The sequence below is a fragment of the Anabaena sp. WA102 genome (assembly GCF_001277295.1).
Classification (GTDB): Bacteria; Cyanobacteriota; Cyanobacteriia; order Cyanobacteriales; family Nostocaceae; genus Dolichospermum; species Dolichospermum heterosporum.
This window is the reverse complement of sequence record NZ_CP011456.1, coordinates 2,707,930-2,823,272: the sequence shown is the minus strand read 5'-3', so window position 1 is coordinate 2,823,272 and position 115,343 is coordinate 2,707,930. Positions and strand designations below refer to the sequence as shown.

The window sequence follows — 115,343 nt, the reverse complement described above, 5'->3', positions numbered from 1 at the left end:
AAGTAGCAGAAATCGCCCAAGGACGAGTTTGGTCAGGAACAGCAGCCAAACAAATCGGTCTAGTTGATGAAATTGGTGGTTTAAATGTAGCCATTGAATATGCAGCTAAACAAGCGAAATTAGGAACTGATTGGGAAATACAAGAATATCCGCGAAGTACAACCTTTGCAGAAAAGTTATTCGGTAAAAAATTAGATCAAACAAAAGCCAAATTAGGCATAGAAAAAACCCAAACTAAAAACTCAAACCCCTTAATAAATGAACTAGAAAAATTCCAACAGGAAATCAAAACCTTGCAAACAATGAATGATCCTCAAGGGATTTATACTCGTTTACCAATTAACTTTAAAATTGAATAAGTAGGTTGGCGTTAAAAATTGTCGTTGGGGCAAGGGAACAGGGAACAGGGAACAGGAAGAGGGTTTGGGCGATTTTACTTTTCGTTACATATTTCGGTTTTTTTCCGTTCACCTACTTAGGTAATTGGTAATTGGTAGTTAACGAGGATTAAACTATTGATGCTAAAATTACAAAATATAGCGATTATTGGTCGAATAAAATATAGTCGAGGGCGCAGAAGAAAGCGCCTCTACTGTCTTTAAAATTTAAAACTGTACCTCACTGATTTTAACCCAGAAAAATTACACTAATAAACTGACATGAACACTGTTACCCTAAATCTAGATCCAGTTGTTCGCCTTACAGATGATCAGTTTTACCAACTCTGTATGGCTAATAAAGATGTAAACTTAGAACTCAATGCACAGGGAGAATTAATTATCGTGCCACCAGTAGGAGGAGAAAGCGGCCGTAGTGAATCTGATTTAAATTTCAAAGTAAGTCTTTGGAACTACAAAACCCAATTAGGAATAGTATTTAGTTCCTCTACTATTTTTCAACTTCCTAATGGTGCAAAACGTTCTCCTGATGTTGCTTGGGTAAAATTAGATCGGTGGGAAGCACTAACTGTTGAAGAAAGAGAAAAATTTCCCCCACTCGCACCTGATTTTGTCATTGAACTGAGATCAAAAACAGACAGACTTAAAACCCTGCAAGAAAAATGCACCGAATATATAAATAATGGCGTGCGTTTGTGTTGGTTAATTAATCCCTACGATAAACAAGTAGAAATTTACCGACTGGAACAACCTGTAGAAATTGTTCAATTTCCTGTATTACTGTCTGGAGAAGATGTGTTATTAGGGTTTGAATTACAATTTTGAGATCCACAAACAATTTATCTTGAGGTGGGCATTGCCCACCCTCAATAATGCTATTGAAAACGATAATTGCGATCGCCACGTTCACCATTCGCATCTCTTATGGATAAACCCGTAGGAATAGCATTACCTTGAGGATCTACTTTTACCCTCACTAAAATTGGTTGTTGTCTACCATTCCTGGCTTCCTGAATTTGCGAAATATCCTCATTAATCTGTTGTCTTTGTTCTTCAGGAATGAAATAGTCTTCTAACCCATAATTAATCAAACCGTCTTGATAATTACCTTTTAAAGCTACCTGATTATTAGATAAATAAACAGGACGATTACTACTTACCCGGATAGGTTTCCAAGACTGAAGTTCATTTCTATCAAAAGATTGTCGTTCTTGCAAAATTAAATATAAGATACTCCCTGGGGCAATTTGTCTACCCCTGCGAGAATTTCTTCGCAACCAGTCATTCCAACCCGGCAATCTTCTCAAAGTTTCAGGACGGGAAATATTATAATCTAAGTTCAATGAAGAACCCCTGACAACATCATTAGAATCTACAGGTACAGTTTGCAAAATTACTGTCTTACCCGTCATATCTGTATACATTGCCTGAGAAGGTACAGCCAGAATTAAACCTACTTGAACCAATAAAGGAGCAATTAATCGCCAAATCGGTAAAGGTTTATTAGCTTTCTGTTCTGTAGCCTTAAGATAATCCCGAAAAGTCAATTTTTCGGAAAATTCCATTTCTGGAGTGAAGGTTTTTTTTGATTCAGGGAAGTCATTTTTCATGGGATTGATTTAGTTAGTAATTGGTAATTGGTAATAGATAATAGATAATAGGAAAAAATACTTTTCCCATTCCTGCTAATTTTTCGATAGGAATTTATCCGCAGAGATTTATATAGAAAGAACTCAGATTTAATTTTTTGTGAGTAAGTAGAAAGGCGTAAAAAAGTCGAACTCAGGTGTCTGAATTTTGATTGAGAATTATCCTATTAAGTAGGTGAACACAATAAAACCAAACTGTGTAAAGAAACGTAAAATCGCCCAAACCCTCTTCACTCTTGCCTTTTGCCTCTTGCCTTTTGCCTTGCCATAACGACAATTTTCAACGCCAACCTACTTACTTTCTACTTCGATAATCACCTCCACTATTGCCTCTGTTATCTCTCTCCCTTTCTCTATCCCTCTCCCTCTCTCTATTTCTCTCCCTTTCTCTATCTCTCTCTCTACTATCGTTAGTGCCTCCACTACCACTCCGATAATCACTGCTACTATTGCTTCTGTTATCGCCTCTACTATCGTTAGTGCCTCCACTACTACTCCGATAATCACTGCTACTATTGCTTTTGTTATCGCCTCTACTGTCGTTAGTGCCTCCACTACTAGTTTTATTCCCACTATTCCCACTATTCCCACTATTCCCACTATTCCCGCTATTCCCGCTATTCCCACTACCACCACTATTCCCACTATTCCCACTATTCCCACTATTCCCACTATTCCCACTATTCCCACTATTCCCGCTATTCCCACTACCACCACTACCACCACTATTCCCACTACCACCACTATTCCCGCTATTCCCGCTATTCCCACTATTCCCGCTACCACCACTATTCCCACTATTCCCACTATTCCCACTACCACCACTATTCCCGCTACCACCGCCATTACTAGTTTTAGAAGTAGTAAAGCGACGTTCAAACCAAAGTCCGGCAGCAATGAGAGAATAACCGCAAATACCAAATACTAAAGCCCGGAAAAGAACCTCAGTATTATATTCTAAAACCCGGCTGATAATTTGCAGGGTAAATAATAACATACCACACCAAAATGCGGCTCTTTTTCGTAATTTCAACCCTTCTTGAACTAATCCCCAGGCTAATATTGCCAATAAAACATTGAAGATGAAAATGCCTAGTTCGGTAATTCTGCTGATAGCTTGATGCCAAAAAGGAGTAATCAGAATAAACCCTAAAAAAGTAGTAATAATGCCAAGTCTGAAAAATACTTCTCGTCGAAGTGGACTATTGCTTTGACGAATTAGAAACAACCATTGTAAAACTGCCAAACCGCTGAGAATCCCTAAATCAATAATTGGCAAAGATGGTAATACATTCGATGAATTACTAGTTGAATTGAAGGGATTTAAAAATGATAAACTGCCAATAGAGTCAACCGATTCCCATTGCCAACGGAAAGATAAAAGATAAAAAACCACACCAAAGCAAATCAAGCCAAAATTACGTGCCAGGGGTTGAAACAATCTATAATTAACTGTGGGAAAAAGTAAATCATCATAACTCCAAAGTAAGGCAGGTGGTAAAGCCAAAGCAAAGGAAGCTATCCAAGAAGCTGCATCAGAAAATGTTAAGAGTGGTAAAGGTCTGAGGTTATATTGCAAAGATATAATAAATGCCACAACTCCTATGCCAAAAATCCACCGGGATCTGCAAATATAAGCTAAAGGAACAAACAGTAACCATGATAGTAAGGGCATATGGCGCACAGCTAACCGCGCCCAAGTCACTTCCCCAGATTCAGATCCTAAATTACCAATTCCTATCCAGTAACCGATTTGAATGAGGACAATAGCCATAATTCCCAAAGAATTGAGGGAAAGACTATAAGCCATGACTAACACCCCAAACCCCCAAGCTAAAAATAACTCAGAAGCTGAACCGCTAATATTGAATATTTGCGCCATTAACATGAGGGTTGCCCCTAAAATAAAAGCACTGAGAATTAACAATGCTTCTCCGAGTACCCGTTTACCCTCTTGAGATTTTTTACCTTGATTTGTGGTAAGTGTAGGTTCTCGCCAAGTCAAAAACCCAGTAATGGCTGTGGAGAGAAATAAACTCATTAACAAGATAAACTTAACGTCCCGTGACCAACCTTGCCAATTTGCGCCCACAAGGGTCATTAAACCTAAGCCTAATAATAAACCGCCGATGACAATGGCAATGACACCAAAACTATCACGGGTAGATTCTTCTATTTTATTAAATTGATGCCGCTTGGCTATTTGGTCGTACTGGGAAGAACTAATAATTCCTTCGTCTCGCCAACGTTGTGATTCTTGGCGCAGTTTTTGCTGAAAATTGTTAAATATCATGACCTCTCCGGTACATAAGTGTAACACCAAATCTAAAATCGTAATTTGGCATGAGTTTGACAAACATTAACAAAACAAGGTTAGCCTCTAGCTAAAAGCCAGAAGCCATAACAGACGAACTTTGCAAACGCCATGTAAATATCGGTCAATGTTTTTTTAGTATGCAGCCAAATATATTGATTGCATTGTTCTCATGTAACAGTTTCTCTTCTGATTTAATTTGGTAGAAATTAATATGGAAAAACCTTCTAATTTATTGCTTAAAGTTACCCGACAGTTATTTACAAATGTAGATGAACAAACAAAGTTTATAGATGCTTTAGTTCATCCCCAACCTTTTGCACCCTGCATTCTTTGGTGTCAAGATAAACCAGAGATTTCGCCTTTTTCAGTGCAACCGCCAACACATTGGCAACCGCATTTTGTAGACCGTTTATCTTTGGGTGAAAAACCAGGTAAGCATTCTCTTCATGAACAAGGATCTTTTTATTGTTTAGATTTTTCTTCGGTATTTTCTGCTTCGGTTTTGTTGGCTATTCCTGAATCAATATCTATGGTTTTTGATATGTGTGCTGCCCCTGGTGGTAAGAGTGTGTTTGCTTGGAGGGCTTTAAAACCTGATTTGCTAATTACTAATGAGGTGATTGGTAAGCGGTTGGGAATGCTAATTTCTAATTTAAAACGTTGTCAAATTAAACCTAGTGGGGTAGTAAATAGAGATTCGAGTATTTTTGCAGAATTGTTGCCGGCTTCGAGTAATTTGGTGATGGTTGATGCACCTTGTACTGGTCAATCTTTACTAGCTAAGAATGAGAAAGCACCGGGATGTTTTCACTCGACTTCAATTAATAAAAGTGCCAATCGTCAAAAACGGATTATTGCTAATTCTGCCCAAGTTGTCGCCCCTCAAGGTTATTTAGCATATATGACTTGCACTTATTCTCCTGAAGAAAATGAGCAGGTTTGTGAATGGTTTTTGGAACGGTTTCCTCATTTTCAAGCTGTGAAAGTTGATCATTTATCTACTTTTCAATCTCGTTTAACTAGCATTCCTTGTTATCGGATGTTTCCGCAATATCGGTTGGGTGCGGGTGCGTTTACGGCGTTGTTTAAAAATACGATGGAAGGTGATGCGAAGAGGGTTGATTTAGAGTCTATGTCTGCTATGTGGAGATATCGAAGTATGTAGTGTTCTTTGATGCTGTCCGAATAAAGCCCACCTGCGTGTGATTTACATTTTTTCTCACGCAGAATCACGAATAAGTATTAAGATTTACAAATTAAAATAAGTCGTCATCAGGTAAATCAAGGCTTTTACGTCATTTTTGCGTAATTATTGCACAATTTAGTATAACTTTTTTAATAGAATAGTATTTTTTACTGTAGTCAAGTTGGCATAAATCATTTTATATTTATGTAGTGACACTGACGATATCCAAAAAATCAGTATTTTTTGGATATCGTCAGTGTCAGTAGGACTAATATTTAATCTTTGAAGTACACCTAAGATGAGCATTGCCGACTAGAATCTGGATACAGTCTGCATTGCCCACCCTACGTAAGCAAGATTTTCATAAATTATTTAGGGGTGCATTATGTTTGATAGTTCTGAAAAGTCTTTTGATTCCTCTTTACCAGGATTGGGTAATTCCTCAACTTACCTGGATAAAGATCCTTTAAATCCTAATCCAGAGTTTGGTTTACAGCAACTTCCATCGTTAAATGCACCTCTTGATTATGCTGGAAATACCCGATCTAAAGCCCGTAATGTTGGTACTTTAACAAGTCTTCAGAGTTTTAATGATTGGGTAGGAAGTGCTGATACTAATGATTACTATAGTTTCAATGTAGGCACACAAAGTAACTTTAGTCTAAATTTAACAGGCTTAACTGCCGATGCAGATGTTGAGTTATTCAATAGTTCTGGTACTGTAATTTCCGGTTCTGAGAATGGTGGTACTACTTCTGAATCCATCACTAGTCAGTTGAGTGCAGGAAGTTATTATGTGCGGGTATATCGGTATAGTGGCAACACTTACTACAGTTTGTCCTTCAATGCTACTGCTCTTCCTGTTGATAATGCTGGAAATACCACAGCTACAGCCCGTGCTGTTGGGACATTAACAGCAACTCAAAGTTTTAGTGATTGGATAGGAACTGCTGATACTAATGATTACTATAGTTTCAATGTAGGCACACAAAGTAACTTTAGTCTAAATTTAACAGGCTTAACTGCCGATGCAGATGTTCAATTACTAGATGGTTCTGGTACTGTAATTTCCGGTTCTTATACTGATGGAATTGTTTCTGAATCCATTACTAGTCAGTTGAGTGCAGGTGCTTATTATGTGCGGGTGTTTCAATATAGTGGCAACACTAACTACAGTTTGTCCTTAAATGCTATTGCTCTTCCTGTTGATAATGCTGGAAATAGCCTAGATACAGCCCGTGCTGTTGGTGCATTAACAGCAACTCAAAGTTTTAGTGATTGGATAGGAACTGCTGATACTAATGATTACTATAGTTTCAATGTAGGCACACAAAGTAACTTTAGTCTAAATTTAACAGGCTTAAGTGCTGATCCAGATGTTGAATTACTCGATAGTTCTGGTACTGTAATTTCCGGTTCTTATACTGATGGAATTGTTTCTGAATCCATTAATACTCAGTTGAGTGCAGGTGCTTATTATGTGCGGGTGTTTCAATATAGTGGCAACACTAACTACAGTTTGTCCTTAAATGCTATTGCTCTTCCTGTTGATAATGCTGGAAATAGCCTAGATACAGCCCGTGCTGTTGGGACATTAACAGGTACTCAAAGTTTTAGTGATTGGGTAGGAACTGGTGATATTGACGATTACTATAGTTTCAATGTGGGAACACAAAGTAACTTTAGTTTGAGTTTAACAGGCTTGAGTGCCGATGCGGATGTTAAGTTACTCGATAGTTCTGGCGGTGTAATTTCCAGTTCTACTGCTGGTGGTACTACCTCTGAATCCATTACTACTCAGTTGAGTGCAGGTACTTATTATGCGCGGGTATATCAATGTCGTGGTGATACTAACTATAGTTTATCGTTAAATGCTACTGCTCTTCCTGCTGATAATGCGGGAAATACCCTAGCTACAGCCCGTGCTGTTGGGACATTAACAGGTACTCAAAGTTTTAGTGATTGGGTAGGAAGTGCTGATACTAACGATTACTATAGTTTCAATGTGGGAACACAAAGTAACTTTAGTTTGAGTTTAACAGGCTTGAGTGCCGATGCGGATGTTAAGTTACTCGATAGTTCTGGTACTGCAATTTCCAGTTCTACTGCTGGTGGTACTACCTCTGAATCCATTACTACTCAGTTGAGTGCAGGTACTTATTATGCGCGGGTATATCAATGTAGTGGTGACACTAACTATAGTTTGTCGTTAACTGCTACTGTTACACCTGTTGATAATGCCCTAGATACAGCCCGTGCTGTTGGGACATTAACAGCAACTCAAAGTTTTAGTGATTGGGTAGGAAGTGCTGATACTAACGATTACTATAGTTTCAATGTGGGAACACAAAGTAACTTTAGTTTGAGTTTAACAGGCTTGAGTGCCGATGCGGATGTTCAGTTACTCGATAGTTCGGGTGGTGTAATTTCTCGTTCTACTGCTAGTGGTAATACTTCTGAATCGATTACTCGTCAGTTGAGTGCGGGTAATTATTATGTAAGGGTATATCAATGTAGCGGTGATACTAACTATAGTTTGTCGTTAACTGCTACTGATGTTGCACCAACTCCAAGTCCCACACCGATTCCCACAGATTGGTACAGTCAAAATCTAAAAGATGCTCAAATTATCACTTTAACCAGTTCCTTAGCTGCTGATGGTAATTTGAGTCGCAATGACATGATTGCTATTTTCCGTGATGCTAAAGATGGTGGTGTGATTGATGCCAATGAGTTAACTGACTTACGGACTCTTGTTAGTAACTTTACCCTCTTCACCATGGCTGATTCTGTGAAGGTCTTATCTAATAAGATTGCCAATAGTGACGTTGCTAACACTCGTTCCGGTATTGGTAACTTGTTTGTCAGTAGTAGTGATACCCAAATGGAAAATCTGATTGGTAAGTGGTTCTTAGGTACTGCTCGCCCAGTCACAGGTTCAGGTTTAACCTATAGTTATGTTGGTGGTTCTCTGTTCCAAAATGGACCTAGTGCTGATGATGTTTACCAAGGAGCGGTGGGAGACTGTTATTATGTAGCAACTTTAGCTTCTATTGCCCAGGAAAAACCTGATTACATCCAAAATATGTTTACGGACAATGGTGATAATACCTTCACCGTTCGATTCTATAACAATGGTGTAAACAATGGTGTAGCTGATTATGTCACAGTAGATCGTTACTTGCCAACTTATTCATCAGGTAATGCTGTTTATGCTGGTTGGGGAGGAGGTTCTTATACTTCCACTAGCAATGAACTTTGGGTAGCTTTAGTAGAAAAAGCCTATGCCCAGTTAGCTGAATCTGGTTGGAGTCGTTCTAGCACTTCTACTAACTCCTATGCAGATATTTCAGGGGGTTGGATGAGTTCAGTGATTAGTCAGGTAGCGGGATTAGGCACTTCATCATCTGAGGCCGTTAATATGACTCAAACTCAACTGATTAATTTGGTTAATTCTAATCAGGTTTTAACAGTTGGGTTTGTTGATGCTGCTGATAATACATTAGGGGTTGTTAATGGTCATGCTTACACCATTACTGCCTATAATGACACTAATGGAACTTTCCATTTACGGAATCCTTGGGGAAGTTACCACGCTGATGTCACATGGAGTCAATTAGTCTCTTTGAGAGGTATTATGGTATGGTCTAATACCTAGACATCATTGGCAGCAGTACGAATATTAATTATTTGTACTGCTGTTTATTGATGTAATCATGATTTCAATAATATAAGGTAATGTAGATGAAACCATTATTATTGTTGTTTAGTTTATTAAGTTTTGATAGTATGGTGGATTGTTGTCATTATTTACCTAGAGATTTTCACAGTCAACCATCGTCACACTTACAGTCAAAGGCTGTTAATAAGAAAGTTATGATTAAGGTTTCTTTACTGTCTCAGGAGAATAAATTACCACCTTTAGGTATTCCTCCCCAACCTAACCGCGATATTGGTTTTGCGACTGTATTTGTCAGCTTAGAAAATCATCAGATGAACAATCAAACGGTGATCATTAAAAATATTGAAGTTCGTAATGTTTCTGATCATAAATTACAATCTTTTAGTTCTCAGCCAAAACAAATTGAATTAAAACCTTTAGAAAATTCGGTAATTGATATTCATCTAACTAATAAAATCGGCTATGCTGGAAAAGATCAAGTAAAAGCAATAATTACCTATCAAATCGGAGAAGAAGTTAATAAAATTGAATCTCAAGCTGTTGAGGTTGATAGACATTAGCTAGTGTGTTAATTCTAAATCCCTTATCCCATAAGACTTCATGCACAAAATGTGTCGCCATATTTTTATAAGTCGGGGATCTAATTTTTAAAGTGTATTAATATCAATACCTTTGGCTTGCAATTTTGCTAATAAGGTTTGATAATTTTGACGTTCTTGTTCTGTACGTTGATATTCCTGCTCTGCACGTTGATATTCCTGCTCTGCACGTTGATTTAATTCCAGAGATGTGAGAAACTTCCGCCCTTCAGGATAATAAATTTCTAAATTATCTGCTGTTAATTCAAACCGTATTCCTAAACGGGGACTTACCCAATTATTGATTTCTTCAATCTCTTCTAGCCATGCTTGTTCAAGAATAAAACCTGTTAATTCGATTTTGTCTGGATTATAAACATAGTATTCTTCCACGCCATGACGTTGATAAAAAAGGAGTTTCTTTGCCATTTCTTGACTACGATTTCCTGGAGATAGAATTTCAAATACTACTTGAGGTGCAATATTATTTTCTTCCCATTGTTTGTAAGAACCTCTTTTACCTTTTGGTCTCCCGAAAATTACCATAACATCAGGTGCTTGACGAGTTTTTACACTTCCCTCAACTGGATACCAAAGTAAATCACCTGCGATGAAAACATCATTTTCTGATGCAAATAATATTTCTAAATTTTCTTTAATTTTAACTATCCATTCATAATGTTCTGTATTATCAGCCATGGGATTTCCATCACTATCAGGGTAGATAATTTCTGGTTTGGTTTCTGGTGTGAGTTGTTGTACCATTTCTGTAGCTCCATTTTACCCAAGGTAAATAAATTTTTTAACTTGACAGTGGCACTTATGAATCTATTGGTAAATGTGAACTATCCAAAATGTGCCAGGAATTGCTATGCTAAAACTATAATAACTATTAAGGAAACAATGCGATCGCCTACTCTAACCCCGACAATGACTGCTTTTCCCTTGGCTGCTGTGGTTGGTCAAGAAGCCATTAAGATAGCCTTACTTTTGACAGCAGTTGATCCCGTTTTGGGGGGTGTGGTAATTGCAGGTCGTCGTGGTACGGCTAAATCTGTGATGGCGCGTGCTATTCACGCTTTGTTACCACCTATTGAAGTTGTGAAAGGTTCTGTTAGCAACTGTGACCCCAATCACCCCGAAGAATGGGATGATAAGCTTTTAGCGGAACAAAGACAAGAGATAGAAACGGAAATTATCCCTGCACCTTTTTTGCAAATTCCTCTGGGGATTACGGAAGACAGACTTTTAGGTTCTGTGGATGTGGAACAGTCGGTTAAACAAGGTGATACGGTTTTTCAACCGGGGTTACTGGCTACAGCTAATCGAGGTGTGCTGTATGTGGACGAAATCAACCTATTAGATGACCAAATTAGTAACCAACTGTTATCAGTATTATCCGACGGACGGAATCAAATTGAACGGGAAGGAATTAGTTTTCAACATCCCTGCAAACCGTTGTTTATTGCCACCTATAATCCAGAAGAAGGGGCGCTCAGGGAACATTTACTTGATAGAATAGCGATCGCCTTATCAGCAGACGGAGTTCTGGGTATAGATCAAAGAGTACAGGCAGTTGAACAAGCGATCGCCTATTCCAAATCTCCCTCAGAATTTCTCCAACAATACAGCGAAGACATAGACTCCCTCAAAACCCAAATCATCCTGGCACGGGAATGGTTAAAAGAAGTTACCATTACCCAAGAGCAAATTGCCTATCTCGTCAATGAAGCCATTCGCGGAGGTGTAGAAGGACATCGTGCAGAACTATTTGCAGTCCGCGTAGCCAAAGCCGCAGCAGCCTTAGAAGGACGTAACACCGTCACTGCTGAAGATTTACGTCGCGCAGTGGAATTGGTGATAGTTCCCCGAACCACAATTATTCAAACTCCACCAGACGAACAGCAACCACCACCTCCTCCCCCACCACCACAAGAAAATCAAGACGAGTCGGAATCAGAAGAAGAACAAGAGGAAGAACAGGAAGAAGAGAAAGAAGAAGACCAAGAACAGCAAGAACCCCCAGACATTCCCGAAGAATTTATCTTTGATCCAGAAGGGGTAATTCTCGACCCAGAAGTGCTTTATTTTACCCAAATGGCACAACGGCAAGGTAAATCAGGAAGTCGTAGTATTATCTTTTCAGACGATAGGGGACGGTACATTAAACCGATGATTCCCAAAGGTAAAGCTCGGAGAATAGCCGTAGATGCCACATTGCGAGCCGCAGCCCCGTATCAAAAAGCACGCCGCGCTAGACAACCTGGTAAAAAGGTGATTGTTGAACAGGGAGATATCCGTTCTAAACGGTTGGTGAGAAAAGCCGGTGCTTTGGTGGTGTTTGTTGTGGATGCTTCTGGTTCAATGGCTTTAAATAGAATGCAATCTGCCAAAGGTGCAGTTATGCAGCTTTTAACAGAAGCCTATCAAAACCGGGATCAAATCTCTTTGATACCCTTCCGAGGAGAGCAAGCGGAAGTATTATTACCTCCTACCCGTTCCATTGCTTTAGCCAAAAATCGCTTAGAAAGATTGCCCTGCGGTGGTGGTTCACCCCTCGCACATGGGTTAACTCAAGCCGTGCGGGTGGGGATAAATGCCCAAATGGGTGGGGATATCGGTCAAGTTGTTATCGTGGCAATTACTGATGGTCGTGGTAATATTCCTCTGGCTCGTTCTTTAGGTGAAACCATAGAACCGGGAGAAAAACCGGATATCAAAGCCGAATTATTAGATATTGCAGCCAGAATTCGGGCTTCAGGGATGCAATTATTGGTAATTGATACGGAGAGTAAGTTTGTATCAACTGGCTTTGCCAAGGAATTGGCGAAAACAGCAGGTGGTAAATATTATCACCTACCCAAAGCCACAGATAAAGCGATCGCCGCGATGACTAGGGGAGCGATCGCAGATATAAAATCTAGATAGTCTGAATCAGGGTTTACAGGATGTGAAAATAAATCCTGTTGACCCTCTTGTTTTGTAAATCCTGGTTCTAATTTAGGCTGATTTTGCCACAGACCAAGAACGAACTTGACCTAAAGTTACAGGAATGCGATCGCTCACGTCAATAGTAAAAAGATAAACCTTTCTTGCCCTCAGTCCATTTTCGGGATCAAAAAACTTTAATTTCACATCCCAACAATCACTATTAATCCGACAGAAAGGACTTTTTTCCACTTCAATACTATCAAGCTGCATCCCTGTAGAAATAGCTTGAGAAAAACTAGAAGCAGCTTGGAAAGCATTAGTTACAGAAAAATTCAGCGCCCGATCTTTTGCCAATTGTCCTAAATTTTGCAAATCATAGTATACTCGATTTAAGAAACTAGTTAAGGCTTTTCGCATGGCTATTTCTTGGGCTGGTGCAGTTTCTCCCGTAATTACGGTTTGCATTGCCATATCTACTAAACTATTGACTTTCCAGCCATACATTCCCCTAGTATTAGTAAGGGTAATTACAGGCACAACTTGACCAGAAAATAATTCCACAGTTCTATCTGTTAATCTTGCAGGAATACTCACCCGTTCTACAAAATCATCACTATCTTCTGGTTGAATTTGTCCCTGTAACATCAAAATCAGGGTTTCATAGATATCTGCGGCAAAACCGCTTACAGGTTCTAAAGCATAAATAGGAGTTAATTCTTGGTTGAGAGTCCAAATTAAAGGTTTAGCTTCCGTAGGATTTACTGACAAGTAATCAACCATTTGCCGGCTATCATAGGGATTAGCAGGGATAATTGCCCCGTCCATATTCACTGCTGGCATTAATTGTTTAAAAGAGTCCCTTCTGGCTTCATTACCAAAATCATAACCAATAGTTCCTAAAGCATAAACCAATTTAGAAGCCGCACTAGGGGTAACACCTTGAGTTATTTCACTTCTTTGAATTTCTCGTTCCCAGTCTCCGGCTGGGAATGCCGTCTCCAAGGCTCTGCCTGACGGTATAGTTAGAGGCAGAGCCTCTAATGTCGCATTCCCAGGTAGAACCTGGGAACGAGAGATAGTAGCAACCGCCACACCAGATTCTCGTTCCCAGTCTCCGGCTGGGAATGCTGTCTCCAAGGCTCTGCCTGACGGTATAGTGAGAGGCAGAGCCTCTAATGTCGCATTCCCAGGTTCTACCTGGGAACGAGAGATTCCTGCTCCCCTCTCCTCGTAGGAGAGGGGTTGGGGGTGAGGTTCTTGCACTCCCTTATAGGAGAGGGGTTGGAGGTGAGGTTCTAACCTTTCTCCCGTCAATAATTGAAACGCACCGGGAATATTCAACTTACCTAATAAACAGCGTTCTGGTTCTTCCACCTCTTCCGGGTTACAGGGAATAGCACTATTTAAAATTGCTTGACGCACTGCTTCAGCGTTGGGTTGTTCTCCTCGTTGCAATTGCAGACTCATTAATAAGGCAGAAATACCTGTGACAATGGGTGCAGCGCAACTAGTCCCTTTTTGTCTGATAGGTTCTTCTGTTCCCGGTTGGGCACCTAAAATGTTTTCACCGTTGGCCATTACCCCTTTATTTTGATATTCTCCGCCATAATTACTAAATTTAAACGGTTGACCATCATCTCGCATTGCACCCACTGTAATCACACCAGGAAGAATAGAGGGAATACACCAACATTCACCTTTATCATTACCACCAGGGGCAACAATTAACATATTGTTATCTTGGCATTGTTTCACAGCACGGGCAAATAAATCTGGTGCTACTCCGGTTTGGGTGGGGTGACAAGCAGCAATATGAATCAGATTTGCTCCCCATTTCAAAGCCGTATTAATAGCATGAGTAAGGTTGACGGGGGAAATAAAATCATCACTAGCAAAGGAAATGGGAATATTTAATGCTGTACATAAAGGGGCAATACCAGGGGCTGGTGTACCGTGTTGTCCTAAGATAGTGCTAGAAATGTGAGTAGCATGACTGGATAATTCAATGCGTTGTCTAATAGCTGGAGGGAAAGGTGCAAAAAATGCCTCTCGTTCTTTTTTTGATTCTTCTTTATCGTGGTCGGGGTCGTCTTTTTTGTCTTTTTGTTGTTGGTTAAATTCTAAAGATAAATTGAGATAATAATAGTATTCTTCGTTAAGTTCAATATCTTCTGCCCAATAGGGTTTAAATTGACTAAATTTTGCCCCTTGAAAACAACTACGTTCTAAGTCGGCTGAACCATCAAGGATAGCAATTTTAATGCGGGGGTCGCCTTTTGTGCGTGTCCAAATTTGGGAAATTCCGGGGATGTCGGTAAGGTTAGGCATGGTTTTGATTGTGTTGTTGTAATTGATGTTATAATTGTGGGTGAAAAGTCTAATTTTTTATAAAGTTAATGCCAGCTAAAGATGTTTTTCATGATGCTGTTAGGATAGGGTTAGAAAAAGAAGGTTGGGTAATTACAGATGATCCTTTAAGGATAGAAGTCGGTGATGTGGAAATGTATATTGATCTCGGTGCGGAACAAGTTTTAGCTGCTGAAAGAGAAGGAGAAAAAATAGCGGTGGAAATTAAGAGTTTTATTGGTACATCTAATATTTCTCAATTTCATCAAGCCATTGGACAATTTTTTAATTATCATTTGGCATTAGAAGAACAACAACCAGAACGAGTTTTATATTTAGCTGTTCCTTCAGGAATTTATTACTCTTTCTTTCAATTGCAGTTTATTAAAACAGTTGTTCAGCGTTCCCAACTTAAAATCATGATTTATGATCCGATTCAGGAGGTAATTGTAGCATGGAAAAACTAGAACAATATCGAAATTATGTCAAACAAGTGATCACAGAATATGCTCAATTAGGTTCAGCTAAAGATGAAATTGAACAACAATTAATTTTTGATACTTTTGGTGATCATTATCAATTGATGTATGTGGGTTGGAAAAACAGAAGACGGCAGCATGGTTGTGTTTTGCATTTGGATATTAAAGATCAGAAAATTTGGATACAACATGATGGAACTGAAATTGGTATAGCAGATGAGTTAGTTAAATTAGGAGTGCCAAAATCAGATATTGTTTTAGCATTTCATGAACCTTTAGTGCGACAATATACAGATTTTGCTGTTGGTTGATTTTCACATAGATTTTACATCATTTTTGGAAATATTTACATTATGTCATATAGTGATTTCACTCTCAAAAAAGTTAAGCAAACCTTTGGCATAAATACCGTTGAAAATAAAAAGTTTCTGCCAGAAATCCAACCAATTGCTGCTAGTGCAACCCTGACTGATTTTTTAGCAGAAAGTTTGCCATTAGCTATAGCGACGGGAAGTGAAAAAGCTCGTTCTGAATTAATCATTAGTCCGGTTTTACTAGAAGTACGTAAGATTTTAGAAAGAAAAATTAGTCTATTCTCTGGTGCGGATTTTACTGTAGATTCGGCTTTAGGATTGAATGGAGTTTGTGATTTTGTTCTCAGTCTTTCAGCAGAACAGTTAGAAGTTGAAGCACCAGCAGTTATGATTGTGGAAGCTAAAAAATCAGACTTAAATCCGGGTATTGGCCAGTGTATTGCGGAAATGATTGCTGCTCAAAAATTTAATGAAATTAATAATCAATCTATTCCTACAATTTATGGTAGCGTGACTAATGGTACTGTTTGGCGATTTCTACAATTAACCGAACAAACTGTAACAATTGATTTTACAGATTATCCACTTCCTCCTGTTGATGTTATTTTAGGAATTTTAGTTTGGATGGTAACTTCTCGTAATTAAATAATTGTCTGATAGCGAAGCGTGGCGTTAGCCATATCAGGATGTCCAGGATTTAAGGATTTACAGGATGTTACCCAACATTTTGGTGATTTTGTGATTTAATTTTGTTGGGTTGCGCTGTCGCTTAACCCAACCTACATCTACTGTATTCATCCTGTTCATCCTTTAATCCTGGATATCCTGATTCAGACACTTTTTTATGTATGGTTTCAGATAGAGAACTCATGGTGATAAAGGAATTTTTATTCCCCGTTTAACAGCTTCGGCTAAACCTTCAGATTTTCTTAATTGTCCCATTTGATAAAGGGACATTAAAATTAATAATTCATAACGTTCTCCTGCTGTTAAACCAGTATTTTTTCCTTTAGCTTGTAGTTCTCCCAAGCGTTGATTTTGCACTACATCCATTTTTAAATTAGCTAATTCTAGAACTTCCTGATCGGAAATATCAGGAATATTTGAATTAATGCTCATTTCTGGGAGATTATCTAAGGTAGGTAATACTATTTCTAGGGTGTCAAGCAAAACGTCTGATATCTCTCGCGCTGTTGCTTCTCCAAGACGCTGGACAGAAGCAGCTAAACTTTCGGGTAAGTTGATAACTATGGGAATTGTCATAGAAATAAAATTCTTTATTACAATTACAGTTTAGATGATGAAATTGTCACCAATCAGGATATCCAGGATATCCAGGATTTACAGGATGTTACCCAACATTTCGGTGATTTCGTGATTTAATTTTGTTGGGTTGCGCTGTCGCTTAACCCAACCTACATCTAACCTATAGATATCATTATTGTCAGATTATGTCTTTTTTAAGCTATTTTTTCTAATATTTGGGGTTGGGGTATAGGCTTACCGATTTGATTATAGCCATACAGCAAATCTTCTAACACTTCCTTAGCATTTTCTAGAGCTTCTTCATAGCTTTCTCCCTGGGTTTTAGCATATTTTCCCCACTCAGGTAAAAAAGCAATATACGCTTGATCTTCTTGGGACCATTGAATTAGAATACTATATTTCATAGTTCATCATAATGAAATTGTCAGAATCAGGATATCCAGGATTTAAGGATTTACAGGATGTTATTTAAATTGTGTCGGTTGGGTTGAGGGATGTTACCCAACGTGTTGGTGATTTCGTGATTTAATTTTGTTGGGTTGCGCTGTCGCTTAACCCAACCTACATCTTTTTTACGACTAGGAAACAGCTTAGAAGAATGTGCCAAAAAGTATAAAGGCTTCTGCCAAAAGTATAAACCCAAGGAGAAGAACCCAAGCCAATGCCACTGGGGTAGTAAGCTGTTGGCTGGGGTTCATCTCACAAATCAGGGTTCAACCACCAACCCCAAAAAATCTAAGTCCGGTTTTCCGCCACCCCGTGCCAGGTATCAGAAACCCCCGAACTGACAAGGGTTGTCCGTCAATTCATCGAGGCAAACCGTGCGCCAAGGGATGTAGAAATAGACTTTTGATATTTTTTGAGGTGAGTGGTAGAATGGGGTGACTTACTCCGCGTCGTCGCCCGCAAAAGGGATACCGCCCTGGTTGAACCGTGGGTCCATGGAGGTAGAGGTAACCTGACCGCTTTGATCCTTGGCGGTGGAGGTAGCTTCGCGTTCAACGGGAGCAACTTGTTGGGGGCGGATGTTCTTCTTAGTCATGGGGTGTTTTCCTTTTTGTTTGTTCGTTTAACTTCTTCCTTATGAAGAAGACTGGTTTGGTGAAGGCGTTAAATTGGTGTTGAAGGGTAATTTAACGAGTTGTGATTCACCAGAAGCTTTATATAAAACCTCTCCACTAGGAGAGAGGCTTTAAACTCTTTAAATTCTCAAGTTTTTTTCCTGTTCCCTCTCCTCTTAGGAGAGGGTTAGGGAGAGGTAGAGTTTTAGTATTAACTAATGTGAATTTTTCAGAATAATCAATGCAACTGCCTACCATGAGATGATAAAAAGTGCAATTACTAATCAGTAGGCTAAGTGAAGCTACCCTGATTCTGATAATACGGCCAATTATGATTCAAGGCAAGACCTTATCAATAAAAATTACTTATAGTAAATCAGGTTATTAACACTCCTGTTTGCTTGATATTTCCGTGAAGCGGAAATCACTATCTCCTCCCGTCAAGTATTTGTAAATACTGATTTTCATCCACAGCACAGGAGAAAATAAACACTTACCAAAACCGTTTTTTTTTGACATAAGAAAAAATTATATCCGTTAAAATATGTAAATTTAGTTGACATTTCAGCCGAATAATATGAGAATTACTTTTGTGTTCTAGAAGCACAATCGTAATAAAAATGCCATAAAATAGATATTTATGGCGCAAAATAGATATTTAAGCAGATAATTAACAAATTAAATGCCAAAATCCTCAATTGAAACGGAAATCCAGAAATTATGGAACTTGACACAGGGTGATTCACAAATATGTGTAGCTATACTCGACGGATTGGTTGATCAATCTCATAATTGCTTTAATGCAGCAAATTTAACAAGATTACCAACACTTATTCAGGGAGAAGCGACAGCTAATGGATCTATGTCTGGACATGGAACTCATGTAGCAAGCATCATATTTGGTCAACATAATTCCTCAGAATTACGGGGAATTGCTCCCCAATGTCGAGGGTTAATCGTCCCTATTTTTGGTGACAATAATAGAAAACTTTCTCAACTAGACCTATCTCGTGCCATAGAACAAGCCGTCAATGCTGGAGCGCATATTATCAATGTCAGTGCTGGACAACTCACTGATAATGGTGAAGCAGAAGGCTGGTTAGATAGGGCTGTGCAACTATGTAAAGATCACAATGTTTTAATTGTGGCTGCTGCTGGTAACGATGGTTGCGAATGTTTGCACGTTCCCGCCTCTTTACCCACCGTATTAGCAGTAGGGGCAATGAATGACCAAGGTAAACCCATAGACTTTAGTAACTGGGGGGAAAAATATCAAAACCAAGGCATTCTTGCACCGGGAGAACACATTTTAGGGGCAAAACCGGGGGGAGGGACACAAAAACTCAGTGGTACTAGCTTTGCTACTCCTATTGTTTCCGGTGTCGCTGCTTTACTCCTAAGTCTGCAAGTTCAACGTGGTGAAAAACCCGACCCCGCTAAGGTGAGAGCGGTTTTATTAGAAACTGCTATACCTTGCACAGATAAGGATACAGACGATATTAGTCGCTGTTTATTAGGTAAATTAAATATTTCTGGTGCATTGGCATATTTTACAGGAGGAACAATGTCCGAAGAATTAGATACAGTAGAAACCGTTGACAGTATTGAAGCTGCTGGTTGCGGTTGTGCAGAGATTACAAATAGTGCTGAACCAGAACCCAACCCGGAAGAATTTATACCCCCTGAATTTTTCCCAGTAGTTCCTGCTGTGACAACTTCCGCACCTTTAACAAATTCATCCAATTCTCAATTTACTACCATGTCAAATCGTACATCTAATTACATTACTGCTAGTCAAGCACCCAGCGATCTCGCCGAAGTTAACTTAGTGTATGCTTTAGGTACACTGGGTTACGATTTTGGTTCAGAAGCCAGAAGAGACTCTTTTAAACAATTAATGCCGGGAGTACAAATAGACGGAACAGCGATTCCCGCTAACCCTTATGATGCGCGGCAGATGGTAGATTATTTAGGAGATAATCTTTCTGAGGCTAAGTCCTTAATTTGGACATTGAATTTGGAATTAACTCCTATCTATGCAATTGAACCAGGTGGGGCTTTTGCCAGAGATGTTTATGGGATTTTACAAGAATTATTATCGGGACAAATTCAAGCAGAAGACAGCGAGAATTATGTAGAGAGAGTCAGTATTCCCGGTATTTTATCAGGACGCAGTGTGAAACTATTTTCTGGTCAAGTTGTGCCAGTAATTGAAGTTCCCAACACTCGCGGACTGTATGGTTGGAAGGTGAATACTTTAGTTCAGGCTGCTATTCAGACGGTACAAGCACAAGCTACAGAAGCACAAGAAGAGTCTATTCGTCGGACTTTGGGTAGTTTCCTCAGCCGCATTTATTATGACTTACGCAACTTAGGCACAACTTCCCAAGATAGGGCGTTGAATTTTGCCTCTACGAATGCTTTTCAAGCGGCTTCTACCTTTGCGGAAGCTGTGGCTACAGGTATGGAGTTGGATAGTATTACTGTAGAGAAAAGTCCTTTCTGTCGTTTAGATAGCGATTGTTGGGATGTAAAATTGAAGTTCTTTGATCCTGAAAATAGTCGTCGGGCGAAGAAGCTATTCCGGTTTACAATTGATGTGAGTGATATTATTCCTGTTACTTTGGGCGAAGTCCGTTCTTGGTCTACTCCTTATTAATAGTGGTAGGTTGGGTTAAGCAACAGCGCAACCCAATAAAGTCTTTTATCTCGTTTATCTCGTTCCCAGTCTCTGACTGGGAATGCGACTACAGAGGCTCTGACTCTGCTTTAATAGAAGGCAGAGCCTTCTAGAATTCATTCCCATACGGAGTATGGGAACGAGAAACGCGAAAAACGAGGAAATGAGAAATCAATTTCCACAATCCAAAATCTAAAATTGATTATGAGATTACCCAAACTTTCCCCTCCGGTAAAAAGACCAGATATTATTTATCCTCATCGTTCTGTTGATGTCATTCATGGTAGAGTCGAGGACTTAGTTAGCATTCGTATGGATTTATTACATGGTGCTAATTATAATGACCCCGCTGCATTTCAAAATCGTAGTTATCAGCAAATTAAATCTTCTTGCAGTTGTGTAATTTAGGAGTTATCAATATTATGAGTAAACAAAAGAAAACCCCCGCAAATTCTAGCGAACTAGAACCTAAACCACCAGCAGAAATTAAACGTAATATTTTGTCAACTGGTTTGGAAGATTATGGTTTTTGGTCACAGGAAATGGCTAGACAAAAAGCCCAACAAACTGAACCTGATAAACCTTTCCGGCGTGGTCGGATTTGGTGTTAGTTGGTGCGGTTTTCAGATCCCCGACTTCTTTGAGAAGTCGGGGATCTAATTTTTTAATTTTTTAAAGAAGTATATCTTTACGTAATAAATATCAGATTTTTATATGCGAAGGATGTTCAATGGACATCTCCAGAAATTAAATATGCGTATCCTAGAACCCTTGTAGAGACATTCCATGGGTAGGGATTCTCGGCTCTACATTCTTTTCTGGAGATGTCTAATAGTGATTATAAATCCTGAACCATAGTAAATACTTATAGTATGGTGTGCAGTAATCTTATGTACTAAGTAATTGAACAAAATTAATTACACAAAAATCTGGGCTGAAATCCTTAACTGGCGAAGAATTGGTAAATCATCAATGTATAATTAATTTTATCGCGGTACTTATTGCAGAGTGAATAATTCACATAACCACAAAGAAAATGTACTCTTTAATACAGAATGTTTTTTTAATCAAATATAAAGTCAGCTAATTCTATTCAGCAAACATCAAGAGATCGGGAATTACTGAGTCAGCAATAAGAATAACAACCATGAATAAACGTATTCGTCCTTTATATCGTCTTTTAGCCCTAGCTATAGGTGCAATGGTTTTGGCAATTTTTGCCCCCACAGTTGTCCAAGCTGCAGATCCTGTGACACTGGAATCCTTAAATGCCACAACTCAGCAATTACAAATTTCCATTGATACTACCTGGGTACTACTCACAGGCTTTTTAGTATTTTTCATGCAGACTGGTTTTTCCATGTTGGAGGCGGGTTTGCTGCGCCAACGAGGTGTAGTTAATGCCCTATTAGAAAACTTTATTGATGCGGCTGTCACCATTCTCATCTGGTGGGGTGTGGGCTTTGGCATCGCTTTTGGTACAAGTGCTGGTGGGCTTATTGGTACAGACACTTTTTTCTTAAGTCAATTACCAGTTAACGGTACTTTTACTAATGGTGGTGTACCAGGAATAGCTTCAGGACTCAATGCTTATACTTTGTTCTTCTTTCAGTTTGCTTTTGCGGCTACTGCCAGTACAATTACTACTGGGGCAATGGCTGGGAGAACGGACTTTATCGGTGATTTAATCTACAGCGCTGTCATGGCTGCGTTCAGCTATCCCGTGATTGTGCATTGGGTATGGAACTCCAGCGGCTGGTTATCGAAAATTGGTTTTCATGATTTTGCTGGTAGTACAGTGGTTCATACCGTTGGTGGTTGGACAGCTTTAGTTGGTGCTTTTTTACTTGGTCCACGCCCTGGACGAACTCCTTGGGGGCAGATTCCTCCAGCCCATAACTTAGGTTTGGCAGCTTTGGGAACTATGATTCTCTGGTTTGGCTGGTATGGCTTTAACCCCGGTTCAACCCTCGGTACTGGTAATCCTGGCTTAATTGGTTTAATCACCCTGAATACGACCCTGGGGGCTGGTGCTGGGGCGTTAGCGGCGCTGTTTTATCAATATAGTCGTTCACGTAAATGGGATTTAGTCTATTGTCTGAATGGTTCTTTGGCAGGTTTGGTAGGTATTACCGCTGGTTGTGCTTTTATAGCACCTTGGGCGGCGGTTGTGATTGGCTTAACTGGGGGAATTTTAGTAGTTTCAGGAATTGATATTATTGAATCATGTAAAATTGATGATCCTGCGGGAGCATTTGCTGTTCATGGTATTAATGGCATGATGGGTACACTTGCAGTTGGTTTTTTAGGTCAACCAGAACTGACTTTGAATAAAAAAGCTGGATTTTTATTAGGTGGTGGTTTTGATTTGCTGGGTGTGCAGATTTTGGGCGTAGTCGCAGTATCAGTTTTCACTATTGGTTTTGCCTTTTTAATGTTTACTGGACTCAATGCTATTGGTAAGCTGCGTGTTAATCCTGAAGCTGATAAGGTGGGGATTGATAACTATGAACATGGTGCAACTGTCTGGCCTGATATTTATGCTGTTGAGGAGTTTGTAGAGCAGGAAAACAGTTACTCCAAAAATCCTCAAGTAAGTCCGTAGGGTTTGCGAAATCAGTTGTTGGTGGGTTAAGGTGCAAGCTAACCCACCCTCCGGCTAACACAAAAACACCAACCGGAAAAAAGTGATTTTATGGTGTTGACAAAAAATTTTCAGTGTGTTATCATAGTATTGACGAGGAAGAACTATTTTAAATTAATAACGAAAATAGCCAGATCCCCGACTTCTTTAAGAAGTCGGGGATCTAAATTAAATTCTATTAATTCTTAGCTGCTGGTTGAGTGCCTGTAATGGTAATATCTATGGTTGTGACTTTGGCGGCTAAATTGGTTAAGGGTTGTTTCATATCAGATTGGTTTCCGACTACTAAGGTGACTAAGTTTTCTGGTTTTAAGTATTTCTGCGCTACTCGTTTCACGTCTGCGGTTGTGGTGGTAGTGATGGCTTTTTGATAACGAAATAGGAAATCGGCGGGATAACCATAATATTCGTATCGCATTAATCTGGATAATGTTTGGCTAGGATCTTGAAAGTTGAAGACAAAGGAGTTTAAGGTGGAGTCTTTGGCTTTATTTAATTCTTGGACTGTGATATTTGCGGTTTGTAGCCGTTTAATTTCTGTTTCCAGGGATTTGATAAACTGAACTGTGGTTTCTGTGCGGGTTTGTCCTCCAGCGACGAATGTTCCTGGATAGTCAAACCGGGGACTCCACATACCATAGACAGAATAAGCTAAACCTTGACGCGATCGCAATTCATTAAATAAACGTCCGCCAAAACTATTTAAAACGCCATTCATGACATCTAAGGCTGGATAATCGGGATTGTCGAATTTTCCGCCTAAATGACCAAGTAAGACGCTACTTTGGGTGAGTTGAGGTTGATTAACGAAATATACACCACCTAAGTTAGCTTGGGTGACTTGTGGTAATGGGGTTTTGGCAATTTGCGGATTTGGTTTCCAGTCACCTAATTTGGCTTGTATGAGCGATCGCATTTTTTGAGCATTAAAATCACCCACAATCCCTAAAATGATCTTATTGGGGTGAAAATACTGTTGATAAAATTTCAGCAAATCATCACGGGAAATTTTATCGAGAGTTGCATATTCAATTGTCCGGGCATAAGGACTTTCTTGCCCATAAATTAATTTTCTCAACTCTCGACTGGCAATACTATTAGGATTATCATTGCGTCGAGCAATACTACCGCGAATTTGAGTTTTATCCACATCCAACTTTTCCTGTGCAAAAGCCGGTTCTCGAAGTACCTCAGTAAATAGCCCAAACACCATGTCTACGTCTTCAGTCAGGGCTTCAAAACTAGCACTGCCAGCAGCCTCACCCATATCTGTTTCCACAGAGGCAGCCCGTTGTTCTAGAATTTCATTTAATTCATCTGCGGAATGTTTTTGAGTGCCACCACTTCGCAATGTAGAACCCACCAAAGAAGCTAAACCTGCCTTTTCCGCTTGTTCCCAACGGCTACCTGTTCTGATTAGTGCTGTACCACTTACCAAGGGTAGTTCATGATCTTCCATCAAATAAACTACTAAACCATTTTTTAGGACATACCTTTCATACTTGGGTAATTTAATTGCTGATACTGGCGGAAATTGTAATTCATTGTAATGCTTTGCTGTGGTTGCTGCCCAAGAAAAATTCAAATTTACGAGCAAACAAGCAACAATGATCACCAATGTAAAAACAAATCTTTGTCCCTTAGAAAAGTGGAATTTTTTGCTTTTCAAATCAAACCTCAACATATCTATCTTCAAATTTGGATCAGGATTTATGGCTAACGCCGCGCTTCGCTATCAAGATTAAAGGATTGACAGGATTAATCTTTAATCCTGTTTGAATTTTGGATTTCTAGCACAGCATGGCGCAAGTAAACCCACTATTCTTAATCGCCAAAAATCTTGCTCAATATTACTTTTGACTTATGCCTTGTGGTACTATCCTGGTTGTTTGGATAACAACTTGCCAACTATGCGATTTTCTGGTATAAATGTGGCTTGGGCTACTCTTTGAATATCTTCAGGAGTAACAGCGGCAATTTTCTCTAATTGCTGAAATAAATTGCGCCAAGAACCGGTTTTAACTTCATATTCTAACAACTGTGCTGCCATGCCGGAATTAGAATCAAGGCTGCGTAACAAACCGGCTCTGGCTTGGGTTTTTAGTCGTGCCAATTCCACCGCAGATACAGGTTCAGTTTTCAATTTATCAATTTCTTGGCGTAAGGCGATCGCTACTTCATCTACTGTTTTCCCTGGAGACGTGAGAGCATAAAAGAAGATCAGATTAGGATATTTATCTCCTGGAAAGCCACTAGAACCTTGAGCATTTAGAGCTAAACTTTGTTTTTCTACTAAAGACTTATAAAGTCTTGATGTTCTCCCGTCACTCAATAAACTGCCAATTATTTCATAAACTGCATTATCAGGATGAGTAACAGCCGGACGATGATAACCTTCTAAATACCAAGGTTGAGTAGCTAATTCTAAAGTAACTTCCCTGGTGGCGGTTTGCTGGGGTTCTACGGGTAGTTTTTGTTGGGGTTTAGGTTTAGCTTGATAACGTCCAAAATAAGTTTGTGCCAGTTTTTTGACTTCAGCGGGATTGACATCGCCGACAATCGCAATTGTTAAATTACTGGGAGCATAATAAGCATCAAAAAACTTCTTAACATTCTCTGGTGTTAAGTTGCGAATATCTTGATCATAACCAATTACTGGTCGGCGATAAGGATGAACTTTGAAAGCCGCATCTATGAATTTTTCTACCATCTGACCGATAGGAGAATTTTCGACTCGTAAGCGTCTTTCTTCCAAAATTACTTCTTTTTCTTTATAGAATTCTCGAAATACAGGATCTAAAAACCGATCTGATTCCAAGGACATCCATAGTTCTAATTTATTCGATGGAAAGCTATAAAAATAGCGAGTAGCTTCGGAAGAAGTATTAGCATTTAAACCCACACCTCCAGCTTGTTCAACTATTTGCCCCATTTCGTTTTGTTTAACTAATTTCAGGGCTTGAGATTCTACTGATTTAAATTCAGTTTCTAACCCGACTATTTCAGCTTTTTTTTCGCTGGTTTTTGCGGTTTTGATTTGGTTATCTAAATTTTCTAACTTGGCTAAAAGTGGTGCTTCGGCTTGATAGTCTGTAGTGCCGATGCGCTTTGTGCCTTTAAATGCTAGATGTTCGAGAAAGTGGGCTACCCCTGTTTGTCCATCTGGTTCATCAATGCCACCGACATCAGCATAGGTGAGAAAGGAAACTACTGGGGCTTGATGTCTTTCTAAAACGATGAATTTTAGCCCATTATCCAGGCGAAATTCAGTGAGACGATTAATTACTTGTTCTAGGTAAGGTTGAATGGAACTTTGGGATTTTTGCAGGGCTAAAGCTGTTTCCGGTATCCATCCCCCACTAAATACTATTAACGCCAAAATGGTGGCTAATAGACGACGGAATGGGAATTTTTTAACGTTACCCATGAAGAAATTTAAAATTGTCTGGTGCATAAGCAAAAGTTAAAGTAAATTTACATTACTTGAGAAATATAGGCATCCGGTTTGATTCCTGAATTTTCCTACGTAGGAAGGCAAGAGGCAAAAGGCAAGAGGCAAGAGGATTTGAGAATATAAAGGTGTACCGAGTTTTGTTCAAAAATCAAATAGGAGTCCTATAGACTACTTAACAAAAAGAGAGTTATCTTCTATTAAGCTTTTTGTATTTTTAGCATTTGGTGTTGCACAATAGGGCTACGAATCTTGTTTTAAAGATATCAAAATAACTACTATGCGGATTTTTAGTTCTCCTCCATCATCAGAAACGCAGACGCGCGGACGTATTTTGCAAGCAGCACAGCGGTTATTTGCAGCCAAAGGGTTCGAGGGAACTACAACCCGTGATTTAGCACAAACCGCAGGGGTAGCTGAAGGAACTCTCTTTCGTCATTTTGCCAATAAAAAAGCAATTTTGGTGGAAGTGGCCACTAGCGGTTGGGTGGATATTCTCACAGATTTACTGACAGAACTTAGCGAAATGGGTAGCTATAAGGCGATCGCTCAAGTTATGCGGCGACGGATGTGGAATTTACAAAAAAACGCCGATATTATGCGCGTTTGCTTCATGGAAGTGCAATTTCATCCAGATTTGCGCGATCGCATTCAAACAGAAGTTATTGATAAAATGACAGATGTTGCTGAAGCATTTTTTCAAACTGCAATAGATAAAGGCATCTATCGTCAGATGGATGCCAAACTTGGAGCTAAAGTTTTTTTAGGTTTATTTGCGATCGCCGGTTTCTCTGATCATACCCTCATAGACCCCAACGCCTCCCCCCAAGAAATGCAAAAAATGGCGGAGGGGTTAGCGGATATCTTTCTTAACGGTGTCCTAGCAAAGGAATAGGTGACAGGTAACAGGTGACAGGTAACAGGTGACAGGTAACAGGTGACAGGTGACAGGTGACAGTTAAGAAGAAAAAAGGGAATGGACAAAAATTTTACTATTCACTACCCACTACCCACTACCCACTACTCACTCACCACTGACAACTGACTAATTACCCATTGCTTGCGCTTGATGACTCCACTGTTGTACTAATTCAACTGCTGGACACAAATCCCGGTTATGCAATGTCGCTACTTGCAAGCGCATAACTTGTCTATGCAATCTGTGAGTAGGAGTTTGGGCTAGTTGAGCTATGGAAATAACCCCAGAGTGAAGTAATACACCGCAATATTGAGTTCCTACACTGGGAACACGGGCTAAACCTGCTAAAACTACCCATTTATTCACAGAATGGATATTTACCTGTAATTTACCTGCTAATACTATTCTCTCTTCTGGAGTTTTTCCTCTTTTGATTAGTTCTTCTGTGGTATTAATGCCACAATTTTTGAGTTGAGCTTGATCTTCTGCACTCAATCCTGGTAAGTCTTTAACGGGCCAATCGGATTTTTGAAGTAAATTTCTATTAGTTGCACGGTTAGTGGTCATTTTTGGAGTTTTTAGTATGGGTTAATTTTATGTAAAAATTCAGGATTTACTGGGATTTTATTTTCTGAATTTTAACACTCTTATCAAATCGCCATCCCTCTTTAGGAATGTATTACTAACATTATCACCTATAAAAAATGGACCCTCCAATGTATTTACTGCTCAACTTCCTACATTAAAGGAGGTTTACAGTCAATAATGCCCGATAAGTGTCATCTTAAATATAAAAATTTAATTACAAATATTAACTTAATTCTTGTCTAAAGATCCCCGACTTCTCTAAGAAGTCGGGGATCTGATATATTCTTAACCTAAAGTTAATTGTCCTTGCATTACTATTACAGCTTGTCCAGATAGAAAGACGCGGTTGGCTCCTGGATAGTACATTTTCACCACTCCACCGCGATTGGAAGCTTGATAAGCCAAAAATTCATCTTTTCCCAATTTATCCCGCCAAAAAGGTGCTAAACAACAATGTGCTGCACCTGTTACCGGATCTTCATCAATTCCTAACATGGGGGCAAAAAAGCGGGAGACAAAATCATATTCTGAACCAGAATCAGCAATGCTAGTAACGATAATATCCGCCTTTGTTAAGGTTTTCATCTGCTGGAAATTCGGCTGCATTTCTCTGACTAATTGCTCAGATTCTACTTCTACTAAATAGCCGAGAGAATTTTGGACAACAGATTTACAAGTTACTCCTAAAACTTGACTTAATTCTGGAGGTGATTCCGCAGATTGAGAGAGATTCACCGGAAAATCTAACTGAATCCAATCATTTTCTAGTTTAGCTATTAGTATACCACTTTTTGTATAAAAACGCGCCTCCTGATTTGGTAATAAATGCCCTTGTGACCATAATACATGAGCGCTGGCTAAGGTAGCGTGTCCACACAGGGGAACTTCTACCGTGGGAGTAAACCAGCGCAAATTAAACCCATCATCTTGTTTAACTAAAAAAGCGGTTTCTGATAAGTTCATTTCCTGGGCGATATTTTGCATCCATGCTTCAGATTGTGGACTATCTAAAACACATACAGCCGCAGGATTTCCTTTAAATGGAGTATTAGTGAAAGCGTCTACTTGAGTAATAATTTGATTCATTTTCAGTCAGAAGGTAGAAATCTCTAAATCTATAATTCTGTGTGGGATTTTAGCCATTGTTCTAAGTCATTAATATCTCCAAAATCTAATAATGCTTCTCCGAGGTCTTCTAGCTGTGCTATTGTCAAGCTGTTAATACTTTCGATATGGCGAGTAATCAATTTTCCAAACCGCTTAGATAACTGCCGCAGCAGTAAGATTTTTTCACCTTCTTGTCTACCTTCCTGTCTACCTTCTTGTCTACCTTCTTGTCTACCTTCTTGTTCACCTTCCTGCTTTGCTTCTTGATATACCCTTGTTTGCTTAATATCACTTACTAAAAACATGGCTTCTATCTCCTGACGGCTTAATTGGGAAAACTTTGACACTAAGACAGTTTCCAATAACTCTATAATACCTTGTCTTTCTCTCTCATTGCTAACTTCTGTTTTTGTTCTTGCCATCAAGTTTTGAACTAATTGTGGTGATTGGTTTTCTTTACTGACAATTAATTCAATTAACCCTACACCTATTGAACCTGATGGTATTTCATCTAAATAAATTCGTTTGATGCGACCACTATTGACTAATTCTTGTTGGTAATTAGTTAATCTTTCCACATCTAAGAGGTTGTTTGAAAACTTTTTCGTGTGGGATCTGACACCCGCAGATCCCCCTAAATCCCCCTTAAAAAGGGGGACTTTGAGGAATTTAGCCCCCCTTTGTAAGGGGGGTTGGGGGGATCTCGATTAATTCTGATACTTTTCAAACATCCTCTAAACTACGTTTAGCAAATAAAGCTACTGCCTGCCAGTCTTGTTCTGGTTTATATTGATTGAGATAAATATTTATCTCTGTGATTAATTCCCAGTAAAATTCTGGTTTATTTTGAAATTGTACTTCGACGAAATAGATGGGTTTTTCCTCACTATCTGGCATGAATATCCCATCAAATCGAAAAGCTTTTTCTTTGACTTCTACAGAAGTAAATTGATAACCTTCCGCATTTTCTGTGGGTTGTCCCAGTAGTTCAAATAATAGAGTATGGAAGGTGAGAAAGATTTGGTAGAATATTGTATCTGTGTGCATTATTTATGATTCTGTGTGGGATTTTAGCCATTGTTCCAAGTCGTTAATATCTCCAAAATCTAATAATGCTTCTCCCAGGTCTTCTAGCTGTGCTATTGTCAAGCTATTGATGCTTTTGATATACGCATCTCCTAATTTTCCAAATCTTTTAGACAACTGACGCAGGAGTAAGTTTTTCTCACCTTCCTCCTTTGCCTCTTGATATACCCTTGTTTGCTTAATATCACTTACTAAAAACATCGCTTCTATCTCCTGACGACTTAATTGGGAAAACTTTGACATCAAAACACTTTCCAGTAATTCTATAATACCTTGTCTTTCACTATCATTGCTAACTTCTGTCTTTGTTCTTGTCATCAGGTTTTTAACCAATTCCTGTGATTGGTTTTCTTTACTGACAATTAATTCAATTAATCCCATCCCTATTGACCCTGATGCTATTTCATCTAAATAAATTCGTTTGATTCTTCCACTATTGACTAATTCCTGTTGATAATTAGTTAATTTTTCTACATCTAAACTCCGTTTAGCAAATAAGGCTACCGCTTGCCAATCTTGTTCTGGTTTATATTGATTGAGATAAATATTTATCTCTGTAATTAATTCCCAATAAAACTCTGGTTTGTTTTGAAATTGGACTTCGACAAAATAGATGGGTTTTTCTTCACTATCTGGCATGAATATTCCATCAAATCGAAAAGCTTTTTCTTTGACTTCTACAGAAGTAAATTGATAACCTTCCGCATTTTCTGTGGGTTGTCCCAGTAGTTCAAATAATAGAGTATGGAAGGTGAGGAAGATTTGATAGAATATTGTATCTGTGTGCATTATTTATGATTTAATTCCAAGTTGGTAGCTTCTGCTAAATGCTTAATTAGTGTAGACTGAGGTAAGGGTCCATGTAAGTGATTCCAAGGTAAAATTTGCTCAGTTGACCAATTGCTGTGAACATAAAAATCTAAGTCGGGAATTTGTCCTTTCAGTTGTTTAAAAGCCCGTTTATAACTTCCCAAAGAGTCGCCAAAATCACGGGTTAATTCTAATAATGGAGAAAGTCGGCGATCGCCTCTCGACAACAAAGCCTGTATAATTGACCAATTATAGCTTTCTGGTCGAAACTCCATACCTTGAGGTTTTATTTGCTTTTGTAACAATTGCAACCGCTTTTCTGCTTGCTTATTTACCCCAAACCATTGAAATGGTGTGTGTGATTTGGGGACAAAGGTACTACACCCCAGTGTTAACCGCAAACCAGGAGCAGCTTTTCTTATACCTTCCATCATTTTTACAGTTGCGTCCACATCTTCTGCTTCTTCCCCAGGAATTCCCACCATTCCATAGAGTTTTAAACTAGATAAACCACCAGCTTTTGCATTGATAGCTGCTTGGATAATTTCATCATTATGTAATTTTTTATTGACAATTTTCCGAACTTTTTCCGAACCACTTTCCACCGCAATTGTCAATGATCTTGTATCTCGTTTTGCCAAAGTTTCGGCTAATTTAACTGTAACTGTATTGGTTCTTACAGAAGCCACACTCAACCGCACATCATCATATTTTGGTTGACCAATATAATCTAATAATTCTGTAAATTCTGGATGTTGAGTAACAGAAGCCCCCAACAAACCCAACCGACTTGTAACTTTTAAACCCCGTTCAATCCCAGGAATTAAAGAATTTTCCAAACTCGCAGTTCTAAAAGGCAACGTTAAATAACTAGCTAAACAAAAGCGGCACATTTCGGGACAACTCCGCACCACTTCCACCATATAAATATTTTCCCAAGCCGCTTTTTCTGTCACCACAGTAGAAGCAGAAAGAGTATTGCCTCGATAAGTTTGCTTTTGGATAATTGGGGGAATTTCCGCCGAAATCGGATTAATTGATTTTATTTCCCCATCTGGGGTAACATATTCTATTACATATAAACTAGGAATATAAATTCCCGGAACTTGGGCTAAAGTTTTTAACTGAGTTTCTCTATCAGCATTTCTGACTTTTTTATAAGTATCTATAAAATCGCCAAGCAGATTTTCACCATCTCCCAATAAAATCACATCGAAAAATTCGGCATAAGGTTCAGGATTAGCCGTCAAAACTGGTCCACCACCAAAAACTAAAGGATAATTTTGATTGCGAGAATCAGCCCGAATGGGAATTTCTAAAGATTCCAAAAGATTAAAAATATTCACATAATCTAATTCCCAAGACATCGAAAAACCTAATAATTCTGGATGTCTAGGAAGTTGTTCCCGAATATCAGTAAATAAGCGACTTACCTGCAAATCATCACGCATGGCCAAAGTCGCCCATACCACCTGATAACCCAGGCTAGTTATCCCCACAGTGTACTCATTGGGAAAGGCGAAAATTACGGGAATGGCATCGTGCTTGGGGGTTGCAGGGGTAAATAGAAGGCGTTCGCAGTCAAATACAGATGATGTCACAGCTTTTTTAGTAAGGTTATCTATATTTAATTTTAAGCCATAGAATAATCAAGTTAAAACATAATGTCACCCCATTAGCGAGAATAACGGGCAAAGCACCGAGAATAATCCCATAGACTAACCACAGAAACAAACCACTCATGAAGACTATCAGCATCACATAAGAAACATCTTTTGCTGATTTCGTGCGCCATATTTGGAACATTTGTGGTAAAAAAGCAATAGTAGTTAATGCCCCTGCAACTAAGCCTAAAATGGTGATAAAATCCATGTTCAATAATATATCCTGATTTTAAAGATTATACTCCATTAATTGCAGATATTTAGCTCAATAGTAGAAATTAAAAATTGAAAAAGTTTGTTAGATTATGTTATTTGAATCTTAGATCCGGAAAAAATATTATTTGTGAGTTATTGTTTTGATGATAATGTGGGCATTCTATGGGAACACCAAAAAATAAATTACCCAATTTCGTGGGATGGGCATCCTACCCGTCCTTGATGATTAGCGGGCAAGATGCCCGCACCACAAGAAATTTTTGGGTATTTTTTTAATTGGAAGTCCCTATAAGAATAAGTAGGTGAACACAATAAAACCAAACTGTGTAAAGAAACGTAAAATCGCTGAAAACTTCTTTACTCTTGCCTCTTGCCTCTTGCCTTGCCATAACAACAATTTTCAACGCCAACCTACTTATCCATTAAAAAAGCTAAAAACCGAATAAAATAAATCCTTTGCTGACAAGCCTTTCAAGACTTAACGGGAAAAGTCAGAATTCTACATGAGGCGTAATGCGATCGCCTAAACAGATCATATAAATATGTGTATGTGTAGACCCCGTAGTTGCCCTCATAATTATCGGGTTAATGATTAATATCAATTCTACATGATGCGATCGCCCAAAAAATCCCATAATATATGTAGGGACGATCCCCCCGTGGTTCCCCTAATCTTTACTACAATTATATTTTACATAAGGATAAATCTTTGTGGATGATACTCTGACAATAACTAATGCAAATATTCCCCATGCACCAGAATTAGCAATTATTCGATTAGAGGATATTTTCAAAATTTATGGAATTGGGGAAATAGAAGTTAAGGCACTGAATAATGTAAATTTGGTGATCACACAAGGCGAATATTGTTCGATTATGGGACCCTCTGGTTCGGGCAAATCTACAGCTATGAATATTATCGGTTGTTTAGATCGTCCTAGTAGTGGAAATTATTATTTAGATAATTTGAATGTCGCGCAAATGAATGATACTGAATTGGCGCATATTCGCAATAGAAAACTCGGTTTTGTCTTTCAACAATTCCATTTATTAAATCAATTAACAGCCCTAGAAAATGTCATGCTGCCAATGGTATATGCTGGTGTTAAACCTGGGGAAAGAAAAGATCGGGCGACATCCGCATTAATCAAAGTTGGCTTAGAAAAACGTCTCAACAACAAACCTACCCAATTATCAGGGGGACAACAACAAAGAGTAGCGATCGCTCGTGCCATTGTCAACAATCCTGTTGTTCTCCTCGCAGACGAACCCACTGGCGCACTTGATTCTCATACTACCCAAGAAGTATTAGACTTGTTCAGTGAACTTAATAGCAGTGGTATTACCGTTGTTATTGTCACCCATGAATCAGAAGTTGCGCGACAAACTAAACGGATTGTTTGGTTTCGTGATGGTGAAGTTGTTCATTCTCATCTGACTCCCCATGAATTACATGAAGTTGTCACATCTTAAATACAGCAGGAGGGAAAAGATAAGAGTTTGATGGCTTAATTTTCTTACTTCACTAAATCAAAATTTGCACTGGGAGTAAATCTAAAAAGATGTCTAACACCCTATATGATAGCGATTTGCAATTATGGATTGAGCAAACAATTCAGCAGTTACAAAATCATGAATTTGAGTCGCTAGATATTCAGCATTTGATTGAGGAGTTAGTTGATTTGGGTAAATCGGAGAAGAATACGCTCAGAAGTAATCTCAAAATTTTATTGGCTCATTTACTCAAGTTAAAGATTCAACATGATGCACCTGATTCGATGAAGGGAAGTTGGTACAGTTCAGTTGTGGAACATCGTCAGCGGGTTCTGGATAATTTAGCCGATACTCCCTCTCTTAAAAGTTTCTTGGTTGAAGCTATAGAAAAAGCTTATCCCGACGCTCGTAAGTTAGCAATTAAAGAAGCTAAATTTGCCAAATTTGGGGTGCGGATACCGGAAGAAAGTGAATATCCTATCACCTTTCCTTTTTCGATTGAGCAAATTTTAAATGAGGACTTCTACGGATTGTAAATGACAGGAGAAGTTTCATTTCACAAAAGTAAGGTGGGAATTACCCACCATAAATTATTAAACTTGAATTACACCTTAAACTTAGCGGTGATTCGCTTCATGGCTTCTTCCACATTTTCCCGACTATTAAAGGCAGAAATGCGGAAATAACCCTCACCCGCAGCCCCAAAACCAGAACCAGGAGTTCCCACTACATTCACTGTTTCTAATAACTTATCGAAAAATTCCCAACTAGATAAACCATGAGGAGTTTGCACCCATACGTAAGGAGCATTTACACCACCATAAACATTTAAACCAGCATTTGTCAGTTCTTCACGAATGATTTTAGCATTGTCTAAATAGAAGTTTACCAAAGCTTTGATTTGTGTTTGTCCTGCTTCTGAATAAACCGCTTCTGCACCGCGTTGAATAATATAAGAAACGCCGTTAAATTTGGTAGACTGACGACGATTCCAGAGTTTCCAAAGTTCGACATTAGTACCGTCAGCAGCTTTAGCTGTGAGGTTTTTGGGAACAACAGTTAAAGCGCAACGAGTTCCGGTAAACCCAGCATTTTTGGAGAAAGAACGAAATTCAATAGCACAATCTCTCGCACCTTCGATTTCAAAAATAGAATGAGGTAAGGTAGGATCTGTAATAAATGCTTCGTAAGCAGCATCAAAGAAGATAATTGAACCGTTAGCTTTGGCATAATTTACCCAGGCTTGCAAGTGTTCTTTAGTTGCAGTTGCACCTGTAGGATTATTAGGAAAGCAAAGATAAATTAAATCAACTTTTTGGCTAGGAATTTCCGCTGTGAAATTATTTTCAGCGGTGACAGGTAAATAAACTAAACCACCATATTCGCCTTTTTCATTCGCGTCTCCCGTGTTACCTGCCATGACGTTGGTATCTACGTAAACGGGGTATACTGGGTCTGTAACGGCGATAATGTTATTTTTGCCAAAAATATCGAGAATGTTGCCAGAATCGCACTTAGAACCGTCGGAAATGAAGATTTCATCGGCTTCTATGGCTGCTCCCCGTGCCTGGAAGTCGTGGGTGGCGATTTTCTCCCTTAACCAAGCATAACCTTGTTCTGGTCCATATCCTTTAAAAGATGAGCGATCGCCCATATCTTCTACAGCTTTAATCATGGCTGTGCGGCAAGCTTCTGGTAAGGGTTCAGTGACATCACCAATCCCCAAGCGAATGATTTTAGCATCAGGGTTAGCTTGGGCAAAAGCATTTACCCGTCGCGCAATTTCTGGAAACAGATAACCAGCTTTGAGTTTCAGGTAGTTGTCGTTAATTGTAGCCATAGTAAATTTTGAGAAAAAAGACAATCATACACTATCTTACTTTGAGTAATGTCTGATAGAGCAATTTTCCATAAAATCGAGTTATAATTATTTTAGAAAATTCCCATATTTGAGAAACTATGAGTCTCATTAATGAAGCTACTAAACAACGAATTATCCAAGAGGTTTTAGAGGCTAGAAAAAATCGTCCTCAGTTTCTAGTTGCTATGCAAGAACGCCAAAAGCAAGGTTTAAAAATTGCTCGACAATGTGCCAAAATATTGAAAGAAAGATTTGGTGCAGAAAAAGTTGTCTTATTCGGTTCTTTATTGGATCATCAACAAATGAGTTGGCGTTCTGATATTGATTTAGCTGTTTGGGGTTTACCAGAAAAAGATTATTTTAAAGCGTGGGCTGCTATAGATGAAGGACATACTTTTGAAATTGATCTAGTAGAAGTTCAAAATGCCAGACCTTATATTGTAAAAGCAATTTATCAAGGAATAGAGCTATAATTGGATTAAGGAGAAAAATTGCTGAAGAACTAATCAAGCTTGAAGAATTGGTGAATAGAGTTAATGGATTATTATTAATTCAGCAAAATGATGATCCTAAATCAGGGTTTTTATTGTCTGAATCAGGATTTCCAGGATTAGATGATTTTCAGGATTTTTATTTGAAGGTTAATCAATAATACTAATATGATCAGATCATAAATAATAATTAAAAAACTTCATCCTGTACATCCTTAAATCTTGAAAATCCTGATTCTGACAAATAATAAATTAATAACTTTTTACCAATCCCCAATTACCTAATTTACAACTTGGCTACCGTGACTGCGAGGATCATCTTGATTACTATCTGTGGCGACTCGTGCGGAAAATTGGGAGGTTTTGCCATTACCTTGAATGTGGGGAAGGGTTGAACCGGTAATTAAGGCTTCTAAATTACTAGCCATAATGGTGCGGGGAATATCACCAATGGTTTCAGCGATGGTTTCTCCTTGTTTACCCAAAAATACAAAGTGGGGAATGCCATCTACTCGATATTTGAGCATTTCTGGCAACCATTTGGTATTATCAACATTCAACATGACAAAATTCAGGTTGTTATTGTACTTTTCTCGGAGTTTGGCCATGTCGGGAGTCATTTTCTGACAAACTGTACACCAATCGGCGTAGAACTCGACTAGAGAAGGTTTTCCATTGCTGACAGCTACTTCTAAGGGAATAGCAGTTTTACCCAATTCCGCCAGGGAAACTGAGGTAGAATCAGTTTTAAGTCCCAGGAAGAGGGCAACTCCCAAAGCGATCGCTACAATGGCAATTAAGAAGTTTTTGATGCGGTTACTAGAATTTACAGGGGCTTGGGTACTCATAATCAATTTATTAAGACTTATTAACTTAGTTCATCATCTAGTTTACTGTTTTCTAACATAATGAAAAAAAGAGTTACCCTGACTTTTCCCAAACGGGCGATTCAAATGCCTGTTACCTACCGACTAGCAAAGGATTTTAATGTCGCTGCGAATATTATCCGCGCTCAAGTTGCGCCGAATCAAATTGGTAAACTAGTAGTAGAATTATTGGGGGACATTGATCAGTTAGATGCAGCAATTGAATGGATGCGATCGCAACATATTCATGTTTCCCTGGGTTTAGGTGAAATAGTTATTGATGAGGATGTATGTGTTCACTGCGGTTTATGTACGGGAGTTTGTCCCACTGAAGCCCTAGCTATTAATCCAGAGACATATAAACTCACCTTTGTGCGATCGCGCTGCATAGTCTGTGAACAATGTATTCCTACTTGTCCAGTACAAGCTATTTCCACTAATCTTTAAACAGCAATTAAGTATTAATTCAAGTTGTGAATTATCTACTTGAGGCTGGTAATTGGTAATAAAATTCCTGGTTTCATCCTGTTCATCCTTTAATCCTGGACATCCTGTTCGCGTAGCGTGGCGTTAGCCATTTCTGACAATGTTCATCCTTTAATCCTGGATATTGGTAATAAAATTCCTGGTTTCATCCTGTTCATCCTTTAATCCTGGACATCCTGATTCAGACAATGTTCATCCCTTAATTCTGGACATCCTAATTCTGACAATGAAAATTCCCTCGGAAACATCAATCAAAACCCTCGGTGAAACTGCACACCAAGCTATTGAAAACCACTTGACAAAAACTATAAGGTGGGAAAAAGCAGTTAAAAGAGACGAAGATCCAGAACCACTTCACCAAATGCGAGTGGGAATGCGACGGTTAAGAACTGCTGTGAGTAGATTTGAAAGATATTTATTTTTACCAAAATCAGTTAGTGATAAAAATATTGGTAAATTTGCCCGCATTTTAGGTAGTCTCAGAGATTTAGATGTCCTTGCAGAAATTTTGGAAAAGAATTACAAACCGCATTTACTTGAAAAAGAACAAAAATCTCTAGAAACAGCTTTTACAGAATTGCATAAACAACGAGAAATTGCCGTTTCTCATGTGCAGAATATATTTAAAGATGAAGTTTATAAATCTTTTAAAAATGAAGCTGAAAATTGGTTAAAAAATCCTAGTTATCGAAGTTTTTCATCTGTACCAATTTATCACATCTTACCAGATTTACTCTCACCAGAAGTGAGTGAATTTTGCTTACATCCAGGATGGCTAATTGGCACTAAAATTGTTAAATCAGAAATAGTAGTCCAAACAAAATGGACACCCAACCAATTAGAAGAACATCTGAAAACAGAAGGTAAAACTCTCCATGATTTGCGAAAACAAGCCAAACGTCTCCGCTACCAAATGGAATTATTTACTGAATTATATGGTGAGTCTTTTACTGCACATATTCATGATATTAAAAATATTCAAGAAATCTTGGGAATGATCCAAGATAATATGGTTTTACATGAATGGTTAGAGAATATATTCAAATCAGAACTGGATACTCAATTACGTGGATTAACGACGCTATTAGCCGCAAATCGTTATCAATTGTGGCAAGAATGGCAACCACTACAACAACGTTATTTGCAAGCAGATATTAGATATAATTTACATTTAGTAGTATTACAACCGACGTTGGTAAATCTTAAACAAGCTCTTGCCGATTCCTAATAGTATTAATATTTAGGGAGAGAATTGAGGGTGAGTACAATTGAGATAGTGTGTTATCCTTGGGCAAAAGTTTTGGGATAAATATAATCTAATTTAATAACCGCTTGCTGTTATGATATTATCAATCACCAGTGGTTGATATTCTGGACTAGAAAAAGGGCGAAAGTCATCTTTACACAAAGTAGTTATGTGACACAATAGGCGAAACTGAAGTGGTGTAGGTGGTAGATTTACACGCTCTACTTCCAGCCTGACTGAACTAGGGTCTTTCCAAATCAGATCAAAAACTTCACTTCGTAAGTAACGCGGACAATAACCTACAATATGATGATCTTCTGTGTTTAAAGTTAATGCTTTAGGATCATGAGGGTTTTGAAATTCATGAGCTAACCATAACTTTTCTGTTGACACAAAATGATTAATTCTTTCAATGGCACATTTAGGTAGGTGTCGTAGTCCGTGAGCAAAAAAGTGTAATTGATATTCTCCTTTTTCATCTGCTTCTGGACAGGGGAAAACAGCAAGACTATCTGTTTCTCGTTGTCCACCACTTCGGGCTAAAATTGCGAGGGGATCATCTTCTAGTTCTGAAATATTTAACCATTGCAGAAAATTAGCATAATCAGGACGGGAACGAGACATCAAACGATTAGAGAAAATTGGAAATAAATGGATTGATGTATATACTTTTTCTAAATCAGGAAATGAATATAAAGGTTCAAAACCACAGGTATTTTGTGCCTCTTTAACACTTTGGGTATACACAAATTTGTACTTTGTGCCATCATAAGTCAATCTACCAATTGTAAACCAAGAGCGACTATGGGTATCTTGCCAAGCTAAAAATAGTGTTTGAGGTGTTTTCACTCTAATAATTCCTTTAAATTAAGTAATCTATTTTGGTTCAATTCCAGAATCTTTTGTGCAAATTCGACTGCTATATTTGATATCCGCTTTTGTGGAATTCGGTTTAAAATTAAGAGAGTATCTGCTTTAGATATACGTTCAAGATGTTCTAGCCAAATCATAGCAGATTGGGGATAACGAAGCGCAGACCGATAAAATACATCAAGAGTTTTCAGTGGCTTTTTATCTTCTGCACTACTATAAAAAGCAGATTTGCACTTGTTGATATATGAATCCACCGAGCATTTTTGTCTCTTTTCGTCATATAGTTCCCGTCCTAAAGAAGATGCATGATCATAAGTTGGTGCTAAGTGTATAGTTTCTGTTATATTGGGTGTCAATTTACTTCTTACTAAACCCCAATTGTGATGGTGACGATCTCCATTACCAATCCAAGCATCTAACATGAGGTAGCCAACAAACACTTCTACAGCTTTCTGAATACCACTTGGTGCTGTCCAACCAATAGGGAGATTAATATGATCTGCTTCTAGCACTTTTAGCACAATATCTATTGTATGTTGTGAAACGCCATATTTTTCAAATGTGGGATAGTTCGGCACAATTGGAGTGAGAATTTCATTGCCATGAATTAGTGTCTCACCTTTTGACAAGAATGAAGGTGAAACTACACCAAGATTTCCTTCCCAAGTTTCTGCTAGATCATAAATAGCATGGGGTAATCCTAAAAGCTCACACAATTCAGATGCAACTTTTTCTGCCCAGTCCTGTCCGATATATTGTGATTTTATCTGTTTATATAAACAATAGTCAAGTTCTTTATGCTTAAACCAAAATTTTGTATTAGTTCCTATTACCTCATCATGAGAAAATTCATAATACTCTTGGACGACAAAAATAATAGGAAATTTTGGCTTAAATTCCATGAGATTATTAACAGTAGATATTATTTGGATTCAGTCTAGCCTGTTTATTAGTTTATTATGTCACATAGTAAGTAGGTAAACAAAATAAAAATGAGGGGTATTGCGTTTTGTAAAATGGCTGAAACTCAATCAGAATCTCGCATTGAGACAACTTTACATACCGTTATATACCTTTAAATTTTTCTGTTCACCTACTTATTTTATTATTCCAAGAATAGCCGCATCCCCAATGTATCATTTTTCCATCTCTCGACGAGAAATAGATTCCCATTAAAGACTGATACTCTCAAACTGAGATTCACATTTTCAGAGAATTTATGCACTAATATCTAGACACAAGCCAAATTAATTTTCCACCAATCCCCAATTCTTATGAGTGATAATATTAATCCTGCGAATTTTCCTGAATCAGATGTAGCAAATAACAGCCAGTCACTAACCTTACAACGCGGTGGTGAAGAGTTAATGCTAGAAAAAACGCTTTATCGTTTTACTATCCGTCCAAATGTTAACTTTCCCCATGAAAAATTAACACAGATTCCTGGTAGCGTATGGCGGCGGAGTATTCCTCAAGCGAAACTAGAATTATATACGGTTTTTCCTAATCAGCTAGATGCGGTTATGTCTCAACTCCGTGCTGATGAAAATGTAGATTTTGTAAGTCATGTTTATACATTGGAAAATAATCCTGGAACTTTTGTTTATCTCAGTGACCAAATTACAATTCAATTTGCTACTTGGGTAGATAATACTAAAATTAATACTATTACCAGTACATTGAATTTAGTTCAAGATCAACCAGTAGTTGGCATCCCAAATACCTTTGTTTTTCTTGTTAGTAAACAATCCACACAAAATCCCGTTAAAATTACCAATTATTTACAAACATTGCCAGAAGTTTTAGCGGCTGAACCCAATATTCTCATTCAGCAAGAACCCCATTATAAACCCAAGGATTCTCTTTATTCCCAGCAATGGTATCTCAATCATAATAGTAGTAATCAATTGGTAGCTGGTTCGCATATTTCCGTAGAACAAGCTTGGGATACTACTCGTGGTGTGCGTTCTATAGTGGTGGCTGTAGTAGATGATTCCTTTGATTTAAAACATCCAGATTTTCAAGGTACAGGTAAAATTATTGCTCCTAGAGATCTAAAAGAAAATGATTTTTTACCCTTACCTGGAGAAAAAGAAACCAGTCATGGAACTGCTTGTGCAGGATTAGCTGTAGCTGAAGAAAATGGTTCGGGAATTGTGGGAGTTGCTCCTGGTTGTGCAATGATGCCCATTCGCACTACTGGTTTTTTAGATGATCAATCAATTGAGGATATTTTTGATTGGGCAGTAGAAAAAGGCGCGAGTGTAATTTCTTGTAGTTGGGGAGCTTCTGCTGTTTATTTCCCCCTTTCTATTCGGCAAAAAGCGGCTATTAACCGGGCTGCTACCAATGGACGCAAGGGGAAAGGATGTGTGATTGTTTTCGCAGCCGGAAATGCTAATCGTCCGATTAATGGGACTGTAAATGAACAGAATTGGCCGAAAAATATTGTCCAAGGTAAGACAAATTGGTTGAGCGGTTTTGCTGTTCATCCTGATGTGATGACTGTATCTGCATCTACTAGTTTGAATAAAAAGGCTGCTTATAGTAATTGGGGAGGTAATGTTTCTGTTTGCGCTCCTAGTAATAATGCTCCCCCAGGAATGTGGTTTCAAGAAACTGGTTTTGTGTATACACAACCGGCAATTGTTTCTTCTCTATTTGGATTGGGAGTATTTACAACAGATCAAATAGGTGCGGCTGGTTATGATGCTGGAAATTTTACTAAAAACTTTGGCGGCACTTCTAGTTCTACTCCCATTGTGGCAGGAGTAGCGGCTTTGGTATTATCAGCTAATCCTGATTTAACGGCTCAACAAGTTAAACGGATTCTGCAAGATACGGCTGATAAAATTGTGGATAATAACCCTGATCTTCAGTTGGGTGTGAGTGGGGGTACTTATGATAGTAATGGTCATAGTCAATGGTTTGGTTATGGCAAAGTCAATGCAGCTAAGGCTGTGAGACTAGCGCAGCAGATGGGTGTGGTTGCCAAAATTACGAATAAACAAATCCAGGTCAAAAATTCTCAAGTTGTGAATATTCCTGATAATAATAGACAGGGGATTAAAAGTACGATCGCTATTAATGAAGCTGTCAATGTCACAGATATCCAAGTTACCGTGAATATCACCCATGATTTTTTAGGAGATTTAGAAGTTTATTTAATTGCTCCTAATAATCAGCGGATTTTATTACAAAGTCGCACATTAGGTCGTCGTAACCAATTACAAAACACTTACACAGTGCGATCGCATCCTGCCCTTAAACAATTACTTTCTTTACCCGCAAAAGGCAACTGGCAATTACAAGTTATTGACTACGCTACCCTAGATGTCGGCAAACTTAATAACTGGGAATTGGTAATTGGTTTCGGGAAGTGAGGGAGTAGGGGGAGTAGGGGGAGTAGGGGAGTAGGGGGAGTAGGGGAGTAGGGGGAGTAGGGGAGTAGGGGGAGTAGGGGGAGTAGGGGAGTAGGGGGAGTAGGGGAGTAGGGGGAGTAGGGGAGTAGGGGGAGTAGGGGAGTAGGGGGAGTAGGGGAGTAGGGGGAGTAGGGGAGTAGGGGGAGTAGGGGAGTAGGGGGAGTAGGGGGAGTAGGGGGAGTAGGGGAGTAGGGGAGAAATTTCTTCCTTCTGAACTCCTGAACTCCTCTCAATTATGAATTTCTATGAAGATGCGATCGCTAATTTTTACTTCTTGATGACTTAATTGTTTTAATTTATGGGTTAAATCTGCCGTCAGCCTTTTGGCTTCTAGTTTTAAATTTCCATTCATATAATCTGCGGCTTTGATAGGTTCACCAATATGAATATTCACATCAGTACCCCAATTAGGATAGGGTTCACTGTAGTGGATACCGACAGGGATAACCTTAATATCTAATCCTGGATAGGTAGATTCAGCAGTCACAGCTAAACGAGCGATTCCCGGCTTCAGGGGGTGAAGTTGACCATCACGATGAATGCCACCTTCGGGATAAATAACTAACATTTCCCCCTGCTGCATTAACTCTACTGTATGCCGGAGAGTTGCGATCGCCGGACGTTCAATATTCACAGGAAAACCACCCATTCGCAGCACAAACCAACCTTGCAACCCTTGACATTCATTACTCGTTACCATAAATCGCATATCTCTACCCGTCACACAACGACCAGTAGCATAGGGCAAAACCAAGGAATCCCAGCGGGAACGATGGGTAGGGGCAAGAATTACCGGTCCACTTGTAGGAATATTTTCTCTTCCAGTCACCTTAATATGCCCAAAGAAAGATGGCAAAACTATGTAGTGTCCCAGAAAATAAGCAACACGGATTAACAAAGGCGAAACCCGCGAGGTATTCTGAAGCACCGAAGGTTGCCGAGGGGAGTCGAGGTGAGGATTTACAGGCGTATTTCTAGTTTGAGAATGGCGGTTAGTAGAAGCAAAGTATGATTTGATCATGACGGTGGCTGATTTTTTTGCGAATAAAAGATGACACAAACTTGATTATGTCCACCGTAGATTTTCTTGGGTAATTTGTGTTTTTCCATTTGGACAGTTTGATCTGTGTCTGTTATTTTTGCTGACGTTGGGTAACAAACCAACTTTGTAATTGTTCTCGACATTCTGATTCTAGAATACCCCCCACCACTTTCACTCGGTGATTAGATGCTGGGTGATCAGGAATGTTAATAACAGTACGAATAGCACCAGTTTTGGTATCGTCCACGCCGTAGATCAATTTTCCTAATCGGGCATGAACTATAGCACCAGCACACATCGGACAGGGTTCTAGAGTGACATATAAAGTACATTGATGCAAGCGCCAACTTTGTAAAACTTGACTAGCAGCCCGAATCGCCATAATTTCTGCGTGTGCAGTAGGATCTTGATCTCGCTCTTTGCGATTTTCACCCACAGCAACCAATTGATTATTCATATCAACAATCACAGCCCCCACAGGAACTTCACCAGCATCACCAGCCACTCGTGCCAATTCCAGAGCGTGATTCATCCATTTTCGATGTTTTAAATATTCTGGGTGTTCAAGCATGAGGGGAAGAAGGGGGTAGGGGCGCAGGGCCTGCGCCCAGGAGTCAGGAGTTAACGAACCACAAAGGCACGAAGGACACGAAGGAAGAAGAGGAAGAGGAAAATTACTAATTACCCATTACCCATTACTCGCAACCTGAAATAACAGCGGGTCAAGTTGAGCTTTTGCATCTAATTGATACAGGTCATCACAACCACCAATATGTTGATTATTAATAAAAATTTGGGGGACGCTACGGCGACCGTCGGCGCGTTCTGCCATGATTGTTCTAGCTGTTTCGTCACCGTCAATTTTGTATTCGGTGAAATTAACACCTTTCCATGATAGTAGCATTTTAGCGCGAATGCAGTAGGGGCAAGTTTGCCAAGTATAAATTTCAACATTGGCTTTGATTTGCTCTGGGTGGCGACCGAGAAGAGAGTTGAGAAAATTTAGCATATTCTTAATTAAGAGGTTTTTTGTAGGTAGGTCGGTAAAATTGATTATATAAAAGATTTGAATTTAATGTAGGGGTAGCGCCCCCGTGCCTACCCCGGTATTTGGGGCAACTATAAGGGGTTTGCCCCTATGTAATTCACGGGTTTAGGTATTTTCAAAATGTTTAATTTTGCTCTCCTAAGAAGATATATTTGCCACGAGTATCAATAAATGTTTCAATTATGTGGAAACATCCAAAGAAGATTCTTGGGAAAAACAATTATGAAATTTAGTAAATTATCTGTAATTTTACAGGGGATAGGGATGCCTTTAGCGATCGCCCCTTTAATCATAATTCTGAGCGCCTGTAATGATCAACCACAAAATAATCCCAACACACAAAATCCCGACAGCACCCCCCAAGGACAAGTTACTCGCGTTCTCTGGAATCGCATTAAAAGCCGTGGACAGCTTGTTTGTGGCGTTAGCGGTGAACTACCAGGATTTAGTTTTGTCGGCACTGACGGCAAATATAGCGGCATTGACGTTGATATTTGTCGGGCTGTTGCAGCAGCAGTATTTGATAATCCAGATGCGGTAGAATATCGCAATCTCAACACTAAGGAGCGATTTACAGCTTTGCAAACTGGAGAAGTAGATATTCTCAGTCGCAATACTAGCTGGACTTTTAGCCGTGCAACTTCCCAGGGTTTAGATTTTGCCCCTGTGGTATTTTATGATGGTCAAGCGGTCATGGTGCGTAAAAATAGCAATATTAAATCTATCAAAGACCTGAAAGACAAAGCCATTTGTGTGCAAACTGGAACTACTACCGAACAAAATTTAGCAGACCAAATGCGGAAACGGGGAATTACTTATAAACCCGTTGTTTTTGAAGATGTGAATATTACCTTTGCCACTTACGCAGAAGGACGTTGTGATGCTGTCACCACAGACCGTTCTGCACTGGTTTCTCGACGCACAACCTTACCTAAACCAGAAGATAATATCATTTTAGATGATGTTCTTTCTTCTGAACCTCTAGCGCCAGCAGTTGCTAAGGGTGACACCAAGTGGAGTGATATAGTCACATGGACTGTTTATGCTTTGGTGAAAGCAGAAGAATTAGGCATTAATTCTCAAAATTTAGCAGAGTTTGCTAATAGTAAAGATCCCGATATCAAACGTTTTTTAGGAACAGAAGGAAACCTGGGCGAAGGAATTGGTTTAACAAAGGATTTTGCTGCCAAAATAATTAAGCACGTTGGTAACTATGGCGAAATTTATGATCGCAATTTGGGAGCAAAAACAAAACTAAATCTCCCCCGGGGACAAAATCAAATTTCCACGAAAGGAGGATTACTCTATTCTCCACCTTTCCGCTAAGGAAGCAAGAGAAATTTCTTACTATTAACAACTGACCAATGACTAATTCAAAACCTCCTTTCTGGCGTGATAATCGCTTTTGGCAAAATGCTATACAGCTAATTTTTGTATTTTTAGCAGTAGTTATAGTTTTTATATTCTGGGGGAATGTCAGCCGAAATTTACAGCAATTAGGAATTCAATTTGGATTTAATTTTCTCAAGCAACAGGCATCTTTTGATATTGGGGAAACTCTCATTAACTACAAACCAACGGATGCTTATAATTATGCTTTATTAGTGGGATTAGTTAATTCTCTAAGAATAGCAATAATGGGAATTTTCCTCACCACAATTGTGGGAATTACTGCGGGAATTGCAAGATTATCAGATAATTGGTTAGTAAGAAATATTACGGTTATCTATGTAGAGGTTTTTCGGAATACTCCATTATTATTGCAATTGCTATTTTGGTATTTTGCAGTTTTCTTGAGTTTTCCCAAAGCCGAAAATAAAATTTCCTTTTTGGGTTTTGCTAATTTTAGCCAAAACGGAATTGAACTTCCTTGGTTTACCTTGTCTCCAGAATTTTCTAGTTTATTATTGGGGTTAACTTTTTACACAGGTGCGTTTATTGCGGAAATTGTGCGCGGGGGAATTCAATCAGTCCCGACAGGACAACTAGAAGCAGCCAAATCCTTGGGGTTAAACCCAGGTTTAGCAATGCGATTGGTTATTTTTCCCCAAGCTTTGCGGGTGATTATTCCCCCATTAACTAGTCAATATCTCAATTTAACCAAAAATTCCAGTTTAGCGATCGCTATCGGTTATCCTGATATTTATTTCGTAGCTTCTACCACTTTTAACCAAACTGGGAAAGCTGTAGAAGTGATGCTGTTAATTATGATTACTTATCTGACTTTGAGTTTGATAATTTCTCTAACTATGAATTTATTTAATCGTTCTGTGCAAATTAAGGAAAGATAATGTTGAACGCAGATAAACGCGGATAAACGCGGATGAATACGGGTGATGATTATTCTATGCAGTCTCACATTTTTATGATGATTAAACTTAGTTGGCTCAGAAAAAATCTTTTTAATAATTGGTACAATAGTTTACTAACTGTTGTTTGTTTTATATTTCTATTTTGGTTAGTTCAAGGATTTGCAATTTGGTTAATTACCAAAGCACAATGGCAAGTAATCCAAGTTAATTTACATTTATTTTTAGTAGGAAGATTTCCCCAAAGTTTATATTGGCGGATTTGGGTTGTTTTGGGAATATCTACAACTTTAACCGCAATTACAGCGAGTGCATTTACCAAAAAAGCAATATTCACAAACCGCAATTCTTTGATTGCTGTTGTGATGATGGGGACTTTATGGTTTATTTTCCCCATACCATTAACAAGCCGTTTATGGTTATTATTAATTACAGGTTTAATAGTTGTAGGTTTGATAATTGGTCAGAAATCTACTAAAATCATTACACCTTGGCTTTCGCTAACTTGGTTATTATCTTGTCCCCTAATTATCTGGTTAATTGGTGGTGGTTTAGGATTACAACCTGTATCTACAAACTTATGGAATGGTTTATTACTTACCCTATTAATGGCAATAATTAGTATTGTCCTTTCCTTCCCCATAGGAGTTTTCCTCGCATTAGGAAGAACCAGCAATTTACCCGTAGTCCGGTGGTTTTCTATTCTTTATATTGAAATCGTCAGAGGATTACCATTAATTGGGATTCTATTTTTAGCCCAAGTCATGTTACCCTTATTTTTACCAGCAGATTTACGTTTAGATAGATTACTCAGAGGTACTACCGGATTAATATTATTTAGTGCAGCATACATGGCTGAAAACGTACGTGGCGGACTACAAGCAATTCCCAGAGGACAAATAGAAGCAGGAAAAGCATTAGGATTAAATACACCTTTATTACTCATATTAGTAATATTACCCCAAGCCTTACGCGCAGTTATTCCTGCAATTGTGGGTCAATTTATTGGTTTATTTAAAGATACTTCTCTTTTATCATTAGTAGGATTAGTAGAATTAACAGGAATGGCACGCTCTATATTAGCACAACCGCAATTTTTAGGAAGATATGCAGAAGTATATTTATTTATCGGTTTGATTTATTGGGTATTTTGTTATTCAATGTCCTTAGCTGCTAAAAACTTAGAAAAACAATTAACATCGTAGGTTGGGTTGACGTAAGGAAACCCAACATTCTTAAAATTTTAACCTACACAAAAGGAATATATGACAGAATCAGGATACCCAGGATGAAAAGATGAACAGGATGAAAAACAATGATTTTATCACCAATTACCCGTAGGTTGGGTTGACGTAAGGAAACCCAACATTCTTAAAATTTTCAACTACACAAAAGGAATATATGACAGAATCAGGATATCCAGGATTAAAGGATAAACAGGATGAAAAATAATGATTTTATCACCAACTACCCGTAGGTTGGGTTGACGCAAGGAAACCCAACATTCCTAAATATCTATTTAAATCTTAAACTACACAAAAGGAATATATGACAGAATCAAACCCGATAATTATTGCTGAAGATGTTCACAAATGGTATGGTAAATTTCATGCCCTCCAAGGTGTAAATTTAACTGTACAACGAGGAGAAGTCGTTGTTTTAATGGGACCATCTGGTTCAGGAAAATCAACCTTTATTAGAACATTTAACGCTTTAGAAGAATATCAACAAGGAATTATTACCATTGACGGAATTACCCTTAGTCATGATTTAAGAAATATTGAAACAATTCGTCGAGAAGTGGGGATGGTATTTCAGCAATTTAATTTATTTCCCCATTTAACAGTTTTACAAAATATCACCTTAGCACCAATATATGTCCGCAAAATATCCAAAGTTAAAGCGGAAGAATTAGCAATGCAATTATTAGAAAGAGTGGGAATTTTAGCACAAGCACAAAAATATCCAGGACAATTATCTGGTGGACAACAACAACGAGTAGCCATAGCGCGTGCATTAGCAATGCAACCGAAAATCATGTTATTTGATGAACCAACATCAGCATTAGATCCAGAAATGGTAAGAGAAGTTTTGGACGTAATGCGAAACCTCGCTAATGACGGAATGACAATGGTAATTGTTACCCATGAAGTCGGATTTGCGCGAGAAGTTGCTGATAGAGTAGTGCTAATGGATAGCGGTTTGTTAGTTGAATCTTCTACCCCCGACACCTTTTTTACTAATCCCAAAGAAGAAAGAACCAGGAAATTTTTATCCCAAATTCTCTAGGGTGATTCAATTCAGGCTAAAGATCCCCGACTTCTTAATTTAATCTTTTGTAAATAATGATAATTTATCAAAGAAGTCGGGGATCTAAATGCAGGTTTAACGATGTCCAAATATTGGGAAGATTTGATAATATTCTTTACCCATAGACATCGCTAGGCTAACCGTATATATGGTATCTAAACTTACATTTATAAAAATTGTTTACAGGATTTACAAGTATATTTGTACTATAAAAGAATAAATGTGATCATTCCATAGAGATTCCCACTGAGATTTTTTCCAACTGTAGGCTCTCTGAAACAAGGGAACAACATACTGTTTATTACCTTCAATAATCTCTTGCAGCTTAGTTTCTGATGCTTGCATGGTTAATGTACTCTGATTTACTCGATAGTTATGCTTTTAGTATAAAAGAATCTTGTATAAATAGCACAAGATAGCGTAACAAAATTAAACATCAAATATATCCAGGGAATAAATTCCCTGTCTAAAAGCAAAGGTCGGTTAAAACCGACTCATAAAAAATATCGGTTCTACCGCTCCCCTTATGGAGAAGAATATTAATTTTTGTAGGTTGGGTTGAGGGACGAAACCCAACACCCCTTACTATCCTACCGCTAATGTTGGGTTTCACTTCGTTCTACCCAACCTACAATAAATGTTGTTTTACATAAAGGGAACGGTAGAGCCAAAATATCTTTTCCTCTTTGCGTGAGAAAATATTTTAACTTTGATTCACCATCCAAATTACCAAATTATCAGGTTGTGAAAAATCCAAAATAGCTTCCGAAATCTCATCTAAATTTTCACCTGATAACTCTTGAGTCATATATCTATGCTTGCATACAAAAGGGAGAAAACTCGGTTCAATTCCGAGGCAGTCCATTTACATTTTGCGTATTTGCTTGGGAAAAACCCTAAACTTTCATAAACTATCTAACTTGGCCAAAGATATTTTCACACAATTACAAACACCAAGCCAATCACGCTCTGACAAATGACCAATTAAACTAAAATTAGCTGAAGGTGGCAGTGTCACAATATAACTGCGAAAAATAGACGCAACTCGTAAACCAGCCTCATTCCAATCTTGAAGTATATAGTCAGTAATACCTAATGCAGTTGTTTGAGAAGTAATTAATCCAATGATAACATCAGGACGATTTGCGTGATAAATTACAGATGATAAAACTACAGCCGGACGGCGTTTAATACCTGTAGCGCCAGGAAAATCAACCGTTACCACATCCCCAGGATTAAATTTCACTGTGTTATTTCCTCACTTTCTGGAAATATCGAAGCAGCATATTGTAAAGAAAAAGAGGTGATATCAAGTTGGTCTTCTTCTGTCCAAGTATGACTTTCATCAATAACAGACAAATTTTTCTCAGCTAAATTATTTTCTAAAGCGTTGAGAATGAGTCTAGCAATTATATCTTGTTCGGTTTCAGGAAGTTGCTTTATTTGTTTAATGGCTTCTTCAAGTAATTGAGTCATAGTTTTTACCGCTAATCATTATCTATTATACTAGATATAAGACAGCCAGGGAATAAATTCCCTGTCTAAAAGCAAAAGTCGGTTAAAACCGACTCATAAAAAATATCTTTTCCTCTTTGCGTGAGAAAACATTTTAACTTTGATTGGCTATCCAAATTACCAAATTATCAGGTTGTGAAAAATCCAAAATAGCTTCCGAAAGCTCATCTAAATTTTCACCTGATAACTCTTGAGTTTATGACTCTAACTTTGCAGATTTTGATTGTGATATTTCCTCAAAGCCGCAATAATTTCCCCATTCGCTTCTGGAAAAGTAAAATTATCCAATTCATCCAAACTCACCCAACGAATTTCATCGCATTCTATCGCTTGAGGAACACCCGCTAAATGCTGAGAATGATGGACTGTTAAAGTTACTCGTAAATGAGTGTAAGTATGATCAATAGTAATTAGATGTTCTCCAACGGCAATTTCTATGCCTAATTCTTCAGCAATTTCTCGTTTAATACATTCTTGAATAGTTTCACCAATTTCAATTTTTCCCCCTGGAAATTCCCATAAACCACCCATTGCACCTGTAGGTAAGCGTCTATCAATTAATATCTGTTTTTGGTCATTCCAAATAACAGCAACACCAATAATTTTATGAGGGATAGAAATACTTTCATTCATATAATTACCAATTATCAATAAATAACAAAAAAAACTCGGTAGATTAATTATATCTCTACTGAGTTGATATTTATTTTGATAATTTTCCTACAAAAATACTATTCAACTTCGCTACTGTTAGCTTCTGTTCCTTGAATAACTGTATCAAAACCCATTCTTTGTTCTGCATTGCGTAAAAAATAGCCACTAATCATAGCTGATGCTAATAAGCGACCCAAGTTTTCCCGACTAGTAGAAATAGTAATCCCGAACTGTTCAGAAGGGAGATTTCCTAAAAGTCCGATAATATTCCGTTCCATTACCTGCAAAACTTCCGTAGAAGTAGGTTTAGATAATTGGTTAACTGTTTCTGGACTTAATGATTTAACATATTGCCATAATAAATTACTTGTTTCCGACTCACTATTAAAAAATTCTGATACTCGATTAGATTTGTTACTCACGTTTGACCTCCTGTACTGCCACTATTAACGACGGTGTTTGTGACTGGAATAACTTGTAGTTATTGCTTATTCGATCTAGTTGACTATTATATAATTCATGTCAACCAATCTAACAGTTTATTCCTTTCGAGGGAGTCGGTTTAACCGTACTAAAATGGGAGTGTTTTTCACATATTGAGTGAGTATGGGTGGGGAAACTCCACCCACAAAGCAAAAAATAACTGACCATTAACTGATAACAACTGACTAACTGGCAAGATACTCATTCATAGTTGCTTTAGATTTGCGAAGTTTGTTGAGGGCTTCACGTTCAATTTGGCGGACTCGTTCCCGGCTAATATTCAGGATTTCACCAATTTTAGCCAAAGTTAAGGATTGCCCATCTACTAAACCAAAGCGGAGACTAATGACTTCCTTTTGCTGGGGTGTGAGTTCTGACATCATTCTTTCTAAGTCATAGGATAGGGAAGTTTGCATGACAAAATCTTCCGGTGTTGCCCCTGTGTCTTCTAGCATTTCTCCCAGTTCAGTGTCATAGTTATCTCCCAGACGTAAATCTAGAGATAATGGTAGACGGGCTTTTTCTAGGTACTCTCGCACCTGTTTGGGTGTTAAATCTAGTTCTTGGGATAATTCCGCTACTGTGGGCGCACGTCCTAGACCTTGGGATAGTTGCCGCTGGGCTTTTTTAATTTTGTTGAGTTTTTCCGTAATATGAATGGGCAAGCGAATAGTCCGGGCTTTTTCGGCGATCGCCCGAGTAATGGCTTGACGTATCCACCAATAGGCATAGGTAGAAAATCTGTACCCTTTGGTAGGGTCAAATTTTTCTACACCCCGTTGCATTCCGATACTGCCTTCTTGAATCAGATCAAGTAAGTCAACATTACGTTTAATGTACTTTTTGGCAACGGACACGACTAAACGGAGATTGGCTTCTACCATTTTCCGTTTGGCTATTTCACCAACAGCGATCGCTTGATTTAATTCTGATACTTCTATACCAGAGGCTGCTGCCCATTCTTCTACAGTTGGTTCATGACCTAACTGGGTAGCCAGACCTTCCCGGATCTCATGCAAGGCAGTAGATCGTTGCACCTGTTTACCATAAAAAATCTCTTCTTCGTGGGTGAGGAGTGGCACACGGCCAATCTCACGCAGGTAAGTCCGCACGAGGTCGGTGGCTGATTGAGCGGTCTTCATGGCGCTACTCTTGGGTAATGGTGGGTTTGCTGATAGGGTCGTTAACGAAATAATGTTTTGAGATTTGTCGCACCCGATAAACTCAGGTTGCCCATATTTGGGTAAATTAGGTACTTCACTGCCAAACGTTACATCTGTCTCCTTGTTTCCACAAGTATCTATAGTTAGATACACAGTAGCAAGTCAAACATTTTTTGTGTTTTCGGGAATATTAATAATTGTAACATTTATGAGAATAATTTGACTATAGGGAAACCCGCACTTCGGCAGTAATGTGAGATGACCTCAGACTCTGAAATTACTGAACGGCATACATTTCCTTAAATAACGGCTAATCCTCTAGCGGAAAAATAGCTTCCTCATATTTGTTAAAATATCTCAATGATAACGATAATGATTTTTTTGTAACAATTGCTTAATAATGTCGGACTATGATTTTTAGGATTATTTTGATGAAGATGAGGAAAACGTCTGAACTATGATTTTTCTGATTATTTTGATTAATATGAGGGATTTTCCCGATAAATCCGCAGGATTCATCATAAAAATCATCAAAGGTCTGAACTATGATTCTTGTGATTCTTTTAATTAAGATGATATATCTGTCGTAAAAATCATAGATTTATGCGAAAAACTAGCCAAATAATCATAAAAATCATCAAAATCACAAAAATCATAGTTTAGACAATTAACTCCTTGGACAGTATTCTTGGATCACCTTGACATCCAAAGTTGTATTTTGCAGAGAACGGATAGCTGCGGCTGTGGCTCTAGCACCTGCAATAGTGGTAATAATGGGGATTTTGTAGCCTAATGCGGTGCGACGAATTAACTTAGAATCGGCATGAGCTTCTTCTCCAGAAGGTGTGTTGATGATCAGTTGAATGTTGCCATTTTTAATGGCATCCAGGACATGAGGACGACCTTCATGGAGTTTGAGAACTGATTTTACCTCTAACCCTTGTTCTTGCAAGACTTGGCGTGTCCCTTGGGTAGCCATGATTGTAAAGCCTAACTTAATAAACTCCTTAATGACATCTGCTGCGAGAGGTTTGTCTCTGTCACTCATGGAAACAAATACAGTTCCTTGAAGCGGTAATTTTTCCCCTGCGCCTAATTCTGCTTTGGCAAAGGCGCGACCGAAATCGCTGTCAATACCCATTACTTCGCCAGTTGAGCGCATTTCTGGACCCAAAATGGTATCTGTACCAGGGAACTTACTAAATGGTAAAACCGCTTCTTTAACAGCAATATGAGAGGGAATGACTTCTTTGGTAAATTTCACTTCCTCTAAGGTTTTCCCCGACATAATTAAGGATGCAAGTTTCGCTAATTGTACCCCTGTAGCTTTAGATACAAAGGGAACAGTCCGTGATGCTCTGGGGTTAGCTTCTAAAATATACACTTGGGGAGAATAGCCATTTGCACCGACTACGGCAAATTGAATATTCATCAACCCAACTACAGATAGAGCTTGTGCTAGTTGAACTGTCCATAAACGGATTTGGTTGAGGACTGCGGGAGAGAGGGAAATGGAAGGTAAGGAACAAGCTGAGTCACCGGAGTGAATCCCCGCTTGTTCGATGTGTTCCATGATGCCACCAATGACGACATTACCAGTATGATCGGCGATCGCATCTACATCCACTTCAATGGCGTTTTCTAAGAACTTATCAATTAAAATCGGGTGATCTGGTTCTACTTGCACAGCAAAGGTCATGTAACGTTCTAATTCAGTATCGGAATAAACGATTTCCATCGCCCTTCCCCCCAATACATAACTAGGACGGACTACTACAGGATAGCCAATGCGCTTGGCAACAATTAAAGCATCTTCATAGCTTCTCGCCATACCATTAGGTGGTTGGGCGATATTTAATTCTTGCAGAATCTTTTCAAACCGTTCCCTGTTTTCCGCCATATCTATAGAATCGGGAGATGTTCCCCAAATCTTGGTGATACTATTGGAGTTTTGTAAATACTCTTGCAGGGGAACGGCTAATTTTAATGGTGTTTGTCCACCGAATTGGACAATTATCCCCACGGGGTTTTCGGCTTCGATGATGTTGAGAACGTCTTCTTTAGTTAAGGGTTCAAAATACAGGCGATCGCTGGTATCGTAATCTGTAGAAACTGTTTCTGGGTTAGAATTGACCATAATTGTTTCATACCCGGCATCATGTAGAGAATATGCAGCATGACAACAACAATAATCAAACTCAATTCCTTGACCAATGCGGTTTGGACCACCACCCAAAATCATCACCTTGGGTTTATCTGTTGGTAATACTTCCGTTTCTTCTTCGTAGGTAGAATAGTAATATGGAGTCAGGGCTTCAAATTCAGCAGCACAGGTATCAACGGTTTTGTAAACTGGGATGACTTCTAGCTGTTTGCGATATGTGCGAACTTCATCTTCTTTGGTTTTTGTAGCATAAGCTATTTGGCGATCGCTAAAACCATTTCTTTTGACATCATACATTTGCGCTTTTGTCAACTGTTTTAGAGGAGTGCGTTTGAGAAATTTTTCTATTTCTAAAATTTCTTGTAATTTATCTAAAAACCAAGGGTCAATTGCTGTTAGTTCGTAGATTTCCTCATTACTCATTCCTAGCTGCATAGCATGACGCACAGAAAAGATGCGTTCTGGGTTAGGAGTCCGCAATTGGGCGCGAATTTGTTCACCACTGGGCAATTTTTCCGCCTTATCACAACCCCAACCAGCGCGTCCGGTTTCTAAAGAACGCAAAGCTTTTTGAAAGGATTCGTTAAATGTCCGGCCAATAGCCATTGCTTCCCCTACAGACTTCATTTGGGTAGTTAAAATCGCTTCTGAACCAGGGAATTTTTCAAACGCAAACCGGGGAATTTTCGTAACCACATAATCAATTGTCGGTTCAAAGGAAGCGGGGGTTTTTTTGGTGATATCGTTTTGTAGTTCATTCAAAGTATAACCCACAGCTAACTTCGCCGCGATTTTGGCAATGGGAAACCCTGTCGCTTTGGAAGATAAAGCCGAACTGCGGGAGACGCGGGGGTTCATTTCAATTACCACTACGTCACCATTCACGGGATTTACCGCAAACTGAATATTAGAACCGCCGGTTTCTACACCAATTTCCCGGATAATTTTAATGGCCATATCCCGTAACCGTTGATATTCTTTATCGGTCAGGGTTTGGGCGGGGGCGACGGTGATAGAATCCCCTGTATGAATCCCCATAGGGTCGAGATTTTCAATAGAACAGATAATGACGACGTTATCGGCTAAATCCCGCATTACTTCCAATTCATACTCTTTCCAACCCAATAAAGATTGGTCAATGAGAATTTGGGAAACGGGACTAGCATCAATTCCTACTTGTGCCATTTCTTCAAATTCTTCTTGATTGTAGGCGATACCGCCACCAGTCCCCCCCATTGTAAAGGCTGGACGGATAATTAAAGGATATGTGCCAATTTGCAGAGCGATCGCTTTTGATTCGTCTAAAGTGGAAGCTGTACCACTGGGACATACTGCAACCCCAATTTTAGCCATAGCCTCATTAAACAGTTTCCTGTCTTCGGCTTTTTCAATTGCGGGTAATTTTGCACCAATTAACTCGACGTTGTATTTCTCCAAAACGCCATTTTTTGCCAATGCTACAGCCAAGTTGAGGGCGGTTTGTCCTCCCATTGTTGGCAATAAAGCATCTGGGCGTTCTTTGGCAATGACTTTTTCCACTATTTCCGGTGTCAACGGTTCAATATAGGTGCGGTCGGCGGTTTCCGGGTCGGTCATGATTGTCGCTGGGTTGGAGTTTACCAGCACGACTTCATAGCCTTCTTCTCGCAAGGCTTTACAGGCTTGAGTTCCAGAGTAGTCAAATTCACAGGCTTGACCAATCACAATTGGTCCTGAACCTAACAGGAGAATTTTTTTGAGGTCTTGACGACGGGGCATAGTTTTTACCTTAGATGACAAAAATACAAATCTTGACTATTTTAAGGGTCTTTATGTCATGATTATCAACTTTTCCGGGTAGCGGTTGCGTTAAGGAGAAGAATTTATGGGAATGGGGGATTTTTGGGAATGGTTTTTACGTTTTTTTTCTCACGCAGAGGCGCAGAGGCACGGAGAGAATTTAATTGTTTATTTATTCGTTATGGATTATAACAATAAAGCTGCACAGATAATTAATTTATCTTTCTTTATCTGCGTTTATCTCCGTTCATCTGCGTTCGATAATTTATTTTTAGATATATAAAATAGGCAATAAAAATAAATCGTTTCAAATGGCTAACATAAAAAATGGCAGAAAGTGTAAATTATTCTTTCTGCCAAAATGATTAAGTTTGTGAAATTCTCAATTACTAAAAATTTATTCAGTCTTGATTTAGTTAAATCGAGATTATGAAAAGTTTAATTTTCAGCCCTTTGCACAAAACCCAAGGTTAAACTATCTTTCGCTAGGAAGTGAGCTAAGTGATAAGCTCTTTCTTCAGTTTTTAAGAGAATTTTTTCGTACAAATAGCGTGTGCCTCTATCGCCTAAACTCTCAGCCTGTGCGGCTTGGCGGCGAATTACTCCAATTAATGCTTGTTCGGCAACTAGGTTATTTTCTACCATCTTTCGAGCAGAAAATACGCCATCTGCTTCTGGTTCAAAACAGCATAATTCAGCTAATTTGCTGAAACTTGCTGCTGGAATTCCACCTAAACCATTCAAGCGCTCGCCAATTTCGTGGATGTGATCTTGTACTTCTTTGTAGCTGGCGTTAAAGAATTCATGCAGTGAATTGAATTCTGCACCTTCAACCACAAAATGATGTTTTTGGTATTGTAAATATAATGCCTGAAAACTAGCTAATACGACATTAAATCCTTCGACAACTGGCGCAGTGACACTGTGATCTAGTAAGACGGGATTGTCATAAACCTGACCAAAGTTGTGTAATATAGTTTGCGTATCAGACATGGTTCTCCTCTTTTTTTTACAGTTATGATTTTTAACTGCTTACTCCTCACATATTAGCATTTTCAAAATAAAATCAAGGCTACTAAATCTAAAAAACTTTGGCATTATTAGTAATCGTAAGTATCAATTTTTTTTCATATATCTGTGCTTAAAGATATATATTTGGTATTTATCTTGACTTCAATCTCAAAGTGTGCATATCTCTCAACAAAGAAAAAATGAGATTTTTTCTCAAAATTAATGACAATATTTTGCAGTTAGTGTATCCTAATAAAAGAGGCTAAACTCCGACTAAATCACAAATTTAGACGATGAGTTTTTAGTTTTACTGCAACTTTATGGCATTTTGAGGGCTACTCGCTTGAAATCTTTCAGTTCAGACACAGATAGAAAGCACGTTATTGATATAAATTGGGCAGACCGTTGGCAGGTTTATCAACGCTTACAAGAATTAGATATAATTTGTGTTTGTCAGACTAATCAGCCCTTAACCGTAGAAATAAATAACCCTGCCGCAGCTATTCAGCTTTGGAGTGTAATTCAACAATTCACTGCTTCTCGTCAAGACTTGATTGGGAATCTTGAAAATTGTTGGCGTTGTCGTTACCAAAAATTTTAGTGAGAAAAATAGGTTGAAAAATGAATATATCTACTAATTCAGCAGTCACAGAATTTTGTTTTGAAGGCAGATTTCTAGATTTTGTGATTAAGGATGGATATAAGCTGAGAGGATTGTTATTAGGGACTTCTGAGGGTGAATTTTATATAAAATTAGCCAAGCATTTACGGAGTGCTTTTGATTTGCGGTTAGCTAAAGGGACCTGGCTGCAAGTTGTGGGGACAAAACAATATAATCCGAAAAAAGATCAGGTAACTCTCGTAGCAGAAAGAGTTATGGCTGCAAGTTCCGATATGGGAATAGTTGCAGCACAGAATCAAATTAAGACGAAACCTGCTAAAACACAAACAATTTTAGTTTGTCAAAAATCTGATTGTATGAAGCGTGGTGGTAAAGCTTTGTGTCAAGCTTTGGAGTCGGAGTTAATAAACAGCGGGTTAGAAAATTCAGTCACGATTAAAGGTACTGGCTGTATGAAAAACTGTAAATCTGGTCCTAATTTAGTTATGCCCGATAAAACTCGTTATAGTAAAATTCAAGCTGTCCAAGTTCCCGCTTTAATAGATAAGCATTTTTCTGATAAAAGTCAGGACAAAGCAAAAAATATGCCAGAAAATATACACACTCTTGTTAAAGTTTAGTTATCTTGAGGATGCAATACGATTGAGGGCGCAGTCCCTGCGCCCCTACAGGTTTTACAATTTGCTTCTGACTCCTTGACAACTACAACTTATTTTTAGTAGGGATAATAATCATCGAGAAATAAGGTACATCAAGAGGGTCAACTTCGTCAAGAGGTAATATGCGCTGTTGTGTAGTTGTAGCGCGTTCAATGTATCTAGCCCGTGAAGCTAGTCCTAATTCATGGAGAATATCCCTGACTTTGAGAAAATGGCGACCAAGTTTCATAATAGCCGCCGCGTCAGTGGCTAGGAGTTGGCTAATTAAGGCTTCTCTGGGTAATGGTGCAGGTAAAACCGTGAGGACATCATTGTAATAGGTAAATGGTAAACCTAAAGCCACGGGACAAGCCATGAGAGAGGAAACTCCGGGGACGACTTCTGTTTTATACTTATCAGCCAATCTGGTAAAAAGATACATGAAAGAGCCGTAGAAAAACGGATCTCCTTCACAGATAACTACCACATCCCGACCTGCTGCTAAATGGTCAGCAATGGGTTGAGTTTCTTGGTCATAGATAGATTTAGCCTTTTCTGGTTCTAAGGCGCGAGGAAGATGAAAGGCTACCTCAATCTGACTATGATCCAAGTATGGAGAGACAATTTTTCTGGCGATACTTTCTTTATTTGTTGCTGATTGATAAGCAATAACTGGGGCAGAACGGAGGAGACGCAAGGCTTTTAAGGTGATGAGTTCAGGGTCTCCAGGTCCCACACCAATTCCATAAAGACGACCTCCAGGGTTAGTCATTATTCTTCCTCACTAGCTAAGGCGTTAACAGCAGCAGCAGCGATCGCACTTCCGCCCCGTCTTCCATGTAAAGTTAAAAATGGTACGTTGCGGCTATCTGCGGCTAATGCGGCTTTTGATTCGGCTGCACCCACGAAACCAACAGGAAAGCCCAAGATTAACGCCGGTCGAGGAACTCCCTCGTCTAGCATTTCTAATAACCTAAATAGGGCTGTAGGTGCATTCCCAATCACCACAATTGCCCCTTCTATGTGGAAACGCCAGAATTCTAAAGCTGCTGCTGACCTTGTATTTCTTAATCTTTTGGCTAGTTGTGGTACTTCTGGATCATTGAGGGTGCAAAGAACTTTATTATTTTTGGGTAATCTTTTTTTGGTAACACCTTCGGCTACCATGTAAGAATCACACAAAATCGGTGCGCCGGCAATTAGGGCTTTTTTCCCGGATGCTACCGCTGTAGATGAATATTCTAAGTCTTTGACAATATCCGTCATTCCACAGGCATGAATCATGCGAACAGCAACTTTTGCTACATCTTCAGGGAATCTTTCGAGATTGGACTCTGACCGAATAATTTCAAAGGAATTACGATATATTTCGCTACCATCACGGATGTAATCAAACATGATATTTTCAGGTTGTAAAGGTTAAATTGGGCGTTGTTTGGCTAAATAGTTGATTTAATTGATGGCTATGACGATCAATAAATTGTCCAAAAGTTTCGTGTAAACTTAGACGTTGTTTTTGATACACTGCCAGCATTTCTTGAATCAAAATCGGAATTTTCGCTATAGTCACATATTCATAAAGTAAATGACCAAGAACATACACTTGATAAGCGGGAAAAGTTGCTTTTGCGGTTTCTGTAATAATACCAAGTAAGGTAATATCAGCTTGAGTGTGTTGAGCGCAAGATTTACTGCAACCACTAAAGTGAATATTCACAGGTGAGTCTAGAATCATCAGATTTTCTAGGTATTTTGCCAAGTTTATGGCATCATCTTTAGTTTCTGTGGCCGCAGCAGCACAACCCTTTTTACCGGAACAAGCTACTAGGAAACTTTTGATGTTGGTTGGTGATGAGTTTAAACCTAAATTGGCAATTTGTTGATCAACTTCGCTAATTTGATTTTGGGGAATATCGGTTAATAGTAAGTTTTGCCAAGGTGTTAACCTGATATTATCATCGCCATACCTTTTGGCAATATTAGCTAAACCCCTAATTTGCGAAGTTTCTAATCTTCCCAGGGGTAAGACTATGCCGATATAATATAATCCGGTTTGGCGTTGGGGATAAATACCAATATGAGTTTTTTCTCGCAGAGGCGCGGAGGCGCAGAGAGGAGTTTTTGTAAAGTTCAATATATCTGAGTTGAGGTTTTCTTGGATTTGATGAAGATATTCTTTGACTGTGATCTTATTGATTATTTCTCGTAAGCGTAGTTTACGGCGGTTTCTAGTATCTATGTGTTTGAGGTAAGTTTGCGCTAAGGCTGCTAAAGCTGTTGTTGTCTCTTCTGGTTTGAATAAGATTCCTGTATCCTGTGCTGGTTGTCCTTTTTCTCCATAACTGAGATATAACCGCAAATATACATTACGGTTAATTATTTCTGCTGCCAATATAATATCATTGGGTTGATATTTTACAGCAACTTTGCCTCCACCATCAAAGCAAACGCTAAATTTTGCCGATAATTCGGAAAGTTGAGAATGTGCGGTAATATATTTTTCCCAGGCTTTCACTAAGGGACGAGTATCTAGTAATTCTTCACCATCAATACCCGCTGTGGGATTGGTCATGATGTTGCGGATATGATCTATTTTGGCATTGGTAGAGGCTAAACCTAATGCTTGTAATTTTTTCAGAACCTCAACATTTATGCTGTTTTTAATTTCTCTAATTTGAATATTGGCGCGGTTAGTAATATCAATATAACCACTGCCATAATTATCAGCAATATCTGCGATCGCCTGAAATTGGTTATAATTGATGATTCCCCCTGGTATTCTCAACCGATAAAGAAGACCATCCTGGGCGGCTGTGTTGTAAAATAATCCTGGACAAGCGGTAAATGGAATTTGCAAAATCATGACTCCTTCTCTGTGTGACGCAGAGACAGAACGGAAGTGAACACTTGAGAGTTAGCATTCTGACTTACTCAACTTGGGATTTTGGATTTTTAGTTAAACTCCAATCATCTCTAAATTGCTTTACAGTTGCGGCACAGTCCCGGAATTGAACCGAAGTTTCCTAACTCTAAGATTTAGTAGCTTACCATGAGATGGTATTTTTGGCTATTGTCCATAAATTTTGTTTCGCGCAAAGGTGCAAATGCAAGAGTTTAATTCCATACTTTACAAATTTAATCAAACCTCTTTGTGAAGAGGTGCGTTGGTAAACGCACCCTAGAAAATATTAACTGTCAGTTTTCATTTTCCAATCTGGTTTGACTACCTGACGACTTCTAGCAATTACCAAAGAATCATCTGGGACATCTTCTGTCACCGTTGAACCTGCGGCTATGTAGACATCATTACCGACAGTAATAGGTGCAACTAACACAGTATTAGAACCGATTTTGCTGCGATCGCCTATAGTTGTTCTATGTTTCTTCACACCGTCATAATTAGCAGTGATTGTCCCCGCACCGACATTGACCTGAGTTCCTGTTGTGGTATCGCCTAAATACGATAAGTGTGCTACATTAGTGCGATCGCCTAATTGGGCATTTTTCAACTCCACAAAATTACCAATTCTGCAACCTACACCCACCTCAGCGTGACCACGTAAATGTGCGTAAGGTCCAATTCGAGTTTGAGATTGAATCACACTATCTGTAATTACAGAATAGAGAACCGTGACATTTTCACCCAACTCACTATTCTCAATTAAACTTCCCGGACCAATGCGACTACCAGCTTGAATTACCGTTCTTCCTCGCAAATGAGTTTGCGGTTCAAGAATCACATCCGGCTGTAATTCCACCGTTTCATCAATAGTAATACTTGCCGGATCAATTAACGTCACACCTGCTAACAACCATTTTTCCTTAATCCGTTTTTGTAAAATATCATTAGCAGTTGCTAATTGCAATCTATCATTAATTCCCAAAATTTCTTGATTATCTTTCACATCTACAGCCATTACCTTACCAACTTGAGTAACAGCATCAGTTAGGTAATATTCTTTTTGAGAATTATTAGCTTGCAAATCTGGTAAGATCTTAGCCAAATCAGGCCAATGAAAACAGTAAATACCAGCATTTACCCGATCATTTTCTCTTTGGTTAGGAGTACAATCTTTATCCTCAACTATTTTTTGGACAATACCCTCACTATTCCGAAAAACCCTACCATAACCTTGAGGATTTGCTAGTTGTGCAGTCAGAATAGTACAGGAATTTTGATTTTCTTGGTGAGTTTGTAAGAGGTTTTTTAAAGTTTCTGTCCGTAACAAAGGCACATCACCATTTAAAATCAATAAATCCCCAGTATAACCCTCTAAATGGGGAAGTAATTGTTGGATAGCATGACCTGTGCCTAATTGTACAGCCTGTTCTACAAATTCCACACCATAAATAGAATCCATAGCTGTTTTTACTTCTGTGGACTGATAACCAACAATCACTAACTTACGGGCAGGTGAAAGAGGTTCAGCACTTTCAATAACGCGTTCAACTAAAGATCTTCCACCCAAGCAATGTAAAACCTTGGGTAGATTAGATTTCATTCTTGTTCCTTTTCCAGCGGCGAGAATTGCTACAACAACCATAATTAAATATCAGTGAATTTGCGATAAATGCTTTTTTAATTTGCTTCCTTCCACGCCAGATCATATCAGTTAATCATTGCTAACTGTTGACTGTTCAGGCAAAATCTCCTGCGGTGTTGACGATCTTAACCACCTTTTGCGCCACTGTGAACTTGATTCCAATGTAGAGACTTGAATTTCTTCTTGTCGTCGGTTGAGTATCATTGCCGCAGTATCACTCAAATTAGGATCTCGATAAGGAATAGCAGCACGAGTTAATAAATGTTCGGCTTCAGTTTGGGAAAGAGGCGGCAAATAGGATATAGTTGATTCCTCTTCATGTTGAGGATGTCCCGCAATAGTCCCCGGAGTCCGTCTTCCTATCGGTGGAGTAGAACTGACAACCAAACCCGCAGCTAACAGCGCAGTCCGTACCGCCGCAGCACAGGAATAAGTAGCTAGTAACCCATTCTCCTGCAAGCATTCGGATACTTTTTGTATAAATTCCAGAGTCCATAATTGTGGACATTGCGGAGGTGAAAAGGGGTCAAGAAAAATTGCATCTGCTTGAAAGCCTGATTCATGTACTTGGAGGATTAAGTTTCTAGCATCACCAATTAGTAAAGTAGCTTGCAAATAATCTATGTGGATTTGATGTTCAAACGCTATTTGAGTTAAAATTTTTATATATTTGTCGTCCCAACCATTAAATAACTGATGGTTAATTGCCGCTTGGGGGACAATGGGATTTAGTTCTAACCCAATCAATTCCACATGGCAACGAGGATTTACTTGCCAAATTGTCTGTAAAGCTGCCGCTGTGTTGTATCCTAGACCATAACAAATATCTAACAGCCGCACAAATCCTGTTTCGGCTAATATTGGTAATCGAGTCGGAATCGCAAATTTCAGCAAACTTTCCTGTTTTGCTCCATAGTGACTATGAAAGGCTTCATTAAACTCTGTGGAAAAAAAGGTAAAAGAACCATCTTGCGTTTGTTGGGGTGTAAACATTTTAGGATTTTAGGAGTCAGGAGGTAGGGGCGCAGGGCCTGCGCCCAGTCAGGAGAAAGAAGAAAGAAGAAAGAAGAATAGTTTTCACCAATTACCAATTACCAATTACCCATGAATAATCAATTTATTGTTTCTCCAGAATGGCTGTTTGAAAATCTCAATAATTCTCAAGTTGTGATTGTTGATTGTCGGTTTTCTTTAGCTGATAGCCAATTAGGAAAACAACAGTATCAAACTAATCATATCCCAGGCTCTTATTATTTAGACTTAAATCAAGATTTATCTAGTCCTGTGCAAGAACATGGGGGCAGACATCCTTTACCAAATATCACAGAATTAGCTGAAAAGTTATCAGCAATTGGGGTAAATTCCCAAAAAACTTTAGTAGTGGCTTATGATGATTCTCGCTTGGCTTTTGCCTCTCGTTTATGGTGGTTATTGCGGTATTTAGGACATGAACAAGTAGCTGTTTTAGATGGCGGCTTTGACCGCTGGCAAAAAGCGGGTTATGCCATTACAGATGTTATTCCTACTGCGGAAAGAGGAACATTTATTCCCCAATTACAAGCGGATAAAGTTGTAGATTTTACTTATGTCAAAAATCACCAAGATAGTCAAAGTGTGGTTTTAATAGACTCTAGGGAAGGAGAACGTTATCGAGGAGAAAAAGAACCAATTGATAAAATTGCTGGACATATTCCCGGTGCTGTTAATTATCCTTGGCAAGAAGTAACGGACGCTTCTGGGTGCGTAATTCCCCAGTTAGAACAATCTCAACGGTGGCAAAATATAGATACAAATAAAGAAATTTTAGTTTATTGTGGTTCTGGTGTCACAGCTTGTGTAAATTTACTTTCTTTAGCCATAGCTGGAATTCCCACCGCTAAACTTTACGCTGGTAGTTGGAGTGATTGGATTAGTTATTAGTCAATTCTCAGATCCCCGACTTCTTCTTTGATAATGTCAATAAGTGATGAATCAATCCTAGAAGTCGGGGATCTGGTTTTATATTTTTAGTTGTCAGCTACGCTAGATTAAATCTAGGCAATCTGACTATATATAGTTCAACAGCCTATTTTTAGTTAAAAAAGTAGAAATTTATGACTTTTGATTACGACTTGTTTGTGATTGGTGCTGGTTCTGGGGGTTTGGCGGCTTCTAAACGGGCGGCTAGTTATGGTGCAAAAGTGGCGATCGCCGAATATGATTTAGTTGGTGGTACTTGCGTAATTCGTGGTTGTGTCCCCAAAAAACTCATGGTTTATGGTTCTCACTTCCCCGCCCAATTCCAAGAAGCCGCCGGTTATGGTTGGACAGTAGGAGATGTAAAATTTGACTGGGAACATTTCATCACATCCATAGATAAAGAAGTTAACAGACTATCAGCACTTCACATCAGCTTTTTAGAAAAAGCCGGAGTAGAATTAATTTCCGGTCGTGCTACCTTCATAGACCCCCACACAGTTGAAGTCAATGGAAAACAATATACAGCCGCGAAAATTTTAATTGCTGTCGGTGGTCGTCCCGTTAAACCAGAGATTCCAGGTATAGAACACGCCATTACTTCCAATGAAATCTTCCACCTGAAAACTCAACCCAAACATATCGCTATTATTGGTTCTGGTTATATCGGTAGTGAATTTGCCTGTATCATGCGCGGTTTGGGTTCAGAAGTCACCCAGATTATCCGCAAAGAGCAAATTTTGAATGGTTTTGATCAGGATATTTGCACCAGTATCCAAGAGGGAATGAGTAATCATGGCATTCGCATTGTTGCAAATACTGAGGTGACAGCCATAGAAAAAGTGGACGCAGGACTGAAATTAACTTTATCTGGAGACAATCAAGAACCAATCATTGCTGATGTATTTTTAATAGCAACCGGTCGCAGTCCTAATATTGAAGGATTAGGCTTAGAAAATGCCCAACTTGATTGTGTTCCCAGTTCTGAAGAAGAACCAGGATACAGCACCTCAAATGCTATAGCCGTCAATGAATATAGTCAAACTTGCCAACCCCATATTTATGCTGTTGGTGATGTCACAGACCGCCTAAATTTAACCCCCGTCGCCATTGGTGAAGGACGTGCCTTTGCTGATACTGAATTTGGCAACAACCGCCGCGAATTTAGTCACGAAACCGTTGCTACGGCCGTATTCACCACCCCAGAAGCTGCAACAGTCGGGTTAACAGAAGCCCAAGCTAGAGACAAATTCGGTGATGATAACATCAAAATTTATCGTACCAGCTTCCGCCCCATGTACTACACTTTGGCAGGTAAGCAAGAAAAAACCATGATGAAGCTAATAGTAGATACTAGCACTGATAAAATTCTAGGCGCTCACATGGTAGGAGATAGTGCCGCAGAAATTATTCAAGGTGTCGCTATTGCAGTAAAAATGGGTGCAACCAAAGCTGATTTTGATGCCACTGTAGGTATTCATCCCTCCGCAGCAGAGGAATTTGTCACTATGAGATAATTGTATTTGGTAGGGGTTTAGCAGTGCTAAACCCTGACAATTGTGATAGATTTAGTTTGCGTATATTTCATCAAAGTGAAAACTATTGGTATTTAGTTTCAGCCAATTTTTCTTTAATTAAGTTCTCCACTTGCTGCAACTCATGATTTGATTTTGGTATATCAAAAATCTCGCTGGGAGTTTCTGAAGCAAAACGATCAATAAATGTATGAAATGCTGCTTTATCATTGGGGTGAGCAATTATATAAGCTCTTAATTCAGTTTTAGTCATGCTAATAAAGTTAGGTATAATCACAAAAACCTCCATAAACCATTAGGATATATTTCTATTTCTATGTTATCTCCTGCCAAGATAAACAGATTACCTGTGCGCTCATCTAAACGGACGATGAAAATAGGTGTAAATGTATTTGTCAAGGTTTGACAGAGAATAACACATCTAATACTTTGTTCGGAAGTTGGCAAGATATATTTACCTCCTAATTATATAACTTAAATAATTATATTGCATCAAGGTTGATAACCGCTATAAAGGCGTGATATTATTTTCTTTGAATAAATGATGATAACAAATGATCAAATTTATAGACTTATTTAGTGGTACAGGTGGATTTAGATTAGCAATTGAAAAGATTTGTCATAATTATAAAATTGATTCTCAATGTGTTTTTTCCAGTGATATTGATATAAATGCCCAAAAAATCTATTCAGAAAACTTTGGAGAAACACCCATAGGAGATATTACCAAAATTGACGAAAATGATATTCCTGACCATGATATATTATTAGGTGGTTTTCCTTGTCAACCCTTTAGCATTTGTGGAGAACTAAAAGGATTTGAAGATACCAGAGGAACATTATTTTTTGATATTGCCAGAATTATTAAAAATAAACAACCGTCAGCCTTTATATTAGAAAATGTCAAACAATTACAAGGACATCAACAGGGGCAAACATTAAAAATAATTATTAATACCTTACAAGAATTAGGCTATTATACAGATTATAAAATTCTCAATGCTCTTAATTTCGGTTTACCACAAAAACGAGAAAGAATTTTAATCGTCGGCTTAAAAAATCAAAATCATTATCATAACTTTAATTGGCCATTAATCAAAATGCCCATGCAGCCCTTGTCAGAAATATTAGAAAAATCTGTTTCTGAATTTTATTATGCTTCCGAAAAAATTCGCCAAAATCGGTTACAAAAAGTCAAAACTGAGCAAAAATATGAGCAACCAACAATATGGCATGAAAATAAATCTGGTAATATTAGTATACATCCTTATTCCTGTGCATTAAGAGCAGGAGCATCTTATAATTATTTATTAGTCAATGGCGAAAGAAGATTAACCGAAAGAGAAATGTTGAGGTTGCAAGGTTTTCCAGAATCTTATAAAATAGTGGGCAGTTACCAAACTATGCGAAAATTAACTGGTAATGCGATCGCTATTCCTTGTGTTGCTACTGTGATTGATTCTGTAATTAATGCAATATTAGTAAATCTGAATGTTAAAAAAATTTCTCATTCCCATACTCTGTATGGGAATGAAGTCTAGAAAGCTCTGCCTTCATTTTCTCGTTTTCTCATTCCCATACTCTGTATGGGAATGAATTATAGAAGGCTCTGCCTTCATTCTCCATAACAGTAGAGGCAGAGCCTCTGTGATAGTATTCCCAGTCAGAGACTGGGAACAAGATATATAATCACCAATTATCAATCAATGACAAATGCTTAAATTTATTCGTTCCGATTTATCCCAACTTAACGCTTATAAAGCTCATCCTGGTAGTGATAGTGCTGAACCAGTCGCTATCCAATTTGACAGATTAGATACTAATGAAAGTCCTTTAGATTTACCACCGGAAATCAAAGAAAAATTAGCCTGGACTTATCAACAAATTATTGAAACTAATCGTTATCCTGATGGTGGACACGAAACTCTAAAAAATGCCATTTCCCAATATGTCAATGAATCAGCAAATCTAGAAAATTCAACTTTCACCGCTGCGAATATTTCCGTCGGTAATGGTTCAGATGAATTAATTAGATCCCTATTAATTGCTACCTGTTTAGGGGGAGAAGGTTCTATACTAGTCGCCAATCCTACCTTTTCCATGTATGGAATTTTAGCTCAGACTTTAGGCATTCCTGTAGTTACAGTAGGCAGAAATCACAGCAACTTTGAAACTGATTTAACAGCCGCAAAATCGGCAATTTCCCAAACACAAAATCCGCCCATTCGCGTCGTTTTTGTTGTTCACCCCAATTCCCCTACCGCTAATTCTTTAACAGCAGCGGAACTAGAATGGTTAAAAAGTTTACCAGAAGAAATTTTAGTAGTTATTGACGAAGCATACTTTGAATTTAGTCAAACCACCTTAGCTGGAGAATTATTACAGCGTCCTAACTGGGTAATATTACGCACCTTTTCTAAAGCCTTTCGTCTGGCTGCCATGCGTGTAGGCTATTGTATCGCTCATCCAGAGGCGATCGCAATTTTAGAAAAAGTTCGTCTTCCCTACAATCTTCCCAGTTTTTCCATCGCCGCCGCCCTCATGGCATTAGAAAATCGGCAACTTTTGCTAGAGTCAATCCCCCAAACCCTCAGCGAAAGAACGAAAATGATCACAGCCTTATCTGCACACCCAACCCTGGAAATTACACCCAGCAGCACCAACTTTATTTACTTGCGGATTAAAACCGATGACTCTCAATTATCAACCACCGTTTTAACAAATCTCAACCAAAAACTGAGAAATCAAGGGACTCTGATTAGACTTTTACCCAATGGCTTAAGAATCACTATCGGTACACCCGCAGAAAACACCCGCACCCTGGAGCGAATACAAGCATTATTGTAAAAGTAGCAACTAATTACCACTCATTTATTTTTGGTATCAATGCCTACGCGACGAACAATCGTTACAGTTTGTGTTAACACACCTACTAACATCGCAAAAGCCTCATCTGGGATACAAGCCACTATTTCAGACGGGAAAAATACCTCAAACTGATCAAGAATCTTTTGTACTCGTTCTTTAGCAATTGGACTCTCAGTAATTTGTTTAATTAAACGTATCCATTGTCGCCTAAGCAAATAAGCTTTCTGACGATGTTCATGGGATTCAGGAGTCAACAAAGAAAGATTGCCTATGGGTAAAATCCCTTGGCAATCACTATCATGATCTCCACCAATCGCTGCTCCAGGTCCGGCAAACTCCGCATGATATTCTTTAAAAAGTATTAACCCATTCCTTCTCCGACTATTAACCATAAAAACCTTGCCACCATGAATTAGTGTGAGGAGATTAGAGCCATTAAATTGCCCATTTCCATCTGGCATGATAATTTGGTTAATAACACTGTTTTGAATGTGATAGTTTGATATAAGTAGGTGAACACAATAAAACCAAACTGTGTAAAGAAATGTAAAATCGCCTAAACCTTCTTCACTCTTGCCTCTTGCCTCTTGCCTTTTGCCTTGCCATAACGACAATTTTCAACGCCAACCTACTTACTGTTCTCTGATATTACTTGAACAGTATCATTTATTTCAGAAATAAACACGCACTTTTAGTTATTTTAATTATCCTATTCTATGGGATTAATGCTGGATTTCAATCAATCCAGAGTCAATACTCCTCGGTTAAGCCTAAAAAGTCATTATCCGGTAGGTTGGGTTGTGGAACGTATCCCTGACGGGAGGCGTATCCCTGCGAACTGCTTGCAGCAGCGCTTCGCTATCGCCGGAGGCATCAGCCATAACCCAACATTATCAAGGATTTGGTTGGGTCTTGCTGTCGCTCAACCCAACCTACATTTCCTTAACTTTACTTTCCGTTACTTAGAGGGTGTTTGAAAAAGTTGTCTGTGAGGGCTAGAAGTATGGCTAACGCCACGCTACGCTATCAGGAGGTAGGGGCGCATGGCTTGCGCCCATTCAGGAGTATGGCTAACGCCACGCTACGCTATCAGGAGGTAGGGGCGCAGGGACTGCGCCCATTCGGGAGTATGGCTAACGCCACGCTGCGCTATCAGGAGGATTTAGAAGAAGTTATAAGTAATATCAAGTCTGGAAAATTGAGCGATTTTTGATGCTATGAGATATTTTTCTTGCACCTCATTTACCTTTTATACAGATGAAACTCTTCATGTGTCTGGGTTGTAGGTTTATATGGCTAACGCCACCCTACGCTATCAGCAAACCCTACTTAGGCACTTTCATGAAATCCAAAATGTGACTTTCTTCTGCCTTCCTTCTCTCCGACTTCTCCTATATACGTTTATGCAGTAATATCTCACGTGAGCGATTAAGGAAAAGCGCATCCCAGGGAGATTCAACCTTATGTACGCGATATGCCAACTTAAAATAAAGCTGACGGGCATGATGATTATGTTCTAAAACGTGGAGATATAAATCTTGAAATCCCCATTCCTGGGAAATTTGCTCACAGCGAATCAATAAACTAGAGCCTACACCCAGTCTACGGCAACCCGGATCAACAGCTAAATTAGATATATAAGGGAAACCCGGATTTACACCAATCCAAGGATAATTACCCCTAACACTCATTTCTATAGTTCCCATAATTTTCTGATTTTCAGTGGCAGTATCAACAGCAACTAAACAAATATGATGGGGTGTGGGAGAATTGATCCGATGCCTTAGATCCTCATAAATACCTATACGAAACAAAGGGAAAGCCCAACTCCACAAACCCTCTTGGGAGTGGAAGCTTTCAGCCACAATTTGGGCAATACTTATTAGATCATCAGGCGTAGCTACGCGAATTTGGAGTTTTCCAATAGTTAGAGTCGCAGTTTCTCGGTTTACTGGGGGTTGGGTAGGGTTAAAAAACCAGGATTTCAAAGCTAGTTAGGGATTAATTTGATTGATTGCAGGAATAAGGTTGAAAGCCTTTTGGTGGCTGTTAATCCACAATATACTAGCCACTCAGCGGCTTGGCTCCCTGAGAGAGTGAAGGTTCATTACATAATTTCAGTTTTTTCTGTTCACCTACCTAGTTAGGATAACTTATTAATAACGTAGTAAAATCTATCTAAACTAGATATTTTAGCGGATGAGAGCTAAAAATTTTCCTAATTGAGAACTGGAGAGGCTGATAAGATAAATACTGAGTAGTGGATATGGGAATAATAACCTATAATGATCGCCATGTTCACCACCCTGAAAGTAAGAGACTTCCAATTAAAAAAATATTCGGCTCTTGCGTCTCTTTTATGGTGATTGAGGATTGATTGTTACAAAACCCTTATGGGACAAAGGTTATAAACAATTATCCCCATATTTTTAATGAAATGCTCACACAATGCGGCTGCCAATGATTTTGAACCAGGTTTGTAGTTATTCACTCCCCCCCTCTAAAATTATCGAAATCCTTGATCTCTCTTTAAAGATAGGGGGGAGTGTGAACAGTTACCCAGATTTTCTATAAAAAGAACCGAACTACTAGTAGTCTGTCAACCCGAAAATGACGGGTGAAGGCAAGCAGGGGGAGAAGAGAGGCACCGGGGGCAGGGGAGGGAAGAACAGAAGTTTTTTCCGCTCATTACCCGTCAAAATAAATTTGACGAACTACTAGAATATTCAAGTTTTGAATTAACATGATGCCAACGTTGATCAATAATCATTTAAGCGATAGTTCGATTACATCTCAACCATTGAGACGACATAGTGATCCACCTTGGTTATGGACTGTTGTATGTATTGGTTCTGTCTCTATTCATTTGTTAGTATTTTGGTTAATGCGTTCATCTAATGAATTTCAAGCTTGGTTTCCTCGCTCTAACCAAAGTTCGATTCCCATTGATATTATTGAAATTGCTTCCGAACCAAAATCCACAATTAAACATCAATCAACAACTCCAAAGATTAAACCGCAATCTTCTTTTTCATCTTCACCAAAATCACCACCCACTACACCCAACAATCAAAATGATGGTGAGATAATTTCTAAAATTCATTTAACAGAACAAGATAAAACTCAAAAGCCTGAAGTTAGAAAAATTGAAGTTAGAAAAATTGAAGTTAAAAAGCCTGAAGTTAGAAAAATTGAAGTTAAAAAGCCTGAAGTTAGAAAAATTGAAGTTGAAAAGCCTGAAGTTAGAAAAATTGAAGTTGAAAAACCTGAACCTGAAAAAACCGAAGTTGAAAAATCACGAGTTAGACAACAATTCTATCCCACAAACCCAATACCAGAAGCAACACCAGAAGCAACACCAATAATTCCAGATAGTGAACTTCCCTGGAATCGTCGTCAAGAAGTGAAACTAGGAAAGGGAACTCTCCTCCGTCAAGACATTCCTACTGATTCCCCAACTCCCACAGCAGAACCTTCCGTAAATCCTAACCGAGAACCAGAAGCGTCCCCAACCACCAATGGAGGGGGTGCTATAGCTACCGTCAGTCCTCTACTCAAAGAAGAAGTTAGTGAATTAATACAACAAAAACAACTCATAACCGATGCTTTACCAGATGTTCTAGCTGAATACAAAGGAAGTACAGAAAAAGATTTAGAGGCTAGTATACTTCCCAGCGATGAGGATCTCAAACCAGCAAATATACTGGCTAGTTTAGTAATTGATAAAAATGGAAAATTTCAACAAGCGATAATCATCACGATTGAACCCGCCGCACTCCGCAGCCAAGCAAATATTTATGAACAAGCACTTAACCAGATATTTGCACAAGAAAGTTTTCTTGCTGCTTATAATCAAGACGGATCAAAACCAGATTTAAGCAATTTATATATTCGTCTCAAAATTAAATCCATAAATTCTCCATAACTACTTGCAATTTTATAAAAGCCATGTTATCTTAATTAAGTCAGAAGCACGCGGGTGTAGTTTAGTGGTAAAACTCCAGCCTTCCAAGCTGATCATGCGGGTTCGATTCCCGCCACCCGCTTCTTGAGAAAAAAATAGTTCGACTGCTCACCTTATGGAGAAATAGGAGGGAATTCTTAGCTGGGAACAGATAAGAAACACTCATTTGCTGAGTTTAGAGATTCAGTCAAGAAAAAGATGTTTTTAAAAGATGCGTAGCACGAAAAAAAACAGTGTCATTATTTCAATCTCATGTTTTTAAACATGAGTTTTTTCTGTTCCCTGTTGCCCGTTCCCTGTTCCCTCTGAATGAATTTTCAATATATAATTGTCATTTTTTTCAAGAATTTATAATAAGTAAAATGTCCGCAAGGGCGGACATTATCAGGGCTTCTGTCACTTTTATTGGCTACAATCATGTCTGAAACATGATGTTTTTATTGTTGATGATGAGAATAAAAAAATCAAGTCTTTCTCAGATATAAACTAGACATAATTAAGAGAGTTATATCTTAAAGGAGTCAGGAGAAAGGAAGAAAGAAGAAGGATATTATGTTTAATAGAAAAAACATCATTCCTGAGAATTATATCGGCGGGAAGTATAAACCCAAATATTATGATCTTGCTGGATTTGTCGAGTGTGGGAAGAACCAATAATAATGACAGTTCGCATATCCGCTAATGCTGGTTCTAATTCCTTTAGAGTCGTAACCTGGACTTCTTCTCCCTTTCTTCCTAAATTTCGTCCCAACACAACTGGGGTATCAGGTTTGCGGTGTTCCATTAAAATCTTTTTCGCGGCGGCTAGTTGCCAAGTGCGTTCTTTTGATACAGGATTATAGAAAGCAATGACAAAATCACTTTTAGCCGCAGCGGTAATTCGTTGAGCGATAATTTCCCAAGGTTTCAAAATGTCAGAGAGAGAAATCACACAGAAATCATGACCCAAAGGCGCACCAATAGTGGCTGCTGCGGCTTGCATAGCCGAAATACCAGGGGCGACTTGAATATCAATGGTTTGCCATTCTGGTTTGTGATATTGCTCTAAAACCTCAAACACTGCCGCCGCCATTGCGTAAATACCGGGATCGCCAGAAGATACAACTGCTACATATTTTCCCGATGCAGCCAAATCTAGCGCCTGATATGCCCTTTCTGCTTCCACGCGGTTATCTGATTCATGAACACGCTTACCATCTGCAAGATGTCCAATTAAATTAATATAAGTTTTATAACCGACTAAATCCGTCGCTGCTGCCAAAATTTCCTTTACCTGGGGTGACATCCATTGAGATGCACCAGGACCCGTACCAATAATCGCTAATTTGCCCTGGGGTTGTCCAATGGTGTCAGGGTTGATAATTTGCGTGGAAATGGCAACAGCTATCTGGGAAAATGGGGATGATACAATTCGACTATCTGCACCTGTAGCCGCCAAAACCAATTCCGTTAGTTCATTGGTGGGTAGGAAACGGGTAGGAACTCCCAAAGTTGTCGCTATAGAGTGAAGTTGGGAATTATTCGCCAGTTGTAGCGGTGCAAATATTCCTGCCACTGCGGCAGGTGCTAAATTAGATTCTGCGAGGATTTGGTGAATTTGAGTGATTGTATCTGGTTCTGGCTTGGTGAGAGCGTTGCCTTCGGCGAGCAAAGCTATCGCAATTTTCCCAGGATGATAAACTAAACAATTAGGATCAGAATTACCCAAATTTTCAGTAATTTGAATAATTAACTCACCATTTTCATCAATAGGTAAATTACTCTCACTCAACCAAGGCGCTATTCCTTGTAATTTAACCTTTCCCCCAGCCAATAAATCAGCAATAAATTTTTTCCCATGTTCTGGGTTAGCTAAATGATATCCAGCAGGAGGAGATAACAAAGCAGTGTGAAAACGGATATCTCCCGTTGTGGTAATTGCTGGTTGGATATTCAGTGCTGAACCCACTTGACGTGCTAAATCATTTACACCACTTAAACCACCCAAAAGCGGAACAACAGCACTACCATCTTCAGCTACAGCTAAAACTGGCGGTTCTTGTCCTTTGTCAGTTAACAACGGTGCAATTGTTCTAATTAGAATCCCCGCTGCACAAATACCAATTATCGGTGTACCAGCAGCGAATAGTTCTCGTAAAGTTTCGCCAAAATTGGTAAAGCTAATATCAACATCATGAGTGCGATTAACCAAACCATATAATTTCGCACCAGCTAAGACACTAGTAATTCTTCGCCCCACTGTAACGCTATTTTGACTCAAGACCACAACCGCAGGGCATACCCTAATATTCATAAAAATTTTTAATCTTGTAAATCCTTAAATTTTGGGCGTTGCTGAATATACTCTAAACGGCTTAATCGTTTGATTCTATGGGTAGGGGTAAAGCAAAAGCTCATTGGTGTCAACTTAATCTCAAATCCTGATGATATCTCGTTCCCAGTCTCTGACTGGGAATGCTATTACAGAGGCTCTGCCTCTGTTTTCATAGAAGGCAGAGCCTTCTAGAATTCATTCCCATACAGAGTATGGGAACGAGAAAGGGTGAAACTGATATTTTACAAGGCTTTCACGTTAAGTTGACACCAATGAGCTTTTGCTTTACCCCTACACATCTAGCTTTTTTGTTATTTTGTAAAAATTCAAATCTCCGCCGTTTTTAGTATAACTTTAGATAACATCCTGGCTCAGTCAACGACAAAAACTTAGGAATGTGAATTAAGGAACTTCCAATTAAAAAAATACCCAAAAATTTCTTGTGGTGCGGGACGAATTGCCCGCTAATTATCAAGGATGGGCATCCTGCCCATCCCACAAAATTGGGTAATTTATTTTTTGGTGTTCCCTAAATTAAATAAATTGCAAAAGTAGGGTGTGTTAGCGACAGCGTAACGCACCATTCCCAGTTTAAATCAGAATTGCAGGTTATTAAATTTGCATTCCTAACTATCCATCAGCTTGATCAAAATTGCTTCTAGTCTTTCTAAAGCAGCATTGGTTGATTTTTGATTCTCTGCAAAATTGCTTTGGAGAGTAGCAAGGTTAGTATCTAATCTTCCTACCGTTTCATTTAGTCCTACTACCACATCGTTAAGGATGGCATTTCTCCCCAAAACACTGGTAGCAGTTCCCATAAAGTCATCAACCTTATATATCAGTTCCGTCAGGTTAACTGCTGTAGTTTCCTGTTGAACTGCCACGCGCTCTAATATCGCTTCTATCCGGTCTAATCTATCTACTGGTGGTGTATTCATATTGTTTTTGAGTAGTTGACGATACCTGCGGACTTAGCCTGGCGATCGCAAAATGGTTAACTTGCTTTTTGATCTTCCGGTTTGTAAATCTGAACTGCTCTTGTCACAAGCCTTTCTACAAGATTTGATAGTGTCCTGTCTTCTGAACTTGCAATACTTTCTAACTCTTCACGTAGTTCATATGAGCAAGTAAATGTAATTTTTGCTTTTTTAGTTTGACCCATAGCTTCTAACACGATAGATAACTTTAGATTACATCCTGGCTTAGTCAACGACAAACACTTAGGAAGCCATCAGAAGTTATCTATTGCTTCAGAAGCTATAGATAAACATAACACTATAACCAAGGTCACGCAACCCTCCTTGCAATATAAAACCTTACGAAGGCTTGACGATAGGGAATTTAAGCCAATTTTAGATATTTCAAAAACTATTTTATACCTTATTTTTTATATGCTATTTATTGATTGATGTGTGATACGATACTTTGGGTGTGGAAGGTGGGATACAAAATATAATCAGTAGAATTATAGTCATCCCTGCTGTGATGAGGTACAGTTTTTTATCATCTAATCCTTAGTAGGGGCGGGGTTTTCCCGCCCTTCATAGTATTTTATGAGATCAAAAAATGCTGTATATATAAGAACAATAGTTGATTTTTGAAATTATTTGTGTAGGTAGCCAAAAGGCAAGAGGGTTTTAGAGTATTTAGGTGTACGGAGTTTTGTTCAACAATCAAGTATGAGTCCTACATAACATATTTGTGTTAATCTGTCACCATTAAAGAATAAGGAATAATTTGATTTAAAATTTCTCCTAAATTTCTTTTCGCTTCCATGATTTCATAAGCATTTTGCAATCTTAAAAAATAACCATCTGAAAGTCTAAAATAGCGACAAAGGCGCAAATCTATATCTGCCGTCATTTTCAGTTTACCTGTAATAATTCCTTGAATAGTAGGATAAGTTAAACCTAAATTAACAGCTAAAGTATTTTCGCTGATGTCTAATTCTTCTAAAAATTCATATTTTAAAATTTCACCAGCATGGGGATTATGTAGTAAGTTATTTTCCATGACATTTTCTCCTAATGGTAATCCACTATTTCTACATTATAAGCATTTCCATTTTCCCAAAAGATCCCCGACTTCTTTTCAAGATTTTTCTATTCAACAAATAATTAATCTTAGAAGTCGGGGATCTGAAAAATGATGTTGGGTTTCCTTGCGTCAACCCAACCTACAAATATATAGTTAGTTAATTGCCACAAAAGACGGAATAAGTGATGATAAAAATTCTATTATTTCTTGTATTAATGAATGTTGTTGTAATATCTTAATTTCTTCATCATTGATATTGCTAAATATTTTCTCACTAATTGATTGTTCTTTACCTAAAACTGTCTCTAAAAATTCTTTAGGTTTACTTTGCGCTAGTTGCCATTCTAAATCATTAAATTCACGTTGGGCGATTTTTTCAATTAATGGTTTATTTTGGAGAAATATAATTTCTATTTCAGGAATAGCTAAAGATACTTGAAAAGGGGTTTTAGCCGCAGCACGACGTAATAAATAATTAACTAAATCCCTTTTTTCAAATACTTGAGATTCGTTATCTGTATTAGCATCTAAAATTAATATTACAGGAATATGTCTAGTAGCAATCAGGGAACTTGCTAATGATCTTACTTCATACTGACTTTCACCTACTACTATTTTCACATCTTGAATTAAATTTTTGGGCAGTAATTTTTCTAGGATTTCTTGGTTTTTATTACCTTCTAATACTATATAAGATGAAGTCATGATAGAACCTCAGTTTTAATGTTGTAATTAGCTAGTCCTTGTTCAACACAAATACGATATTTTTTGATTAATGCTCTACGTATACACTCATTTTCTAAAGAATATTTAATTTCTTCTCCTCCCCACAATAGAATAGTTTGAGGTGCAACAAATCCAGCTAAGGTTTCCGATGCTTCTGTAAATCCACTACGACTAAATATACTCCCAATAGTTGCTGCTGGTCTGCGTAATAGTTGATTTCTCAACTTGGCTATAGGTTCAATTTTAACAGGTTTTGCTGTGTCTTTACATTCTATTATACAAGATAAGCCATCTGCATAAACTACTCCGTCAATTTGTTCTATTTCTTCTCCATCTAAATACACGCTGTAAGGCCAAGTTACTTCGGCATTGTTGAGTTGAAATGCTCGTAAAACGAGATATTCTAATGCTTTACCTGCATCCCAATTTGGTGTATTACCTGATTCAATTTCTGACCATAATTTGATTAAATCATCCCATTTATAGCTAGTAATTCTTGCTTTATATTCTGCATTTGTGGTCATGATTCTATCTGAAGTTTCGTATGTTGTAGCTTATTATCATTAATTCTACGTTACGCTGTTATTGATTATTGTTGGGTTTCCTTGCGTCAACCCAATCTACTAAATTACAAAAACCTAATTACCAAGTAATTCTCTTTTACGTCGCTCCTGTTCCTGCTGCCGAACCCTTGCGCGTGTTTCCTGATATTCTTTTACTGCTTTTTGAGATTCCTCATATAATAACCACCTCAATCGACCAGCTTTATCAGCATTTTCTAAAAGAGAAAATACTTCTCTTCTTTGTGGTTTATCAAGTTTAAGAAACCATTCGATAAAAGATTTTAAAATTATCTCTCCTGAACCTGATACTTCGTCATGAGCTACAATGCAAGAAGGACAGACATATACTATATATTGAAGATCATGATAATAATAAGGATCAGCATTCCTGATTTTATATCCTGTAGAAATTGAATTCTTTGTCGTACTACATTCTTGGCTAGAGGCATCCTGAGTTACAAGACAGTCTAACAACTGGTGAGGATAACCATGTATCCTTGCTAATTTTCCAATAGCTACAGAACTGGGATACCCTGGTAGTATTTCTCCTGTTGAAGCGAGTTCAGGAAATTTATCCAAAATTAAGGAGTAATGATATCGAGATTCGATACATACTTCTAAATTAGGGAATCTAAAATACTCATTATTCCACCTATCAACATTGAATAGCATTTGTTGATAGTATTTTTTAGAAGGAACATCTTTCTGACAACTATCAGCTACCTCAGCCAGTGATTTCATATTAACCTGTGCATCACTTCTCATTGGCGTTAAAAACAAAGCCGAGCCAGTTACAAATAAAGTAATTAAACCTTTCACTGTGAATTTCATTATTGATTTCCTTCTCTGATTACCTGTTCTAATTCATCGGAAGCTTTAGGAATGGGATGTGTATTTTCCCAAGGTTTAGTCACATCAACTACATTATCATGTGAACGTGGTGTATTTTCTTGTTTTTTCCTTGCTTTTTGTGGTTTAGCTGGTAATTGTCGTTTCTTTGGAGTTACCAAAATTGTTTTTGGTGGTTTTCTTCGCAAAGCTTGTTTAGCCTTTTCAGTTTGTATTGCTGCTTGTTGTCTTTGTTTCTCTCGCAGTGCAGCTTGTTCTTTCTGTTGTGCTAATATTGCAGCCTGATTTTCCCTTTCTCTAATCACAGCTTCTAGCTTTTCCTGTGCTTCTTTAGCTGCTTGTTCTTTCCTAATAGCCTCTACTCTTTCTTGTTCGGCTTTAGCGGCTGATTCTAATTTCCTTTGTTTCTCTATAGCTTCTTTTCTCTCTCCTTCAGCTTTTAAAGCAGCTTCACGTTTTTCTATTTCTTCCCTCTTCGCTTGTTCAGCTTGCAAATCTTCAGATGAAATTACATTTACAGGACTTGGCTGAATTTGCGTTTTAGCCTTTGGTGTAGATTCGGAAAAGGGGATAACTGGTGATGAATTAGAAATACTAGGACTAACAACAGGTATTTTTTCTTCAGTTCCAACTATGTTTTTATTATTAGGTTGATTCAATGCAGCAATAGCAAAATATCCCACACCTAAACCAATCAACCATTTCCACTTTTTGCGATTTTTCAGATTTGGTTGAGCCGCAGGTTGTACGGGTTTACCTGGACTAACGGAAACAGTCGGTAAAGAACTATTTTTTGATTGAATATTGGTGGTATTTCCGAAAATGTAAGGTTGATTTAAAGCCTTTTCAATTTTCTGCAATCTCTGTAAAATAACTCTCGTATTTTCAGGACGCTGATTTGCAGTAGGAGCAATTAAATTATCAATTAAATCTGCTAAAAGCGGAGAAATATTAACTGCATATTTCCGCCAATGTAACTCATTAGTCAGAGGATCATAAATAGCTTTATCCTGGGGTTCTTTACCTGTCAGCAAAAATATAAAAGTCCGTCCCAAAGCAAAGAAATCAGACTGTTGTACAGAATAACCGTTTTGTTGTTCTGGTGGTGAATAACCTTGTGAAATAATTCTCGTATGGGAATTTCCGGCTAAAATTGTGGTTGTGATTTGTCGCACAGCACCAAAATCAATTAAGACAAGTTGCCCACTTGGTCGCAGCATGATATTCTGAGGTTTAATATCACGATGAAAATATTTTTGAGCGTGGACTAAAGCCAAAATTTCTACAATTTGTTTTAGCCAATTCAGTGCTTCTTTTTCAGAAATAGTTTGATAATTACGAAATTCCATCCATTGCTCTAAATTTACCCCTTCAATTTTCTCCATTACTAAACAATGCAATGGTATAGAAATATTTTTAGGTAAAACCGTAAAATAACCATCTGCTTCTACTTTGGGAATACCCACACTATTTAACTGACTCAAAACCTTGGCTTCTTGTTGAAACAATTCCACAGCTTTAGGGTTATTCTCAGTTAGCACTTTTAAAACTTTGGTTTTTCCACCGTCGTCAATTTCAAAGGTGTTGCCAAAACCACCTTGTCCTAGTTGTTTAAGTACCCGATAACGATTTTGCAGCAGTAGTTGTGACCCACAGTTACGACAAATGGGATTATTTGCATTTGCTAGGTCAATGGGTTTGGGACAGTGAGGATTGATACAATAGGACATTACGCAAAAATCCGCCCTATCAATAAATGACTGTTATTCATACCCAATCCAGGATTTAAGAATGTAAGGCAGTAATAATATGTTTCAATAAGGTGTTAGTATAGTAACCCATACTACGTCTCTTTGGCAACTGGTTATACTATTTACTCCTAATTATATCTAAGCTAGATTTTATTTAACGTGAGTTCGATGAACCTCACCCCAACCCCTCTGCGACACGGAAAGGGGCATTTTAACCTCTTATTAGAATCTTAAAATCAGGTTTTTAAGCCTCTCCAATATTAAATGTTATTCCTCTCCTCTTAAGTAGGTGAACACAATAAAACCAAACTGTGTAAAGAAACGTAAAATTGCCCAAACCCTCTTCACTCTTGCCTCTTGCCTCTTGCCTTTTGCCTTGCCATAACGACAATTTTCAACGCCAACCTACTTAGAAGGTGTTTGAAAAGTCATGATTGCTGTATCGAATATTTTACCCCTCCCTAACCCTCCACTTATAAAGGCTATCGTGTACACACAAGTTAAATTACCCCCCTTAATCCCCCCTTATAAAGGGGGGATTAAGGAAAAATTAGTTCCCTCCCCAAAGCATCGGGGAGGGTTAGGGTGGGGTAATTTGAGGAATAATTGTGATTCGATAACTTGTGTGTACACCGTAGCCTTGTAAAGGGGAAAGGGGGTAACAATGTGATGAAAATTACGGGATACCACTTTTCAAACATCCTCTTAGGGACTTCCAAATAAAAAAATACTCAACCACCTAACGCAAAAATCTCTCAAACCCTTATTCCTCTGTGTCCTCTGCGCCTCTGTGGTTCGTTAATCAGGATAATTTATTTCTTGGAAGTCCCTTAGAAGAGGGTTAGGGAGAGGTTCACCAGAGGGGTTAAAAATTATTGGTCGAACCCACGTTTATTTAATTAAAAGCATAAGTGCTTATGCACAAAAGATAATTCTTCACCCCGACTTCTAACCCTAACGAAAAGACTTTTTTAACAAACTCTATTTAGTAATTTTACCCATATAACTACCCCAAAGTTGTGCCGCTTGGGCGCTGCTGCCAGAGGTAGGTGAATTATTGTCATTTCCTAGCCAAATGCCGGTGACAAGTTGACGACTAGGAATAAAACCAATAAACCAGAGGTCAACATTATTATTTGTTGTTCCGGTTTTACCTGCTTCACCTAAACCAATAGCTGCGCTACGACCTGTACCACTAGTAATTACTCCTCGCATCATAGTAGTCATTTGATTGGCAACTGCTGTTTTTAGAACTTGTTTAGAACCATTTGGATCTGTATCGAAGGAGTAAATCACCCGACAGGTTTCAAAATCTTTAAGATCCTTGCAATCACTACTATCACGAATTTTACTAATAGCATGAGGGGGATTCCAGACTCCACGATTACCAATCGCCCCAAATGCGCCAGTCATTTCTAAAACATTAACCACACTTTGACCTAATACCAAACCAGGTACTTCCTCAAGATTTGATTTAACACCCAAACGCTGCGCCATATCTACGACTTTATTCAAACCAATTTCCTTGGCTACCCGCAAAGCAATGGGGTTTTCTGACATTGCCAAACCAGTGGCTATGTCTAAACTACCACCAGCACCAGCCCGACAGGGTTTATAGGTAAAACCTTGCCAAGTTAAAGGACTGCAAGAATAACTTCTGTAGGTCGAAAACCCTTTTTCTATAGCCGCAGCGTAGGCAAAAATTTTAAAGGTAGAACCTGGTTGTCTTTGGGCTTGAACGGTGCGATTAAACTGGCTTTTTTTGTAATCAGTCCCGCCTACCATAGCCACAATACTCCCGGTTTTTGAGTCCAGAGTTACCATTCCTCCTTGAGAAAATCCAAAATTTGAGCCGGCTTTGGTGACGGAATTTTTTAACTCAGCTTCGGCTTTGGCTTGGATAGTTGGATCAAGTTGGGTTTCGATGATATAGTTACCCTCTCTAGCTGCTGCTGGACCTAGCCTTGATGTGAGTTCTTGAAAGACGTAATCATAGAAATAGGGGGCAATGGTTTTGGCTTGCCTTTCGCAAACTTTGGGGCTAACTTGAACGGTAGAACGGCGAGCGCGGTTGGCTTCTTCTTGGGTAATTTTGCCCATTTCTAGCAGTCGTTTAATGACTCGATTGCGGTAGTCGGCTGCACCGAGTTTCCGGGGACCACTGCCACAAAAATCGAAGGCATTGGGGGCGGGTAAAATCCCTACTAGGGTGGCTGCTTCGGCTAGGGTTAATTCTTTGGCGGATTTGTTAAAATAATATTTGGCTGCATCTTCAAAGCCGGAGGTGTCTGCACCTAAAAATACCCGATTTAAGTAGGTTAGTAAAATATCGTCTTTGCTGTAAAAGGTTTCTAGTTTGAGGGAGACGACGGCTTCTTTAACTTTCCGTCCTAAAGAGTCTTGACTGCCTACATATTCCCGGAATAAACTTCGAGCTACTTGTTGGGTAACTGTACTTGCTCCCTGTTGAACGTCACCGCTCCGACTGTTGATAAGTACGGCTCGCAATACACCCAAGGGGTCTACGCCAAAGTGCCAATAGTAGCGACTGTCTTCGGAAGCTACGACCGCAGCAGCTAAATAGGGTCCAAAGTCTGATAATTGTTTCAGGTCTACGTGGGCGATATTGCGGGGTTCACGGAGTGGGGTTGAGCCATCACGGGCATAAACAACGACAGGGGCGCGAGTGGCTGTAGGTAGGGGTCTAACGGAAAATTTCAGCCATTCTGCACCTATGGCTAGGGCAATTAAAGCCGTGACACCACCGACTCCATAGGCTGTCCAGGTGGCAGCTTTGATGTACCAAGCTGGTGGGTCTATGTATTGAATACTCACAGCATCAGCTAGATCCTGTGGTCCTAAGTTAATAACATCACCATGACGCAGTTCTAGGGTATTTATCCGCCTTTTGCCAAGATAAATACCGTTGGTGGAGTTTTCATCTTTGATTGTGAAAACGGGGGTGTTTTGGGTGGAGTCCCGCGATAATGAGAGGTGAACTGTGCTGACAAGTGGGTTACGGACGACGATATCAGAGGATTTTGAACTCCGTCCTAGTATATAGCGATCGCCTAATAAATCATATTCTTCTTCTTGGTTCCCGCCGGCATCATGGACCAATAGTTTTGGTACTTTCGCATTGGGTTTGAGCTTCATGGAGAAGTTGACTCTAGCATGAATGGTGCTGACCGCTTGAGTTACTTGACCAATTATAGTTTTTGGCTTTTGAGGAGGTTGGGGAGAACTCATAAACAATTGCAAGTTAAAAGTTAAAAATTAACGGGAAAGTAGGGGAATTTCCAAAAGAAGAATTAAATTTTTTAATTACTTGGTGTTTTTTTCCATGAGGCAATTAACAAGCAGACTATACCAATACTAATAAAAGAATCAGCCATATTAAACACGGCAAAATTAATTAACCGAAAATCAAGAAAGTCAATGACATACCCTAGTATAAATCTATCAATACCATTGCCCATTGCTCCCCCTAAAATCAAACCATAACCCATTTGCTCCCAAAAACTTAACAATGGTCCAAATAATGCAATGGTTATCAATACCAAACTGACACCTAAAGATAGCCAGCGTAACCATTCTACTTTGTCACTTAATAAACTAAAGGCTGCACCTGTATTAGTAACATAGGTAAAATGAAATATCCCGCTCAACAGTGGTAGTGTTTGTCCTGGGTTAAAGGTCTTCACTACCCAGTATTTTGTCAGTTGGTCTAATAGAAATGCTATCAGAGCGGCAATCCAGAAGAAGCGATTTTTTATACGCATGATAAATTTGTCGGGTGTCAGCTGTCAGTTGTTCTTCTTTGCTACTGACCAATGACCAATGACCAATGACTAATAAAACATTATATGTCGTAGCACATAAGCTACTATGGTAACGGCACAAACAACCACTAGTTGTCCTGGCAGTGCAAAGCAGGAGTATTTAAGAATAGCTTGAATCAGTGATAGATTGTCTGTTCCTCTCCAGGGTAAGATATAACTGATGATTAAATAAGCAATACCGCAGATGTGAACGGTGAATAAGCCACAAAGACAACTAAAAGCTAGAGTTTCTAGCCGAGGTCGAGCTTTAAAGGCTAAATATCCACAAATCCAAGCTCCGGGAATAAATCCCAGTAAATAGCCAAACTGAGATAGTTTAACATAACCGATACCGCCTCCTTCGGCAAATACAGGCAATAAGGTTAATCCCATGACTAAATAGGCAATTTGCGAGAGCGCACCAGCATTTTGACCTCCTAAACAGCCTACCAGTAGGACTGCACCAATTTGATAGCTGACACCTAGTGAAAGGGTTTGAATTCCGTGCTGACTCCAGTTCCAAGGTGAGGTAACACCATAAGCTTCCAGGAAAGTACCACCCATTGTGAGGAGCAAGCCTATCATAGACCATAGCAGTTGATTCGAGGCAGCAAACATTGATTAGGCGCAAGGGTTAATTAACAGTAGGTGCAAGGTCAAGAAGTTTACAATTACACCGTCATTCTCGCAAAGGAGAAAAATGGAAATGATCATGCTTTTTGTCCTCTTTTTCAGGGCTGTCTTTCTCAAGGAGATACTTTTGAAGAAGCGATCGCTAATATAACAGAAATTGTAAAATTATACATTGAAATTCTCCTAAGTAGGGTTTGCTGAATAAGTTGCCTGTGAAGGCAGGGAAAAGGGAACAGGCAAGAGGCAAGAGGCAAGAGGCAAGAGGCAATAGGCAAGAGGCAAGAGGCAAGAGGCAATAGGCAATAGGCAAGAGTAAAGACGTTTTCAGCGATTTTACGTTTCTTTACACAGTTTGGTTTTATTGTGTTCACCTACTTAGGGACTTCCAATTAAAAAAATACCCAAAAATTTCTTGTGGTGCGGGACGAAAAGCCCGCTAATCATCAAGGACGGGCAGGATGCCCATCCCACGAAATTGGGTAATTTATTTTTTGGTGTTCCCTTAATGGATAATCAACCTATCTTTAAGAGGATGTTTGACAAGTTTTCAGTGAATATAATGAAATCCCAGACGCACTGACCCGAACTGGAGGCTTGATCAACTCAAGCCTTTATAAATCAATGGTTTCAGGAGTAAGTTGGGGGAGCAAGAAGCAGAGGAAAAAAAAGATTTTAGTAAATTCAACTCAAATAGGATTGCTCTACTTAAAATCAGTTTCATGAAAAATCATCGCCTGATAGTTGCAATATCTCTATTAACAGTAGTAATTAGTCTATCAGCTTGTGGAGAAACTAACTCAAAGAATCCAATTATAAGTGAGTCTCCTGGTAAAACGACAAATACAACTACTGCCAATTCTCAGAAACTAGATTTAGGAGGTAATGTAGAATTAATAGGCGCGGGTGCTTCTTTTCCTGCACCACTTTATCAAACTTGGTTTACAGAGTTAAACAAAAAATATCCCAATTTAAAAGTTAATTATCAGTCTGTGGGTAGTGGTGCGGGTGTTGAGCAGTTTACCCAAGGAACATTAGACTTTGGTGCTAGTGATGTAGCGATGAAGGATGAAGAAATTAACAAAGTTCCGGCGGAAAAAGGTGTGCTACTATTACCTCTAACTGCTGGTAGTATTGTCCTAGCTTATAATTTGCCAGAAGTTCCTCAACTCCAGTTATCACGAGCAGTTTACACGGATATTTTGTTAGGTAAAATTAAATTTTGGGATGATCCGGCGATCGCTAAAATCAATCCTGATGTAAAATTACCAAAAGAGGAAATCAAAGTTATTTATCGCGCTGATGGTAGTGGAACTACGGGCGTTTTCACCAAACATCTTAGTACCATTAGTCCAGAATGGAAAACTCAGGTAGGTGAAGGTAAAAGTGTAAAATGGCCGATAGGAGTTGGTGCTAAAGGTAATGAAGGTGTCACCGCCCAAATTCAACAAACTCAAGGTTCTATTGGTTATGTAGAATATGGCTATGCTAAGGAAAGTAAACTCAAATTTGCATCTTTAGAAAATAAATCCAACCAGTTTGTTTTAGCTTCTGAAGAATCAGCATCTAAAACTCTAGCATCAGTAACTTTACCAGAAAATCTTCGTGCTTTTATTTCCGATCCTGAAGGTGCAGAATCCTACCCAATAGTAACTTACACTTGGATTCTCGCCTATAAAAAATATGCTGATACCCGCAAAGCTAAAGCAATGGAAGCAACTATTGAGTATGCTTTAACTGATGGACAAAAGATAGCTAGTGAATTAGGATATGTACCTTTACCAGCCAATGTAATTGCTAAAGTCGCAGCAGCGGCTGATCAAATTAGTCCTGATTATCATATTTCTGTTGGTGCTAATTCTCAAGGTAAGAGGTAGGGGCGCAGGGCCTGCGCCCTCTGTCAGGAGTCAAGAGTCAGGAGTCAGGAAAATGACTACAAGTTTTCAAGAAGATCCATTAACTACGAAAAACCGTTCAGAAATAGATAGAAATCTAGATCGGAGTTTTATTTGCATCACTCGAATTTTTGCCCTAGCGATCGCTGCTATTCTATTATGGATTACCTTGCAAATTACTATTAGTGCTTGGCCAGCTATCCAAAAATTTGGAATTAATTTCCTTGTTAGCAGCAATTGGAATCCTGTTAATAATGAATATGGGGTACTCCCAGCAATTTACGGAACTCTCATCAGTTCTTTAATTGGACTGATTTTAGCCCTCCCTATTGGTGTAGGAACAGCAATTTTATTGAGTGAGAATTTCCTCCCCCCCCAGGTAAATTTAGTTCTGGTATTTTTAGTAGAACTCCTAGCGGCTATTCCCAGTGTTGTTTATGGAGTCTGGGGAATTTTTGTGTTAATCCCTGTGTTAAAAAATCTAGGCACATGGCTACATACTTATCTAGGCTGGTTGCCAATTTTTAGTTCTGCACCCACTGGACCAGGGATGTTACCAGCAGGAGTAATATTAGCAATTATGATTTTGCCAATTATCACGGCTATCTCTCGTGATGCCTTGATTTCTGTACCTTCAAGTTTGCGTCAAGCCGCTCTAGGAATAGGTGCAACCCGTTGGGAAACCATTTTTCAAGTTATTATCCCTGCTGCCTTTTCTGGCATTGTCAGTGCAGTAATGTTGGCACTTGGGAGGGCAATGGGTGAAACAATGGCTGTGACAATGTTAATAGGTAATGCTAATAATATTAATATCTCTTTCTTAGCACCATCAAATACGATTTCTTCTTTATTGGCAAATCAATTTGCTGAAGCTAATGGGTTGCAAGTTGCTGCTTTAATGTATGCAGCTTTAGTTTTATTTATCTTAACAATGATCGTCAATATTCTGGCGGATTTTATTGTGGCAAGAGTACAGCGAATTTAGAATGCATAAGATCCCCGACTTCTAACATCAATTTATAGTTTCTGGACACAATAAATAAAAGAAGTCGGGGATCTGAGGATAAACGCAGATAATTTTGTGTTTTATGAAATTAGTAAAAGTTATATTGGTTAAATTATGAATTCTTTGTTTCCGCAAGGAGGCCTAACTCGTTCTCTTTCGTCTCCTCGAACATTGGTTAATATGGTCATGACTGGATTAGCTTTTGTCTGTGGAGTTTTGGCACTGATTCCTTTATTGGCAGTGCTTTATTATGTAGTAATCAGAGGGTTTAGTAGTTTAGATATCAATGTTTTTACACAGTTGCCCCCTCCTCCCTTTGGTAAAAATGGCGGTTTTGGAAATGCCATTTTGGGAACATTATTAATGGTAGGAATAGCTGCTATAATTAGTGTTCCTGTTGGTGTGTTGGCGGCAATTCATTTAAGTGAGTTTAGTTCTCGAAGAATTGCCAGATGGATACGTTTCGCTACTAATGTTCTCAGTGGAGTTCCCTCGATCATTGCTGGGGTATTTGCCTATGGAATTGTGGTTTTAACCTTGGTAAAGCTGAATTTAGGTTCTTACTCAGCCCTGGGTGGTGGAGTCGCCCTAGCAATTTTGATGTTACCGATTATTGTGCGAACTACAGACGAGGCGTTGCAATTAGTGTCTCAAGATTTACGGCAAGCATCTATTGGACTAGGAAGCACTAATTTGCAAACTGTGATCTTGGTGGTATTACCAACTGCATTACCTGCAATTGTCACTGGTTCTATTTTAGCGATCGCTCGTGCGGCTGGAGAAACTGCACCATTAATATTTACGGCTCTTTTTTCTTCTTTTTGGCCAGATAGTATCCTCAAACCAACTGCTTCTCTAGCAGTTTTAGTATACAATTTTGCCACTTCTCCCTATCAAACTTGGCAATCTTTAGCTTGGGCTGCGTCTTTAATTCTTGTATTCATGGTTTTAATTACTAGTATTATTGCTCGCTGGGTTACTAGAAAAAAAGATTTAATTTAGCTATCACCAAAAAAAACTTTTTCATCAAGCCCGATTTTATGAATACTATCATTAGCACAATTAATGGAACTGAATCGGTTTTACGCACAGAAAACTTAAATATCTATTATGGCAATTTTTTGGCTTTACAAAATGTTTGGTTAGATATTCCTAAAAATCGAGTCACCGCTTTTATCGGTCCTTCCGGTTGTGGTAAAACTACCTTATTGCGATGTTATAATCGGCTAAATGATTTAATTGACTCATTTAGACCCGAAGGTAAAGTTTATTTCTACGACAAAAATATCTATGCACAGAATATTGATCCTGTAGAAGTGCGAAGACGCATTGGTATGGTATTTCAAAAACCCAACCCCTTCCCCAAGTCAATTTATGAAAATATTGCCTTTGGTGCGAGAATCAATGGCTACAGAGGTGATATGAATGAATTGGTGGAACGGAGTTTGCGACAAGCAGCTTTGTGGGATGAAGTCAAGGATAAATTGCGACAAAATGGTTTATCCTTATCCGGTGGACAACAACAGCGTTTATGTATTGCGCGGGCGATCGCTGTGCAACCAGAAGTTATCCTGATGGATGAACCATGTTCTGCCCTTGATCCTATCTCTACTGCACGGATAGAAGAACTAATTCACGAACTCAAAGAACAATATACCATCGTCATTGTCACCCACAATATGCACCAAGCATCACGAGTATCTGATAAAACCGCGTTTTTTAACGTTAAAGCTTCCGAAACAGGTGGACGTAGTGGCTACTTAGTAGAGTACAACTCAACTGAGATGATTTTCAGTGATCCTCAACAGGAAGACACCAAAGCTTACATTAACGGTAAATTTGGTTAATTCTTTTATCAAAAATTAACTTAAATTGAGCATCTATGTTAACCTTGTGGCTGTAATCCTTGATTTAAGGTAATTTAGAACTTATTAGATACTAACTTGCTGCCAAACATGATTTTAATAGCAGATTAATTGTGATGAATATAGCTAATTTCCCGTGGCTGACGACGATTATTTTATTTCCCATAGCCGCATCACTACTCCTTCCCATTATCCCAGATAAAGATGGAAAAACCGTGCGCTGGTATTCTCTCATTGTCGGGTTGATAGATTTTGTCCTCATTGTCTGTGCTTTTTATACTGGATACGATTTCTCTAATCCCGATTTGCAACTGGTGGAAAGTTATCCCTGGGTTCCGCAATTGGGCTTAAATTGGTCTTTAGGGGTTGATGGCTTATCCATGCCCCTGGTTCTCTTAACAGGATTCATCACCACCCTGGCAATCTTAGCAGCTTGGCCTGTAACACTAAAGCCGAAATTGTTTTATTTCCTAATTTTGGCAATGTATGGCGGTCAAATTGCCGTTTTTGCCGTCCAGGATATGCTGTTATTTTTCCTGGTGTGGGAACTGGAACTTGTCCCCATATACTTCCTTTTGTCAATTTGGGGAGGGAAAAAGCGCCAGTATGCAGCGACTAAATTTATTTTGTACACCGCTGGTGGTTCGCTGTTTATTTTGCTGTCTTCCTTGACAATGGGGTTTTATGGCGATACAGTGACATTCGATATGCGATCGCTCGCCTTAAAAGATTTTGGACTCAATTTACAACTTTTACTCTACGCTGGCTTCCTGATTGCCTACGCTGTCAAGCTGCCCATTATCCCCCTCCATACCTGGCTACCAGATGCTCACGGTGAGGCTACAGCCCCCGTGCATATGTTACTAGCAGGTATTTTGTTAAAAATGGGTGGTTATGCCTTAATTCGCATGAATGCCCAAATGCTACCCGATGCCCACGCTTACGTTGCACCAGTGTTAGTGGTTTTGGGGGTAGTAAATATCATCTACGCTGCCCTAACTTCCTTTGCCCAAAGGAATTTAAAACGGAAAATTGCCTACTCTTCAATTTCCCACATGGGCTTTGTTCTCATTGGGATTGCCTCTTTCACCGACTTGGGTTTAAGTGGCGCAGTTTTACAAATGGTTTCTCACGGCTTAATTGGGGCAAGTTTGTTCTTTTTAGTCGGTGCAACTTACGATCGCACACACACCCTCATGTTAGATGAAATGGGTGGTGTCGGCAAAAAAATGCAAAAGATTTTCGCCATGTTTACAACTTGTTCAATGGCTTCTTTAGCATTACCAGGAATGAGCGGTTTTGTCGCCGAATTAATGGTATTTGTCGGTTTTGCCACCAGTGATGCTTATAACTCGACATTTAAAGTCATTGTCATTTTCTTGATGGCTGTTGGTGTGATTTTAACGCCAATTTATCTCCTTTCAATGTTGCGCGAAATTTTCTACGGACAAGAAAATGAAGAGTTAGTTTCTCATCAGAATTTGATAGATGCTGAACCCCGTGAAGTCTTTATCATTGCTTGTTTGTTGATACCTATTATTGGTATTGGTTTTTATCCCAAATTGCTAACCCAAATGTACGACGCTACAACTGTACAATTAACAGCAAGATTGCGTGATTCTGTACCAACCTTAGCCGCAACCAAAGCAGTACAAAATGTCTCTTTGAGTGCGCCGATAATTGGTAATTAATTTGTAATTACAACTGGGGTGGGTTTGATACCTAAACCCCCTGTGGTTGCCCCAAATACCGGGGTAGGCACGGGGGCGCTACCCCCACATCCAAATGTAAACCAATTAATTTTAATTTTCGCCAGAAATTGACCAAATTATTAATTCACCTTGTTCACCACCAGCGGCTAATAATTGTCCTTGGGGATGCCAAGATAGAGTAGAAAAACCGGCTTCAGTGTCAGTAAAAATCTGTGAAACTTCTTTGTTTTCATTCCACAAACATAGCCAACCGTCAGCACCAGCAGAAGCGAGAATAAAACTTTGGGGTGCAAAAGCGATCGCATTAATGATATCCAGATGATTAGTTAATACTTGCGCCTCCCAGCCTACAGATTCATCTACCGACTTCTCCCATGCTACTATGCCATCAACGCTAGAAACAGCCAAAATGGGCGCATCTGTGGGAGTTTTTATGTCTGACCAAGCTAGATGACGAATTTTCCCTGGAAAACCCCGCATCACCCAAGGATCAGGATGTTCCCATTGTAAAACAGTCAGAGTCCGGTCCATATTTCCAGATGCCAAATACTTACCATCATCAGACCAAGCCATTGCTGTACTGACGGTAGACAGAGGAAGAATAAATGGTTCATCATCCCAATCTTGAGTAGACCAGATTTTTATGCCTTTATATCCATTAATAGCCAAATATTTGCCATCTTTACGCCAATCAATTCCCAAAATAGAGGAATCATTAAAGTTAAGAGTTGTAACAACTTCTAATGTGTCTGCATCCCAAATTTGCACATAACGACCTAAACTAAAAGCTAATTGGTTATCGGTGTGACTCCATGCTAATTGGTCAACCCAAATCGGGGCATTTTCTAAAGTGCTAATTAATTTATTTCCGCACCAAATTTTCACTTTTCCATCTTGTCCACCAATAGCTAAATATTTACCATCGTGGGAAAAAGCCAAACAATTTACCGCTTTATCTGTCGCTGTTTGTAAATTAGTTAATTCGCCATTTTCCCATAAAACAACTTCTCCAGCAGCCGAACTAGCTGCAAGTATTTCACCGTCAGCAGACCAAGCCAAAGCAGTCACATAATCTGCAAGTTTTGTAGAATAATGTTTTGTAAATTCTGGAGATTTATTAATTGTTAAGTTCATAGTTGTGATATTTTATTTTTACAGCAATTCGCCAAACCTGTAGGGGCGAGGAAACCCCGCCTCCATTGTATTACTAACTCATACAAGCAAAAAAGTCTGCTTTTAATTTGGCTTCATCTAAATTTCTACCAATAAATACAAGTTCATTTTTGCGAGTTTCATTGACTTTCCAAGGTCTATCCGCTTTACCATCAAATATCATGTGTACACCTTGGAAAACAAAGCGATTATCTTCATTTTCAATATTTAAAATTCCTTTCATTCTGAAAATATCTAGACCTTGATTTCTGAGTAATTCTGTCATCCAGGCATTTAATTTTTCACCGTTAATTGTCCCTTCTGATACTATCGCTACAGAATAGACGCTTTCATCATGGACGTGAGCATCTTCTCCTAAGAAATTAGGATCAATTTCTAACGCATGATCTAAATCAAATGCTTGCACTCCTAATAAAGCTGACATTGCTAATTCAGAATTATGGGTGCGGTAGATTTTTGCCATTGCATTCATTGAGCGAATGCGAGTTTCTAATTCATCTAAAACTTCCGGTGTTACTAAATCAGTTTTATTCAACAAAATTACATCTGCAAAAGCAATTTGCTCTTGAGCCTCGTCCGCTTCCCAATGTTGCCAAATATGTTTAGAATCAACAACTGTGACTACTGCATCTAATGACAACTGACTTTGTAAATCTTCATCAACAAAAAACGTTTGAATTACAGGTGCAGGATCTGCTAAACCGGTGGTTTCAATGACTAAATGATCAAATTTATCTCGGCGTTTCATTAAATTGCCAATAATGCGAATTAAATCACCGCGAACTGTACAACAAATACAGCCATTATTCATTTCAAAGATTTCTTCATCTGCATCAATTACCAATTGATTATCAATACCTACCTCGCCAAATTCGTTAACAATAACGGCAACTTTTTTACCGTGTTCGTAGGTAAGAATATGATTTAATAATGTAGTTTTACCCGCGCCTAAATAGCCAGTCAAAACGGTTACTGGTACTGAATTGAATGTTTCTGAAATCATCATAGTCTATCCGTTTACTTATTTTAGGAACAGAGTATTAACGCAAGACGGAATGCAAAAGGCGTACAGGGTAAGTTTTACAGTTATCCGCCGTCTTGTAGTGTCCAAATAATAGCTTAGAAGTCACCAAGATTGAATGTCAAGAGAAAAATGTTTGGCTTTCGGTACTTATTATAAGTAATGAGACAGAATTAATTACACAATGTTATTGTGTAAGCGTTGCGTGGCGTTAGCCATATGGAACGAAGTGAAATGAAGCAATCGCCAGGGTTGTGATTGCTTCCCTTCCCTCGCAATGACTGTAAATATTTTTGTCCAATTACTTACTCAACAGGGTTGGGACATGGACTTTTAAGAATTACGAAAAACCTAGATTTGTAGGGGTAAAGCATGAGCTTATTGGTGTCAACTTAACGTAAAACCCATAGCCCGCCTGGGAATAAATTCCCAGTCTCATAGCAGAAGTCATCTGAAGATGACTAAAAATCCCCATAAATCTTTGACTATTAGCCCTGATAGCGTAGCGTAAGCCATAATTCATTTCTGGGCGGTTGTGGAAGCAATGTCAACTTAACGTAAAACCCATAGCCCGCCTGGGAATGAATTCCCAGTCTCATAGCAGAAGTCATCTGAAGATGACTAAAAATCCCCATAAATCTTTGACTATTAGCCCTTTTTCTAAAATCGCTAAATCATCTAATAAAATAATTTGATAATCTTGTCCAATCTTATTAGAAATTTCTGTTTGTTTAGGGGAATTAATAGCTAGTAAACCTCTCTTGATTTCAAAATAGGTATACAACTTCAGATAAGTTATTAAATTGTTCTTTGGTTAAGTTTTGCTGAACGATATGATATAAATGTTCAACCATTTCTCTTGGATTAAGTTCTTCTTTAAACAAGGGACGTTCTTCCATTAAAATAGCCACAATCTTCTCAATTCTGTTGATCATGGATTCTTGTTGAAGTTCTGTTGATAACATAATATTTCCTCCAGGGAAATGTAAATGATATTCATGGATGTTATATATTCTAGCATTTGTCCTAGAGTTTCAGATCCCCGACTTCTCAGAGAAGTCGGGGATCTTGTTGTTCATAAAGATTTTGAAGTTAATTTTTTAATTATTAAGTTTTATATATGATGCCGTTTTGGTTTAGTATAATATTAAAGTGGGTAATGTTTACCTTGTAATTACAAATAAAACAATGCCAGCAAAGGATACTTACCATGATGCGGTTAAAAATGCTTTAATTAAGGCTGGTTGGACGATTACCGCTGATCCTTATCCGATTAAGTGTGAAGAAATCAGACTTATCGCTGATTTAGCTGGTGAAAAAACGATTGCTGCGACAAAAGAGAGTGAACAAATTGTTATTGAAGTTAAAAGTTTTTTGAGTCGTTCTCCCATGCGTGAATTTGAAACAGCTTTAGGTCAATATCTGATTTATCAAACTTTTCTTTTGGCTACTCATCCTGAATATAAAGTATTTTTAGCAATCGGTAAAAATATTTATGAAAAGTTTTTTGAACAAGTTGCTATTCAACTGATTTTACAAAAATATCAAGTTTCACTATTAGTTATTGATATTAATCAAGAAGAGGTGATCAAATGGACAAGCTAACTCATTATCAAAACTTAATCAAACAAATTTTAACTGAATATGAAAAAATCTCATCACAAGTAATTGATCCTGATATAGATGAGGTGTTAATGTTTGATGATCAAAGAAGTCAATATCTTTGGTTTAATATTGGTTGGAAAAATGATAAACGAGTAAAAACAATTTCTGTTTATATTCGCATTAAAAATGAGAAAATTTACATTGAGGAAGATTGGACTGAAGAGGGAATAGCTACGGATTTATTAAGAGAAGGTGTACCGAAAGAAGATATTGTTTTAGCTTTTTATGATCCAGAAACTCGCAAATTAACTGAGTTTGCTTTTGCTTAATTCTCTGTTTAAAATGATGCGATACCTAATTATCTCATTAATGCTTGAAAACTAGCTTGAATAAAATGCTTATCAAAAGTTAAAGCTTGAGTAACTTTATTTTGTTTCATTACCACAAAAGAAACACAATCAACTAAACCCCATGATTTATCTTGATGTTGTTTGTATAAATTTAATGCTTCCTCAAATAATTCAGGATTTAAGCGGATAACTTCTATATCATCAGAATTTAAAAAAGTTTGCATTAATTCAACTGCTTCACTTTTATAATTACTCGATAAAGCATTACCAACTTCTAATAAAATTGCATCAGTGGTTATCAAAGGATAATTTTCAAATTTTTGAGCTAATTCTAAAGCCCTTTGATGATATTGATCCCGTTTGTTTATTAAATCTACAATAAACAGCGTATCAACAAAAATTTTATCCCTCACTTACATCTCTCCCTAAACTAACACTAACTTGAATCGAGAAATCTTCAGGAGCATCAATTTTAATTTTGCGTAATTTGGACATGAGACTAGGTTTTTTAACAGCATTTTCTGAATCGCTTAACTGTTCAATAATTCCATAAACTTGATTAAGTTGTTCTTCTGTTAAATTTTTGAGTTTCTCTTGAATCATTTGTTTTGTAATCATAGTAACTTACCTCAAATAACTATTTTTAAGTACAATTATAGCAAATGACTCTCTAAATTTTCTAGTTTTGTACATTGTAGCATTTTTTAGTTGTGTGATGTTTGTTCATTACTCCAGTGTTAATTTCTAAGTAATAGATTGTGTCAGATAACGAGATAAATTTTCTCGTTTTTAGGATTAGGTTGCTAATTTTGCTATGATTGATGTATTGTAGACTATATGTCACAGCAAACATTCATGTCAATTATCGAATGCAAGGAACACAAATTTCTTTTTTTCCTAACGAGGATGAGCATAATCCTAGCCAAAAGCAAAAGAAGCCGAAATTAGGACGTTATGAGCGTATTCAGCGCGAACTAGATGAAGATAAATCTGATCCATATAAGATATTTACTGATGTTAGTTCCCCACCCAGTCCATTATCTAAATATACTTTTGTGGATCTGTTTTGTGGTGCTGGGGGAATCACACAAGGTTTATTTCAAGCTGGATTCACACCATTGGCTAGTGTAGAAATTAGTCCAATTGCTTCTGCTACGCACAAAAAAAATTTCCCACAATGTCATCATTTCTGTGGAGATATTGAACAATTTTCTCCCCAATATTGGCTGCAACAAATCGGCTCACCTGATGTAAATGTTGTTGTTGGTGGTCCACCATGTCAAGGATTTTCAGTAGCCGGAAAACGTGATCCAAAAGATCCTCGAAATAGATTATTTTATGAATTTGTGCGTGTTGTTTCCGAAATACGCCCTTGGTATGTAGTGATGGAAAATGTACCAGGTATTTTGACAATTCAAAGAGGGGATATAAAGACGGCAATTATTGAAGCTTTTGAGTCTATTGGTTATCCTCATATTTCTGTGGCAATTCTGGAATCTGCGGCTTATGGAGTCCCACAAATTCGACCAAGAGCTATTTTTATCGCTAATAGATTTGGAATGCCAAATCCTTATCCTCAAGCGCAATTAAACCAAGAAGAATACAAACCTATTGAATCAGCAATTTCTGATTTACCAGAATACACTCGAATATCGGAAATTAATCACGAATGGACCAAACATTCACAGGAGTATATGGAACGTCTTGCTCAAGTTCCTCCTGGTGGTTCTTTATATACAAAATATGTTGATGCTTTCAAACGACAATATCCTGGTAAACCAAGTATGACTGTGAAAGAAAATCATGGTGGTACACATATTCATCCATATTTAAATCGCGTGATTTCCGCTAGGGAAATGGCCAGATTACAAACATTTCCCGATTCGTTTATTTTTGAAGGTAGTATGAAAAAAGCGATGTGGCAAATTGGCAATGCTGTACCACCACGTTTAGCAGAGTGTATTGGTTATGCACTGATTCCTTACTTAAATGATATTGCAATTAACATAAGACAATCTGCTAATTTACCTCATTTTGATCAACCTGAGATAGTTTTTGGTTAAGTGCATTACGCCAAGTTTCAAAATCATACCAACCACAACCAATACAGAAATGTTGAATAGCGTAATAAAACTTTACATATTGAAATAAACTTAGCCTATAAGTGCTATTTTTCATCTTATCCAAATAAGTTTTCTAAACCAATGAACATAACTTATTTCCTGACACATATAGGACTGAAGATAACGGAGTTTATCTAATAAAGTTTTGCCAAATTCTTGCGGTATTTCTATTAGTTGCAATATCAAATAAGCGATTAAACAGCACATTATCTGAATTCTAATTCCATTCTCATTCTTTGTCATAAGTCTGTCTAACTTGAGGTGCATTTTTAAGAATTTCCATAACAATTCAATTTGCCATCTTTGTATGTAAATTTCCATAATCTCTTGATTACTAACTTGCTCTTCTCCTTCATTTAATAAGTTTGTTGCTAAACGAAATTCACTCTTAGTTTCTATATCACAAAATGCTACTACTCTAATTTCCACTTCTCTTTCATCTTTGCCAACTTTACAATTACCATTTTCTAGCATTTCTAAAGTGACATTATTTTTAATTCTTAAGACAAAAGCTTTATTTTTTTGTTGTTTTAATTCAGATATTCTTTCGGAGGATGCAAATCCTCTATCCATTATCCCTACTCCTTTTGACGGAATTGCTTCTACTGTTTCTTGTCCATATTTATGGTCATGTCCTTGCCCAAAATGAATCACCATTCCACCAACTTCTGATGTCAAACTATCTAACCCACAAAATAGTTTTACTTGATGATATCCTTGACTCCATAATAATTTACTTGTTAATGTAATAATTGTTGAATCTATAGGAAATAATGCTTGGGTTTCTTCCTTTCCTTTTTTCTTTCTCAGTTGATTGTTTAATTCAGTTATTATCTCCAAAAATACTTGAGTATCTCTCTTTTTACTTGCCTTGGAAAAATTTGATATTTTTAAATCTATCCCTTGATTATTTAGTCTTTGAAATAAATCTCTCATACTCACTATACTTTTATCCATGACATACTGTAACCACACTGATACAAATGAAAATGTGTCCAGAACTGGATAATCTTTTTTGGGCAATGGTTTCAATATTGTTTTGACCACTTCTGGGAAATTCTTTAAGCGCATAATTTGATAATTCTTTATCTAGATTTTTTTAGATTGTATCAAATTATGGTACTTTTTTTTAATCTTTTCCTAACATTCAACACTTCTGCAACCAATACAACCTTCCTCAGCTTCATCACCTCGCTGATGTTGGGAAGGCCAATTTTCACCTGATTTATACCAGAATTTAATACCAAAAGGTGTACCGCGTTTACCAGTTTTTATACAACGTTCACAACTTCTCGACTTTAAAAGATTATGATTTCCAGACGCATCTTTCTTGAGTAATTGAAACTTTTTCCTAATTTCGGTTTCACTCATAGAAGTTAAATGTGGAGCTTCACTTTTTCCCCAACGTTCCATTGGAAACCTATGGTCAATAACTAGCTCATGCTTCTCTCTTTGTCTCTGTTCTATTACATCTGTATATGAATAAGCCTGGAGAATTCTTTGAACTAAAGAAGCTGGTATATTAGAAGCTGAATTAGCCGATTTTATCTCTCCTGTCCAGCAATCTCCTAAACGTATTTGTTGACAAGTTGGACAAAAATTCTTTTGTGTTTCAATGACAAGACCAGGACGACTTCTTGTCCCGCGTTGTAATCCCTGAATACCTCCACCACCGGCATACTGAGTTGATCCTACGTTTTTGCCTTCGCACTCTCTACAATGCCATTTTTGATCTGATAAGAGGTTAAAGACTTGTAATTGAGTTGCTCCTTGTCTAAATTGGGCTTTAATTGTCTCAACTAAATTTTGTTGGTTTGTCACTGTATTCTATCGGCTTCAATTTCCAGATTTTTGAGCAGAACGGAAACACTAATACCTAAGCCATCTGCAAGACTTACAAGAGCAGTGAGGGAAGGATTTCTAACTCCACGTTCTACACCAGAAATGTATGTGCGGTCTAAGTTAGCACGTAGTCCTAACTCCTCTTGTGAAATTCCTAACTCCGTTCTGCGTTGTCTGACTAGATAACCTAAAGCATTCAGAATTTTTTGTTTTGATTCGTCCATCTGCTGATTTTGAGCGTTTATGGACTATCAGTCTACGGACGATGTGTCACATTATTTGAAATTTATTATTTGTTATTGACATCTAATGCTATGTCTAAAAATTCATGCAATTCTTAACTAAATAATCGGACAGGGTTTGAAATTTCTTGGAGTTTATGTTTGTGAATGACAATTCTTTACCGTTTCCTCGTTCCTAGCCTCTGACTAGGAATGCAGTTGATGAGGCTCTGCCTCAACTATCAGCACAAAATTGGGTCAAGTAGCCTGTATTCTGGGATTGGAGGCAGAACCTCCTGGTAGGTATTCCCAGTTAGAGACTGGAAGTAATAAGTAATTGTTGCTTTTATCTATATAAACACATCTATTAAAAATAATCTCCTATTAATTATGCAAAAACCGCAATTTCTATATCCACTTTTTTTAGAATCTCTCAAATTTAGTAACCTACTATACGAACTGTCATCAAAAATTACACTAACTTAACAACATCGCAACTGTTACACCACCAACCAGGAAACTACTATCAGTTATTTCCCCAAAGTGGCAAGTACAAAACCGATAAGAACACGGATACACAGTTAATTCAGTCCTGTTTCCCCAAAAAAAGCATAATGATAGAAACAGCAACTACCACAGACAAACTCAATAAATTCGAGAAATTCAAAGCCGAAAAAGACGGACTCGCAGTTAAAAACGAAATAGAGAATTTTGCCCAAATCGGTTGGGAAGCAATGGACGAAAACGACCTTAACCATCGCCTAAAATGGTTAGGTGTATTTTTCCGTCCTGTCACTCCCGGTAAATTCATGATGCGAATGCGTCTACCTAACGGCATTCTCAACAGCAATCAAATGTCTGCTTTCGCAGAAGTGGTACAGCGTTACGGTGAAAATGGCAGCGCCGATATTACCACCAGACAGAATATACAACTACGCGGGATCAATTTGGCAGATATTCCCGATATCTTTAATAAATTTCACAAAGTCGGATTGACTACTATCCAATCGGGGATGGATAACGTCCGTAATATTACAGGTGATCCTGTCGCGGGTTTAGATGCGGATGAGTTTTATGATACCAGAGAATTAGTCCAGCAAATCCAAGATATGCTGACTAATAATGGTGAAGGTAATCCAGAATTTAGCAATCTTCCCCGGAAATTTAATATTGCAATTACTGGAGGAAGAGATAATTCAGTTCACGCAGAAATTAATGATTTAGCCTTTATTCCCGCTTTTTGGGGAAATGAAGATCAAGTCCCAATCTTTGGTTTTAACGTCATTGTCGGCGGTTTATTTTCCGCAAAGCGTTGTGAAGCAGCCATTCCTCTGAATGTTTGGGTATTGCCCGCCCAAGTTGTATTATTATCCAAAGTCATTGTCGAGATATTCCGAGATCATGGCTTACGCGCAAATAGACTAAAAGCCCGGCTAATGTGGCTACTTGATGAATGGGGGATAGAAAAATTCCGCGCCGAAGTAGAAAAACGTTTTGGTCAATCATTATTACCCGCAGTAGATAAAGATCAAATTGACTGGGAAAAACGGGATCATGTGGGCATATATAAACAAAAACAATCTGGATTTAACTACGCAGGTTTAAATATTCCCGTGGGAAGATTGTCTGCTGATGATATGGTTGAAATTGCCCGATTGTCCGAAGTTTATGGAAGTGGAGAAATCCGGTTTACCGTTGAACAAAATATCATTATCCCGAATATTCCTGATTCCAGTTTAACAGCATTTTTCACAGAATCAGTATTAGAGAAATTTTCAGTTAATCCTGGCTTATTAATGCGATCGCTAGTATCATGTACAGGCGCACAATTTTGCAACTTTGCCTTGATAGAAACCAAAAATCGTGCCTTAGCAATGATAAAATCATTGGAATCTGAACTAACTTTATCACGTCCTGTGCGAATTCATTGGACAGGATGCCCTAACTCCTGTGGACAGCCCCAAGTAGCAGATATTGGCTTAATGGGAACTAAAGTGCGTAAAAATGGACAAATGTTAGAAGGTGTGGATATTTATATGGGTGGAACAGTCGGGAAAGATGCACATTTAGGAACTTGTGTTAAAAAAAGTATTCCCTGCGAAGACTTACAACCCATATTAAGAGATTTACTTATTCATAAATTTGGTGCAAAACTTAAGTAACAGGCTTTGATTCCTCCTTAAATTAATTTAATCGCCAAAATCCAGAGATAACTGCAAACCCAAATTAAAATTAATCAAGAGTTTCCCATGAGCAATATTTCTCGCAGAAAATTTATTATTACCTCAAGTGTAGCAACCGTAACTTCTATCTTGGCGCACGGCTGTTCATCTAGTAACTCTGATTCAGTAAAAACAGATAGTGCTTCTTCCAATAGCAAACTAGCTAATAATTCCAAAGTTAGTAATGCCCCAAAAGTTGAAACAACCACAGCCAAATTAGGATTTATTGCTTTAACAGATTCCGCACCTTTAATTATTGCTAAAGAAAAAGGTTTCTTTACTAAATATGGTATGACTGATGTAGAAGTCAGCAAACAAAAATCCTGGCCAGTCACCCGCGATAACTTAAAAATTGGCTCATCTGGTGGTGGTATTGATGGCGCACATATTCTTACCCCTATGCCCTATCTGTTGACCATGAATGATAAAGTGCCAATGTATCTTTTGGCGCGGTTAAATATCAATGGTCAAGCGATTTCAGTTGCTGAAAAATTCAAAGATTTGAAAGTTGGTTTACAAAGTAAATTACTAAAAGAGTCTGTAAATAAAGCCAAAGCCGATAAAAAATCTATAAAAGTTGCTATGACTTTTCCCGGTGGTACTCATGATTTATGGATGCGCTATTGGTTAGCAGCAGGGGGTATTAATCCTGATCAAGATGTAATTTTGCAAGCAGTACCACCACCACAAATGGTAGCAAATATGAAAGTTGGAACTGTTGATGCTTTTTGTGTAGGAGAACCTTGGAATGCTCAATTGGTAAGTCAAAAATTAGGTTATACAGCTTTATCTACAGGTGAACTATGGAATAACCATCCAGAAAAAGCCTTTGCTATGCGTCAAGATTGGGTTGATAAAAATCCCAATGCTACACAAGCATTATTAATGGCAATTATGGAAGCACAACAATGGTGTGATCAGGCAGAAAACAAAGAAGAAATGTGTAAAATCTGCGCTGATAGGAAATACTTTAATGTCGCCGTAGCTGATATTTTAGAACGGGCTAAAGGTAATATTGATTATGGTGATGGACGCAAAGAGCAAAACTTTGCATATCGCATGAAATATTGGGAAGATAATGCTTCTTATCCCTATAAAAGTCATGATACTTGGTTCTTAACTGAAGAAATTCGTTGGGGTTATTTACCTAAAGATACAAAAGTGAAGGAAATTGTTGATCAGGTCAATAGAGAAGATATATGGAAACAAGCTGCTAAGGCTTTGGGTGTGGCTGCTGCGGAAATTCCAGCAAGTTCTTCTCGCGGTGTGGAAACATTTTTTGATGGGGTTAAATTTGACCCTGAAAAACCAGAGGAATATTTAAAGAGTTTGCAAATTAAGAAGGTGTAATTGTCGGTTGGGTTCAGCGAAAGTGTAACCCAACGAAATTTACTAGATTAATTAGATTTTTGAGGCTCACGCAGAGGCGCAAAGCCGCAGAGAAGAGAAGGAAAAGAGATTTTTAATATTTTACTTAGGAGAAATAAATGGCTGCTATTGTTGGAAGTCGTAGAGTTAGTAGTAAACAGCAGAAGGTAATTAATAAGTTTTTGATTAACAAGGTTATACCGCCGCTGTTTGGATTATTTGTTTTTCTGGTGTTATGGGAATTACTTTGTTTAATTCCTAGTTTTCAATTACCTGGACCGATAGAAACAATTCGGGAAACTTGGGACCCTTTTGTTATCCATCCTTTTTTCGATAATGGTGACAGTGATAAGGGTTTAGGCTGGCAAATATTGACAAGTTTAGGACGGGTTGCTTTAGGTTTTTCTCTAGCAGCAGTTGTCGGGGTTGTTTTAGGAATATTAATTGGTTCTAATACTTTTCTTTATAATGCTGTAGATCCGATTTTTCAGGTATTAAGAACTATCCCTCCCTTAGCTTGGTTACCAATTTCTTTAGCGGCTTTCCAACAAGCTAATCCTTCGGCAATTTTCGTGATTTTTATTACTTCGATTTGGCCGATTGTGATTAATACAACTGTGGGCGTGCAGAATATTCCTCAAGATTATGTAAATGTCGCTCGTGTTTTGCGTTTGCAGAAGAGCAGTTATTTCTTGAAGATTGTGTTTCCGGCAACTGTTCCTTATATTTTTACCGGGTTAAGAATTGGCATAGGTTTATCTTGGTTGGCAATTGTCGCGGCGGAAATGTTAGTTGGTGGTGTGGGTATTGGTTCGTTTATTTGGGATGCCTATAACACAACTACCGAAACTAATATGAGCGAGATTATTATCGCCTTGGTATATGTCGGTTTAGTGGGATTAGTTTTAGATAGAATGGTGGCTTTTGTTGCTAATAAAGTTGTCACAACAGAACAAAAATAATTCTTAGTTCGTCGTAATTTCTGAGATTGCCAATTATCCATTACCATTCATCATGAATACTTTTTTAGAGATTGACCATGTAGACCGAATATTTGACCTCCCCAATGGTGGTAAATATATTGCTTTAAAAAATATTGAATTAAAAATTTCTGAAGGTGAATTTGTTTCTTTAATTGGACATTCTGGTTGTGGTAAATCCACCTTACTAAATATTATTGCTGGCTTAGATCAAGCTAGTATTGGTGGTGTAACTTTGGCAGGTCGGGAAGTGAGAGAACCAGGTCCTGATAGAATGGTGGTTTTTCAAAATTACTCCTTACTTCCTTGGCTAACTGTAAGGGAAAACATCGCCTTGGCTGTAGATGAAGTCCATCAAAATCTACCTAAAGGAGAACGTCGGGGAATAATAGAAGAACATATTGATATGGTGGGTTTACGACGGGCAACTAATAAGCGTCCTAGTGAATTATCCGGGGGAATGAAACAGCGAGTTGCGATCGCTCGTGCTTTAGCTACCCGTCCCAAGTTATTATTGTTAGATGAACCTTTTGGTGCTTTGGATGCATTGACAAGGGGCAATTTACAAGAGCAATTAATGACAATATGTAATCAACACAGAATTACCTGTGTGATGGTGACCCATGATGTTGATGAGGCATTATTATTGAGCGATCGCATTGTGATGTTGACCAATGGACCAGAGGCACACATTGGCCAAATTATCGAAGTACCTATTCCCCGTCCCCGTCACCGTTTAGAAGTAGTTAACAATCCTTTTTACTATAACTTACGGAACGAAATAATTTACTTTCTCAATCAACAAAAAAAAGCAAAAAAACGCCAGAAACAACCTACTGCACCTGCTATTATTTCTAACAACAACTTAGAAAAAGTTCATTTGGAAATTGGCTATATTCCCCTGACTCAAGCTGCACCCTTAATAATTGCAAAAGAAAAAGGTTTCTTTGCCAAATATGGTTTAGAAGTCAACCTAAACAGCGAAACTAGCTGGAAAGACATAGGGAAAGGTGTAGTAACTGGTAGACTTGATGCCGCCCAAATGGTTGCAGGTATGCCCCTAGCCCTGACATTAGGTGCAGGAGGTAAAAATCCGGTGTCAATGGTAACAGCTATGACCCTTTCTCGCAACGGTAGCGCCATTACTTTCAGCCAAGAATTATTCAACAGTGGAGTAAAAAACTTAACAGACTTTCAAGCCATTATTAAGGCTGACTTAGACAAAACCCATACTTTGGGAATTGTCCATCCCGCATCCATGCAAAACCTATTATTGCGCTATTGGTTAGCAGCAAGTGGAATTAAACCTGATGTAGATGTTAGTTTGATGGTAATTCCACCACAAGAGATGGTAACTGCCCTCCAAGAAGCAAAAATTGATGGTTACTGTGTCGGTGAACCTTGGAACTCTCACGCAGTTGATCAGAATTTGGGTTTTATTATTGCTATCACCTCAGAACTTTGGCATGGACATCCAGACAAAGTATTAGGAGTAAGAGAAAATTGGGCGCTGGAAAATCCCCAAACACATCTAGCATTAGTCAAAGCCCTATTAGCAGCTTGTGAATATTGCGATGATATTCGCAACCGGGAAGAAGTTCTCAAATTAATTTCTCAACCTGACTATCTTGGTAGTAATTCCCTTCATCTTCCTCCAGGTTTAATAGACAATTACAAGCATGGTAATCACAACCAACCCCAAACTTCCCATCAGTTTTATTTCAACAAAGCCAACTATCCGGATCGTCATGAAATGCTATGGATTTTAACTCAATTAGCCCGTTGGGGTGTAGTAGCTTTCCCCAAAAACTGGGTAGAAGTCATTGACAGAGTTTGCCGTCCAGATATATTTGGTGCAGCCGCACGAGAAAGAGGCATTTTAGATATTGGTAGGGAAGAAACAATTCAATTATTTGATGGCAAAGTCTTTAATCCTTCTGAACCAATAGAATATCTAAAAAGTTTGGAAATTAAACGCCAGCTTCGAGTAGAAGAAGTATTTATCTAGTCATACCAATTCTGTATAAAGATGCGCCAAATTTAAAAAGGAACGAACCGCAGAGGCGCAGAGGACACAGAGAAGAAAAAGATAAGGTTACAAAATTAAGCGTAGCCTCATAAAGAAATGGTATCAGTTGTCAATTCTCAATTGTTATTACCAATTATCCATTCCCTATTACCAAAAATATCATGACAACAGTAAACTATAATAACAAAACTCAACAATTACAAACCCAGAAAAAAGAAGACTTCTTAGTAATTGATGGTGTCAACAAAATTTACCCCACTGATAAAGGATCATACACCGTCCTAGATGACATTAACCTCAAAGTTAGTGAAGGTGAATTTATTTGTTTAATTGGCCATTCCGGCTGTGGAAAATCAACACTGCTCAACATGGTTTCTGGATTTAATAAACCTACCAACGGGGTCGTGTGGTTACAAGGTCAACCCATAACCGAACCCGGTCCAGACCGAATGATGGTATTTCAAAACTATTGTTTACTACCTTGGTTAAATGTTTTTGATAATGTTTATTTAGGTGTTGATTCCGTATTTCCTCACAAAAGCAAATCGGAAAAACGGGCAATAGTCAGAGAACATTTAGCAATGGTAGGACTAACAGAAGCAGCCCAAAAGAAACCTAGTCAAATATCTGGAGGAATGAAACAAAGAGTAGCTATAGCCCGTGCCTTAGCCATCCGTCCCCAACTCCTGATTTTAGATGAACCATTCGGTGCTTTAGATGCCATCACAAAAGAAGAATTACAAGAAGAACTCCTGCAAATTTGGTCAGAACATCAAATCACAGTTTTGATGATCACCCATGATATTGATGAAGCACTTTTCCTCGCAGATAAATTAGTGATGATGACAAATGGACCAGCAGCAAATATTGGCGAAATATTAGAAATACCCTTTTCTCGTCCTCGTAACCGTCGCCGAATTATGGAAAATCCAGAATATTACAACCTACGAAACTATGCCTTAGACTTCCTCTATCGTCGCTGCGCTCATGTTGATGAGTAATTGGCATAATACGTAATTGGGAAAAGTCCCCAAAGAACCATTTGTATCTGATAAAGAAAATGAAGCCGAAATAATTAATCCTCAACCGATTTTAATAGCAGAAAAATAAATATCTCACGCAAAGGCGCAGAGACGCAAAGGCAAGAATGCAAAAAACCAGAAATTAAAAATATTTCTCCTCTTATGAAATTATCTCTGAGTCCTCTGCGGTTCGTTTCTCATAAAAAATTTTGCACAATAGTGTGAAATCCCATAAATATCATGAATGAATTTACCAAAACACTTTGTCCTTATTGCGGAGTTGGTTGCGGTTTAGAAGTTTCTGCACCAGCCCAATATGGAAAAGCCACAAATCGAGATAGTGAAGGAATTCCTATTTGGAGAGTTAGGGGTGATAAATCTCATCCTTCTAGTCAAGGAATGGTATGTGTTAAAGGTGCAACTATTGCTGAATCTTTGGATAAAAGTAGATTGCATCATCCAATGGTACGCGATTCGTTAGATGCAGAATTTCGGCGTGTGAGTTGGAATGAAGCCTTTGATATTATTACCCAACGGATTCAAACATTGCGCTTGAATCAAGCCACAGATTCTATCTGTATGTATGGTTCTGGACAATTTCAAACTGAAGATTATTATATTGCTCAAAAGTTACTCAAAGGTTGTTTAGGAACTAATAATTTCGATGCTAATTCCCGGTTGTGTATGTCTAGTGCGGTATCTGGGTACATTCAAAGTTTTGGTGCTGATGGGCCTCCTTGCTGTTACGATGATTTAGAATTAACTGATTGTGCTTTTTTAATTGGTACAAATACGGCGGAATGTCATCCCATTATTTTTAATCGGTTAGCAAAATATCATAAAAAAAATCGCCATGTTAAAATGGTTGTGGTTGACCCTCGGCGTACCCCAACGGCCGAAGCAGCAGATTTACATTTAGCTATTCGTCCAGGTACAGATATTGATTTGTTAAATGGGATTGCCTATTTATTAATGAAATGGAATTATGTTGATCTAGCTTTTATTGATGATTGTACTAGCAATTTTCCGGCTTATGCTGAGGTAATTCGGCATTATTCGCCGGAGGTAGTGGCGAGTCGTTGTGGTATTAGTATTGAAGATTTAGAAACGGCTGCTAAATATTGGGGAAAATCTAAATCTGTACTTTCTTTATGGTCAATGGGTGTTAATCAATCTTCTGAAGGTACGGCTAAAGTTAGAACTATTATTAATTTACATTTAATGACGGGACAAATCGGTAAACCTGGTGCAGGTCCTTTTTCTTTGACTGGTCAACCTAATGCTATGGGTGGCAGAGAAGCGGGAGGTTTATCCCATTTGCTACCGGGTTATCGGTTGGTAAAAAATGCCCAACATCGGGCGGAAGTTGAGGATTTTTGGGGTTTAAAAAAAGGACAGATTTCCCCTGTTCCTGGTTTAACTGCTTGGGAAATGATCACTGGTTTGGAAACTGGAAATGTAGGTTTATTATGGATTGCTGCGACTAATCCGGCTGTGAGTATGCCAGATTTGGAAAGAACGAAAAAGGCGTTATTAAAATCTCCTTTTACTATTTATCAAGATGCTTATTACCCAACAGAAACATCGGCTTATGCTCATGTTTTATTACCGGGGGCGCAGTGGGGTGAAAAAACTGGGATTATGACTAATTCGGAAAGAAGGGTAACTCTATGTTCGGCTTTTCGGGAACCACCAAGAGAAGCAAAACCTGATTGGGAAATCTTCGCGGAAGTAGGAAAAAGATTAGGTTTTACTGATAAGTTTACTTTTAATAATTCTGCGGAAGTTTATGCTGAATTTGTTCAATTAACTCGTCAGCGTCCTTGTGATATGTCGGGTTTGAGTCATGGGTTTTTAGCCGCACAAGGTCCAACTCATTGGCCTTATCCACAAGGTAGTAATTCAGAAATTAAGCGTCTATATACTAATTTACGCTTTCACACAAATGATGGACGCGCCCAGTTTGGTGCATATTATTCAAAAGGACTTGCTGAACCACCTGATGATAATTATCCTTTTATATTAACTACTGGTAGATTGTATGGTCATTGGCATACACAAACACGCACCGGCAGAATTGAGAAAATTCGCAAACTGCACCCGCAACCATTTATCGAGATTCATCCCCGTGATGCTGCTGCTTTAGGTATTGTTGATAATCAGTGGTTAGAAGTGCGATCGCGTCGTGGTAAAACTAAGTTTCCTGCTAAAGTCACAAAAGCTATTTCTCCCGGTACTGTCTTTGTGCCTATGCACTGGGGTAAGCTATGGGCAGATGATGCAGAAGCTAATACGCTTACCCATTCAGAAGCCTGCCCTGATTCCCTCCAACCAGAATTAAAAGCCTGTGCTGTGCAATTAGTACCAATCCCTGTAGAATCTACTGTTAAAAATTATCAATTTCAGTCTTCCCAATGGTAAGCTTTTAACTATATTCCCGAATTGGGGATTTACTACTTCATCTATTGTTAATTATCAATGGTTATGATTGTATTTTTAGATACCTAAATTGTACAAGAATGATCATGATTAATCTTAAAATCTAAGTAATGGTTTATTACTTTTAAAAGCACTTTCTGGAACTGACAAGTTTGTGAAAGTAGAAAATATATTTATGCTTTTTGATCCTTGAGATTTATCTACAGGATTTTTGTTTTATATTCGTAATTTCCAATTTAATTTTAATCAAGGAGTATCAAATGAGAAAATTCATTAAAAATTTTCTAGAACTTACCAGTGATAAAAGCTTTATTCACCTGATCGAAATTGTCGAGGTAATAGTTGCCAAATTACTATCTCTCTTTATGATAATAGTAATTTTTGCCACCCTTGGTGATTTAGCAATATTTATTTTTCAGGAAATACTTTCTCCAAAAGAAGGTAGTTTTAGCAAGACATTGTTTCAAACTTTCGGTTTATTTCTTAATGTTTTAATTGCTTTAGAAATACTAGAAAATATTACTGGCTACCTCAAAAAGCACGTTTTACAAGTTGAATTAGTTATTGTCACTTCTTTAATTGCTATTGCTAGAAAAATTATTATTCTTGATTTAAAAGTAACTGAAGGTATAGAAATTATTGGTTTGGGGATTGCGATTCTTGCCCTATCCATTAGTTATTGGATAATTCGGAGTAGTAACCAAAAATAAAATAACTTTGCAATAATAGGTAATTTATTCAATACCTTGTCCATTTTCTGTAGATCAAATTCTCAAGCTCCCAGATATGAAAGTGTTAGATTTTCAAGAACTAGAAATATACCTGACACCTTAGAGGTTGTTTGAAAAGTGGTATCCCGTAATTTTCATCACATTGTTACCCCCTTTCCCTTTGTAAAGGGGGGTAACAATAAAAATCTAGTTCCCTCCCCTTACAAAGGGGAGGGTTAGGGAGGGGTAAAATATTTGATACAGCAATCATGACTTTTTAAACACCCTCTTACTTAGCCATCAAAAGTCCTCCCGCCCTCTTGTTTGCGTCTTAGCGTCTCTGCGAGAAAAAACTCTTATCCAACTCAAAGCACCAACTTCACATCCCCTCACGGTAAGGTAATAAAAGCGATATTCCAGCAAAAGAAACAACTTCACGAATTATGAAAAAATGGTTATCAATTATCGGTATCGGTGAGGATGGTGTAGCAGGGTTAAGTCCCATAGCTCTTTCTTGCTTAGACAAAGCTAAAATTATCTTTGGTGGAGAACGTCATCTTTCCATGTTACCCGCTGACGACAACAGCGAAAAAATTCCCTGGAAATCACCTTTTCCAACTTCCATAACTGAAATTATCAGTCGTCGTGGTGAAGCAGTTTGTATTTTAGCTAGTGGCGACCCTCTATGTTATGGTGTGGGTGCAACTATTCTTAAAGATATTCCTATTTCTGAAATTACAATTATTCCTGCACCTTCGGCTTTTAGTCTGGCTTGTTCTCGACTAGGATGGTCATTAACGGAGGTGGAAACTTTAAGTTTATGTGGTCGTCCGGTTTCTTTACTGCAATCTTACATTTATCCCGGTGCAAAATTATTAATTTTGAGTGAGGGAAAACATACTCCAGCTATTGTGGCGGAAATTTTGATAAGTCGCGGTTATGGTAATAGTCAAATTACCGTTTTAGAAAAAATAGGTAATATTAATGAAAACATTATAACAGATATCGCTGCTAATTGGCAAGAAGAAAATATCGCTTCTTTAAATACTATTGCGGTGGAATGTGTTGCTGATAGGGGAATAGTTGGTTTATCGAGATTTCCCGGCTTACCTGATGATGCTTTTCATCATGATGGACAATTGACGAAAAGGGAAGTCCGGGCGGTGACATTATCAAGTTTAGCACCTTTACCGGGCGAGTTGCTGTGGGATGTGGGGGCTGGTTGTGGTTCTATTTCTATAGAATGGCTGCGAAGTGATAGAAGATGTCGAGCGATCGCTATTGAACAAAATTCCACTAGACTAAATTATATAGCTGATAATGCTGCTGCTTTAGGAACACCAAATTTACAAA

The 115,343-nt window shown here is 38.4% G+C and carries 111 protein-coding genes, 1 tRNA gene and 2 pseudogenes (2 of these 114 only partly in view); 51 read left to right on the top strand and 63 right to left on the bottom strand.

Features of this window, described 5'->3' with window-relative positions; all coding sequences use genetic code 11:
• Positions 1-359, top strand: the final stretch of a protein-coding gene (gene sppA / locus AA650_RS12195) for a signal peptide peptidase SppA (protein ID WP_053539224.1). The gene continues 1,459 nt to the left of window position 1, outside the view; 359 of the gene's 1,818 nt are visible here — the last part of the coding sequence; its start codon lies off the left edge, out of view; its stop codon occupies positions 357-359.
• Between the two features lie 300 nt (positions 360-659).
• On the top strand, positions 660-1,223 hold the full coding sequence (locus AA650_RS12190) for a Uma2 family endonuclease (RefSeq protein ID WP_039200584.1): 564 nt from the start codon (positions 660-662) through the stop codon (positions 1,221-1,223).
• A 50-nt stretch (positions 1,224-1,273) separates the two neighbouring features.
• Here AA650_RS12190 and AA650_RS12185 read toward each other — a convergent pair whose 3' ends face one another.
• On the bottom strand, positions 1,274-2,008 hold the full coding sequence (locus AA650_RS12185; RefSeq protein ID WP_039200583.1) for a GDYXXLXY domain-containing protein: 735 nt from the start codon (positions 2,006-2,008) through the stop codon (positions 1,274-1,276).
• A gap of 883 nt (positions 2,009-2,891) precedes the next feature.
• Positions 2,892-4,340: pseudogene (locus AA650_RS12180) on the bottom strand (DUF2157 domain-containing protein); the annotation flags it as partial.
• A gap of 235 nt (positions 4,341-4,575) precedes the next feature.
• Here AA650_RS12180 and AA650_RS12175 point away from each other — a divergent pair.
• The 3 genes from AA650_RS12175 (at position 4,576) to AA650_RS12165 (ending at position 9,792) form a co-directional block, all read left to right on the top strand.
• On the top strand, positions 4,576-5,529 hold the full coding sequence (locus AA650_RS12175) for an RsmB/NOP family class I SAM-dependent RNA methyltransferase (protein ID WP_053539223.1): 954 nt from the start codon (positions 4,576-4,578) through the stop codon (positions 5,527-5,529).
• A 406-nt stretch (positions 5,530-5,935) separates the two neighbouring features.
• A complete protein-coding gene (locus AA650_RS12170; protein WP_053539222.1) occupies positions 5,936-9,208 on the top strand; it encodes a pre-peptidase C-terminal domain-containing protein in 3,273 nt (1,090 codons plus the stop codon).
• An 86-nt stretch (positions 9,209-9,294) separates the two neighbouring features.
• Positions 9,295-9,792 (top strand): hypothetical protein, encoded by a 498-nt coding sequence (locus AA650_RS12165; RefSeq protein ID WP_053539221.1) that lies wholly within the window; start codon positions 9,295-9,297, stop codon positions 9,790-9,792.
• An 87-nt stretch (positions 9,793-9,879) separates the two neighbouring features.
• Here AA650_RS12165 and AA650_RS12160 read toward each other — a convergent pair whose 3' ends face one another.
• Positions 9,880-10,575, bottom strand: coding sequence for a Uma2 family endonuclease (locus tag AA650_RS12160; protein ID WP_053539220.1), 696 nt, complete (start codon positions 10,573-10,575; stop codon positions 9,880-9,882).
• A gap of 138 nt (positions 10,576-10,713) precedes the next feature.
• On the opposite strand from AA650_RS12160, the gene bchD reads away from it, so the two are divergent.
• Positions 10,714-12,738 carry a magnesium chelatase ATPase subunit D gene (gene bchD / locus AA650_RS12155; RefSeq protein ID WP_053539219.1) on the top strand — a complete coding sequence of 675 codons (2,025 nt, stop codon included), beginning with the start codon at positions 10,714-10,716 and terminating at the stop codon, positions 12,736-12,738.
• Between the two features lie 72 nt (positions 12,739-12,810).
• On the opposite strand, the gene AA650_RS28705 is transcribed toward bchD, so the two are convergent.
• Positions 12,811-15,069, bottom strand: a complete 2,259-nt coding sequence (locus AA650_RS28705; protein ID WP_053539218.1) for a S8 family peptidase — start codon at positions 15,067-15,069, stop codon at positions 12,811-12,813.
• A 68-nt stretch (positions 15,070-15,137) separates the two neighbouring features.
• On the opposite strand from AA650_RS28705, the gene AA650_RS12145 reads away from it, so the two are divergent.
• Genes AA650_RS12145 through AA650_RS12135 form a run of 3 tightly spaced genes read left to right on the top strand, consistent with a single transcriptional unit; the run spans position 15,138 to position 16,525 of the window.
• Positions 15,138-15,554 carry a XisH family protein gene (locus AA650_RS12145; protein WP_053539217.1) on the top strand — a complete coding sequence of 139 codons (417 nt, stop codon included), beginning with the start codon at positions 15,138-15,140 and terminating at the stop codon, positions 15,552-15,554.
• Positions 15,542-15,877 carry a XisI protein gene (locus AA650_RS12140; RefSeq protein ID WP_053539216.1) on the top strand — a complete coding sequence of 112 codons (336 nt, stop codon included), beginning with the start codon at positions 15,542-15,544 and terminating at the stop codon, positions 15,875-15,877. Before AA650_RS12145 ends, AA650_RS12140 begins: the two co-directional genes overlap by 13 nt.
• Before the next feature lie 42 nt (positions 15,878-15,919).
• Entirely contained in the window at positions 15,920-16,525 is a 606-nt protein-coding gene (locus tag AA650_RS12135; RefSeq protein WP_053539215.1) for a hypothetical protein, read from the top strand.
• 222 nt (positions 16,526-16,747) lie between these two features.
• On the opposite strand, the gene AA650_RS12130 is transcribed toward AA650_RS12135, so the two are convergent.
• The 4 genes from AA650_RS12130 to AA650_RS29105 all read right to left on the bottom strand — a co-directional run bounded on the left by AA650_RS12130 (position 16,748) and on the right by AA650_RS29105 (position 18,726).
• Positions 16,748-17,143, bottom strand: coding sequence for a hypothetical protein (locus AA650_RS12130; RefSeq protein ID WP_053539214.1), 396 nt, complete (start codon positions 17,141-17,143; stop codon positions 16,748-16,750).
• Between the two features lie 197 nt (positions 17,144-17,340).
• Positions 17,341-17,550 carry a type II toxin-antitoxin system HicB family antitoxin gene (locus AA650_RS12125; RefSeq protein WP_053539213.1) on the bottom strand — a complete coding sequence of 70 codons (210 nt, stop codon included), beginning with the start codon at positions 17,548-17,550 and terminating at the stop codon, positions 17,341-17,343.
• Positions 17,551-18,032: 482 nt separating this feature from the next.
• Entirely contained in the window at positions 18,033-18,188 is a 156-nt protein-coding gene (locus tag AA650_RS26445; RefSeq protein ID WP_081424214.1) for an anacyclamide/piricyclamide family prenylated cyclic peptide, read from the bottom strand.
• A gap of 403 nt (positions 18,189-18,591) precedes the next feature.
• A complete protein-coding gene (locus AA650_RS29105; protein ID WP_257720903.1) occupies positions 18,592-18,726 on the bottom strand; it encodes a hypothetical protein in 135 nt (44 codons plus the stop codon).
• 163 nt (positions 18,727-18,889) lie between these two features.
• Here AA650_RS29105 and AA650_RS12120 point away from each other — a divergent pair, with 163 nt between their 5' ends.
• From AA650_RS12120 to AA650_RS12105, 4 genes are all read left to right on the top strand, one after another.
• Positions 18,890-20,866 carry a S8 family peptidase gene (locus AA650_RS12120; RefSeq protein ID WP_053539212.1) on the top strand — a complete coding sequence of 659 codons (1,977 nt, stop codon included), beginning with the start codon at positions 18,890-18,892 and terminating at the stop codon, positions 20,864-20,866.
• Positions 20,867-21,091: 225 nt separating this feature from the next.
• Positions 21,092-21,295 (top strand): cyanobactin biosynthesis system PatB/AcyB/McaB family protein, encoded by a 204-nt coding sequence (locus tag AA650_RS12115; RefSeq protein ID WP_015081394.1) that lies wholly within the window; start codon positions 21,092-21,094, stop codon positions 21,293-21,295.
• Between the two features lie 14 nt (positions 21,296-21,309).
• Positions 21,310-21,498 (top strand): cyanobactin biosynthesis PatC/TenC/TruC family protein, encoded by a 189-nt coding sequence (locus tag AA650_RS12110; RefSeq protein WP_053539211.1) that lies wholly within the window; start codon positions 21,310-21,312, stop codon positions 21,496-21,498.
• A 536-nt stretch (positions 21,499-22,034) separates the two neighbouring features.
• A complete protein-coding gene (locus tag AA650_RS12105) occupies positions 22,035-23,492 on the top strand; it encodes an ammonium transporter (RefSeq protein ID WP_053539210.1) in 1,458 nt (485 codons plus the stop codon).
• Between the two features lie 217 nt (positions 23,493-23,709).
• Here AA650_RS12105 and AA650_RS12100 read toward each other — a convergent pair whose 3' ends face one another.
• Positions 23,710-25,215: a M16 family metallopeptidase gene (locus tag AA650_RS12100; protein ID WP_053539209.1), complete on the bottom strand. Its 1,506-nt coding sequence runs from the start codon at positions 25,213-25,215 to the stop codon at positions 23,710-23,712.
• 192 nt (positions 25,216-25,407) lie between these two features.
• Complete coding sequence (locus AA650_RS12095) at positions 25,408-26,985, bottom strand: M16 family metallopeptidase (protein WP_199924436.1); 1,578 nt, start codon at positions 26,983-26,985, stop codon at positions 25,408-25,410.
• Between the two features lie 277 nt (positions 26,986-27,262).
• On the opposite strand from AA650_RS12095, the gene AA650_RS12090 reads away from it, so the two are divergent.
• Positions 27,263-27,877, top strand: coding sequence for a TetR/AcrR family transcriptional regulator (locus AA650_RS12090; RefSeq protein WP_053539207.1), 615 nt, complete (start codon positions 27,263-27,265; stop codon positions 27,875-27,877).
• Between the two features lie 150 nt (positions 27,878-28,027).
• Here AA650_RS12090 and AA650_RS12085 read toward each other — a convergent pair whose 3' ends face one another.
• The 7 genes from AA650_RS12085 to AA650_RS12055 form a co-directional block, all read right to left on the bottom strand.
• Positions 28,028-28,468 carry a DUF4332 domain-containing protein gene (locus tag AA650_RS12085; protein ID WP_039204813.1) on the bottom strand — a complete coding sequence of 147 codons (441 nt, stop codon included), beginning with the start codon at positions 28,466-28,468 and terminating at the stop codon, positions 28,028-28,030.
• A gap of 306 nt (positions 28,469-28,774) precedes the next feature.
• The gene (locus AA650_RS12080; RefSeq protein ID WP_053539206.1) at positions 28,775-29,575 is read right to left on the bottom strand and encodes a PhzF family phenazine biosynthesis protein; all 801 of its coding nucleotides are present in this window, start codon (positions 29,573-29,575) and stop codon (positions 28,775-28,777) included.
• A 29-nt stretch (positions 29,576-29,604) separates the two neighbouring features.
• On the bottom strand, positions 29,605-30,174 hold the full coding sequence (locus AA650_RS26440) for a DUF2887 domain-containing protein (RefSeq protein WP_261340156.1): 570 nt from the start codon (positions 30,172-30,174) through the stop codon (positions 29,605-29,607).
• Between the two features lie 145 nt (positions 30,175-30,319).
• Positions 30,320-30,643 carry an Rpn family recombination-promoting nuclease/putative transposase gene (locus AA650_RS12070; protein WP_234413380.1) on the bottom strand — a complete coding sequence of 108 codons (324 nt, stop codon included), beginning with the start codon at positions 30,641-30,643 and terminating at the stop codon, positions 30,320-30,322.
• 3 nt (positions 30,644-30,646) lie between these two features.
• Positions 30,647-31,471, bottom strand: coding sequence for a DUF2887 domain-containing protein (locus tag AA650_RS12065; RefSeq protein ID WP_053539205.1), 825 nt, complete (start codon positions 31,469-31,471; stop codon positions 30,647-30,649).
• A complete protein-coding gene (locus tag AA650_RS12060; protein WP_053539204.1) occupies positions 31,471-33,093 on the bottom strand; it encodes a B12-binding domain-containing radical SAM protein in 1,623 nt (540 codons plus the stop codon). The genes AA650_RS12065 and AA650_RS12060 overlap by 1 nt, the downstream gene beginning before the upstream one ends.
• Positions 33,094-33,109: 16 nt before the next feature.
• Positions 33,110-33,364, bottom strand: a complete 255-nt coding sequence (locus tag AA650_RS12055; RefSeq protein WP_027404936.1) for a SemiSWEET transporter — start codon at positions 33,362-33,364, stop codon at positions 33,110-33,112.
• Positions 33,365-34,083: 719 nt separating this feature from the next.
• Here AA650_RS12055 and AA650_RS12050 point away from each other — a divergent pair.
• Positions 34,084-34,845 carry an ABC transporter ATP-binding protein gene (locus tag AA650_RS12050; RefSeq protein WP_039204811.1) on the top strand — a complete coding sequence of 254 codons (762 nt, stop codon included), beginning with the start codon at positions 34,084-34,086 and terminating at the stop codon, positions 34,843-34,845.
• 89 nt (positions 34,846-34,934) lie between these two features.
• Positions 34,935-35,402 (top strand): DUF29 domain-containing protein, encoded by a 468-nt coding sequence (locus AA650_RS12045; RefSeq protein WP_027404938.1) that lies wholly within the window; start codon positions 34,935-34,937, stop codon positions 35,400-35,402.
• A 68-nt stretch (positions 35,403-35,470) separates the two neighbouring features.
• Here the strand turns inward: AA650_RS12045 and AA650_RS12040 are convergent, their stop codons facing one another.
• On the bottom strand, positions 35,471-36,706 hold the full coding sequence (locus AA650_RS12040) for an LL-diaminopimelate aminotransferase (RefSeq protein WP_053539203.1): 1,236 nt from the start codon (positions 36,704-36,706) through the stop codon (positions 35,471-35,473).
• A 119-nt stretch (positions 36,707-36,825) separates the two neighbouring features.
• On the opposite strand from AA650_RS12040, the gene AA650_RS12035 reads away from it, so the two are divergent.
• Positions 36,826-37,200, top strand: coding sequence for a nucleotidyltransferase family protein (locus tag AA650_RS12035; RefSeq protein ID WP_053539202.1), 375 nt, complete (start codon positions 36,826-36,828; stop codon positions 37,198-37,200).
• Between the two features lie 50 nt (positions 37,201-37,250).
• Positions 37,251-37,379 carry a hypothetical protein gene (locus AA650_RS29100; RefSeq protein ID WP_256366871.1) on the top strand — a complete coding sequence of 43 codons (129 nt, stop codon included), beginning with the start codon at positions 37,251-37,253 and terminating at the stop codon, positions 37,377-37,379.
• A gap of 120 nt (positions 37,380-37,499) precedes the next feature.
• On the opposite strand, the gene AA650_RS12030 is transcribed toward AA650_RS29100, so the two are convergent.
• The gene (locus AA650_RS12030; RefSeq protein WP_053539201.1) at positions 37,500-38,066 is read right to left on the bottom strand and encodes a thioredoxin family protein; all 567 of its coding nucleotides are present in this window, start codon (positions 38,064-38,066) and stop codon (positions 37,500-37,502) included.
• A gap of 60 nt (positions 38,067-38,126) precedes the next feature.
• Here AA650_RS12030 and AA650_RS12025 point away from each other — a divergent pair, with 60 nt between their 5' ends.
• Both AA650_RS12025 and AA650_RS12020 read left to right on the top strand, forming a co-directional pair.
• Entirely contained in the window at positions 38,127-38,531 is a 405-nt protein-coding gene (locus tag AA650_RS12025) for an NIL domain-containing protein (protein WP_027404943.1), read from the top strand.
• A 265-nt stretch (positions 38,532-38,796) separates the two neighbouring features.
• Positions 38,797-39,798, top strand: coding sequence for a CHAD domain-containing protein (locus tag AA650_RS12020; protein WP_053539200.1), 1,002 nt, complete (start codon positions 38,797-38,799; stop codon positions 39,796-39,798).
• 93 nt (positions 39,799-39,891) lie between these two features.
• On the opposite strand, the gene AA650_RS12015 is transcribed toward AA650_RS12020, so the two are convergent.
• Positions 39,892-40,665, bottom strand: coding sequence for an HIRAN domain-containing protein (locus tag AA650_RS12015; RefSeq protein ID WP_053539199.1), 774 nt, complete (start codon positions 40,663-40,665; stop codon positions 39,892-39,894).
• A complete protein-coding gene (locus AA650_RS27895; RefSeq protein WP_199924435.1) occupies positions 40,662-41,591 on the bottom strand; it encodes a HipA-like protein in 930 nt (309 codons plus the stop codon). Before AA650_RS27895 ends, AA650_RS12015 begins: the two co-directional genes overlap by 4 nt.
• Positions 41,592-41,963: 372 nt before the next feature.
• Here AA650_RS27895 and AA650_RS12005 point away from each other — a divergent pair, with 372 nt between their 5' ends.
• Entirely contained in the window at positions 41,964-44,072 is a 2,109-nt protein-coding gene (locus tag AA650_RS12005) for a S8 family serine peptidase (RefSeq protein ID WP_053539198.1), read from the top strand.
• Between the two features lie 268 nt (positions 44,073-44,340).
• On the opposite strand, the gene AA650_RS12000 is transcribed toward AA650_RS12005, so the two are convergent.
• The 3 genes from AA650_RS12000 to grxC all read right to left on the bottom strand — a co-directional run bounded on the left by AA650_RS12000 (position 44,341) and on the right by grxC (position 46,162).
• Complete coding sequence (locus tag AA650_RS12000; RefSeq protein ID WP_081424213.1) at positions 44,341-45,132, bottom strand: lysophospholipid acyltransferase family protein; 792 nt, start codon at positions 45,130-45,132, stop codon at positions 44,341-44,343.
• 112 nt (positions 45,133-45,244) lie between these two features.
• Positions 45,245-45,685, bottom strand: a complete 441-nt coding sequence (gene tadA, locus AA650_RS11995) for a tRNA adenosine(34) deaminase TadA (protein ID WP_035083607.1) — start codon at positions 45,683-45,685, stop codon at positions 45,245-45,247.
• A gap of 156 nt (positions 45,686-45,841) precedes the next feature.
• The gene (gene grxC, locus AA650_RS11990; protein WP_039202423.1) at positions 45,842-46,162 is read right to left on the bottom strand and encodes a glutaredoxin 3; all 321 of its coding nucleotides are present in this window, start codon (positions 46,160-46,162) and stop codon (positions 45,842-45,844) included.
• Positions 46,163-46,423: 261 nt separating this feature from the next.
• Here grxC and AA650_RS11985 point away from each other — a divergent pair, with 261 nt between their 5' ends.
• The 4 genes from AA650_RS11985 to AA650_RS11970 all read left to right on the top strand — a co-directional run bounded on the left by AA650_RS11985 (position 46,424) and on the right by AA650_RS11970 (position 50,799).
• The gene (locus tag AA650_RS11985; RefSeq protein WP_053539196.1) at positions 46,424-47,527 is read left to right on the top strand and encodes an amino acid ABC transporter substrate-binding protein; all 1,104 of its coding nucleotides are present in this window, start codon (positions 46,424-46,426) and stop codon (positions 47,525-47,527) included.
• 38 nt (positions 47,528-47,565) lie between these two features.
• The gene (locus AA650_RS11980) at positions 47,566-48,492 is read left to right on the top strand and encodes an amino acid ABC transporter permease (protein WP_053539195.1); all 927 of its coding nucleotides are present in this window, start codon (positions 47,566-47,568) and stop codon (positions 48,490-48,492) included.
• Positions 48,493-48,569: 77 nt separating this feature from the next.
• Positions 48,570-49,715: an amino acid ABC transporter permease gene (locus tag AA650_RS11975; RefSeq protein WP_053541270.1), complete on the top strand. Its 1,146-nt coding sequence runs from the start codon at positions 48,570-48,572 to the stop codon at positions 49,713-49,715.
• Positions 49,716-50,058: 343 nt separating this feature from the next.
• Complete coding sequence (locus AA650_RS11970; RefSeq protein WP_053539194.1) at positions 50,059-50,799, top strand: amino acid ABC transporter ATP-binding protein; 741 nt, start codon at positions 50,059-50,061, stop codon at positions 50,797-50,799.
• Positions 50,800-51,009: 210 nt separating this feature from the next.
• On the opposite strand, the gene AA650_RS26435 is transcribed toward AA650_RS11970, so the two are convergent.
• The 10 genes and pseudogenes from AA650_RS26435 to AA650_RS11930 form a co-directional block, all read right to left on the bottom strand.
• A complete protein-coding gene (locus AA650_RS26435; RefSeq protein ID WP_233455576.1) occupies positions 51,010-51,165 on the bottom strand; it encodes a GmrSD restriction endonuclease domain-containing protein in 156 nt (51 codons plus the stop codon).
• Between the two features lie 358 nt (positions 51,166-51,523).
• Positions 51,524-51,628, bottom strand: coding sequence for a DUF4351 domain-containing protein (locus tag AA650_RS27890; protein WP_152540522.1), 105 nt, complete (start codon positions 51,626-51,628; stop codon positions 51,524-51,526).
• Positions 51,629-51,724: 96 nt separating this feature from the next.
• Positions 51,725-52,066 carry a type II toxin-antitoxin system PemK/MazF family toxin gene (locus AA650_RS11965; protein WP_027404955.1) on the bottom strand — a complete coding sequence of 114 codons (342 nt, stop codon included), beginning with the start codon at positions 52,064-52,066 and terminating at the stop codon, positions 51,725-51,727.
• Positions 52,063-52,296, bottom strand: a complete 234-nt coding sequence (locus tag AA650_RS11960) for a hypothetical protein (protein WP_027404956.1) — start codon at positions 52,294-52,296, stop codon at positions 52,063-52,065. The genes AA650_RS11965 and AA650_RS11960 overlap by 4 nt, the downstream gene beginning before the upstream one ends.
• Positions 52,297-52,429: 133 nt before the next feature.
• A pseudogene (locus AA650_RS29460) lies at positions 52,430-52,516 on the bottom strand (hypothetical protein); the annotation flags it as partial.
• 23 nt (positions 52,517-52,539) lie between these two features.
• Positions 52,540-52,968 (bottom strand): 8-oxo-dGTP diphosphatase MutT, encoded by a 429-nt coding sequence (mutT, locus tag AA650_RS11955; RefSeq protein WP_053539193.1) that lies wholly within the window; start codon positions 52,966-52,968, stop codon positions 52,540-52,542.
• Between the two features lie 98 nt (positions 52,969-53,066).
• Positions 53,067-53,411 (bottom strand): DUF760 domain-containing protein, encoded by a 345-nt coding sequence (locus AA650_RS11950; RefSeq protein WP_053539192.1) that lies wholly within the window; start codon positions 53,409-53,411, stop codon positions 53,067-53,069.
• 246 nt (positions 53,412-53,657) lie between these two features.
• Positions 53,658-54,614: an RNA polymerase sigma factor, RpoD/SigA family gene (locus tag AA650_RS11945; protein ID WP_053539191.1), complete on the bottom strand. Its 957-nt coding sequence runs from the start codon at positions 54,612-54,614 to the stop codon at positions 53,658-53,660.
• A gap of 688 nt (positions 54,615-55,302) precedes the next feature.
• Complete coding sequence (gene carB / locus AA650_RS11940) at positions 55,303-58,557, bottom strand: carbamoyl-phosphate synthase large subunit (RefSeq protein ID WP_053539190.1); 3,255 nt, start codon at positions 58,555-58,557, stop codon at positions 55,303-55,305.
• 459 nt (positions 58,558-59,016) lie between these two features.
• Entirely contained in the window at positions 59,017-59,571 is a 555-nt protein-coding gene (locus tag AA650_RS11930; protein ID WP_053539188.1) for a Dps family protein, read from the bottom strand.
• Between the two features lie 361 nt (positions 59,572-59,932).
• On the opposite strand from AA650_RS11930, the gene AA650_RS11925 reads away from it, so the two are divergent.
• Both AA650_RS11925 and AA650_RS11920 read left to right on the top strand, forming a co-directional pair.
• A complete protein-coding gene (locus tag AA650_RS11925; RefSeq protein ID WP_053539187.1) occupies positions 59,933-60,190 on the top strand; it encodes an Asr1405/Asl0597 family protein in 258 nt (85 codons plus the stop codon).
• Positions 60,191-60,210: 20 nt separating this feature from the next.
• Positions 60,211-60,831 carry a (2Fe-2S) ferredoxin domain-containing protein gene (locus AA650_RS11920; RefSeq protein ID WP_053539186.1) on the top strand — a complete coding sequence of 207 codons (621 nt, stop codon included), beginning with the start codon at positions 60,211-60,213 and terminating at the stop codon, positions 60,829-60,831.
• An 82-nt stretch (positions 60,832-60,913) separates the two neighbouring features.
• Here AA650_RS11920 and AA650_RS11915 read toward each other — a convergent pair whose 3' ends face one another.
• The 5 genes from AA650_RS11915 to AA650_RS11895 form a co-directional block, all read right to left on the bottom strand.
• Positions 60,914-61,621: a precorrin-2 C(20)-methyltransferase gene (locus tag AA650_RS11915; protein ID WP_053539185.1), complete on the bottom strand. Its 708-nt coding sequence runs from the start codon at positions 61,619-61,621 to the stop codon at positions 60,914-60,916.
• Positions 61,621-62,247, bottom strand: a complete 627-nt coding sequence (locus AA650_RS11910) for a precorrin-8X methylmutase (RefSeq protein ID WP_039202415.1) — start codon at positions 62,245-62,247, stop codon at positions 61,621-61,623. Before AA650_RS11910 ends, AA650_RS11915 begins: the two co-directional genes overlap by 1 nt.
• Before the next feature lie 7 nt (positions 62,248-62,254).
• Entirely contained in the window at positions 62,255-63,712 is a 1,458-nt protein-coding gene (cobG, locus tag AA650_RS11905) for a precorrin-3B synthase (protein ID WP_053539184.1), read from the bottom strand.
• 325 nt (positions 63,713-64,037) lie between these two features.
• Positions 64,038-65,393: a bifunctional UDP-N-acetylglucosamine diphosphorylase/glucosamine-1-phosphate N-acetyltransferase GlmU gene (gene glmU / locus AA650_RS11900; protein ID WP_053539183.1), complete on the bottom strand. Its 1,356-nt coding sequence runs from the start codon at positions 65,391-65,393 to the stop codon at positions 64,038-64,040.
• Positions 65,394-65,462: 69 nt separating this feature from the next.
• The gene (locus AA650_RS11895; RefSeq protein WP_053539182.1) at positions 65,463-66,386 is read right to left on the bottom strand and encodes a tRNA (5-methylaminomethyl-2-thiouridine)(34)-methyltransferase MnmD; all 924 of its coding nucleotides are present in this window, start codon (positions 66,384-66,386) and stop codon (positions 65,463-65,465) included.
• Between the two features lie 111 nt (positions 66,387-66,497).
• Between AA650_RS11895 and AA650_RS11890 the strand changes: the two genes are divergently transcribed.
• Positions 66,498-67,313, top strand: coding sequence for a sulfurtransferase (locus AA650_RS11890; RefSeq protein ID WP_053539181.1), 816 nt, complete (start codon positions 66,498-66,500; stop codon positions 67,311-67,313).
• 173 nt (positions 67,314-67,486) lie between these two features.
• Positions 67,487-68,866, top strand: coding sequence for a glutathione-disulfide reductase (gor, locus tag AA650_RS11885; RefSeq protein ID WP_053539180.1), 1,380 nt, complete (start codon positions 67,487-67,489; stop codon positions 68,864-68,866).
• 82 nt (positions 68,867-68,948) lie between these two features.
• On the opposite strand, the gene AA650_RS11880 is transcribed toward gor, so the two are convergent.
• Together AA650_RS11880 and AA650_RS27885 are read right to left on the bottom strand one after the other, a co-directional pair.
• Positions 68,949-69,173: a DUF6887 family protein gene (locus AA650_RS11880; protein ID WP_411762927.1), complete on the bottom strand. Its 225-nt coding sequence runs from the start codon at positions 69,171-69,173 to the stop codon at positions 68,949-68,951.
• Positions 69,158-69,331, bottom strand: coding sequence for a DUF6888 family protein (locus AA650_RS27885; protein ID WP_168465800.1), 174 nt, complete (start codon positions 69,329-69,331; stop codon positions 69,158-69,160). The genes AA650_RS11880 and AA650_RS27885 overlap by 16 nt, the downstream gene beginning before the upstream one ends.
• A 107-nt stretch (positions 69,332-69,438) precedes the next feature.
• Between AA650_RS27885 and dcm the strand changes: the two genes are divergently transcribed.
• Positions 69,439-70,425: a DNA (cytosine-5-)-methyltransferase gene (gene dcm / locus AA650_RS11875; RefSeq protein ID WP_053539179.1), complete on the top strand. Its 987-nt coding sequence runs from the start codon at positions 69,439-69,441 to the stop codon at positions 70,423-70,425.
• 172 nt (positions 70,426-70,597) lie between these two features.
• Positions 70,598-71,731 (top strand): histidinol-phosphate transaminase, encoded by a 1,134-nt coding sequence (locus tag AA650_RS11870; RefSeq protein ID WP_053539178.1) that lies wholly within the window; start codon positions 70,598-70,600, stop codon positions 71,729-71,731.
• Positions 71,732-71,751: 20 nt separating this feature from the next.
• Here the strand turns inward: AA650_RS11870 and AA650_RS11865 are convergent, their stop codons facing one another.
• Positions 71,752-72,258, bottom strand: coding sequence for a hypothetical protein (locus AA650_RS11865; RefSeq protein ID WP_053541268.1), 507 nt, complete (start codon positions 72,256-72,258; stop codon positions 71,752-71,754).
• 497 nt (positions 72,259-72,755) lie between these two features.
• Between AA650_RS11865 and AA650_RS11860 the strand changes: the two genes are divergently transcribed.
• Complete coding sequence (locus AA650_RS11860) at positions 72,756-72,965, top strand: hypothetical protein (protein ID WP_053539177.1); 210 nt, start codon at positions 72,756-72,758, stop codon at positions 72,963-72,965.
• Between the two features lie 178 nt (positions 72,966-73,143).
• Here AA650_RS11860 and AA650_RS11855 read toward each other — a convergent pair whose 3' ends face one another.
• On the bottom strand, positions 73,144-73,740 hold the full coding sequence (locus AA650_RS11855) for a GNAT family N-acetyltransferase (protein WP_053539176.1): 597 nt from the start codon (positions 73,738-73,740) through the stop codon (positions 73,144-73,146).
• A gap of 755 nt (positions 73,741-74,495) precedes the next feature.
• On the opposite strand from AA650_RS11855, the gene AA650_RS11850 reads away from it, so the two are divergent.
• Positions 74,496-75,677 (top strand): hypothetical protein, encoded by a 1,182-nt coding sequence (locus tag AA650_RS11850; protein ID WP_081424212.1) that lies wholly within the window; start codon positions 74,496-74,498, stop codon positions 75,675-75,677.
• 50 nt (positions 75,678-75,727) lie between these two features.
• Positions 75,728-75,798: transfer RNA gene (locus AA650_RS11845), tRNA-Gly, on the top strand.
• A gap of 489 nt (positions 75,799-76,287) precedes the next feature.
• On the opposite strand, the gene cobJ is transcribed toward AA650_RS11845, so the two are convergent.
• The 11 genes from cobJ to AA650_RS11790 all read right to left on the bottom strand — a co-directional run bounded on the left by cobJ (position 76,288) and on the right by AA650_RS11790 (position 88,395).
• Positions 76,288-78,009: a precorrin-3B C(17)-methyltransferase gene (cobJ, locus tag AA650_RS11840; RefSeq protein ID WP_053539174.1), complete on the bottom strand. Its 1,722-nt coding sequence runs from the start codon at positions 78,007-78,009 to the stop codon at positions 76,288-76,290.
• Positions 78,010-78,656: 647 nt separating this feature from the next.
• On the bottom strand, positions 78,657-78,968 hold the full coding sequence (locus tag AA650_RS11835) for a hypothetical protein (RefSeq protein WP_053539173.1): 312 nt from the start codon (positions 78,966-78,968) through the stop codon (positions 78,657-78,659).
• A gap of 56 nt (positions 78,969-79,024) precedes the next feature.
• The gene (locus tag AA650_RS11830) at positions 79,025-79,204 is read right to left on the bottom strand and encodes a ribbon-helix-helix domain-containing protein (protein ID WP_053539172.1); all 180 of its coding nucleotides are present in this window, start codon (positions 79,202-79,204) and stop codon (positions 79,025-79,027) included.
• 530 nt (positions 79,205-79,734) lie between these two features.
• Entirely contained in the window at positions 79,735-80,043 is a 309-nt protein-coding gene (locus tag AA650_RS11825; protein WP_053539171.1) for a HigA family addiction module antitoxin, read from the bottom strand.
• Positions 80,044-80,220: 177 nt separating this feature from the next.
• A complete protein-coding gene (locus AA650_RS11820) occupies positions 80,221-80,772 on the bottom strand; it encodes a hypothetical protein (protein ID WP_053539170.1) in 552 nt (183 codons plus the stop codon).
• Positions 80,769-81,317: a restriction endonuclease gene (locus AA650_RS11815; RefSeq protein WP_053539169.1), complete on the bottom strand. Its 549-nt coding sequence runs from the start codon at positions 81,315-81,317 to the stop codon at positions 80,769-80,771. The genes AA650_RS11820 and AA650_RS11815 overlap by 4 nt, the downstream gene beginning before the upstream one ends.
• 114 nt (positions 81,318-81,431) lie before the next feature.
• On the bottom strand, positions 81,432-82,187 hold the full coding sequence (locus AA650_RS11810; RefSeq protein ID WP_053539168.1) for a hypothetical protein: 756 nt from the start codon (positions 82,185-82,187) through the stop codon (positions 81,432-81,434).
• Positions 82,187-83,935 carry a protein kinase domain-containing protein gene (locus AA650_RS11805; protein ID WP_053539167.1) on the bottom strand — a complete coding sequence of 583 codons (1,749 nt, stop codon included), beginning with the start codon at positions 83,933-83,935 and terminating at the stop codon, positions 82,187-82,189. Before AA650_RS11805 ends, AA650_RS11810 begins: the two co-directional genes overlap by 1 nt.
• A gap of 1,002 nt (positions 83,936-84,937) precedes the next feature.
• Entirely contained in the window at positions 84,938-87,205 is a 2,268-nt protein-coding gene (locus AA650_RS11800; protein ID WP_053539166.1) for a transglycosylase domain-containing protein, read from the bottom strand.
• A gap of 71 nt (positions 87,206-87,276) precedes the next feature.
• Positions 87,277-87,738: a signal peptidase II gene (lspA, locus tag AA650_RS11795; protein ID WP_053539165.1), complete on the bottom strand. Its 462-nt coding sequence runs from the start codon at positions 87,736-87,738 to the stop codon at positions 87,277-87,279.
• A 69-nt stretch (positions 87,739-87,807) separates the two neighbouring features.
• Positions 87,808-88,395, bottom strand: coding sequence for a biotin transporter BioY (locus AA650_RS11790; protein WP_053539164.1), 588 nt, complete (start codon positions 88,393-88,395; stop codon positions 87,808-87,810).
• A gap of 30 nt (positions 88,396-88,425) precedes the next feature.
• On the opposite strand from AA650_RS11790, the gene AA650_RS11785 reads away from it, so the two are divergent.
• The 6 genes from AA650_RS11785 to ndhD1 all read left to right on the top strand — a co-directional run bounded on the left by AA650_RS11785 (position 88,426) and on the right by ndhD1 (position 94,864).
• Positions 88,426-88,611 carry a type II toxin-antitoxin system HicB family antitoxin gene (locus AA650_RS11785; RefSeq protein ID WP_035081131.1) on the top strand — a complete coding sequence of 62 codons (186 nt, stop codon included), beginning with the start codon at positions 88,426-88,428 and terminating at the stop codon, positions 88,609-88,611.
• Between the two features lie 518 nt (positions 88,612-89,129).
• Complete coding sequence (pstS, locus tag AA650_RS11780) at positions 89,130-90,284, top strand: phosphate ABC transporter substrate-binding protein PstS (protein WP_053541267.1); 1,155 nt, start codon at positions 89,130-89,132, stop codon at positions 90,282-90,284.
• 52 nt (positions 90,285-90,336) lie between these two features.
• Positions 90,337-91,287, top strand: a complete 951-nt coding sequence (gene pstC, locus AA650_RS11775; RefSeq protein WP_053539163.1) for a phosphate ABC transporter permease subunit PstC — start codon at positions 90,337-90,339, stop codon at positions 91,285-91,287.
• Between the two features lie 135 nt (positions 91,288-91,422).
• Positions 91,423-92,310: a phosphate ABC transporter permease PstA gene (pstA, locus tag AA650_RS11770; RefSeq protein ID WP_053539162.1), complete on the top strand. Its 888-nt coding sequence runs from the start codon at positions 91,423-91,425 to the stop codon at positions 92,308-92,310.
• Between the two features lie 38 nt (positions 92,311-92,348).
• Positions 92,349-93,155 (top strand): phosphate ABC transporter ATP-binding protein PstB, encoded by an 807-nt coding sequence (pstB, locus tag AA650_RS11765; protein ID WP_027400654.1) that lies wholly within the window; start codon positions 92,349-92,351, stop codon positions 93,153-93,155.
• A gap of 134 nt (positions 93,156-93,289) precedes the next feature.
• Entirely contained in the window at positions 93,290-94,864 is a 1,575-nt protein-coding gene (gene ndhD1 / locus AA650_RS11760; protein WP_053539161.1) for a photosynthetic/respiratory NAD(P)H-quinone oxidoreductase subunit D1, read from the top strand.
• 111 nt (positions 94,865-94,975) lie between these two features.
• On the opposite strand, the gene AA650_RS11755 is transcribed toward ndhD1, so the two are convergent.
• The 4 genes from AA650_RS11755 to AA650_RS11745 form a co-directional block, all read right to left on the bottom strand.
• Positions 94,976-96,019 carry a WD40 repeat domain-containing protein gene (locus AA650_RS11755; RefSeq protein WP_053539160.1) on the bottom strand — a complete coding sequence of 348 codons (1,044 nt, stop codon included), beginning with the start codon at positions 96,017-96,019 and terminating at the stop codon, positions 94,976-94,978.
• A gap of 73 nt (positions 96,020-96,092) precedes the next feature.
• On the bottom strand, positions 96,093-97,064 hold the full coding sequence (locus tag AA650_RS11750) for a CobW family GTP-binding protein (RefSeq protein ID WP_027400657.1): 972 nt from the start codon (positions 97,062-97,064) through the stop codon (positions 96,093-96,095).
• A 622-nt stretch (positions 97,065-97,686) separates the two neighbouring features.
• Entirely contained in the window at positions 97,687-97,863 is a 177-nt protein-coding gene (locus AA650_RS27880) for a hypothetical protein (protein ID WP_199924434.1), read from the bottom strand.
• A complete protein-coding gene (locus AA650_RS11745) occupies positions 97,847-98,044 on the bottom strand; it encodes a hypothetical protein (RefSeq protein WP_190384428.1) in 198 nt (65 codons plus the stop codon). Before AA650_RS11745 ends, AA650_RS27880 begins: the two co-directional genes overlap by 17 nt.
• 223 nt (positions 98,045-98,267) lie before the next feature.
• Between AA650_RS11745 and AA650_RS11740 the strand changes: the two genes are divergently transcribed.
• Both AA650_RS11740 and AA650_RS11735 read left to right on the top strand, forming a co-directional pair.
• Complete coding sequence (locus AA650_RS11740) at positions 98,268-98,684, top strand: XisH family protein (protein WP_053539159.1); 417 nt, start codon at positions 98,268-98,270, stop codon at positions 98,682-98,684.
• Positions 98,672-99,013, top strand: coding sequence for a XisI protein (locus tag AA650_RS11735; RefSeq protein ID WP_053539158.1), 342 nt, complete (start codon positions 98,672-98,674; stop codon positions 99,011-99,013). Before AA650_RS11740 ends, AA650_RS11735 begins: the two co-directional genes overlap by 13 nt.
• Positions 99,014-99,042: 29 nt before the next feature.
• Here AA650_RS11735 and AA650_RS11730 read toward each other — a convergent pair whose 3' ends face one another.
• Positions 99,043-99,447 (bottom strand): type II toxin-antitoxin system VapC family toxin, encoded by a 405-nt coding sequence (locus AA650_RS11730; protein WP_053539157.1) that lies wholly within the window; start codon positions 99,445-99,447, stop codon positions 99,043-99,045.
• The gene (locus AA650_RS11725) at positions 99,437-99,652 is read right to left on the bottom strand and encodes a hypothetical protein (RefSeq protein ID WP_053539156.1); all 216 of its coding nucleotides are present in this window, start codon (positions 99,650-99,652) and stop codon (positions 99,437-99,439) included. Before AA650_RS11725 ends, AA650_RS11730 begins: the two co-directional genes overlap by 11 nt.
• A 203-nt stretch (positions 99,653-99,855) precedes the next feature.
• Here AA650_RS11725 and AA650_RS11720 point away from each other — a divergent pair, with 203 nt between their 5' ends.
• On the top strand, positions 99,856-101,097 hold the full coding sequence (locus tag AA650_RS11720; protein ID WP_234413378.1) for a DNA cytosine methyltransferase: 1,242 nt from the start codon (positions 99,856-99,858) through the stop codon (positions 101,095-101,097).
• A 111-nt stretch (positions 101,098-101,208) separates the two neighbouring features.
• Here AA650_RS11720 and AA650_RS11715 read toward each other — a convergent pair whose 3' ends face one another.
• The 3 genes from AA650_RS11715 to AA650_RS11705 all read right to left on the bottom strand — a co-directional run bounded on the left by AA650_RS11715 (position 101,209) and on the right by AA650_RS11705 (position 103,223).
• Positions 101,209-102,228: a transposase gene (locus AA650_RS11715; RefSeq protein ID WP_053537527.1), complete on the bottom strand. Its 1,020-nt coding sequence runs from the start codon at positions 102,226-102,228 to the stop codon at positions 101,209-101,211.
• Between the two features lie 69 nt (positions 102,229-102,297).
• Positions 102,298-102,978: a hypothetical protein gene (locus AA650_RS11710; RefSeq protein WP_053539154.1), complete on the bottom strand. Its 681-nt coding sequence runs from the start codon at positions 102,976-102,978 to the stop codon at positions 102,298-102,300.
• Entirely contained in the window at positions 102,975-103,223 is a 249-nt protein-coding gene (locus AA650_RS11705; protein ID WP_053539153.1) for a helix-turn-helix domain-containing protein, read from the bottom strand. Before AA650_RS11705 ends, AA650_RS11710 begins: the two co-directional genes overlap by 4 nt.
• A gap of 611 nt (positions 103,224-103,834) precedes the next feature.
• On the opposite strand from AA650_RS11705, the gene AA650_RS11700 reads away from it, so the two are divergent.
• The 8 genes from AA650_RS11700 to AA650_RS11665 all read left to right on the top strand — a co-directional run.
• Positions 103,835-105,382: a ferredoxin--nitrite reductase gene (locus AA650_RS11700; RefSeq protein ID WP_053539152.1), complete on the top strand. Its 1,548-nt coding sequence runs from the start codon at positions 103,835-103,837 to the stop codon at positions 105,380-105,382.
• Positions 105,383-105,469: 87 nt separating this feature from the next.
• Entirely contained in the window at positions 105,470-106,792 is a 1,323-nt protein-coding gene (locus tag AA650_RS11695; RefSeq protein ID WP_053539151.1) for a CmpA/NrtA family ABC transporter substrate-binding protein, read from the top strand.
• Between the two features lie 137 nt (positions 106,793-106,929).
• The gene (gene ntrB, locus AA650_RS11690; protein ID WP_053539150.1) at positions 106,930-107,772 is read left to right on the top strand and encodes a nitrate ABC transporter permease; all 843 of its coding nucleotides are present in this window, start codon (positions 106,930-106,932) and stop codon (positions 107,770-107,772) included.
• A gap of 52 nt (positions 107,773-107,824) precedes the next feature.
• Positions 107,825-109,798, top strand: coding sequence for an ABC transporter ATP-binding/substrate-binding protein (locus AA650_RS11685; protein ID WP_053539149.1), 1,974 nt, complete (start codon positions 107,825-107,827; stop codon positions 109,796-109,798).
• A gap of 182 nt (positions 109,799-109,980) precedes the next feature.
• Positions 109,981-110,820, top strand: coding sequence for a nitrate ABC transporter ATP-binding protein (locus tag AA650_RS11680; RefSeq protein WP_053539148.1), 840 nt, complete (start codon positions 109,981-109,983; stop codon positions 110,818-110,820).
• Positions 110,821-111,081: 261 nt separating this feature from the next.
• Positions 111,082-113,262 (top strand): molybdopterin oxidoreductase family protein, encoded by a 2,181-nt coding sequence (locus AA650_RS11675; RefSeq protein WP_053539147.1) that lies wholly within the window; start codon positions 111,082-111,084, stop codon positions 113,260-113,262.
• A 278-nt stretch (positions 113,263-113,540) separates the two neighbouring features.
• On the top strand, positions 113,541-113,990 hold the full coding sequence (locus AA650_RS11670; protein WP_053539146.1) for a phosphate-starvation-inducible PsiE family protein: 450 nt from the start codon (positions 113,541-113,543) through the stop codon (positions 113,988-113,990).
• Positions 113,991-114,433: 443 nt separating this feature from the next.
• Positions 114,434-115,343, top strand: partial view of a bifunctional cobalt-precorrin-7 (C(5))-methyltransferase/cobalt-precorrin-6B (C(15))-methyltransferase gene (locus tag AA650_RS11665; protein ID WP_053539145.1) — the 5' portion only. 299 nt of this gene lie beyond the right edge of the window; 910 of the gene's 1,209 nt are visible here — the first part of the coding sequence; the start codon lies at positions 114,434-114,436; the stop codon falls past the right edge of the window.

Excerpts from the sequence above, each read along its gene's own strand:
- ntrB (WP_053539150.1), top strand. The coding sequence starts at position 106,930 with ATGGCTGCTATTGTTGGAAGTCGTAGAGTTAGTAGTAAACAGCAGAAG.
- AA650_RS11735 (WP_053539158.1), top strand. The coding sequence starts at position 98,672 with ATGGACAAGCTAACTCATTATCAAAACTTAATCAAACAAATTTTAACT.
- AA650_RS11870 (WP_053539178.1), top strand. The coding sequence starts at position 70,598 with ATGCTTAAATTTATTCGTTCCGATTTATCCCAACTTAACGCTTATAAA.
- AA650_RS12095 (WP_199924436.1), bottom strand. The coding sequence starts at position 26,985 with ATGCACCAGACAATTTTAAATTTCTTCATGGGTAACGTTAAAAAATTC.
- AA650_RS28705 (WP_053539218.1), bottom strand. The coding sequence starts at position 15,069 with ATGCCTAACCTTACCGACATCCCCGGAATTTCCCAAATTTGGACACGC.
- AA650_RS11815 (WP_053539169.1), bottom strand. The coding sequence starts at position 81,317 with ATGACCACAAATGCAGAATATAAAGCAAGAATTACTAGCTATAAATGG.
- AA650_RS11675 (WP_053539147.1), top strand. The coding sequence starts at position 111,082 with ATGAATGAATTTACCAAAACACTTTGTCCTTATTGCGGAGTTGGTTGC.
- AA650_RS11945 (WP_053539191.1), bottom strand. The coding sequence starts at position 54,614 with ATGAAGACCGCTCAATCAGCCACCGACCTCGTGCGGACTTACCTGCGT.
- AA650_RS12085 (WP_039204813.1), bottom strand. The coding sequence starts at position 28,468 with ATGACCACTAACCGTGCAACTAATAGAAATTTACTTCAAAAATCCGAT.
- bchD (WP_053539219.1), top strand. The coding sequence starts at position 10,714 with ATGCGATCGCCTACTCTAACCCCGACAATGACTGCTTTTCCCTTGGCT.
- AA650_RS27890 (WP_152540522.1), bottom strand. The coding sequence starts at position 51,628 with ATGACTCAAGAGTTATCAGGTGAAAATTTAGATGAGATTTCGGAAGCT.
- AA650_RS11930 (WP_053539188.1), bottom strand. The coding sequence starts at position 59,571 with ATGTCTGATACGCAAACTATATTACACAACTTTGGTCAGGTTTATGAC.
- AA650_RS27895 (WP_199924435.1), bottom strand. The coding sequence starts at position 41,591 with ATGGAATTTAAGCCAAAATTTCCTATTATTTTTGTCGTCCAAGAGTAT.
- AA650_RS11985 (WP_053539196.1), top strand. The coding sequence starts at position 46,424 with ATGAAATTTAGTAAATTATCTGTAATTTTACAGGGGATAGGGATGCCT.
- AA650_RS11810 (WP_053539168.1), bottom strand. The coding sequence starts at position 82,187 with ATGAAATTCACAGTGAAAGGTTTAATTACTTTATTTGTAACTGGCTCG.
- AA650_RS11680 (WP_053539148.1), top strand. The coding sequence starts at position 109,981 with ATGACAACAGTAAACTATAATAACAAAACTCAACAATTACAAACCCAG.
- AA650_RS11715 (WP_053537527.1), bottom strand. The coding sequence starts at position 102,228 with ATGCGCTTAAAGAATTTCCCAGAAGTGGTCAAAACAATATTGAAACCA.
- AA650_RS12140 (WP_053539216.1), top strand. The coding sequence starts at position 15,542 with ATGGAAAAACTAGAACAATATCGAAATTATGTCAAACAAGTGATCACA.
- pstB (WP_027400654.1), top strand. The coding sequence starts at position 92,349 with ATGAATACTATCATTAGCACAATTAATGGAACTGAATCGGTTTTACGC.
- AA650_RS12070 (WP_234413380.1), bottom strand. The coding sequence starts at position 30,643 with ATGCACACAGATACAATATTCTACCAAATCTTTCTCACCTTCCATACT.
- AA650_RS12190 (WP_039200584.1), top strand. The coding sequence starts at position 660 with ATGAACACTGTTACCCTAAATCTAGATCCAGTTGTTCGCCTTACAGAT.
- lspA (WP_053539165.1), bottom strand. The coding sequence starts at position 87,738 with ATGCGTATAAAAAATCGCTTCTTCTGGATTGCCGCTCTGATAGCATTT.
- AA650_RS11805 (WP_053539167.1), bottom strand. The coding sequence starts at position 83,935 with ATGTCCTATTGTATCAATCCTCACTGTCCCAAACCCATTGACCTAGCA.
- AA650_RS12120 (WP_053539212.1), top strand. The coding sequence starts at position 18,890 with ATGCCAAAATCCTCAATTGAAACGGAAATCCAGAAATTATGGAACTTG.
- pstS (WP_053541267.1), top strand. The coding sequence starts at position 89,130 with ATGAAAAATCATCGCCTGATAGTTGCAATATCTCTATTAACAGTAGTA.
- AA650_RS12080 (WP_053539206.1), bottom strand. The coding sequence starts at position 29,575 with ATGAATCAAATTATTACTCAAGTAGACGCTTTCACTAATACTCCATTT.
- ndhD1 (WP_053539161.1), top strand. The coding sequence starts at position 93,290 with ATGAATATAGCTAATTTCCCGTGGCTGACGACGATTATTTTATTTCCC.
- AA650_RS11670 (WP_053539146.1), top strand. The coding sequence starts at position 113,541 with ATGAGAAAATTCATTAAAAATTTTCTAGAACTTACCAGTGATAAAAGC.
- AA650_RS11725 (WP_053539156.1), bottom strand. The coding sequence starts at position 99,652 with ATGATTACAAAACAAATGATTCAAGAGAAACTCAAAAATTTAACAGAA.
- pstC (WP_053539163.1), top strand. The coding sequence starts at position 90,337 with ATGACTACAAGTTTTCAAGAAGATCCATTAACTACGAAAAACCGTTCA.
- AA650_RS12165 (WP_053539221.1), top strand. The coding sequence starts at position 9,295 with ATGAAACCATTATTATTGTTGTTTAGTTTATTAAGTTTTGATAGTATG.
- AA650_RS26445 (WP_081424214.1), bottom strand. The coding sequence starts at position 18,188 with ATGACTAAGAAGAACATCCGCCCCCAACAAGTTGCTCCCGTTGAACGC.
- AA650_RS12040 (WP_053539203.1), bottom strand. The coding sequence starts at position 36,706 with ATGGCTACAATTAACGACAACTACCTGAAACTCAAAGCTGGTTATCTG.
- AA650_RS11750 (WP_027400657.1), bottom strand. The coding sequence starts at position 97,064 with ATGATGATTTCAGAAACATTCAATTCAGTACCAGTAACCGTTTTGACT.
- AA650_RS12090 (WP_053539207.1), top strand. The coding sequence starts at position 27,263 with ATGCGGATTTTTAGTTCTCCTCCATCATCAGAAACGCAGACGCGCGGA.
- AA650_RS12110 (WP_053539211.1), top strand. The coding sequence starts at position 21,310 with ATGAGTAAACAAAAGAAAACCCCCGCAAATTCTAGCGAACTAGAACCT.
- gor (WP_053539180.1), top strand. The coding sequence starts at position 67,487 with ATGACTTTTGATTACGACTTGTTTGTGATTGGTGCTGGTTCTGGGGGT.
- AA650_RS12130 (WP_053539214.1), bottom strand. The coding sequence starts at position 17,143 with ATGACAATTCCCATAGTTATCAACTTACCCGAAAGTTTAGCTGCTTCT.
- AA650_RS11835 (WP_053539173.1), bottom strand. The coding sequence starts at position 78,968 with ATGAATACACCACCAGTAGATAGATTAGACCGGATAGAAGCGATATTA.
- AA650_RS12055 (WP_027404936.1), bottom strand. The coding sequence starts at position 33,364 with ATGGATTTTATCACCATTTTAGGCTTAGTTGCAGGGGCATTAACTACT.
- carB (WP_053539190.1), bottom strand. The coding sequence starts at position 58,557 with ATGCCCCGTCGTCAAGACCTCAAAAAAATTCTCCTGTTAGGTTCAGGA.
- glmU (WP_053539183.1), bottom strand. The coding sequence starts at position 65,393 with ATGGTTGTTGTAGCAATTCTCGCCGCTGGAAAAGGAACAAGAATGAAA.
- AA650_RS11825 (WP_053539171.1), bottom strand. The coding sequence starts at position 80,043 with ATGGAAAATAACTTACTACATAATCCCCATGCTGGTGAAATTTTAAAA.
- AA650_RS12160 (WP_053539220.1), bottom strand. The coding sequence starts at position 10,575 with ATGGTACAACAACTCACACCAGAAACCAAACCAGAAATTATCTACCCT.
- AA650_RS11745 (WP_190384428.1), bottom strand. The coding sequence starts at position 98,044 with ATGTTATCAACAGAACTTCAACAAGAATCCATGATCAACAGAATTGAG.
- AA650_RS11975 (WP_053541270.1), top strand. The coding sequence starts at position 48,570 with ATGATTAAACTTAGTTGGCTCAGAAAAAATCTTTTTAATAATTGGTAC.
- pstA (WP_053539162.1), top strand. The coding sequence starts at position 91,423 with ATGAATTCTTTGTTTCCGCAAGGAGGCCTAACTCGTTCTCTTTCGTCT.
- AA650_RS12105 (WP_053539210.1), top strand. The coding sequence starts at position 22,035 with ATGAATAAACGTATTCGTCCTTTATATCGTCTTTTAGCCCTAGCTATA.
- AA650_RS11685 (WP_053539149.1), top strand. The coding sequence starts at position 107,825 with ATGAATACTTTTTTAGAGATTGACCATGTAGACCGAATATTTGACCTC.
- AA650_RS11755 (WP_053539160.1), bottom strand. The coding sequence starts at position 96,019 with ATGAACTTAACAATTAATAAATCTCCAGAATTTACAAAACATTATTCT.
- AA650_RS11960 (WP_027404956.1), bottom strand. The coding sequence starts at position 52,296 with ATGACTCAATTACTTGAAGAAGCCATTAAACAAATAAAGCAACTTCCT.
- mutT (WP_053539193.1), bottom strand. The coding sequence starts at position 52,968 with ATGAATGAAAGTATTTCTATCCCTCATAAAATTATTGGTGTTGCTGTT.
- AA650_RS11890 (WP_053539181.1), top strand. The coding sequence starts at position 66,498 with ATGAATAATCAATTTATTGTTTCTCCAGAATGGCTGTTTGAAAATCTC.
- AA650_RS12125 (WP_053539213.1), bottom strand. The coding sequence starts at position 17,550 with ATGAAATATAGTATTCTAATTCAATGGTCCCAAGAAGATCAAGCGTAT.
- AA650_RS11970 (WP_053539194.1), top strand. The coding sequence starts at position 50,059 with ATGACAGAATCAAACCCGATAATTATTGCTGAAGATGTTCACAAATGG.
- AA650_RS12030 (WP_053539201.1), bottom strand. The coding sequence starts at position 38,066 with ATGAGTACCCAAGCCCCTGTAAATTCTAGTAACCGCATCAAAAACTTC.
- AA650_RS11820 (WP_053539170.1), bottom strand. The coding sequence starts at position 80,772 with ATGACTTCATCTTATATAGTATTAGAAGGTAATAAAAACCAAGAAATC.
- AA650_RS11860 (WP_053539177.1), top strand. The coding sequence starts at position 72,756 with ATGGCTAACGCCACGCTACGCTATCAGGAGGTAGGGGCGCATGGCTTG.
- AA650_RS11790 (WP_053539164.1), bottom strand. The coding sequence starts at position 88,395 with ATGTTTGCTGCCTCGAATCAACTGCTATGGTCTATGATAGGCTTGCTC.
- AA650_RS11740 (WP_053539159.1), top strand. The coding sequence starts at position 98,268 with ATGCCAGCAAAGGATACTTACCATGATGCGGTTAAAAATGCTTTAATT.
- tadA (WP_035083607.1), bottom strand. The coding sequence starts at position 45,685 with ATGAATCACGCTCTGGAATTGGCACGAGTGGCTGGTGATGCTGGTGAA.
- AA650_RS11800 (WP_053539166.1), bottom strand. The coding sequence starts at position 87,205 with ATGAGTTCTCCCCAACCTCCTCAAAAGCCAAAAACTATAATTGGTCAA.
- AA650_RS12065 (WP_053539205.1), bottom strand. The coding sequence starts at position 31,471 with ATGCACACAGATACAATATTCTATCAAATCTTCCTCACCTTCCATACT.
- AA650_RS11705 (WP_053539153.1), bottom strand. The coding sequence starts at position 103,223 with ATGGACGAATCAAAACAAAAAATTCTGAATGCTTTAGGTTATCTAGTC.
- AA650_RS12175 (WP_053539223.1), top strand. The coding sequence starts at position 4,576 with ATGGAAAAACCTTCTAATTTATTGCTTAAAGTTACCCGACAGTTATTT.
- AA650_RS12100 (WP_053539209.1), bottom strand. The coding sequence starts at position 25,215 with ATGTTGAGGTTTGATTTGAAAAGCAAAAAATTCCACTTTTCTAAGGGA.
- AA650_RS11895 (WP_053539182.1), bottom strand. The coding sequence starts at position 66,386 with ATGTTTACACCCCAACAAACGCAAGATGGTTCTTTTACCTTTTTTTCC.
- AA650_RS11850 (WP_081424212.1), top strand. The coding sequence starts at position 74,496 with ATGATGCCAACGTTGATCAATAATCATTTAAGCGATAGTTCGATTACA.
- AA650_RS12135 (WP_053539215.1), top strand. The coding sequence starts at position 15,920 with ATGTCATATAGTGATTTCACTCTCAAAAAAGTTAAGCAAACCTTTGGC.
- AA650_RS12170 (WP_053539222.1), top strand. The coding sequence starts at position 5,936 with ATGTTTGATAGTTCTGAAAAGTCTTTTGATTCCTCTTTACCAGGATTG.
- cobG (WP_053539184.1), bottom strand. The coding sequence starts at position 63,712 with ATGATTTTGCAAATTCCATTTACCGCTTGTCCAGGATTATTTTACAAC.
- AA650_RS12025 (WP_027404943.1), top strand. The coding sequence starts at position 38,127 with ATGAAAAAAAGAGTTACCCTGACTTTTCCCAAACGGGCGATTCAAATG.
- AA650_RS11910 (WP_039202415.1), bottom strand. The coding sequence starts at position 62,247 with ATGTTTGATTACATCCGTGATGGTAGCGAAATATATCGTAATTCCTTT.
- AA650_RS12005 (WP_053539198.1), top strand. The coding sequence starts at position 41,964 with ATGAGTGATAATATTAATCCTGCGAATTTTCCTGAATCAGATGTAGCA.
- AA650_RS12145 (WP_053539217.1), top strand. The coding sequence starts at position 15,138 with ATGCCAGCTAAAGATGTTTTTCATGATGCTGTTAGGATAGGGTTAGAA.
- AA650_RS12035 (WP_053539202.1), top strand. The coding sequence starts at position 36,826 with ATGAGTCTCATTAATGAAGCTACTAAACAACGAATTATCCAAGAGGTT.
- AA650_RS11920 (WP_053539186.1), top strand. The coding sequence starts at position 60,211 with ATGAATATATCTACTAATTCAGCAGTCACAGAATTTTGTTTTGAAGGC.
- AA650_RS29105 (WP_257720903.1), bottom strand. The coding sequence starts at position 18,726 with ATGTCAAAAAAAAACGGTTTTGGTAAGTGTTTATTTTCTCCTGTGCTG.
- AA650_RS12020 (WP_053539200.1), top strand. The coding sequence starts at position 38,797 with ATGAAAATTCCCTCGGAAACATCAATCAAAACCCTCGGTGAAACTGCA.
- AA650_RS11980 (WP_053539195.1), top strand. The coding sequence starts at position 47,566 with ATGACTAATTCAAAACCTCCTTTCTGGCGTGATAATCGCTTTTGGCAA.
- AA650_RS12000 (WP_081424213.1), bottom strand. The coding sequence starts at position 45,132 with ATGATCAAATCATACTTTGCTTCTACTAACCGCCATTCTCAAACTAGA.
- AA650_RS11720 (WP_234413378.1), top strand. The coding sequence starts at position 99,856 with ATGTATTGTAGACTATATGTCACAGCAAACATTCATGTCAATTATCGA.
- grxC (WP_039202423.1), bottom strand. The coding sequence starts at position 46,162 with ATGCTAAATTTTCTCAACTCTCTTCTCGGTCGCCACCCAGAGCAAATC.
- AA650_RS12115 (WP_015081394.1), top strand. The coding sequence starts at position 21,092 with ATGAGATTACCCAAACTTTCCCCTCCGGTAAAAAGACCAGATATTATT.
- AA650_RS11880 (WP_411762927.1), bottom strand. The coding sequence starts at position 69,173 with ATGGAGGTTTTTGTGATTATACCTAACTTTATTAGCATGACTAAAACT.
- AA650_RS11915 (WP_053539185.1), bottom strand. The coding sequence starts at position 61,621 with ATGACTAACCCTGGAGGTCGTCTTTATGGAATTGGTGTGGGACCTGGA.
- AA650_RS11695 (WP_053539151.1), top strand. The coding sequence starts at position 105,470 with ATGAGCAATATTTCTCGCAGAAAATTTATTATTACCTCAAGTGTAGCA.
- cobJ (WP_053539174.1), bottom strand. The coding sequence starts at position 78,009 with ATGAATATTAGGGTATGCCCTGCGGTTGTGGTCTTGAGTCAAAATAGC.
- AA650_RS26435 (WP_233455576.1), bottom strand. The coding sequence starts at position 51,165 with ATGCAAGCATCAGAAACTAAGCTGCAAGAGATTATTGAAGGTAATAAA.
- dcm (WP_053539179.1), top strand. The coding sequence starts at position 69,439 with ATGATCAAATTTATAGACTTATTTAGTGGTACAGGTGGATTTAGATTA.
- AA650_RS12185 (WP_039200583.1), bottom strand. The coding sequence starts at position 2,008 with ATGAAAAATGACTTCCCTGAATCAAAAAAAACCTTCACTCCAGAAATG.
- AA650_RS12045 (WP_027404938.1), top strand. The coding sequence starts at position 34,935 with ATGTCTAACACCCTATATGATAGCGATTTGCAATTATGGATTGAGCAA.
- AA650_RS11700 (WP_053539152.1), top strand. The coding sequence starts at position 103,835 with ATGATAGAAACAGCAACTACCACAGACAAACTCAATAAATTCGAGAAA.